At 65.0% G+C, this 111,978-nt stretch carries 105 protein-coding genes and 1 pseudogene (1 of these 106 only partly in view); 43 read left to right on the forward strand and 63 right to left on the reverse strand.

What is annotated here, in order from left to right; genetic code table 11:
- Window positions 1-11 precede the first annotated feature (11 nt).
- Window positions 12-632 (forward strand): hypothetical protein, encoded by a 621-nt coding sequence (locus LZ585_RS00290; protein ID WP_234854388.1) that lies wholly within the window; start codon window positions 12-14, stop codon window positions 630-632.
- A gap of 31 nt (window positions 633-663) precedes the next feature.
- Here the strand turns inward: LZ585_RS00290 and LZ585_RS00295 are convergent, their stop codons facing one another.
- The 6 genes from LZ585_RS00295 to LZ585_RS00320 form a co-directional block, all read right to left on the reverse strand.
- Window positions 664-1,305 carry a response regulator gene (locus LZ585_RS00295; RefSeq protein ID WP_234854389.1) on the reverse strand — a complete coding sequence of 214 codons (642 nt, stop codon included), beginning with the start codon at window positions 1,303-1,305 and terminating at the stop codon, window positions 664-666.
- The gene (locus LZ585_RS00300; protein WP_234854390.1) at window positions 1,302-2,666 is read right to left on the reverse strand and encodes a sensor histidine kinase; all 1,365 of its coding nucleotides are present in this window, start codon (window positions 2,664-2,666) and stop codon (window positions 1,302-1,304) included. Before LZ585_RS00300 ends, LZ585_RS00295 begins: the two co-directional genes overlap by 4 nt.
- A gap of 211 nt (window positions 2,667-2,877) precedes the next feature.
- Window positions 2,878-4,122, reverse strand: coding sequence for a cysteine desulfurase-like protein (locus LZ585_RS00305; RefSeq protein WP_234854392.1), 1,245 nt, complete (start codon window positions 4,120-4,122; stop codon window positions 2,878-2,880).
- A 6-nt stretch (window positions 4,123-4,128) separates the two neighbouring features.
- Entirely contained in the window at window positions 4,129-4,866 is a 738-nt protein-coding gene (locus tag LZ585_RS00310) for an amino acid ABC transporter ATP-binding protein (protein ID WP_234854393.1), read from the reverse strand.
- A gap of 1 nt (window position 4,867) precedes the next feature.
- Window positions 4,868-5,539 (reverse strand): amino acid ABC transporter permease, encoded by a 672-nt coding sequence (locus tag LZ585_RS00315; protein WP_234854394.1) that lies wholly within the window; start codon window positions 5,537-5,539, stop codon window positions 4,868-4,870.
- A 60-nt stretch (window positions 5,540-5,599) separates the two neighbouring features.
- Entirely contained in the window at window positions 5,600-6,379 is a 780-nt protein-coding gene (locus tag LZ585_RS00320; RefSeq protein ID WP_234854396.1) for a basic amino acid ABC transporter substrate-binding protein, read from the reverse strand.
- A 145-nt stretch (window positions 6,380-6,524) separates the two neighbouring features.
- On the opposite strand from LZ585_RS00320, the gene LZ585_RS00325 reads away from it, so the two are divergent.
- The gene (locus LZ585_RS00325; protein WP_234854397.1) at window positions 6,525-7,220 is read left to right on the forward strand and encodes a FadR/GntR family transcriptional regulator; all 696 of its coding nucleotides are present in this window, start codon (window positions 6,525-6,527) and stop codon (window positions 7,218-7,220) included.
- Between the two features lie 194 nt (window positions 7,221-7,414).
- Here LZ585_RS00325 and tpa read toward each other — a convergent pair whose 3' ends face one another.
- On the reverse strand, window positions 7,415-8,794 hold the full coding sequence (gene tpa, locus LZ585_RS00330; RefSeq protein ID WP_234854399.1) for a hypotaurine--pyruvate aminotransferase Tpa: 1,380 nt from the start codon (window positions 8,792-8,794) through the stop codon (window positions 7,415-7,417).
- Window positions 8,795-8,955: 161 nt separating this feature from the next.
- Between tpa and LZ585_RS00335 the strand changes: the two genes are divergently transcribed.
- On the forward strand, window positions 8,956-9,156 hold the full coding sequence (locus tag LZ585_RS00335; RefSeq protein WP_234854401.1) for a hypothetical protein: 201 nt from the start codon (window positions 8,956-8,958) through the stop codon (window positions 9,154-9,156).
- An 85-nt stretch (window positions 9,157-9,241) separates the two neighbouring features.
- Here LZ585_RS00335 and LZ585_RS00340 read toward each other — a convergent pair whose 3' ends face one another.
- From LZ585_RS00340 to LZ585_RS00350, 3 genes are read right to left on the reverse strand one after another with little or no spacing between them, the layout of a single operon-like run.
- Window positions 9,242-9,391: a hypothetical protein gene (locus tag LZ585_RS00340; RefSeq protein WP_234854402.1), complete on the reverse strand. Its 150-nt coding sequence runs from the start codon at window positions 9,389-9,391 to the stop codon at window positions 9,242-9,244.
- Between the two features lie 9 nt (window positions 9,392-9,400).
- Entirely contained in the window at window positions 9,401-9,595 is a 195-nt protein-coding gene (locus LZ585_RS00345) for a hypothetical protein (RefSeq protein WP_234854404.1), read from the reverse strand.
- 3 nt (window positions 9,596-9,598) lie between these two features.
- Window positions 9,599-9,841 carry a hypothetical protein gene (locus tag LZ585_RS00350; RefSeq protein WP_234854405.1) on the reverse strand — a complete coding sequence of 81 codons (243 nt, stop codon included), beginning with the start codon at window positions 9,839-9,841 and terminating at the stop codon, window positions 9,599-9,601.
- 109 nt (window positions 9,842-9,950) lie between these two features.
- On the opposite strand from LZ585_RS00350, the gene LZ585_RS00355 reads away from it, so the two are divergent.
- The 7 genes from LZ585_RS00355 (at window position 9,951) to LZ585_RS00385 (ending at window position 16,088) form a co-directional block, all read left to right on the forward strand.
- Entirely contained in the window at window positions 9,951-10,574 is a 624-nt protein-coding gene (locus tag LZ585_RS00355) for a phosphatase PAP2 family protein (RefSeq protein ID WP_234854406.1), read from the forward strand.
- Complete coding sequence (locus LZ585_RS00360) at window positions 10,564-10,869, forward strand: hypothetical protein (RefSeq protein ID WP_234854408.1); 306 nt, start codon at window positions 10,564-10,566, stop codon at window positions 10,867-10,869. Before LZ585_RS00355 ends, LZ585_RS00360 begins: the two co-directional genes overlap by 11 nt.
- 108 nt (window positions 10,870-10,977) lie before the next feature.
- Window positions 10,978-11,502, forward strand: a complete 525-nt coding sequence (locus LZ585_RS00365) for a 2Fe-2S iron-sulfur cluster-binding protein (protein ID WP_234854409.1) — start codon at window positions 10,978-10,980, stop codon at window positions 11,500-11,502.
- Window positions 11,499-12,467 (forward strand): FAD binding domain-containing protein, encoded by a 969-nt coding sequence (locus LZ585_RS00370; RefSeq protein WP_234854410.1) that lies wholly within the window; start codon window positions 11,499-11,501, stop codon window positions 12,465-12,467. Before LZ585_RS00365 ends, LZ585_RS00370 begins: the two co-directional genes overlap by 4 nt.
- The gene (locus LZ585_RS00375) at window positions 12,464-14,644 is read left to right on the forward strand and encodes a xanthine dehydrogenase family protein molybdopterin-binding subunit (RefSeq protein ID WP_234854412.1); all 2,181 of its coding nucleotides are present in this window, start codon (window positions 12,464-12,466) and stop codon (window positions 14,642-14,644) included. Before LZ585_RS00370 ends, LZ585_RS00375 begins: the two co-directional genes overlap by 4 nt.
- A complete protein-coding gene (locus LZ585_RS00380; RefSeq protein WP_234854414.1) occupies window positions 14,641-15,564 on the forward strand; it encodes an XdhC family protein in 924 nt (307 codons plus the stop codon). Before LZ585_RS00375 ends, LZ585_RS00380 begins: the two co-directional genes overlap by 4 nt.
- The gene (locus tag LZ585_RS00385; RefSeq protein WP_234854415.1) at window positions 15,561-16,088 is read left to right on the forward strand and encodes a nucleotidyltransferase family protein; all 528 of its coding nucleotides are present in this window, start codon (window positions 15,561-15,563) and stop codon (window positions 16,086-16,088) included. The genes LZ585_RS00380 and LZ585_RS00385 overlap by 4 nt, the downstream gene beginning before the upstream one ends.
- A gap of 12 nt (window positions 16,089-16,100) precedes the next feature.
- On the opposite strand, the gene LZ585_RS00390 is transcribed toward LZ585_RS00385, so the two are convergent.
- The 7 genes from LZ585_RS00390 to LZ585_RS00420 all read right to left on the reverse strand — a co-directional run bounded on the left by LZ585_RS00390 (window position 16,101) and on the right by LZ585_RS00420 (window position 23,340).
- A complete protein-coding gene (locus tag LZ585_RS00390) occupies window positions 16,101-16,991 on the reverse strand; it encodes a ParB/RepB/Spo0J family partition protein (RefSeq protein ID WP_234854416.1) in 891 nt (296 codons plus the stop codon).
- A complete protein-coding gene (locus tag LZ585_RS00395) occupies window positions 16,991-17,773 on the reverse strand; it encodes a ParA family protein (RefSeq protein WP_234854418.1) in 783 nt (260 codons plus the stop codon). Before LZ585_RS00395 ends, LZ585_RS00390 begins: the two co-directional genes overlap by 1 nt.
- The gene (gene rsmG, locus LZ585_RS00400; RefSeq protein WP_234854420.1) at window positions 17,763-18,356 is read right to left on the reverse strand and encodes a 16S rRNA (guanine(527)-N(7))-methyltransferase RsmG; all 594 of its coding nucleotides are present in this window, start codon (window positions 18,354-18,356) and stop codon (window positions 17,763-17,765) included. Before rsmG ends, LZ585_RS00395 begins: the two co-directional genes overlap by 11 nt.
- The gene (gene mnmG / locus LZ585_RS00405; RefSeq protein WP_234854422.1) at window positions 18,353-20,212 is read right to left on the reverse strand and encodes a tRNA uridine-5-carboxymethylaminomethyl(34) synthesis enzyme MnmG; all 1,860 of its coding nucleotides are present in this window, start codon (window positions 20,210-20,212) and stop codon (window positions 18,353-18,355) included. The genes rsmG and mnmG overlap by 4 nt, the downstream gene beginning before the upstream one ends.
- A 9-nt stretch (window positions 20,213-20,221) precedes the next feature.
- Window positions 20,222-21,487, reverse strand: coding sequence for a tRNA uridine-5-carboxymethylaminomethyl(34) synthesis GTPase MnmE (mnmE, locus tag LZ585_RS00410; protein WP_234854423.1), 1,266 nt, complete (start codon window positions 21,485-21,487; stop codon window positions 20,222-20,224).
- A gap of 10 nt (window positions 21,488-21,497) precedes the next feature.
- On the reverse strand, window positions 21,498-22,769 hold the full coding sequence (gene rho, locus LZ585_RS00415; protein WP_234854424.1) for a transcription termination factor Rho: 1,272 nt from the start codon (window positions 22,767-22,769) through the stop codon (window positions 21,498-21,500).
- A 127-nt stretch (window positions 22,770-22,896) separates the two neighbouring features.
- Window positions 22,897-23,340: a CopD family protein gene (locus LZ585_RS00420; RefSeq protein ID WP_234854426.1), complete on the reverse strand. Its 444-nt coding sequence runs from the start codon at window positions 23,338-23,340 to the stop codon at window positions 22,897-22,899.
- Between the two features lie 460 nt (window positions 23,341-23,800).
- On the opposite strand from LZ585_RS00420, the gene LZ585_RS00425 reads away from it, so the two are divergent.
- Genes LZ585_RS00425 through LZ585_RS00440 form a run of 4 tightly spaced genes read left to right on the forward strand, consistent with a single transcriptional unit; the run spans window position 23,801 to window position 26,879 of the window.
- On the forward strand, window positions 23,801-24,652 hold the full coding sequence (locus tag LZ585_RS00425; protein WP_234854428.1) for a shikimate dehydrogenase: 852 nt from the start codon (window positions 23,801-23,803) through the stop codon (window positions 24,650-24,652).
- Window positions 24,649-25,236: a dephospho-CoA kinase gene (gene coaE / locus LZ585_RS00430; protein ID WP_234854429.1), complete on the forward strand. Its 588-nt coding sequence runs from the start codon at window positions 24,649-24,651 to the stop codon at window positions 25,234-25,236. The genes LZ585_RS00425 and coaE overlap by 4 nt, the downstream gene beginning before the upstream one ends.
- A complete protein-coding gene (gene dnaQ / locus LZ585_RS00435) occupies window positions 25,229-25,930 on the forward strand; it encodes a DNA polymerase III subunit epsilon (protein WP_234854431.1) in 702 nt (233 codons plus the stop codon). Before coaE ends, dnaQ begins: the two co-directional genes overlap by 8 nt.
- Before the next feature lie 58 nt (window positions 25,931-25,988).
- Window positions 25,989-26,879: a YihY/virulence factor BrkB family protein gene (locus LZ585_RS00440; protein WP_234855862.1), complete on the forward strand. Its 891-nt coding sequence runs from the start codon at window positions 25,989-25,991 to the stop codon at window positions 26,877-26,879.
- Window positions 26,880-26,909: 30 nt separating this feature from the next.
- On the opposite strand, the gene LZ585_RS00445 is transcribed toward LZ585_RS00440, so the two are convergent.
- Window positions 26,910-27,716 carry a response regulator gene (locus tag LZ585_RS00445; RefSeq protein WP_234854432.1) on the reverse strand — a complete coding sequence of 269 codons (807 nt, stop codon included), beginning with the start codon at window positions 27,714-27,716 and terminating at the stop codon, window positions 26,910-26,912.
- 97 nt (window positions 27,717-27,813) lie between these two features.
- Here LZ585_RS00445 and LZ585_RS00450 point away from each other — a divergent pair, with 97 nt between their 5' ends.
- From LZ585_RS00450 to LZ585_RS00480, 7 genes are read left to right on the forward strand one after another with little or no spacing between them, the layout of a single operon-like run.
- The gene (locus LZ585_RS00450; protein WP_234854434.1) at window positions 27,814-27,960 is read left to right on the forward strand and encodes a NepR family anti-sigma factor; all 147 of its coding nucleotides are present in this window, start codon (window positions 27,814-27,816) and stop codon (window positions 27,958-27,960) included.
- Window positions 27,961-28,004: 44 nt separating this feature from the next.
- A complete protein-coding gene (locus LZ585_RS00455) occupies window positions 28,005-28,571 on the forward strand; it encodes an RNA polymerase sigma factor (RefSeq protein WP_234854436.1) in 567 nt (188 codons plus the stop codon).
- A 9-nt stretch (window positions 28,572-28,580) separates the two neighbouring features.
- A complete protein-coding gene (locus tag LZ585_RS00460; protein WP_234854437.1) occupies window positions 28,581-30,362 on the forward strand; it encodes a sensor histidine kinase in 1,782 nt (593 codons plus the stop codon).
- 40 nt (window positions 30,363-30,402) lie between these two features.
- The gene (locus tag LZ585_RS00465) at window positions 30,403-31,083 is read left to right on the forward strand and encodes a paraquat-inducible protein A (protein ID WP_234854438.1); all 681 of its coding nucleotides are present in this window, start codon (window positions 30,403-30,405) and stop codon (window positions 31,081-31,083) included.
- Between the two features lie 26 nt (window positions 31,084-31,109).
- A complete protein-coding gene (locus LZ585_RS00470) occupies window positions 31,110-31,748 on the forward strand; it encodes a paraquat-inducible protein A (protein WP_234855863.1) in 639 nt (212 codons plus the stop codon).
- A 7-nt stretch (window positions 31,749-31,755) separates the two neighbouring features.
- Window positions 31,756-33,798 carry a PqiB family protein gene (locus LZ585_RS00475; RefSeq protein WP_234854440.1) on the forward strand — a complete coding sequence of 681 codons (2,043 nt, stop codon included), beginning with the start codon at window positions 31,756-31,758 and terminating at the stop codon, window positions 33,796-33,798.
- A 1-nt stretch (window position 33,799) separates the two neighbouring features.
- Complete coding sequence (locus tag LZ585_RS00480; protein WP_234854441.1) at window positions 33,800-34,432, forward strand: PqiC family protein; 633 nt, start codon at window positions 33,800-33,802, stop codon at window positions 34,430-34,432.
- 66 nt (window positions 34,433-34,498) lie between these two features.
- Here LZ585_RS00480 and LZ585_RS00485 read toward each other — a convergent pair whose 3' ends face one another.
- The 4 genes from LZ585_RS00485 to LZ585_RS00500 all read right to left on the reverse strand — a co-directional run bounded on the left by LZ585_RS00485 (window position 34,499) and on the right by LZ585_RS00500 (window position 38,082).
- Window positions 34,499-34,963 carry a hypothetical protein gene (locus LZ585_RS00485; protein WP_234854442.1) on the reverse strand — a complete coding sequence of 155 codons (465 nt, stop codon included), beginning with the start codon at window positions 34,961-34,963 and terminating at the stop codon, window positions 34,499-34,501.
- A gap of 154 nt (window positions 34,964-35,117) precedes the next feature.
- The gene (locus LZ585_RS00490) at window positions 35,118-36,881 is read right to left on the reverse strand and encodes a S8/S53 family peptidase (RefSeq protein ID WP_234854444.1); all 1,764 of its coding nucleotides are present in this window, start codon (window positions 36,879-36,881) and stop codon (window positions 35,118-35,120) included.
- On the reverse strand, window positions 36,878-37,096 hold the full coding sequence (locus LZ585_RS00495; RefSeq protein WP_234854446.1) for a hypothetical protein: 219 nt from the start codon (window positions 37,094-37,096) through the stop codon (window positions 36,878-36,880). Before LZ585_RS00495 ends, LZ585_RS00490 begins: the two co-directional genes overlap by 4 nt.
- The gene (locus LZ585_RS00500) at window positions 37,093-38,082 is read right to left on the reverse strand and encodes a phosphatase PAP2 family protein (protein WP_234854448.1); all 990 of its coding nucleotides are present in this window, start codon (window positions 38,080-38,082) and stop codon (window positions 37,093-37,095) included. The genes LZ585_RS00495 and LZ585_RS00500 overlap by 4 nt, the downstream gene beginning before the upstream one ends.
- 209 nt (window positions 38,083-38,291) lie before the next feature.
- Here LZ585_RS00500 and LZ585_RS00505 point away from each other — a divergent pair, with 209 nt between their 5' ends.
- Window positions 38,292-39,833 (forward strand): SARP family transcriptional regulator, encoded by a 1,542-nt coding sequence (locus tag LZ585_RS00505; RefSeq protein WP_234854450.1) that lies wholly within the window; start codon window positions 38,292-38,294, stop codon window positions 39,831-39,833.
- Here the strand turns inward: LZ585_RS00505 and LZ585_RS00510 are convergent.
- The 4 genes from LZ585_RS00510 to LZ585_RS00525 form a co-directional block, all read right to left on the reverse strand.
- Window positions 39,830-40,894, reverse strand: coding sequence for an endonuclease/exonuclease/phosphatase family protein (locus LZ585_RS00510; protein ID WP_234854451.1), 1,065 nt, complete (start codon window positions 40,892-40,894; stop codon window positions 39,830-39,832). The genes LZ585_RS00505 and LZ585_RS00510 overlap by 4 nt on opposite strands.
- A 110-nt stretch (window positions 40,895-41,004) precedes the next feature.
- Window positions 41,005-41,784, reverse strand: a complete 780-nt coding sequence (locus LZ585_RS00515) for an inositol monophosphatase family protein (RefSeq protein WP_234854452.1) — start codon at window positions 41,782-41,784, stop codon at window positions 41,005-41,007.
- The gene (locus LZ585_RS00520; RefSeq protein WP_234854454.1) at window positions 41,771-43,120 is read right to left on the reverse strand and encodes a TldD/PmbA family protein; all 1,350 of its coding nucleotides are present in this window, start codon (window positions 43,118-43,120) and stop codon (window positions 41,771-41,773) included. Before LZ585_RS00520 ends, LZ585_RS00515 begins: the two co-directional genes overlap by 14 nt.
- A gap of 70 nt (window positions 43,121-43,190) precedes the next feature.
- Window positions 43,191-44,801 (reverse strand): DUF2125 domain-containing protein, encoded by a 1,611-nt coding sequence (locus tag LZ585_RS00525; RefSeq protein WP_234854455.1) that lies wholly within the window; start codon window positions 44,799-44,801, stop codon window positions 43,191-43,193.
- Window positions 44,802-44,877: 76 nt separating this feature from the next.
- On the opposite strand from LZ585_RS00525, the gene LZ585_RS00530 reads away from it, so the two are divergent.
- From LZ585_RS00530 to LZ585_RS14830, 5 genes are all read left to right on the forward strand, one after another.
- Window positions 44,878-45,489: an enoyl-CoA hydratase/isomerase family protein gene (locus LZ585_RS00530; protein ID WP_234854457.1), complete on the forward strand. Its 612-nt coding sequence runs from the start codon at window positions 44,878-44,880 to the stop codon at window positions 45,487-45,489.
- Window positions 45,490-45,623: 134 nt separating this feature from the next.
- Complete coding sequence (locus LZ585_RS00535; RefSeq protein ID WP_234854458.1) at window positions 45,624-46,385, forward strand: amino acid ABC transporter substrate-binding protein; 762 nt, start codon at window positions 45,624-45,626, stop codon at window positions 46,383-46,385.
- Window positions 46,382-47,056 (forward strand): amino acid ABC transporter permease, encoded by a 675-nt coding sequence (locus tag LZ585_RS00540; protein WP_234854459.1) that lies wholly within the window; start codon window positions 46,382-46,384, stop codon window positions 47,054-47,056. Before LZ585_RS00535 ends, LZ585_RS00540 begins: the two co-directional genes overlap by 4 nt.
- Window positions 47,053-47,793, forward strand: a complete 741-nt coding sequence (locus LZ585_RS00545; protein WP_234854461.1) for an amino acid ABC transporter ATP-binding protein — start codon at window positions 47,053-47,055, stop codon at window positions 47,791-47,793. The genes LZ585_RS00540 and LZ585_RS00545 overlap by 4 nt, the downstream gene beginning before the upstream one ends.
- An 88-nt stretch (window positions 47,794-47,881) precedes the next feature.
- A complete protein-coding gene (locus LZ585_RS14830) occupies window positions 47,882-48,016 on the forward strand; it encodes a hypothetical protein (RefSeq protein WP_256445632.1) in 135 nt (44 codons plus the stop codon).
- On the opposite strand, the gene LZ585_RS00550 is transcribed toward LZ585_RS14830, so the two are convergent.
- Entirely contained in the window at window positions 47,992-48,423 is a 432-nt protein-coding gene (locus LZ585_RS00550) for a hypothetical protein (RefSeq protein WP_234854462.1), read from the reverse strand. The genes LZ585_RS14830 and LZ585_RS00550 overlap by 25 nt on opposite strands.
- A 156-nt stretch (window positions 48,424-48,579) precedes the next feature.
- Here LZ585_RS00550 and LZ585_RS00555 point away from each other — a divergent pair, with 156 nt between their 5' ends.
- The 5 genes from LZ585_RS00555 (at window position 48,580) to LZ585_RS00570 (ending at window position 57,567) form a co-directional block, all read left to right on the forward strand.
- Window positions 48,580-49,506 carry a glucokinase gene (locus tag LZ585_RS00555; protein WP_234854464.1) on the forward strand — a complete coding sequence of 309 codons (927 nt, stop codon included), beginning with the start codon at window positions 48,580-48,582 and terminating at the stop codon, window positions 49,504-49,506.
- Window positions 49,507-49,621: 115 nt separating this feature from the next.
- Window positions 49,622-51,478, forward strand: coding sequence for an autotransporter assembly complex protein TamA (locus LZ585_RS00560; RefSeq protein WP_234854465.1), 1,857 nt, complete (start codon window positions 49,622-49,624; stop codon window positions 51,476-51,478).
- Window positions 51,478-55,962 (forward strand): translocation/assembly module TamB domain-containing protein, encoded by a 4,485-nt coding sequence (locus LZ585_RS00565; RefSeq protein WP_234854466.1) that lies wholly within the window; start codon window positions 51,478-51,480, stop codon window positions 55,960-55,962. Before LZ585_RS00560 ends, LZ585_RS00565 begins: the two co-directional genes overlap by 1 nt.
- 142 nt (window positions 55,963-56,104) lie before the next feature.
- On the forward strand, window positions 56,105-56,236 hold the full coding sequence (locus LZ585_RS14835; protein ID WP_256445633.1) for a hypothetical protein: 132 nt from the start codon (window positions 56,105-56,107) through the stop codon (window positions 56,234-56,236).
- A gap of 71 nt (window positions 56,237-56,307) precedes the next feature.
- On the forward strand, window positions 56,308-57,567 hold the full coding sequence (locus LZ585_RS00570; protein WP_234854468.1) for a CAP domain-containing protein: 1,260 nt from the start codon (window positions 56,308-56,310) through the stop codon (window positions 57,565-57,567).
- A 231-nt stretch (window positions 57,568-57,798) separates the two neighbouring features.
- On the opposite strand, the gene LZ585_RS00575 is transcribed toward LZ585_RS00570, so the two are convergent.
- Complete coding sequence (locus tag LZ585_RS00575) at window positions 57,799-57,951, reverse strand: hypothetical protein (protein ID WP_234854470.1); 153 nt, start codon at window positions 57,949-57,951, stop codon at window positions 57,799-57,801.
- Here LZ585_RS00575 and LZ585_RS00580 point away from each other — a divergent pair.
- A complete protein-coding gene (locus LZ585_RS00580; RefSeq protein WP_234854471.1) occupies window positions 57,944-58,417 on the forward strand; it encodes a gluconokinase in 474 nt (157 codons plus the stop codon). The two genes, LZ585_RS00575 and LZ585_RS00580, sit on opposite strands and share 8 nt — an antisense overlap.
- 156 nt (window positions 58,418-58,573) lie before the next feature.
- Here LZ585_RS00580 and cysN read toward each other — a convergent pair whose 3' ends face one another.
- The 3 genes from cysN to LZ585_RS00595 all read right to left on the reverse strand — a co-directional run bounded on the left by cysN (window position 58,574) and on the right by LZ585_RS00595 (window position 62,794).
- Window positions 58,574-60,493 carry a sulfate adenylyltransferase subunit CysN gene (gene cysN / locus LZ585_RS00585; RefSeq protein WP_234854473.1) on the reverse strand — a complete coding sequence of 640 codons (1,920 nt, stop codon included), beginning with the start codon at window positions 60,491-60,493 and terminating at the stop codon, window positions 58,574-58,576.
- Window positions 60,493-61,422 carry a sulfate adenylyltransferase subunit CysD gene (gene cysD, locus LZ585_RS00590; protein WP_234855864.1) on the reverse strand — a complete coding sequence of 310 codons (930 nt, stop codon included), beginning with the start codon at window positions 61,420-61,422 and terminating at the stop codon, window positions 60,493-60,495. Before cysD ends, cysN begins: the two co-directional genes overlap by 1 nt.
- Before the next feature lie 118 nt (window positions 61,423-61,540).
- A complete protein-coding gene (locus LZ585_RS00595; RefSeq protein ID WP_234854474.1) occupies window positions 61,541-62,794 on the reverse strand; it encodes an Hsp70 family protein in 1,254 nt (417 codons plus the stop codon).
- Between the two features lie 148 nt (window positions 62,795-62,942).
- On the opposite strand from LZ585_RS00595, the gene LZ585_RS00600 reads away from it, so the two are divergent.
- A complete protein-coding gene (locus LZ585_RS00600; RefSeq protein ID WP_390625083.1) occupies window positions 62,943-64,076 on the forward strand; it encodes an AI-2E family transporter in 1,134 nt (377 codons plus the stop codon).
- Window positions 64,077-64,188: 112 nt separating this feature from the next.
- Window positions 64,189-65,376: a Na+/H+ antiporter NhaA gene (gene nhaA, locus LZ585_RS00605; RefSeq protein ID WP_234854475.1), complete on the forward strand. Its 1,188-nt coding sequence runs from the start codon at window positions 64,189-64,191 to the stop codon at window positions 65,374-65,376.
- On the opposite strand, the gene LZ585_RS00610 is transcribed toward nhaA, so the two are convergent.
- The 5 genes from LZ585_RS00610 to LZ585_RS00630 all read right to left on the reverse strand — a co-directional run bounded on the left by LZ585_RS00610 (window position 65,377) and on the right by LZ585_RS00630 (window position 71,350).
- Complete coding sequence (locus tag LZ585_RS00610) at window positions 65,377-67,152, reverse strand: SLC13 family permease (RefSeq protein WP_234854477.1); 1,776 nt, start codon at window positions 67,150-67,152, stop codon at window positions 65,377-65,379.
- Between the two features lie 346 nt (window positions 67,153-67,498).
- Window positions 67,499-68,302 (reverse strand): ABC transporter ATP-binding protein, encoded by an 804-nt coding sequence (locus LZ585_RS00615; protein ID WP_234854478.1) that lies wholly within the window; start codon window positions 68,300-68,302, stop codon window positions 67,499-67,501.
- Window positions 68,299-69,327: a FecCD family ABC transporter permease gene (locus tag LZ585_RS00620; protein WP_234854480.1), complete on the reverse strand. Its 1,029-nt coding sequence runs from the start codon at window positions 69,325-69,327 to the stop codon at window positions 68,299-68,301. The genes LZ585_RS00615 and LZ585_RS00620 overlap by 4 nt, the downstream gene beginning before the upstream one ends.
- Entirely contained in the window at window positions 69,324-70,367 is a 1,044-nt protein-coding gene (locus LZ585_RS00625) for a FecCD family ABC transporter permease (protein ID WP_390625084.1), read from the reverse strand. Before LZ585_RS00625 ends, LZ585_RS00620 begins: the two co-directional genes overlap by 4 nt.
- Window positions 70,364-71,350 (reverse strand): iron-siderophore ABC transporter substrate-binding protein, encoded by a 987-nt coding sequence (locus LZ585_RS00630; RefSeq protein ID WP_234854481.1) that lies wholly within the window; start codon window positions 71,348-71,350, stop codon window positions 70,364-70,366. The genes LZ585_RS00625 and LZ585_RS00630 overlap by 4 nt, the downstream gene beginning before the upstream one ends.
- A gap of 282 nt (window positions 71,351-71,632) precedes the next feature.
- Between LZ585_RS00630 and LZ585_RS00635 the strand changes: the two genes are divergently transcribed.
- Window positions 71,633-73,750 (forward strand): TonB-dependent siderophore receptor, encoded by a 2,118-nt coding sequence (locus tag LZ585_RS00635; protein WP_234854482.1) that lies wholly within the window; start codon window positions 71,633-71,635, stop codon window positions 73,748-73,750.
- Window positions 73,751-73,756: 6 nt separating this feature from the next.
- On the opposite strand, the gene LZ585_RS00640 is transcribed toward LZ585_RS00635, so the two are convergent.
- Entirely contained in the window at window positions 73,757-74,650 is an 894-nt protein-coding gene (locus LZ585_RS00640; protein WP_234854484.1) for a helix-turn-helix domain-containing protein, read from the reverse strand.
- A gap of 508 nt (window positions 74,651-75,158) precedes the next feature.
- On the opposite strand from LZ585_RS00640, the pseudogene LZ585_RS14910 reads away from it, so the two are divergent.
- Window positions 75,159-75,224: pseudogene (locus tag LZ585_RS14910) on the forward strand (hypothetical protein); the annotation flags it as partial.
- A 117-nt stretch (window positions 75,225-75,341) separates the two neighbouring features.
- On the forward strand, window positions 75,342-75,602 hold the full coding sequence (locus tag LZ585_RS00650; RefSeq protein WP_234855867.1) for an SIP domain-containing protein: 261 nt from the start codon (window positions 75,342-75,344) through the stop codon (window positions 75,600-75,602).
- Here LZ585_RS00650 and LZ585_RS00655 read toward each other — a convergent pair.
- The 4 genes from LZ585_RS00655 to LZ585_RS00670 form a co-directional block, all read right to left on the reverse strand.
- Window positions 75,599-77,299: an ABC transporter ATP-binding protein gene (locus tag LZ585_RS00655; RefSeq protein WP_234854485.1), complete on the reverse strand. Its 1,701-nt coding sequence runs from the start codon at window positions 77,297-77,299 to the stop codon at window positions 75,599-75,601. The genes LZ585_RS00650 and LZ585_RS00655 overlap by 4 nt on opposite strands.
- Window positions 77,300-77,414: 115 nt before the next feature.
- Complete coding sequence (glcF, locus tag LZ585_RS00660; protein ID WP_234854486.1) at window positions 77,415-78,713, reverse strand: glycolate oxidase subunit GlcF; 1,299 nt, start codon at window positions 78,711-78,713, stop codon at window positions 77,415-77,417.
- A gap of 1 nt (window position 78,714) precedes the next feature.
- Window positions 78,715-79,809: an FAD-binding protein gene (locus tag LZ585_RS00665; protein ID WP_234854488.1), complete on the reverse strand. Its 1,095-nt coding sequence runs from the start codon at window positions 79,807-79,809 to the stop codon at window positions 78,715-78,717.
- Window positions 79,806-81,248 carry an FAD-linked oxidase C-terminal domain-containing protein gene (locus tag LZ585_RS00670; protein ID WP_234855868.1) on the reverse strand — a complete coding sequence of 481 codons (1,443 nt, stop codon included), beginning with the start codon at window positions 81,246-81,248 and terminating at the stop codon, window positions 79,806-79,808. Before LZ585_RS00670 ends, LZ585_RS00665 begins: the two co-directional genes overlap by 4 nt.
- A 99-nt stretch (window positions 81,249-81,347) precedes the next feature.
- On the opposite strand from LZ585_RS00670, the gene LZ585_RS00675 reads away from it, so the two are divergent.
- From LZ585_RS00675 to LZ585_RS00685, 3 genes are all read left to right on the forward strand, one after another.
- Window positions 81,348-82,124: a FadR/GntR family transcriptional regulator gene (locus LZ585_RS00675; RefSeq protein WP_234854490.1), complete on the forward strand. Its 777-nt coding sequence runs from the start codon at window positions 81,348-81,350 to the stop codon at window positions 82,122-82,124.
- The gene (locus LZ585_RS00680; RefSeq protein WP_234854491.1) at window positions 82,121-82,525 is read left to right on the forward strand and encodes an MOFRL family protein; all 405 of its coding nucleotides are present in this window, start codon (window positions 82,121-82,123) and stop codon (window positions 82,523-82,525) included. Before LZ585_RS00675 ends, LZ585_RS00680 begins: the two co-directional genes overlap by 4 nt.
- Before the next feature lie 205 nt (window positions 82,526-82,730).
- Window positions 82,731-83,402 (forward strand): Crp/Fnr family transcriptional regulator, encoded by a 672-nt coding sequence (locus tag LZ585_RS00685; protein WP_234854492.1) that lies wholly within the window; start codon window positions 82,731-82,733, stop codon window positions 83,400-83,402.
- Here LZ585_RS00685 and LZ585_RS00690 read toward each other — a convergent pair whose 3' ends face one another.
- Genes LZ585_RS00690 through LZ585_RS00720 form a run of 7 tightly spaced genes read right to left on the reverse strand, consistent with a single transcriptional unit; the run spans window position 83,403 to window position 91,334 of the window.
- On the reverse strand, window positions 83,403-84,584 hold the full coding sequence (locus tag LZ585_RS00690) for a phenylacetate--CoA ligase family protein (RefSeq protein WP_234854494.1): 1,182 nt from the start codon (window positions 84,582-84,584) through the stop codon (window positions 83,403-83,405).
- A 9-nt stretch (window positions 84,585-84,593) separates the two neighbouring features.
- Complete coding sequence (locus LZ585_RS00695; protein WP_234854495.1) at window positions 84,594-85,382, reverse strand: ABC transporter ATP-binding protein; 789 nt, start codon at window positions 85,380-85,382, stop codon at window positions 84,594-84,596.
- Window positions 85,383-85,386: 4 nt separating this feature from the next.
- Entirely contained in the window at window positions 85,387-86,616 is a 1,230-nt protein-coding gene (locus LZ585_RS00700) for an ABC transporter substrate-binding protein (protein WP_234854496.1), read from the reverse strand.
- Between the two features lie 39 nt (window positions 86,617-86,655).
- Window positions 86,656-87,729, reverse strand: coding sequence for a branched-chain amino acid ABC transporter permease (locus LZ585_RS00705; protein ID WP_234854498.1), 1,074 nt, complete (start codon window positions 87,727-87,729; stop codon window positions 86,656-86,658).
- 4 nt (window positions 87,730-87,733) lie between these two features.
- Entirely contained in the window at window positions 87,734-88,612 is an 879-nt protein-coding gene (locus LZ585_RS00710; RefSeq protein WP_234854499.1) for a branched-chain amino acid ABC transporter permease, read from the reverse strand.
- On the reverse strand, window positions 88,613-90,562 hold the full coding sequence (locus LZ585_RS00715; protein ID WP_234854500.1) for an AMP-dependent synthetase/ligase: 1,950 nt from the start codon (window positions 90,560-90,562) through the stop codon (window positions 88,613-88,615).
- Window positions 90,552-91,334: an ABC transporter ATP-binding protein gene (locus LZ585_RS00720; protein ID WP_234854501.1), complete on the reverse strand. Its 783-nt coding sequence runs from the start codon at window positions 91,332-91,334 to the stop codon at window positions 90,552-90,554. The genes LZ585_RS00715 and LZ585_RS00720 overlap by 11 nt, the downstream gene beginning before the upstream one ends.
- Window positions 91,335-91,488: 154 nt before the next feature.
- Here LZ585_RS00720 and LZ585_RS00725 point away from each other — a divergent pair, with 154 nt between their 5' ends.
- Entirely contained in the window at window positions 91,489-92,409 is a 921-nt protein-coding gene (locus LZ585_RS00725; protein ID WP_234854503.1) for a LysR family transcriptional regulator, read from the forward strand.
- Here LZ585_RS00725 and LZ585_RS00730 read toward each other — a convergent pair.
- The 13 genes from LZ585_RS00730 to LZ585_RS00790 form a co-directional block, all read right to left on the reverse strand.
- On the reverse strand, window positions 92,390-94,189 hold the full coding sequence (locus tag LZ585_RS00730) for a peroxidase family protein (protein WP_234854504.1): 1,800 nt from the start codon (window positions 94,187-94,189) through the stop codon (window positions 92,390-92,392). The two genes, LZ585_RS00725 and LZ585_RS00730, sit on opposite strands and share 20 nt — an antisense overlap.
- Window positions 94,190-94,444: 255 nt before the next feature.
- A complete protein-coding gene (locus LZ585_RS00735; RefSeq protein WP_234854506.1) occupies window positions 94,445-95,227 on the reverse strand; it encodes an SDR family NAD(P)-dependent oxidoreductase in 783 nt (260 codons plus the stop codon).
- Window positions 95,224-96,060 (reverse strand): PCC domain-containing protein, encoded by an 837-nt coding sequence (locus LZ585_RS00740; protein ID WP_234854508.1) that lies wholly within the window; start codon window positions 96,058-96,060, stop codon window positions 95,224-95,226. The genes LZ585_RS00735 and LZ585_RS00740 overlap by 4 nt, the downstream gene beginning before the upstream one ends.
- Window positions 96,057-97,634 carry an acyl-CoA synthetase gene (locus LZ585_RS00745; RefSeq protein WP_234854510.1) on the reverse strand — a complete coding sequence of 526 codons (1,578 nt, stop codon included), beginning with the start codon at window positions 97,632-97,634 and terminating at the stop codon, window positions 96,057-96,059. The genes LZ585_RS00740 and LZ585_RS00745 overlap by 4 nt, the downstream gene beginning before the upstream one ends.
- Window positions 97,631-98,800 (reverse strand): acetyl-CoA acetyltransferase, encoded by a 1,170-nt coding sequence (locus LZ585_RS00750; protein ID WP_234854511.1) that lies wholly within the window; start codon window positions 98,798-98,800, stop codon window positions 97,631-97,633. The genes LZ585_RS00745 and LZ585_RS00750 overlap by 4 nt, the downstream gene beginning before the upstream one ends.
- On the reverse strand, window positions 98,797-99,585 hold the full coding sequence (locus tag LZ585_RS00755; RefSeq protein WP_234854512.1) for an IclR family transcriptional regulator: 789 nt from the start codon (window positions 99,583-99,585) through the stop codon (window positions 98,797-98,799). The genes LZ585_RS00750 and LZ585_RS00755 overlap by 4 nt, the downstream gene beginning before the upstream one ends.
- On the reverse strand, window positions 99,585-100,601 hold the full coding sequence (locus LZ585_RS00760) for a TRAP transporter substrate-binding protein (RefSeq protein WP_234854513.1): 1,017 nt from the start codon (window positions 100,599-100,601) through the stop codon (window positions 99,585-99,587). Before LZ585_RS00760 ends, LZ585_RS00755 begins: the two co-directional genes overlap by 1 nt.
- 34 nt (window positions 100,602-100,635) lie before the next feature.
- Window positions 100,636-102,510: a TRAP transporter large permease gene (locus LZ585_RS00765; RefSeq protein WP_234854515.1), complete on the reverse strand. Its 1,875-nt coding sequence runs from the start codon at window positions 102,508-102,510 to the stop codon at window positions 100,636-100,638.
- A 222-nt stretch (window positions 102,511-102,732) separates the two neighbouring features.
- Window positions 102,733-104,493, reverse strand: a complete 1,761-nt coding sequence (locus tag LZ585_RS00770; protein WP_234854517.1) for an acetyl/propionyl/methylcrotonyl-CoA carboxylase subunit alpha — start codon at window positions 104,491-104,493, stop codon at window positions 102,733-102,735.
- Window positions 104,490-106,031 carry a 5-oxoprolinase subunit B/C family protein gene (locus LZ585_RS00775; protein WP_234854518.1) on the reverse strand — a complete coding sequence of 514 codons (1,542 nt, stop codon included), beginning with the start codon at window positions 106,029-106,031 and terminating at the stop codon, window positions 104,490-104,492. Before LZ585_RS00775 ends, LZ585_RS00770 begins: the two co-directional genes overlap by 4 nt.
- Before the next feature lie 2 nt (window positions 106,032-106,033).
- Window positions 106,034-106,816, reverse strand: coding sequence for a putative hydro-lyase (locus LZ585_RS00780; RefSeq protein WP_234854520.1), 783 nt, complete (start codon window positions 106,814-106,816; stop codon window positions 106,034-106,036).
- Window positions 106,816-107,583 (reverse strand): LamB/YcsF family protein, encoded by a 768-nt coding sequence (locus LZ585_RS00785; RefSeq protein WP_234854521.1) that lies wholly within the window; start codon window positions 107,581-107,583, stop codon window positions 106,816-106,818. Before LZ585_RS00785 ends, LZ585_RS00780 begins: the two co-directional genes overlap by 1 nt.
- Window positions 107,584-107,593: 10 nt before the next feature.
- Window positions 107,594-108,826 (reverse strand): NRAMP family divalent metal transporter, encoded by a 1,233-nt coding sequence (locus LZ585_RS00790; protein WP_234854522.1) that lies wholly within the window; start codon window positions 108,824-108,826, stop codon window positions 107,594-107,596.
- A gap of 265 nt (window positions 108,827-109,091) precedes the next feature.
- Here LZ585_RS00790 and LZ585_RS00795 point away from each other — a divergent pair, with 265 nt between their 5' ends.
- On the forward strand, window positions 109,092-109,739 hold the full coding sequence (locus tag LZ585_RS00795) for a GntR family transcriptional regulator (RefSeq protein ID WP_234854523.1): 648 nt from the start codon (window positions 109,092-109,094) through the stop codon (window positions 109,737-109,739).
- A 5-nt stretch (window positions 109,740-109,744) separates the two neighbouring features.
- On the opposite strand, the gene LZ585_RS00800 is transcribed toward LZ585_RS00795, so the two are convergent.
- Both LZ585_RS00800 and LZ585_RS00805 read right to left on the reverse strand, forming a co-directional pair.
- Entirely contained in the window at window positions 109,745-111,319 is a 1,575-nt protein-coding gene (locus LZ585_RS00800; protein WP_234854525.1) for a PAS-domain containing protein, read from the reverse strand.
- Window positions 111,320-111,380: 61 nt separating this feature from the next.
- Window positions 111,381-111,978 carry the end of an ActS/PrrB/RegB family redox-sensitive histidine kinase gene (locus LZ585_RS00805; RefSeq protein ID WP_256445635.1) on the reverse strand. The gene runs 713 nt beyond the window's last position, so the window shows 598 of its 1,311 coding nt (coding positions 714-1,311); the start codon falls outside the window, past its right edge; the stop codon is at window positions 111,381-111,383.

Below are 111,978 nucleotides of genomic sequence, written 5' to 3' on the forward strand. Positions count from 1 at the left end.
AGGATATGTCCATGCGTATGCAACCATCTTTCCCGTCTCGTCCGGCTGGATCGCGGCTGATGCTGCTGTTTCTTGCCGGGACGGCAATAGCCATGCCGGTCGCCCCTGATTTCAACCATGGTGCCTTTCCGACGCTTTCCCCGGCTTTCGCCCATGCCCGTGGAGGGGATGACAGCGGGGGCGACAACGGCGGGCATGGCCGCGGGGGGGATGACAATGGGGGCGATGGTGGCGGACATGGCCGTGGCGGTGACGACAGCGGCGGACGCGGCAGAGGCGGCGATGATCGTGGCGGCGACGACAGCGGCGGGCGCGGCAGGGGCGGCGATGACAAGGGCAGCGATGACCGGGGCGGCGATCGGGGGCGCGGCCGGGGCAGTGACGATGCCAGAAACGACGATCATGGCCGGGGACGCGGGCGGGACGATGGGCGCAATCCCGGCACCGTCGGCGACCGCACGCCTGCGCGCGCCGAAAGCTCGTCGCGGGGAATCGAGGTGACCTATGCGGACGGCTGGAAGGAAGAAGTCGAAAACGGCCGGTACGAGTTGAAGGACGCCCGGAACCGCACGGTGGTCGAGCGTGCGGCGACCCGGCAGGACTATGACCGTCTGGGTGCCATCGCCCGCTGAACGTCCTGAAACATGACGCCAGGGGCGACGGTCAGCCGTCGCCCCATCGTTTTTGCGCCAGCAAGGCGGCTTCGGTCCGGTTGCGCAGATGCAGCTTTTGCAGGATCTGGGTCATGTGGTGCTTGACGGTCCGTTCCTGCACATCCAGCAGGCGGGCGACCTCCTTGTTGGCCAGGCCCGAGGATACGAGGCGCAGGATCTCCTCCTCGCGCGCGGTCAGCGAGGCCAAGGGATCGGGTTCGCCGGGTTGCGCCCTGCCCATCCGGGTCAGCAACCGCGCGGCCAAGGCCGGGGCGACATGGCTTTCCCCCGCCATCAGCCGTTCCAGGATCGTGACCAGTTCGGCGCCGCCGATGCCCTTCAGAAGATAACCCCGCGCGCCGCCTTCCAGGGCCGCGAATACGGCGTCGCTGTCCTCGGACACGGTCAGCATCACTGCCACCGGGGCCGGGTCCATCCGCATGATCCGCTCCAATGCCCATAATCCGCCCTGCGGCATCGACAGATCCAGCAGAACCATGTCCGGGGCCAGCCGCCTCGCCTGGTCAACCGCCTCGGCGCCCGAGGCTGCCGTGCCCGCCACCTGGAAATGGCCGCTTTCCCCCAAGGTCCGTGCGACCCCTTCGCGAAACAGCGGATGGTCGTCCGCCACCAGAACGCGGTGCATGGTCATGGCGTCACCTCCATCCACAATTCGGTATGCCCGTCCTTGCGGTCAAGTCCGAACCGCCCGCCCAAGGCCTCGACCCGGTCCCGCAGGCCGCCAAGGCCAAGGCCTGGCACGCTGCCCTCTGCCAGGCCCGGGCCGTCGTCGCGCACCGTCAGCCGCAAACCCGCCGAACAGATCAGAACGACCCATTGGTTCGACCCGGCGGCATGGCGACTGGCATTGTTAAGCCCTTCCTGGACAAAGCGGAACAGGCATATTCGCAGGGCGGGCGTCAACGGCATCGGGCAATCGTCGTCGATCTTTAAGGAAACCGGCTGGCCGGACCGGGCCTGATGGGACTGGGCTGCCAGGCGGATGATCTGCTGCGCGGGAAGATCGGCGACCTCGGGCAGAACCAGCCCGCGCGAGATTGCCCGGATTTCCGTCATGGCCTGGCCCAGGGCGTCGCACAGGCTGGTCAGTTCCTCGGGCGGATGATTCATCGCCTGCCCCAGAGCATCGACGCGCAGGCTGGCATAGGCCAGATACTGCGCCGGGCCGTCATGCAGATCCGCCCCGATGCGGCGCAGCGCGCCTTCGGCGGACATGGCGGCGCGGCCCGCTGCCTGCTGGACGCGCAGGCGCAGGGCCTGGTTGCGATCGGACAGATCGCGCAGTTCGGCCAGACGGCGGTCCAGGTCGCGACGCTGCGCCTCAATGGTGCGGCTGCCCCCATAGACGATGGCATAAAGCAGCGAACCAAGCGCCAGCCCGATGCCCCCCACCGCCCCAAGCGCCATGTTGCGCGAGGCTGTCAGGTCGGCCTTCAGCTTGGGATCGGCCACGTAGACCTCGGCCACGGCGATGATCTCTCCGGTCCAGTCGGCGCGGATGGGGCTGTAGATTTCCAGCAAGGGCACGCCCAGGGCGTGTTCGGCCCTGTCTTCTTCCTCGGCCTCGTCCTCGAAGGTGGCAGCGATGCGGCCCGCCCAGGCCTGCTGCAATTCGGCCGAGGGGGGAAAGGTCCGGCCGATCAGGTCAGGGTCCGAAGCCTCGATCACGATGCCGCCGGGGCGCCAGATCTTGTAGGACAGGATGCGGTCGCCCATCGGGGTCGCAGGCAGAACCTCCTCCAGGGCGCGACGCATCGCGGGCGAGGGGGTGTCATTGCCGACATAGCTTTCGACCAGGGGATGCAGAAAGCTGTCCATGTACAGCGCGGCGGCTGTGGCGGTGTTGCGGACCACGATCTGCTGGATCCGCTGCGCCACAAGACTGCCCACCAGAAGTGCGAAGACCAACAACACCAGCCCGCCCGCCAAGCCAAAGCGGGTGGCCAGCGACGCCCTGTTCCATGACCTGCAAAGCCGTTCCAACCGTAACATGACGCATGATCCCCCCAATGCCTTCGGGTTGATACTGGACTGAAGTCCGGCCCTCACAGGCCGGGATCACCACCGGCGTTGTCCTTGCCATCCGTTCTCAATCCGGCTCCTGCTGACCCAAGCGGGAAACCTTGTCGCCCTTGGCACTGGCAGGGGGGTCTGAACGAACCCCGGGCCAGCCGCGCTTGTCATATCTGGCGGGCCTGTCGCCTCATGCCGCCTTGGCCAGGATCGAGCCCAGCGCCTCGGTCAGCCGGTCCACCTGTTCCACCGTGTTGTAATGCACCATCGAGACGCGCAAAACGCCGCCTGCGTGATCCTGGCCCAGATGCTCGACCAGGCGGCGGGAATGGAAATCGCCAAAGCGCATGGCGATGCCGTGGCCGTCCATGGCGCGGACGAGGTTGCCGGAATCCACGGAGTCGAACTTGAACGCGATGGTGGGCACGCGGGTGCTGTCGCGGTTCGTTCCCTCACCAACGATGCGGCAATCGTTGCGGCCCCCCAGCCAGGACAGCAGCCGGTCGGTCAGCAGATCCTCGTGCGCGGTGATGCGGTCATAGGCGGCGGCAACCAAGGCGCGGCGGTCGCCGGTGGCGCCATGGTGGCGCGCAAGGCCGGTCAGGTAATCCACGATCCCGTCGGTGCTATAGGCGGATTCATAGCTGGGGTTGCCCGGTTCCAGCTTTCCGGGGACTTTGTCCTTGCCATAGAAATAATGGTAAAGCCCGTCCAGGTCGGCCAGCAGGTCGTATTTGCCGTACATCAGCGCGCCATGCGGGCCGTAGGCCTTGTAAAGGCTGAAGACATAGTAATCGACATCCCAAGCCCGCACGTCGATCAGCCGGTGGGGGGCGTATGCCACCGCATCCACGCAGATCAGCGCGCCATGGTCATGCACGAAACGGGCAAAATCCGCGACGGGATGCACCTTGCCCAGGATGTTGGACACATGGGTCACGCAAACCAGGCGCGTGCGGTCGGTCATCAGGGGGGCCAGATCCGACAGCTGCAAATCCTGTGTCTGCGGGTTCAGGGGCCAGACCTTCACCGTCACGCCGAAATCGGCCAGCCGCATCCAGGGACCGATATTGCTTTCATGATCGGCCATGGTCACGATCACCTCGTCGCCGGGGCGGAACTGGCTGCGCATCGCGGTTGCCAGGTTCTGCAACAGCACCGTGGTCGAGGGACCGAAGACGATCTCCTCGGGGCGGGCGGCGTTGACCAGCGTCTGGGCCGCCCTGCGGCCCAGCATCAGCGCCTCGGCCGCAGCTTGGGACACGGCATAGCTGCCGCCGATCTGGACGTTGCGATGTGTCAGGAATTCGACCACCCGGTCCAGCGCAGGCTGGCAGATCTGCGACCCGCCCGCATTGTCGAAGAACACCCAGTCGTTCGTCAGGCCGGGAAACCGGGACTGCACATGGGCCATGTCGAGAGCTGTCATTGTCATCTGCTTTCAGTGGTTCAGTACGGCGCCCAGGAAATTCCGGGTGCGCGGGTGGGCGGGATTAGCCAGCACCTGCGCGGGCGGGCCTTGTTCGACAATCTGGCCCGCGTCCATGAAGATCACGCGGTCGGCGACCTGGGACGCGAAGCCCATCTCGTGCGTGACGACGATCATGGTCACGCCCGTGCGCGCCAGGTCGCGCATCACGTCCAGAACCTCGCCCACCATCTCGGGGTCAAGGGCACTGGTCGGTTCGTCGAACAGCATCACCTGCGGGTCCATGGCAAGGGCGCGGGCAATCGCCACGCGCTGCTGCTGCCCGCCCGACAGGTGTTCGGGATACTTATCGGCCTGGTTGGCGATGCCCACGCGTGCCAGCAGCTCGTCGGCCCGTTGCGCGGCATCGGTGCGCGACGCCCCGCGCACCTTGCGGGGGGCCAGCATGACGTTTTCGCGCACCGTCAGGTGCGGGAACAGGTTGAAGGACTGGAACACCATGCCAACCTCGGCCCGGACACGCGCCAAGGCGCGGCCGGTGGCAACGGGGATTCCGTCCACACGGATCTCGCTTTCGGGCGAAAAGCTTTCCAGCCGGTTGATGCAGCGGATCAGGGTGGACTTGCCTGACCCCGATGGGCCGATGATGCAGACCACCTCTCCCTTGGCGACATCCAGGTCGATGCCCCGCAGCGCCTCGAAGCTGCCATAGGACTTGCGAAGGTTTCGGATGCTGACAAAGCCCGTCATCTCAGCGCCTCCTGGCTGCAAAGCGGCGTTCCATCCGCGACACGGCGGCGACCAGCGGCCACAGGAAAGCCACATAGATCACGGCCGCGACGATCAAGGGCGTGGGGTTGGCGGCCAGGGCCTGCGCCTGCGTCGCCTGCTTCAGCAGGTCGGGCATCGCCACAACGGAAGCCAGCGCCGTGTCCTTGACCACGTTGATCGAATTGTTGGTCAAGGGCGGGATGACGATCTTGACCGCCTGCGGCAGGATCACCTCTTTCATCGTCTGCGGCCCGCTGAGGCCCAAGGCGGCGGACGCCTCGAACTGGCCTTTTGGGATGGCCTCGATCCCCGCGCGAAAGATCTCGGCCGTGTAGGCGCCCGATACCAGGGTCAGAGCGGTCATTGCCGACACGAAGGGCGACAAGCGCAGGCCGACGAATGGCAGGGCGTAATACACGATGATCAGCAGCACCAGCAGGGGAATGGACCGGAACACGTCGATATAGACCCGCGTCAGCAGGCGCAGGGGCGCGGCCGCGTAAAGCCGTGTCATCGCAAGGGCCAGCCCCAGGGCCAATCCCGCGACGATGCTGGCCGCGCCCAGTTGGAGCGTGATCCACAGCCCCTGCATCAGCATGGGCAGGCTGCGCCGCATGATCTCGGCGTTCAGGAAGGTGTCGAATATATCCATGGCCGTCCTTTGCCGGTGGATCGCAGAACCGGACCAGGGGCGTCCCCGGCCCGGTCCCGATCAGTTCAGCCTGGGCATCGGCAGGACGGTCACGGTCGACGATCCGGCGTCAGGCGCCACGCCGAACCATTTTTCGTGCAACTGGGCCATCACCCCCTCGGTCTTGAGGTCGTCCAGCACCGCGTTCACCTGCGTTGCCAGCTCGGCATCCTTGGCGAACATCATCGAGTATTTCTCGCCGGTCTCGATCCGCGCCACGACCTTCAGTTCCGGCTTGTCCTTGACGTAATACAGCAACGCCGGAATGTCCGAGATATAGCCGTCGATGCGTCCTGCGTTCAGGTCCAGCATGGCGGGGGCAAGGCCTTCATAGCGGCGGATTTCGGCAAAGCCATAGGCGGCCTGCTGGTCGCTGGCCCACATATCGCCGGTCGATCCGGTATCGACGCCGACCACCTTGCCCTTCAATTCCTCAAGAGAGGCGGGACCGCCTTCGGCAACCGTCAGCGACTGGTCACTGTCATAATAAGGCTGGGCGAAGCTGACCGACTTCAGCCGCTCGTCCGTGATGGTGATGGACGAGGTGGCAATGTCGATCCGCCCCGATTGCACGGCGGAAAACAGGCCGTTGAAGGGGATGTTTACCGTCTCGACCTCGGCCCCCAGACGTTCGGCGACGGCAGCGACCAAATCGATCTCGAACCCCACGAACTGACCGGTTTCGTCCTGGAACTCCCATGGCACGTTGCCGATGTTTGCCCCGACCGTCAGCTTGTCCTGCGCGGCAGCGGACCATGCCGTCCCGGCCAGCACCGCCAAGGCCAAGCCAAGGCGTCGCATTCCACTTTTTCCCATGATACATCCCCGTTGTCTTGTTTTTGGTTTGACCGGCCAAACCGGTCTGACCAGTATTGAGGCATGGGAACCTGTTCTTTGCAACATCTATGTTTGCGGAAAGCAGAGGCGGTAGTCAGGGGGTGGCACGATGAGCAGGCTGATTTGGGACAAGGGGCCGGTCGCACAAACCATCGCGCGCCGTTTGCAGGACATGATCAGGTCGGGGGAATTGCGTCCGGGCCAGAAGCTGCCGTCGCAACGCATCCTGGCGGAACAGTTGAACGTGTCCCGACCGTCGCTGCGCGAGGCCCTGCTGACGCTGGAAACCCTGGGCTTGGTCCAGACCCTGCCCGCGCGGGGCAGCTTTGTGACCGATCCTGCCTCGCGCCCCGCATCGCTGCCCTGGCGGTACGACAATGCCCATGATTTGCGCGACGTGTTCCAGACGCGTGTCCTGATCGAGGCCGAACTGTGCCGCCTGGCAGCTACCGCCATGACGCCCCCCCTGCTGGAAGGCCTGAAGAACGCCGCCCAGGCCTTCGAGGATGCCTGGCAGTCCGGCGACCTGGTGGCCCATGTCGAGGCCGATCTGGCGCTTCACCTGGGCATCGCGATGGCTTGCCCCAACCGGATGCTGACCGACCTGTATCGCACGGTTCAGCAACTGCTGACGGAAACGCAGCGCCAGCCCATTCCGAACACCGACCCGGACCGAATGCGCCAATCGATTGCCGAGCATTGGCGGATCCTTGACGCCCTGGAACGGGGCAACGGCAAGGCGGCAGGAAAAAGAATGCGCCTCCATGTGCAGAACACTGCCGGATCCGCCGGGGTAAAGCTGTGATTTTGGCGGGCGATGGGTGCCGTGTCAGTTTACCGTCCGCCCGCATGATCGCGGCCGGGCGGCATGATGATCCCAGACATGACGGGAATCATGCCTCGTGCCGACAACAAGGCGGCGCGAGGCGAGGACAGCATGGTCAATGAAGCAATATCGTCAAAAGCCGGCAGGGTGCTTCACATGGAACCCGCTGCTTCTTAGGTCATCACTCGCGTCAACGCCGTGTCGATTGCATCGGTGATCCGGTCGATGTCGTCCTTTGTGGCGATCAGCGCGGGCGACAGGCACAGCGTGTTGTTCAGGCCCGGCAAGCTGCGGTTGGTCGCGCCGATGATCACGCCCTGGCTCAGGCAATCGGCCACCACGGCCTGAACGCGGCGTTCGTCCAGCGGCTCCTTTGTGGTGCGGTCGGCGACCAGTTCGGCCCCGCAGAACAGCCCCTTGCCGCGCACGTCGCCGATCACCGGATGACGCTCTTGCAGCGCCCGCAGGTTGGCCAGCACCCGCTCTCCCATCGCCACGGTGTTTTCCAGCAGTCCCTCGTCCTCGATGATGCGCATATTTTCCAGCGCGGCCACCGGACCCGCCGTGCAGCCGCCAAAGGTCGAGATGTCGCGGAAATGGCTCATCGTGTCCTCGGGGACGTCCTTGAACATCTCGAAGACGGCTTCCGTCGTCACTGTGCAACTGATCGCCGCATAGCCCGAGGCCACCCCCTTGGCCATGGTGACGAAGTCGGGCTGGATGCCGTAATGCTGGTATCCGAACCAGGTGCCGGTGCGGCCCAGGCCGCAGACCACCTCGTCGATGTGCAGAAGGATGTCGTACTTGCGGCAGATCTCCTGGACCCGCGGCCAGTATCCCTCGGGCGGCACGATCACCCCGCCGCCCGCGGTGATCGGCTCCAGCACGATGGCGCCCACGGTGTCGGGGCCTTCGCGCAGGATCGCTTCCTCGATGGCGTCCGCCGCGCGCTGCCCATAGTTTTCCACATCCCACTGGGCACGGTATTCCAGGCAATGCGGCACGCGGACGAAGCCGTCGGGATAGGGGCCGTATTGGGCGGCCCGCTGGTCCTGGCCGCTGGTCGCCAGCGTGCCGATGGTGGTGCCGTGATAATCGCGGTCACGATACAGGATTTTCCACTTTCTGCCGCCATGCTGCCTGTGGGCGATCTGGCGGACCATCTTGTAGACCTTCTCGTTGGCCTCGGACCCGGAGTTCGAATAATAGACCCGGCTCATCCCCGGCATCTTGGCGATCAGCCGTTCTGCAAACAGCGCCGCCGGGACGTTGCCCGCCGCCCCCGCATAATAGTTCAGCTTGACCAGTTGGTCGCGCACCGCATTGGCAATGCTTTCCCGACCATAGCCCACGTTGACCGTCCACACGCCGCCAGAAACCGCGTCCAGATACTCGCGCCCGTTGGTGTCCCAAAGCCGCATCCCCTTGCCTTCCACAAAGACACGCGGGTCGGTGGTTTCATAGGGTTTGTGCTGGGACAGGTGATGCCAGACATGGGCGCGGTCGGCAGACACCACATGGGACAGGTCGTTCTGGTTCAGATCAAGAGACATGGCATTCGTTCCCAAGAAGGTTGTGTCCGGCGGATTGGAAGGGCCGACACAGGCTGGACCCCACGAAACCAAATCCCCCGCAAAAGGCAAGAGAAAGCCGCAGCCGGGAACGGACCCCGAGGCTGTGGGTTGATCCTTGCACCCTTGGAAAGGAGCAGACCATGTCAGAGAAATTCGACCCCAAGGCCGAGAACGAGAAATACGCCACCAAGCAATCCGCCCAGCAGGCCAAGATGGATCATGCGGACCTGAACCCCAAGCAGATCCACCAGTCTCATGAACCGAATGCCGGCGGCCAGAACCGAGAGGCTGGCGACCGGTCGGCCAGGCAGAACGACCGCGCCACGAATGGCGGGGAATAGGATCAGAATACCAACTGATCTTGGCCGGTGCCGGATATCATCCGGCACCGGCCATGCTGGCCCGCGATCATGCGGACGGCCCCCCTCATTCCTCGGACTGATCGTCCTTGCGCGCCTCGCGCCGTTCTGACGCCTTCAGATCGGGGCGCGGATCGAAATCAGGATCGGCATTGGTCGTATCGACCTTCTTTTCGATGATCCGCTGTTGCTGGTCATGGGTTTTCTTTCCGACCATGGCTGCCTCCTATTTGTTGGTGCGGCCGCGCTGATCGGGATCGACGCCGCCTTGAGGGGTGGTGTCGTTCAGCACGTCGCCTTCAAAAGTATTGTCGCCGTCGATTTCGGGATCGTCGGGGCCAGCACCCTTGGATCCGCCGATACCGGGATCCTCGCGCAGATCCCTGTCGGTCGGATCATCGGACTTGGGATGCTTGCCCATGGCCTAATCCTGCCCATCGCCGGTGGCATCGGACTGGCGGTTCGCAACATGGTCTTGATGCTGCTCGGTCTGGACATGACGGGAATCCAGGCCCCGCTGGTCCGAATGCCGGGACTTGTCGCGATTGGACAGAACCTCGTTTTCCGGCAGCTCGTCCATCGTATCGGGTGACATCCCGCCGCTGCCGTCGCCCTTTCCCTGGTCCTGTTGACCGGCGCCGAACTTCTTGCTGCTTGCATTTGCCATTCTCGATCCTCCTGTCTGTCTCGGTGGTGGCATTGGAGAAACCGGCGCGCGGGGCGATTTGTTCCGTTCCCGCCCGGGAACCGCCCCTTGTTCCCGCCGTTACGAAGGCATGTCACACACAACTGATCCCCCGGACCATCCCGCCCCCCAAACCGAGGGGTTGGAGCGGATGGATGTCGAGGCAGCGGCATCGGCCGCCCGGCACCGCCATCATCCCGTGGTCCAGACCCTTGGCACGGCCAGCGAACTGGCCGACCAAATCCCGTTGGCCCTGGTCTGCGGCGCGGTCATCGCGGGCGGGCTGGTCAGCGGGCGGCCCCATGTCGCGCGCACGGGAATGCGGATGATGGCGGCCCATATCCTGGCCAATGTCGTCAAGCGCCGGATCAAGAACCGTCTGCGCCGCACCCGCCCCGAAGAAATCGTCAAGGACCGCGATTATGCTTTCGAGGTGGGGGAAAGCGAGGGTGGGCATGACACATCCTTCCCGTCGGGCCATACCGCCGGGGCGGTCGCGGTGGCGGCGGTGGTGGTGCGCGACGTGCCGCCCCTGGCCCTGCCCGCAAGCATTGCCGCAGCACTGGCATCCGGCGTGCAGATCCCGCGCGCCAGACACTACCCGGTCGACGTGGCCGCCGGTGCGGCGCTTGGCCTGACCGCCGCTCGCCTGGTCGATCTGCTGCTGCCGGGCGCCCCCAATCCCCGATCACAGGAGAAACATCATGTCGGATAATGCCACAACGACCATCTCGGCCGTCTTTCAGACCCGCGAAGCCGCCGATTACGCCATCGAACATCTGGTGCAGCAGCATGGCCTGAACCGCGCCGATATCTTTGCCGAGGCGCAGGGTGACGATAACACCTCCGGCACCCGCCCATCCGGCGGGGATGCGAACAAGGGTGACGCGCCATCCGAACCGGCGCTGCAGGGGGCGGTGAAGGTATCCGCCGATGCAAGCCGGGACACCGCGGATCTGGTCCGGGCCACGTTCCAGGAAATGGGCGGCCAGGACATCACCGCGCGTTGATCGCCCCAAACCGCCTGCCGGGAAAGCGACGGACGCATGGAACGTCCGGCCCGGCTGGTGGTTGAGGCCTGCCACCAGCCAGCCCAGATGCCAGCAACCGGGGGATTCATGCAGATCACACTTCACCTCAACGGCGCCGCCCATGCCCTGGACGTGGATCCGCGCACCACGCTTTTGGACGCATTGCGCCATCACCTGGGGCTGACCGGCACCAAGAAGGGCTGCGACCATGGGCAATGCGGCGCCTGCACGGTGCTGATGGACGGGCGCCGCGTCAATTCCTGCCTGACGCTGGCCTGCATGGCGGAAGACGCGCAGATCACCACCATCGAGGGTCTGGGCAGCCCGGATCGCCTGTCGCCCTTGCAGCAGCAGTTCCTGGACCATGACGGCTTCCAGTGCGGCTATTGCACGCCGGGGCAGATCTGTTCGGCCACGGCAATGCTGGAGGAGATCGCGGCAGGCTGGCCCAGCCACGCGTCGGAAACACTGGACGGACCCTTTGACCTGTCCCATGCCGAGATCGCCGAGCGGATGAGCGGCAACCTGTGCCGCTGCGCGGCCTATTCCAACATCGTCGCCGCCATCCGGCAGGCGGCGGGCACGACCGACCGGCGCGAGGACGCGGCATGAGGGAATTCACCTTTCACCGCGCGGCGTCGGTGGCGGATCTGCCCGCCGGTGCCACGATCATCGCGGGCGGCACCAACCTGCTGGACCTGATGAAGCTTGAAGTGATGGCGCCGAACGCCATCGTGGATATCACCCGGCTGGATCTGGATCGGGTGGAATCCGGTGGGCCAGGGCTGCGCATCGGCGCCCTTGTGAAAAACAGCGACCTGGCCGCGCATCCGGCGGTGCGGCGCGATTATCCGGTCCTGTCGCGCGCCCTGCTGGCAGGAGCCAGCGGGCAGTTGCGCAACATGGCGACCACCGGCGGCAACCTGATGCAGCGCACGCGCTGTCCGTATTTCTATGACCGCCGCATGGCCTGCAACAAGCGCGACCCCGGCGCGGGCTGTTCGGCCATTGGCGGGGTGACGCGCAACCATGCAATCCTGGGGGCGTCGGAACATTGCATCGCTACATATCCCGGCGACATGGCCGTAGCCCTGCGCGCGCTTGACGCCGTTGTGGACATTGACGGCCCCGCGCCGCGCCAGGTGCCGCTGGCCGATTTCCACCTGCTGCCGGGCGACACGCCGCATATCGAAACCGTGCTGCGCCCGGGCGAGATCATCACCGGCGTTACCCTGCCCGCCCCCGTGGGCGGTCAACAGCGCTACCGCAAGGTGCGGGACCGGGCATCCTATGCCTTTGCCCTGGTGTCGGTCGCGGCGGTGATTGTCATGGACGGAAACCGCATCGGCCATGCTGCCCTGGCCTTTGGCGGGGTCGCCGCAAAGCCTTGGCGCGACCCGGATGTCGAGGCGATGCTGGTGGGCCAGGAACCCTCGGACGCGCTGTTCGCGCAGGCGGCGGACATCCTGCTGCGTCCTGCGAAAGCCTGGGGCGAAAGCCAATTCAAGATACCCTTGCTACGCCGCACCCTGATCGCCACGCTGCGCGACGCCACCGGACTGGAGGCCACGGCATGACCGCCACACGTCACCTGCGGGTCGATGGCCCGAACCATGACAACCGCCTGGACCACATGGCCCAAGGCGTACTGGGCCAGCCCCTGAACCGGCTGGAGGGGCCGTTGAAGGTGACGGGCCGTGCCGCCTATGCCGCCGAGGCCCGTCCCGAAAACATGGCTTACGGCGTGCTGGTCGGGGCAGCCATCCCGGCAGGCAAGGTGCTGGACATCGGCGATGCCCCCGGTGTCCTTGCGGTGATCCAGGACAAGCGCATGGTCCGCTATGCCGCGCAGGGCATGGACGAAAAAGGTCCGACATCAGGGCCCGAACAGGTCGAATACATGGGCCAGGCCATTGCCCTGGTCGTGGCCGAAACGTTCGAGGCTGCACGCCACGCCGCCCAGAACATCGCCATCCGCTATGCCCCCGAGACCGTTCCGGTCATCCCGGAATCGGTCACGCCGGAACTGCCGCCGAAAAAGCAGTCTGCTGCGGGCAACGTGGACAAGGCCATGCGGGAAGCGGCCCATACCCTGGACCAGATCTGGCACACGCCCTCGCAGATGTCAGCCGCCATGGAGCCCCACGCCGCCATTGCCGAATGGGACGGGAAAAGCGTCACCATTCGGGCGGGCCTGCAAATGCTGTCGTCGAACCGCAAGCAGATGGCTGATGCCCTGGGAATCCGGGAAAGTCGCGTGCGGTTGCTGGCCCCCTATGTCGGCGGCGGCTTCGGATCCAAGCTGGGCATCAATGCCGAGGCCGTGGCAGCCGCGATCGCCGCCAAGCAACTGGGCCGGCCCGTGATGGTCGCAATGACCCGCCAGCAGGTCTTTGACCTGGCCCATCGCCGGTCCGAAACGCGCCAGCGGATTCGTCTGGCCTGCAATGCCGACGGCCATCTGACCGGCATCGGCCACGACGTCCTGGTATCGACCTTGCCCAGCAGCGAGTTTACCGAACCTGTCGCCCAGGCAACGCCCTTTACCTATGAGGCGGCGCATCGCCAGGTCGTTCATGCCGTGGCCCGCATCCATCGCGGATCCGCCGGATCAGTGCGCGCGCCGGGCGAGGCAGTGGGCGTCACCGTTTTCGAATGCGCCATGGACGAACTGGCCGAAACCGTTGGCATCGATCCGGTGGACCTGCGCCTGCGCAACATCCCCGATGTCGAACCCACCACGGATCGACCCTTTTCCAGCCATAAGCTGGCCGAAGCCCTGCGCGACGGCGCCCAGCGGTTTGGTTGGTCCGCCCGCAAGCCCATGGGGCAGCGGGTGGAAGGCGAATGGTGTATCGGCATGGGCATGGCTGCGGCGGTGCGGGTGAATATGCTGGTGGAATCCCGCGCACGCGTCACCCTGATGCAGGACGGCCATGCCATTGTCGAAACCGACATGACCGATATCGGAACCGGCACCTATACGATTCTGGGCCAGCTTGCCGCCGAGATGCTGGGCCTGCCCCCCGACCGGGTCGAGGTCCGGCTGGGCGATACGGATTTTCCGCCGGCCTCGGGGTCGGGCGGATCCTTTGGCGCGGCGTCCAGCGGAAATTCGGTGTATCTTGCCTGCGAGGAGATCCGCACGAAAATTGCCAAAGCGATGCGCTGCGACGAAGGTGATCTGACCCTGCACAATGGCATGGCCCGGGCAGGGAACGTATCAAAGCCCCTATCCGACCTGATCAAGGGCCAGATCGTCGCCGAGGGTCACCTGCAGCCCGGCAAGACCGAAAAGTCCCATCGTCAGGCCACCTGGGGCAGCCACTGGGCCGAGGTCGCCGTGAACCGCTGGACCGGAGAGGTGCGGGTCCGCCGCATGATGGGCGTCTTTGCCTGCGGGCGGGTGCTGAACGAAAAGACCGCCCGGTCGCAATGCCTGGGCGGCATGACCTTCGGCATCGGCATCGCCCTGACCGAGGCCCTTGAACACGACCCCCGCGACGGCCATGCCGTAAGCCGCGACCTGGCGGAATACCACATCCCCACCCATGCGGACGTCCCTGCGCTGGAGGTGCATTTCCTGCCGGAACGCGATGCCTATGTCGGGCCGCTGCAGGCCAAGGGCTTGGGGGAACTGGGCATCTGCGGGGCGGGTGCTGCGGTGCTGAACGCCATCCGCAATGCTTGTGGCGTCCGGGTGCGCCAGCTTCCGGCAACACCGGACAAGATCATCGCGGGGCTGGAGGGATGATGCAGACCGCAGCCCTTCCGGCGGCAGATGATGCGGTCGGCGATCCGCTGGCCGCAGCACTGGGTTGCGACCATCCGGTTCTGGCGATCATCACCGCAATCACCGGACCCTCCTATCGCCCGCTGGGCGAGATAATGGCCTTTTGCGGCGACCTGCATATCGGATCGCTAAGTTCCGGCTGTATCGAGACGGACGTGGCCCGCCATGCCCGCGCGGCGCTGCGTGACGGCCCCACCCGTCTGCATTATGGCGAGGGTTCCCCCTGGTTCGACCTGCGCCTGCCCTGCGGCGGCGGGCTGGAGGTCACCTTGATCCCCCATCCCAGCCCTGCCCTGCTTGCCGATGTTGCCGCAGCGCGTGCGGCCCGGCGACATATCGCACTATGCATTACCCCGGATCTGCACCTGCAACGCTGCGACCCAGGACCGACAGGTCCGATGCCGGACGGTTTCCGCATCGCCCTGACGCCCCCGCCGCGCTTCCTGATCTTCGGCCAAGGCCCCGAGGCGTCGATCTTTGCCAATCTGGTCCGGGCGGCAGGCTATCCTCATCTGGTCCTGGCCCCTGACCGCCAAACCCTGTCGCAGGCCGAGGCTCGGGGTTCCCCCACCCGCCTGCTGCATTGGCCTGCCCTGCCCGCGGACCTGGACATCGACGACCGCAGCGCCGTCGTGCTGTTCTTCCACGATCACGACTGGGAACCACCCATCCTGGCCCGCGCGCTGAATTCCCCTGCCTTTTACATCGGCGCCCAAGGGTCGCGGCGCGCCCGCGAAACCCGCATGGACCGCTTGCGTCAGCTTGGCGTCACAAACGGCTTGGATCGCCTGCATGGTCCGATCGGCTTGATCGGCTCAGCCCGCGATCCCCGCGTGCTGGCGGTGTCTGTCTTGGCCGAGGTTCTGGGACAGGCGTCTTGACCACGGTCGTGCTGCTGGCCGCAGGGGCATCGCGCCGGTTCGGCACCGCTTGCAAATTGCAGTACCTGTACCGCGGAAAGCCTTTGGTTCGTCATGCAGCGGAAGCGATCCTTGCAACCAGTTTTCCAGCCCTGGCTGTAACCGCAGATCCGGCAGTCGAGGCTTTGTTACCGGAATTTCGGATTATCCGCAGTATCGGCCTCCAATCACACTCTTTGCAAGCAGGCTTGGCCGAGGTAAGGGATGATTGCGCCTTGGTGGTCCTGGGCGATATGCCCCATATCGATGCCGCTCTGTTGCGCTGCATTGCCGCATCGCCGGCGCCTGCTGCGGCAAGCGATGATGACCGCATTACACCGCCAGCCAGCATCCCGCGAACCTTGTTTGCCGATATCGCACGTTTGTCAGGCGACCAAGGTGCCGCATCGGTCCTACGGACCCGAAACGACCTTTGTCGCATCCCTGTCCCCACGGGAACCTTGGCGGATATAGATACCCAAGAAGATATCTTTTTATTTCAATAGTTTGCCTTGATCCTATCGACCCAGAAGCTGGCAAAGCCGGTCAAGTTCCTCAAGGTCTCGATACCCGATCGTGACGGTTCCGCCCCCATTGGATCCGTGGTCGATGGTCACGGACATTTTCAACTGGGCAGACAGATCCGCTTCCAAGGCCCGAGTATCGGCATCCTTATTGGCTTTCCTGCTCGCTTTAGCATTGGGGCTATCCGTAGTGGCCTTGCCTTGCTTTCGCACAAGATCTTCGGTTTCACGCACAGACAATGTGTTGTCGATCACCCGCCGAGCCAAGGCCAAGGGGTTATCCGCTGTAATCAAGGCGCGGGCATGACCAGCCGTTAGCTTGCCATCCTTGACGTAGTCCTGGATCTGATCAGGCAGGCTCAGCAGCCGCAGCAAATTGGCGATATGGCTGCGGCTTTTGTTCAAGGCCTCGGCCAGTTTCTCCTGCGTATGGCCGAACCGGTCCATCAACTGGCGAAAGGAGGCGGCTTCCTCGATGGCGTTCAGATCCGCACGCTGAATGTTTTCGATAATGGCGACTTCCAGAACCTCGGTGTCCGACAACTCTCGGATGATGACCGGCAGTTCGTGCAATTGCGCCATCTGCGCCGCACGCCAGCGGCGTTCACCGGCGACGATCTGAAAAAGACTGTCATCCTGGGGGTGCTTGCGCACGATCAACGGCTGCAAGACTCCTCGCTGACGCAATGAGTCCGCCAGTTCCAGCAATGCCCCATTGTCGAAGTGTCGCCGAGGCTGGTCAGGGTTCGCAGTGATCTGCTCGATAGGAACCATCGTGCGGTCCTTGACCGGCTTCGCCTCGGCCGGTCCATCCAAGTCCAGATCGGCCATCAGGGCCGACAAACCGCGGCCCAAACCACGCTTGGCAAGTTTGCTGTCGGACATCAGGCTTCCTCCTTGGCCAGTTTCAGGCGCACTGCGAATTCAGCCGCGAACTGACGATAGGCGGCGCTTCCCTTGGATGAGGGATCATACAACAACACCGGCTGCGCGAAGGAAGGCGCCTCGGACACACGCACGTTGCGCGGAATAACCGTGGTAAAAACCAGATCACCCAAGGTGGCGCGAGCATCAGCCTCGACTTGTTGCGACAGGTTGTTGCGGTAATCAGACATGGTCAACAGGACGCCATTCACGCGGAGGTTTGGATTGCCGCCTTGCCGGACGTGCTTGACCGTGGACAGCAGCTGGGAAAGACCTTCAAGAGCATAGAATTCCGCCTGCAACGGCACCAGCACGGCATCGGCGGCAACCATGGCATTGACGGTCAACAAACCCAAAGCCGGCGGGCAGTCGATCAGAACAATGCTGTCACTTGCTGCCTGATCCAACTTGCGCTTCAAAAGACGCGTACGATCCTTGACCTGCGACAAGTCCACATCGGCCGAGGACAGATCCGAGGTGGCAGGCACTATGGACAGGTTCGGGATGTCGGTGTCAATACTGCAGTCAGTCACCGAATCCGTGCCAGCCAGCAGATCATACACCGTCTTGTGTCGTTGTTCGACATTGATCCCCAAGCCAGTCGAGGCATTGCCTTGCGGATCCAAGTCGATCAGGATGGTCCGATGCCCATCCATGGCCAAGGCCGCGCCCAAATTGATGGCTGTTGTGGTCTTCCCCACCCCACCTTTCTGGTTTGCAATGGCAACGACGCTATGCGCCATGTGTGACCCCGCTTATTTCCAGTATCGCCGCACCATCCTGCGTTTGGCTCGGGTGGGCGGTATAGTCGAAGGACCAAGCCTTCATGGCTTCTTCCACCTCGGTCCGCCAATGACGGCCTTTCATTAAAAAAGCCGCTCCAGAGGGTGCAAGGTGAAGATCAAGATATGCCATAAGCTCACCAAGAGGAGCAAGAGCGCGCGCACTGACATATTCAGCATTCAGCGGAGGCACCGCGTCGATTCTTTGAGACAGTACGGTTACCTTGGTCAATTCGGTTTCACGAACAACGGCACGCAAAAACGCAGCCTTTCGTTGATCACTCTCAACCAGAATAAATTTGGTCGCTCTGTCTGCGAAGGCAATTGCTATGATCAACCCGGGCAGGCCCCCACCACTTCCCAAGTCGGCCCAAACGCCTCCTTCAGGATTTGCGAGATGTGTCAGTTGCAATGAGTCTTTGATGTGTCGAGCTTCAAGATCATTTAGAGTTGAAGGGGCTACCAAATTGATGCGAGGATTCCACCGCTGCAGCATGGATTTGTAAACTTCCAAGCGCCCGGTTGTTTCACGTGAAACAGTCATGCCTGCTTTCTGGCCGATATGCGAGTAGCTGTAAGCAGCAGGGTCAAGGCGGCGGGTGTCATGCCTTCAATTTTTGCAGCAGCAGCCAGGGTCGCAGGTCGGATTGCCATCAGCTTAGCGGTAAGTTCACCCGACAATCCAGATAATATAGAGTAATCAAAGTCGTACGGAAGGTGAACTCCTTCGTCGTTGCGGAGCAAATCCGCATCCCTCGCCTGCCTGTCTGTGTATCTATGATACAAGGCATCGTTTCTGATTTGCTGCAGGGTCTCCGGTTGAATCCGGGACAATGGCGGGAAAACCGCCATTAACTTTTCCAAAGAAATGTCAGTCTGACCCAAAAGACTGAAAACAGACCGCTGTTGTCCATCCTGGCTGACCGTGATGCCAGCTTTCGTCAATGTAGTCGGGGCAAAGGTTGCTGCCTCCATTTCTGATCTTGCTGTGTCATAGCGAGTTTGGCGCTCTTCAAAGGCAACGCGCCTTTCCTCCCCCACGCACCCCAGTTTCAGGCCCTGTCCCGTCAGCCTCTGATCAGCATTGTCTGCACGCAGCGTTAGCCTGAATTCTGCACGTGATGTAAACATCCGGTACGGCTCGGTCACGCCCTTTGATGTCAGGTCATCAATCATGACTCCAATATAGCTTTTGGTGCGGCTAAAAACTGCAAGCTCCCGGTCTTGCGCCGCATATGCAGCATTTAGCCCCGCCACCAGCCCCTGCGCAGCGGCTTCTTCATATCCGGTGGTGCCATTGATCTGCCCTGCAAGATAAAGACCAGTGACACTCTTTATGCTTAGAGTCGCCGTTAAGGCCCGTGGATCAACATAATCATATTCGACTGCGTAGCCTGGTTGCAGGATATCTGCACGTTCCAAGCCTCTTATGGAACGTACAAAATCCAATTGCACATCCGCAGGAAGCGAAGTGGAAACCCCGTTTGGATACACCGTGTCGTCATTTAGGCCTTCCGGCTCAAGGAAAATCTGATGTGAATCCTTGTCTGCGAAACGAATCACCTTGTCTTCTATTGAAGGACAGTAACGAGGGCCCGTGCCAGAGATGTGTCCACCGTACATTGCGGAACGAGACAAGTTTTTGGTAATGATGTCGTGGGTGCGCTGATTGGTATGCGTAATTCCGCAAGCAATTTGGGGCGTTGCAAGAGTCCGGCTTAGATAAGAAAAAAGTAAAGGGTCACTGTCTCCCCATTGTTTTTCAAGACTATTCCAGTCAATTGTCCGACCAGCTAAGCGTGGGGGTGTGCCAGTCTTGAGGCGGCCAAGAGGCAGGTCAAAGCGCATCAAGGATTGTGCCAGGCTGTTTGACGCCTGATCACCCCAACGTCCTGCCGGTCGGCTGACATCTCCAATGTGGATTGTTCCATTCAAGAAGGTACCCGTTGTAAGGACCACCGAATGTGCAAAGAGAACAGTGCCGTCTGCCAGTTTAATACCAGTAATTTTGTCGTCTGTCCCGACAAGCGACGCAACCTCCGAAAAAACCAATTTAAGATTTGGCTGGCGCGAGATAGTCGCAAAGGCAGCTCTACGATATAGATGACGATCCATCTGCGCACGCGGGCCCTGCACCGCGGGTCCTTTTTTTCGATTAAGAAGTCTAAACTGAATTCCCGCTTGGTCAGCCAGCCGCCCCATCAGACCGTCCAAGGCATCGACCTCCCTGACCAAATGACCCTTACCCAGGCCACCAATGGCCGGGTTGCAGGATAAAGTGCCGATGTCTTCACGGCGCATCGTAACGAGAACTGTGCTTGCGCCGACTCGTGCCGAGGCGGCCGCTGCTTCCAAGCCAGCGTGCCCTGCGCCAATAACTATCACGTCATATTGTTTCACGTGAAACACCTATTTCCCAATGCAGAAGGACGTAAAGATAACATCCAAGTAATCCTCAGCACCGATTCTGCCAAGTAAACGATCCAGTGAAACGGCAGACTGCCGGATGTTTTCCGCCAAAAGCTCGGGTGGAAGGTCATCAACGCCTGTCATTGCTGTGACTGCCTCTATCAAGGCGGTGACCTGTCGTTGATGACTAACCAGACCAGCGTTAGAAGTGCGGTCCGAAAGCGTTTCAAAGATTTTGTCAAGCAACAAGTCAAGCCCCTGACCTGTCAGAGCAGATACAGACAAACCCTTCCTAATTGAATTGAAATCAGACTTGCTGGCAACTGCCAGGTCGCCGTCTTGCCACAATATCGTATCAATTTCCCCATTGGGAGAAAGATGCACCCGCAGATCCGCCGCACTCGCTCTTTCGCGTGCGCGGACAATTCCGAGGCTTTCGACGTGATCCTGAACATCTCGAAGCCCCGCCGTATCCAACAAGGTCACTGCCAGCCCGCGCAGATCAATCCGCAGTTCAATGATATCTCGGGTCGTCCCGGCCACATCCGATACCAAAGCTACCTCTCGCCGAGCAATTCGATTGATCAGGCTGGATTTTCCGGCGTTGGGCGGACCAATGATCGCCACCTCGAAGCCATTGCGGATACGTTCTGCAGCGGAATAGCCTTGGATCTGCTCCTCCAGTTCCCGCCGAAAGGTGGCAAGCAGATCGAACACCTCGACTGGGACGTCTTCAGGAACGTCTTCATCGGCAAAATCAACGCTGCTTTCGACCAAGGCACCAGCCCGGATCAGCAAGGAACGCCATCCATCCGCCTTACGGGCCAGCTCGCCTTGGCTCATCCGAAGTGCCAGACGACGCTGCGATTCAGTTTCGGCGGCAAGAAGATCGCCCAAACCCTCGACTTCGGACAGATCCATCTTGCCATTCAGGAAGGCTCGGCGTGTGAATTCTCCGGCTTCTGCCAAGCGTAATCCCTGACTTGCAAGGACGTGACCTAAGCGTCTGACAATGACCGGTGCACCGTGCAAATGAATCTCGGCCACTTCTTCGCCGGTATAACTATGTCCCGCTTCGAACCACATCACCAGGGCGCGATCCAGAATCTCGCCCTCCTCGCAGATGTTACGCAGGTAAGAATAACGCGAGCAAGGCAAGGGTCCTGCCAGGCGTTCGGCCGCAAACTTCGCGCCATCCCCGCTGATCCGAATAATGGAAACGCCACCCCGCCCAGGCGGAGTGGCTTCGGCAAAGATCAAGTCCATGGCTGCCTCGTCAGGCGTTCATTGAATCGAAGAATTCCGCGTTGGATTTCGTCTGCTTCAGTTTCGAGATCAGGAATTCGATGGCGTCCGTCGTGCCCATCGGGTTCAGGATCCGCCTCAGCAGATAGGTTTTCTGCAAATCCTTCGAATCGACCAGCAATTCTTCCTTGCGGGTGCCAGACTTGAGGATATCCATCGCCGGGAAGACGCGCTTGTCGGCCACCTTGCGGTCAAGGACGATCTCGCTGTTACCGGTGCCCTTGAATTCCTCGAAGATCACCTCGTCCATGCGTGATCCAGTATCGATCAGCGCCGTCGCGATGATGGTCAGCGATCCGCCTTCCTCGATATTCCGCGCCGCGCCAAAGAACCGCTTGGGCCGCTGCAAGGCGTTCGCATCGACGCCCCCTGTCAGAACCTTGCCCGAACTTGGGACAACGGTATTGAACGCCCTACCAAGTCTTGTGATAGAATCAAGCAAGATAACAACATCTCGTTTATGCTCGACAAGGCGCTTGGCTTTTTCGATGACCATTTCCGATACCGCGACGTGGCGGCTGGCCGGTTCGTCAAAGGTCGAGGACACGACCTCACCCTTGACCGACCGCTGCATGTCGGTCACCTCTTCGGGACGCTCGTCGATCAGTAGCACGATCAGATAGCATTCCGGATGGTTGCGCGCGATGGAATGGGCGATGTTCTGCAACAGCACCGTCTTGCCGGTACGAGGAGGGGCCACGATCAGCGACCGCTGCCCCTTGCCGATAGGCGACACCAGGTCGATGATCCGGGCCGAGCGGTCCTTGGTCGTCGGATCCTCGATTTCCATCTTCAACCGCTCGTCGGGGTAAAGCGGCGTCAGGTTGTCGAAGGCGACCTTGTGGCGGGCCTTTTCGGGATCTTCGAAATTGATCCGCTCGACCTTGGTCAGCGCGAAATAGCGTTCGTTTTCGCCAGGCGCACGGATCACCCCCTCGACCGTGTCGCCGGTGCGCAGGGCGTGCTGGCGGATCATGTCGGGGCTGACATAGATGTCATCGGGACCGGGCAGATAGTTGGCGGCGGTGGACCGCAGGAAGCCAAAACCGTCCTGCACGACCTCCAGCACGCCGTCGCCGCCGATGTCGAACCCTTCCTCGGCGTGCTCCTTGAGGATCGAGAACATCATCTCGCCCTTGCGCATGGTCGAGGCGTTCTCGATCTCCCATTCCTCGGCCAGGGACAGGAGTTCGGCCGGGCTTTTGGCCTTGAGTTCGGACAGGTTCAGGCGTTCTTCGGACATGATGGCACCGCAATCCCGCGCAGCATGGCCACACGGCTGGTCAGATGGGAATCGGGAAACCCCGTGCCGGACGGCCGGGCTTGTGCGTCACATAGACAGGCCCGCCGCCTGAGTCAATCTTTGCAGGTCAGAACTTGACGATCACAGACAGCACGATCACTGCCATCAGCAGCGTCGGCACTTCGTTCATCATGCGATAGCGCCGTCCCGGGTGCCCCCTGCCCGCCACCAGGGCACGCCGCTGACCCGCGCACCACATATGAAACCAGGTCATGCCCAGGACACCGGCGGCCTTGGTCCAGGGCCAGACCATCGACCAGTCGACGATGCCGGGTGTCAGGACCAGTGTCAGTCCGCTGAGCCAGGTGGCGATCATCGCCGGGTTCATGATCAGGCGCAGCAGCTTGTCTTCCATGATGGTGAAGCTGCCTGCGGGTTCGGGCGTCCCGCCCCGTTCCGCGTGATAGACGAACAACCGTGGCAGATAGAACAACCCTGCCATCCAGGAAATCACCGCCATGACGTGAAACGCCTTGGCATAGGGATAGATCACCAAAAGCCAATCCAGCATCGCTGTTCTTCTTCTTAAATAGAAAGAAAGATAAAGGATGATGTTGATGTAGGGCCTGTGGACAGTGGGATAAAGCAGAAATTCCAAGATTCTCCCCCGGATCTGCTGGATGTGGATAATTCCGGGACGAAGGTGTCAAAAAAAGAAATAGTCATTATTTGTCAGCGTTATAAGATGTGGATAAATCTGTGGAGACGGTTGTCGTGGCGTGTTTTTCCACAGATCCGCCGGCGCAGATCCGGCAGTTATGCACCTGGGTGCGTATCGCGGCTGTTCGACGGATGTTCCGGTCCGATTGTAGCCACTTGCCCCTGCACTGGATCCTGCCCCCATGATTCGACCCGATTCCCCCCGGCTGTTATCCACAGCCCTGCTGGCGCACTGGCCATCCTGTTGCAAAAGGGCGCTTTTTTTCATGGCCGCCAGGATTTAGGGTAAAGCGAGCCAAGGGATGCCCGCCATGACCGACGATCAGCCAAGCCACCCTGCCCATGTTCCACTTGCCGGGGTGATCGGAATGCCGATTGCCCATTCCCGGTCGCCCCGCCTGCACGGCCACTGGCTGCGCCGCTATGGCATTGCCGGTCACTACATCCCCATGCCCGTCATGCCCGAACACCTGGCCGAGGTTCTGCGCGCCTTGCCCCGGCTGGGCTTCGTGGGGATCAACGTCACCATTCCCCATAAGCAGGCCGTGCTGACCCTGGCCGATGCCGTGACTGATCGTGCGGCGCTGATCGGGGCGGCCAATACGCTGATCTTCCGACCGGACGGCAAGATCCATGCGGACAATACGGACGGCTATGGCTTCGTGGCCAACCTGCGCCAGAACGCGCACGGCTGGCAGGCCGATGCCGGACCCGCCGCCGTGATCGGCGCGGGGGGCGCCGCACGGGCAGTTGTGGCCTCGCTTCTGGACAGCGGCGTCAAGGAACTGCGGATCACCAACCGGACCCGCATCCGGTCGGAACAGATCAAGGCCGAGTTCGGTGCCCGCCTGATTGTCTATGACTGGGCACAGGCGGGCAATATGCTGCAAGGCGCCGCCACTGTCGTGAACGCCACATCCCTGGGGATGGAGGGAAAGCAGCCCCTGTGCGTGCCGCTGGACGCCTTGTCGCCGGACGCCTTGGTCACGGATCTGGTCTATACGCCGTTGATGACGCCCTTTCTGCTGGAAGCGCAGGCGCGGGGATGCCGGGTGGTCGATGGGTTGGGAATGCTGCTGCATCAGGCAGCCCCCGGGTTCGAACGCTGGTTCGGCCGCCGGCCCGAGGTTGACGACGAAACCCGCCGGGTCGTTCTGGAATGACCTTTCGCCTGGGCCTGACCGGCAGCATCGGCATGGGCAAATCCACGACCGCGCAAATCTTTCGCGACCTGGGACATCCGGTCTGGGACGCCGATGCGGCGGTCCATCGCCTTTATGCGCCGGGCGGCGCGGCGGTCGGCCCGGTGGCCGTGGCCTTTCCGGCGGCCCTGCGGGACGGCGGCATCGACCGTGCCACGCTGAAATCCGCGATTGCTGACGACCCGGCGGCACTGGACCACCTGTCGGCCATCGTTCATCCCCTTGTCGCGGCGGACCGCGAGGCCCATGTCGCCCGCCATGCCGACGCGCCCTTGGTCGTTCTGGATATTCCGCTGCTGTTCGAAAACGGGTATCAGGCACAGATGGACGGCGTGGCGGTGGTGTCCACGGATGCGCAAACCCAGCGGCGGCGGGTAATGGCCCGACCGGGGATGACGGAAGATATGCTGGCCTTGGTCCTGTCGCGGCAGATGCCCGATGCGGAAAAACGGGCACGGGCCGACTGGATCATTCCAACCGACAGCCCAGAAGGCGCCCGCCAGGCCGTCGAGGACATTGTGAAGGAGATCGCCGCCCGTGCGTGAGATCGTGATGGATACCGAAACCACGGGTTTCGACGCGGACAAGGACGACCGCATCGTCGAAATCGGCGGGATCGAGCTGGTGAACCACTTGCCCACCGGGCGGGTTTTCCATGTCTATATCAACCCCGAACGCCCCATGCCCAAGGACGCATTCGAAGTGCATGGCCTGGGCGACGACTTCCTGCGCGACAAGCCGAAATTCGCCGATATCGTCCAGGGCTTTGTGGATTTCATCGGCGACGACGCGCGCCTGGTGATCCACAATGCCAGCTTCGACATGAAATTTCTGAATGCCGAATTCCGCCGCCTGGGCCGCCCTGCCCTGCCCTGGTCGCGTGCCTTGGACACCCTGGCCCTGGCGCGGGAAAAATTTCCCGGCTCGCCCGCGTCGCTGGACGCGCTGTGCCGCCGCTTTGGCGTGGACAACTCCAACCGGCAGCGGCACGGGGCGCTGCTGGACAGCGAATTGCTGGCCGAGGTTTATCTGGAACTGATCGGCGGCAGGCAGCCCGACCTGGTGCTGGACCAGCCCCGCGACAGCGTTGCCAGCGCCGGGCCGCAAGGCGGCACCGGCACCCGCGCCGCGCGCCGCGCGCCATTGCCCCCGCGCCTGACCCCGGCCGAGGCCGAGGCCCATGCCGAATTTGTCGCAGGGCTGGGCGAAAGCGCGATCTGGGCACGCTATACAGGTTGACAGATCCGCTTGCCGGTGACGCCATGGTGCTGGGCCGATCACAAGGGCGAAGGTGCCGATGCTGACCATGCTGCGCGAGATCTGGGCCTTTGTGGCGGCGGTTCTGGAACGCATGGACAAGATCCACATGGGCCTGATCGCCGCAGGCGTGGCTTTCTACGCCATGTTCGCGGTCTTTCCGGGCCTCGCCGCCATTATCGCCCTGTGGAGCCTTTGGTTCGATCCGAACGTGATCACGGCCTATCTGGATGTGGCGCATGAATTCCTGCCCGACGGCGCCGCGGACCTGATCGACGCGCAGATTATGTCGCTGACCTCGGCGGGCAGCACCTCGGTCGGGTGGGCATCTTTCGTGTCCTTCATGGTGGCCACCATTGCCGCCCGTGCCGGGGTCGAGGCGGTGGTGGGCGGCCTCAATGCGGCCTATGGGGTGCGGTCCCATTCGACGGTCTTCGGCTTTGTGCTGGCCTATGGGCTGACGCTGGCCATCGTGGGCATATCGCTGGCGGGACTGGCGACCATCGTCCTTGTGCCGATCCTGCTGAATTTCCAGGTCTTCGAACAGGTGCGCGGCTGGCTGGTGGCGGGCCTGCCCTGGGGCGCGATGTTCATCCTGGTGATCCTGGGGATCGGCATCCTGTATCGCTATGGGCCGAACGTGAAAACGCCGCGCACGCCGGTCTTTACCTGGGGGGCGGTCTTTGCGGCCTTCTTATGGGCCGTAGCCTCGGTCGCCTTTTCGGCCTATCTGAGCAGTTTCAACAGCTATAACCGGATCTATGGCTCCATCGGCACGGTGGTGGCCCTGCTGATGTGGTTCTATCTGGCCGGGTTTTCGGTCTTGCTGGGGGCGTTGATCAATGTCGAACTGGCCCGCCGCCGCCGCGTCCGCGCCGCCCGAGAGGCGCGCGCATCCCTGCTGGCGGATGTGAAAAAGGCGGCGGAATGATCCGCCGCCCTTGGTCGAAGGATTGCCCCTTCAGGCCGCGTCCAGCCCCTCGGTCGAGGCGAAGAACATCGCCTGGCTGACGGCGGACCGCACCTGCTCCTCGGAATAAGGCTTCGAGATCAGGAAGGCCGGTTCGGGCCGTTCGCCGGTCAGCAGCCGTTCGGGGAAGGCGGTGATGAAGATCACCGGGATGTCGCCCAGGTCGCGCAGCAGTTCGTTGACCGCGTCGATACCGGAGGATCCGTCGGCCAGCTGGATATCGGCCAGGATCAGATCCGGGCGGCTTTGGGCGGCCAGCTCGATGGCGGCGGTATGGGTGCGCGCCACGCCCGTGACCTCGTGGCCCATGGACTGGACGATGCCCTTCAGGTCCATGGCGATGATCATCTCGTCCTCGATCACCATGACCTTGCCGCGCAAGGTCGCGCTCATTTCCGACAGGGCGATCCCGACCAGTTCCTCGGCCTCGGCCTGGTCGATCTGCATGATGCGGGCGATCTGGTCGTAACGCAGTTCCTCGATCGTGCGCAGCAGCAAGGCCTCGCGGGAATTGGCGGTCAGGCCGCGCAGATGATCCTGCGCACGCGACTCGCGCGCGGTGCGGTCGCCGTCCTCGATCGGTTGGCCGGAACTCTGCCAGATGGCATGAAAGGTGCGGAACAGGCCGATGCGGGTATCGTCCTCGGCCTCCAGCACCGAGCGATCCGACAAGATCGCCTCCAGGGTGGCTGCGGCATAGTTGTCACCAGCACGCTGGCTGCCGGTCAGCGCACGCGCGTAACGCCGCAGATAGGGCAGCTCGCGCCCGATCGACTGGGCAAGGTCGGCAGACGACATGTTTCACATCCTTCGAATTTCACATATTGCGCGGAACCTATCCCAACCCCTACAGGTTGGACAACGTGCGCACAAGATTTCCGGGACTAACAAAATAATGACACCGAAGCGAGATGACCGTCGCAAGGCGGCAGTCGAAAAGCAGATTGACGAGAATTTGCGTCGGGCCTTTGAACAGGACACGACCGAACAGATTCCCGACCGTTTTCTGGCCCTTCTTGAACAATTGCGCGACCAGAAGTGACTCATTTGCAAAAGCGACGAAGCGCAGCGGTGGACGGTGACAGAATGAAGACTCCTGCAACGACGGATCCGCGCGACCAGTTGGTGGACCATTTGCCCGCCCTGCGCGCCTTTGCCTTGTCGTTGACGCGCGAAGGCGCAGGCGCCGACGATCTGGTCCAGGACACCATCGTCAAGGCCTGGACCAACATGGACAAGTTCCAGGCCGGCACAAACCTGCGGGCATGGCTGTTCACCATCCTGCGCAACACCTTCTATTCCGCGCGCCGCAAGACCAAGCGAGAGGTCAGCGACACCGACGGCATCCATGCCGCGCGCCAGGCCACGCGTCCCGATCACGACGGGCGATTGGCGCTCAAGGATTTCCGGGCGGCCTTCCAGCAACTGCCCGACGAGCAGCGGGAAGCGCTGATCCTGGTCGGCGCGTCCGGCTTTTCCTATGAGGAAGCGGCAGACATGACCGGCGTGGCCATCGGCACCGTCAAGTCACGGGCCAATCGCGGGCGGCGCAAGCTGGCCGAACTGCTGCACATGGAAAACGGTGAGGATCTGGACATGACCGATCAGGCGACCCTGGCCGTGATGGCGTCCAGCCACACCATCGCCCGCTAGGATACGCCGGTGCTCCGGCGGATCAGCGATCGGCTGGATTTCACGCGCAAGCTGGGGTTCCGGCTTGGTGCCCTTTTGTCGGTCGCGATCCTTCCGCTTGGCCTGATCTCGCTGATCCAGAACTTCAACCTGGTTCAAGAGGCCGAGCGTGGGGTCGAACTGGCCCTTCTGGGCCGCACGTCATCGGCTGCGGCGGGGGAACGGGCGCTGCTGCAAAGCGCCCTTGGCTCGGCCGACGCGCTTGGTCCGGCGGTGCTGGAATCGATGGACCGGCCGGAGCTTTGCGCCGATCTGATGCGCAATTTCATCGAACGCAGCGCGACCTATGTTTTTGCGGGCTTTGTGCCGCTGGACGGGATCAGTTCCTGCACCTCGTCCCCCCAGGACGGGCCTGTCGATTTCACCCCCTCGGAAGGCTATAAAAGGTTCATCGCCGAGCCGGGCACGCTGGTCACATCGCTGGACAGGGGAACAGTCACCCAGCGGTCCGTCGTCCTGGTCATGCAGCCCTTGTATCGCAACGGGCAGTTGCTGGGCTATATCGGCCTTTCGCTGACGAACGAGCTTTTGCGGTCCACCCACAATACCACCTTCGGCACCGAAGGCGCGCGGATCGTGACCTTCAACCAACGGGGCGAAATCCTGACATCGGACAGCGATGCCCAGGTTTCGACCCAGGATATCCTGCCGCAGAACATGGATCTGGCCGACCTGCTGTCCCGGACAGAGACGACCTTCAAGGCGCGTGCAGGCAACGGGCAGACGCGAATGTTCACCGTGGTTCCCGCCGTGCCGGGCCTGGTTTACGCGCTTGGAAGCTGGTCGCCCAAGACCGCCAGCGTGGGGCTGTTCCAGATTTCCCGACTGGGCGCGGTGACGATCCCCATGGCCTTGTGGCTGGTGTCGCTTGCCGTCGCCTATTTTGCGGTGTTCCGCATGGTCTTGCGCCATGTCAGCGTTCTGCGCAGCCAGATGCGCCGCTTTGCCATCGGCAACCGGTCCGAACCACCCCCCGTCCTGACCGATGCCCCGACCGAGATTTGCGATGTCAGCCAGACCTTTCACAACATGGCCCGCATCCTGATCCGCGACGAGGAAGCGATGGAGGAAGCGGTCGCCGAAAAGACCGTCCTGCTGAAAGAGGTTCACCACCGGGTCAAGAACAACCTCCAGCTGATCGCCTCGATCATCAACATGCAAAGCCGGGTGATCGACGATCCCGATGCCAAGCGTGTCCTGCGCTCGGTCCAGGACCGGGTGGCGGCCTTAGCGACCATCTATCGCAACCTGTATCAGGCCGAACACCTGGATGCGGTCGAGGCAGGGCGGCTGATCCAGGACATCGTCAACCAGATGGTTAGCGCATCCATGGAACCGGGCAGCGGCTTGCGGATCGAAACGCAGATCGAGACGCTGGTCCTGTTACCCGATCAGGCCGTACCCTTGTCGCTTCTGGCGACCGAGGCTTTCACCAATGCGCTGAAATATGCAGGTGTCGCCCCTGGCCAGGGCGCGCCCTGGGTCAGGATCAGCCTGACCTCGCCCGCGCCGGGCCGGGGCGTTCTGGAAATCGCCAACTCCATCGACGAAACCGACAAGTCGGGGGGAACCGGGCTGGGCAGCCAGTTGATCGATGCCTTTACCACGCAGCTCGAAGGACAGGCGACTGCCGGGATGGAAGGCAACAGCTTCCGGCTGCGGCTGGAATTCGCGGTCGAGACCGGGGATGTCGCGGCCGATGGACGCAATGTCGTCCTGACTTCGGCCGCACGGGCCGGGGCCCGGCATTAGGGCGCTTGTGCAAGGCGGCCGGGGCATTATCTTGGAACGCATGGATGCACCCGACACCTTTGATCTGACGACCGGCCGAGGGCTGATGGCCTGTCCGCGCTGCGATGCCCTGCACGTCGAGGAAGAACTGGAACCGGGCGAAACCGCCCGCTGTATCCGCTGCGGCGGGGTGCTGGCCAAGCCGCGCGGGGGGGCTTTCACCCAACTGATTGCCCTGGCATTCACGTCGATGGTGCTGATGATGGGGGCGGTGTTCTTTCCGTTTTTGGAAATATCGCGCATGGGATTTGGCAACGCGACATCGCTGTTCGGGGTGGGCATGGCCTTTGCCGACGGGGTGTTGCTGCCCCTGGTGCTGGCGGTCATGGCGATGATCGTCGGCCTGCCGGTCCTGCGGTCCTTTCTGCTGGTCTATACGCTGGCGCCGCTGGCGCAGGGCCGTGCGCCTTATCGCCACGCCGCACGGGCGTTTCGCTGGTCCGAACTGATGCGGCCCTGGTCCATGGCGGAAATCTTCGTGATCGGAACCGCGGTGGCCCTGGTCAAGGTCGCGGGACTTGCGACCGTCCATCTTGGTCCCGCCTTCTGGGCCTTCTGCGCGCTGATCCTGGTCAACCTCGCCTCGCGCGGGTTCATGTGCCAGACGACCATCTGGGATGCGATCGAGGACGCGGGCCTGCATACCGATGGCCGGGAAATGGCCCGGGGGCGCGCCTCGTGACCGTTGACGCGCCGGACGCGCCGATCATGACCGCGCATCGCGCCGGACTGCTGGGCTGTCGGTCCTGTGGCCGCGTCTGGCCCGAGGATCGGGAAACCTGCGACCGCTGCGGCGCGGATCTGGTGCCGCCCGACCGGCGCGGCCTGCAGAAGGTCTGGGCCTGGTGGGCGGCGGGACTGATCATGTATGTCCCCGCCAACCTGTTCCCGATGATGCGCACCCAGACATTCGCAGGCCTGCAAGGCAGTTCCGAGGCGACGATCCTGCAAGGCGTGGTCGAACTGATGCATTACGGCAATTACGACATCGCCATCATCGTCTTTGTCGCATCCGTCATCGTGCCGGGGGCCAAGTTCCTGGCGATCGCTTGGCTGGCGACGGTTGCCGGGCGGCCCGCGACCGTGGAACAGGCCCATACCCGCTTGAAAATCTATGAGGTGGTGGAATTCATCGGCCGATGGTCGATGATCGACGTGTTCGTGGTGGCGATCCTGTCGGCGCTTGTGCAACTGGGCTTTGTCGCCTCCATCCATCCCGGTCCTGCCGCCGTGTCTTTCGCGCTGTCTGTTGCCTTCACCATGCTTTCCGCGCAAAGCTTTGATCCAAGACTGATCTGGCGCGGCTTGCCGCTGCGAAGCCGGACGGGGACCGAGGGGCAGGACTGACATCGCGATGACCGAAACGCCGCCGCCCCCAAGACCGGCAAGCCCCGTGCGCAAGACGGCCGCGCGCGCCGCCCAGGCCGGGATCAACGTGATCTGGCTTGTTCCGATCATTGCCCTTGTCGTGACGCTGGGCATTGCCTGGAACGCCTATGCCGACCGGGGCGCCATGATCGAGGTTGAATTTGCCGACGCCACCGGCGTGACGCCCGGCGAAACGGCGCTGCGGTTTCGCGAAATCACCGTGGGCCAGGTTGAATCCGTAAGCTTTACCGCGGATCTGTCCCGCGTGGTCGTCAAGATTCGCGTGGACAAGGACGTTGCCCCTTATATCGACGCCGACGCCTCGTTCTGGATTGTCCGTCCGCAGGTCACGGCCCAGGGGGTCACGCGCCTGGACACGGTCCTGACCGGATCCTTTATCGAGGGATATTGGGACGCAAACGTGGGCGCGCCCCAGGATCGTTTCGTGGGCCAGGATCGCGCGCCCCTGATCCGCGAGGATACACCGGGCACCCAGGTGACGCTGGCGATGGAGAATGCCGACGGCATCAGCGAAGGCGCGCCGGTCCTGTATCGCGGGGTTCAGGTAGGCCGGATGGAAAACATCCGCCTGGCCGGAAGCGAGGATCAGGTCATTGCCGACGCCTTTATCGAGGCGCCCCATGACAAGCGCCTGACCACATCGACCGTGTTCTGGGACACTTCGGGTTTTTCGCTGTCGCTAGGCGCGTCGGGGGTGTCCTTCAGCGTCAATTCGCTGTCTTCGGTCCTGCAGGGGGGCGTGGCTTTCGACACCCTGGTCAGCGGCGGGCGGCCGGTCGAAGGTGGCCATGTCTATACCTTGCAGCCGGACGAGGAAACGGCGCGCAACGACATCTTGGCCAGCGACAATGCCGAACCCCTGCGCATCGCCATGCTGATCGACGATTCCCTGGAAGGCCTGGCTAAGGGCGCGGATGTGCAGTTCCAAGGCCTGCGCGTAGGCCAGGTCACCGATCTGGCCGTGTCGGTGGACGAACCGAGGGGCGAAATCCGGCAGATCGTGACCATGGCGATCTCGCCCGCGCGGTTGGGCCTTGCCCAGGATTCCACGCCCGAGGATGCCCTTTCCTTCCTGCAGCAGGCCGTGGCCGATGGCTTGCGCGCGCGCGTCGCCAGTGCCGGGTTCCTGGGCACATCGCTGATGGTCGAGCTGGTGGAAATCCCGAATGCCGAACCAGCCAGCATCAACCTGGACGCCAACCCGAACCCGATCATGCCCTCGGTCCCCGGCGATCTGGACGATTTCAGTGCAAGCGCCCAAAGCTTCCTGTCGCGCATGGGCAGCCTGCCGCTTGAAGACGTGCTGCAATCGGCCACCGACATGATGAACAGCATCACCGCCCTTGCCAGTTCCGACGATACCCGCGCCATTCCCGAAAGCCTGCGGCAGACATTGGACCAGACCCGCGATGCGGCCACCGATATAGGCGGCATGGCCCGCGACCTGCGCGAGGCGGGCACGGCGGAAAACATTGCCCGCCTGGTCGAGGAAGCCGCCGCCGCAGCCGAGGCCGTCAAGCTGGCCGCAGCCGATGCCCCCGAGATGGTCGAAAGCATCGACGCCGCCGCGGCTGCGGTCGAGGAGTTCAACTTTTCGGAAATCAGCGCCCAGGCCGAAGGAATCCTGGCCGACCTGCGCGCCATGCTGGGCAGCGAGGATGCCGAGCAACTGCCGCGCAACCTGTCAAACACGCTGGAAGCGGCATCGGGCCTGCTGAACGACCTGCGCGACGGCGATGCGGCGGGCAGCCTGAACAATGCCCTGGACAGCGCCAGCACTGCCGCGGATGAAATCGCCACCTCGGTCCAGCGGCTGCCGCAGTTGATCCAGCGTCTCGAGGCGGCGGCGGCGCGGGCCGACGGGGTGCTGGCCTCCTATGGCGACCGGTCGGCCTTCAACACCGAGGCGGTCAACATGCTGCGCGAACTGCGCCGCGCGACCGAGGCCTTCGGGTCGCTGGCCCGGCTGATCGAACGCAACCCCCGCGCCTTCATTCTGGGACGATGACATGACCCACAGCCTGCCCCTTGCCCTTGCCTGCCTTGGCCTTCTGGGACTGTCGGCCTGTTCCAACCCGGAAAAGACTGCGCGCTACATCATCGACCCGCCGGTGACGGGGGACCAGGTTCCAAACCGCCTGGGTAGCGCGGAACTGAAGGACGTGTCGCTGCCCGAATATGCGTCGGGGCAAGAGGTGGCCTTCCAGACCGAGGACGGCGCCGTGCGGTCGAACCCGCGCAACCTGTGGGCCGACAACCCGGAACGGGCATTCACCCTGTCGCTGGCCCGTGCGATTTCCGACGCATCCGGTGCGACCGTGATCAGCGAACCCTGGCCCCTGGCCGAACCCCCGCAGCGACGGCTGGAGGTTCGGGTCGAACGCGCCCTCGCCCAGGCCAATGGCACCTATCGCCTATCGGGGCGCTATTTCGTGTCGGACGAAGGCAGCGGCGGGGCGAACCACGCCCGCAGCTTCGACATTTCCGTGCCCTTGGGAACCACCGGGCCAGAGGCCTCGGCTGCGGCGGCGTCATCGGCCATTGCCATCTTGGCCCGGCAGATCGCCACCCTGTCCGGTCCCGGCCGCACGATTGCCACCTCGGCCGCCGTGGATCCCTTCGCCCTTGATCCGTTGTTCTAGGGCAAGAAATTTGGCGGATGGTGCAAAAACCATCCGCCAAACAACCCGCAAGGGACAGGACACTGGTTACACGGGGGAACTTGGCGGGTTGTCCCGATCCCGGTAATCGCCGGGACGGGGTTCAGGGTCGTCGTGCAGATCGGCCCGCCCCATGACGCGGACGATGACCGGCAGCACGAACTGGTCGAAACAGCTTCGGTCGGGGGCAAAGGCACCGGGACGACCGACGCCTCCGCAGTCTTCGCAATCCTCGATCCTGCCCCAGCAATTTGGGCAGGCACCCAGGGCGCAGGCCAGCATCTCGACATGATCGACAAGAAGCTGGTTTTCCTGCTCGAGCCGGCGAAACGCGGCCCAGGTCGGGCGGTCGGGTTCGGCGAGAGGAGCACCGTTCCCTGACCGCCCTGGTATCACCGTTTCCAGATCGTCGGACAGATGGACCGGCGCATTCCGCGCACCCCCCGGTCCACCGCCCAAGAGCTGAAGCGCGGCGATTACGTTGTTGAAATTCGGAATTGTGTCACCCGGCATGTCGTTCTTCCCTCTTGCTGCTGCCTAGCGAGGCGTCACCCCGTGCGACCGATCATCGGTTACAATGGAAGCAGTATTGGCCCGGGCCGTGAAACGGACGTGAAAGCAAGCCGAGGGAATCGCCTGAAAACCGTGAAATCCGACCGGGCGGGCGTTAATAATCCTTGAAACGCGCCGAAAGACCGATGACCGGCGTGGCCGTGGAGGGGAGGATCTGATTCGGGGTTGTCTCGTTCCAGGCCAACCGGCGAATCGCTGCCCGGTCGGCCGGGGTCATGCCCTCGGACAGTTGCCGGGCCAGCCAGCGGGTCAACTGCGGAGCCGCCAGAGATGTCCCCGAGGCGAGGGTGAAGCTGCCGCTGTCGCGACCGCGCACGATCATGCCGGGGCTGTTTCTTGCGCGGTCCACAGGCACCATGCAGTCGCCGGGCCTGATGTCGCCGCCAAGGCTGTCGGCATCCAACAGCGCCGTATAGATCGCCGCATCGTTCCCCTGTCCGCAAACCGCCCCCGCCCGCAGCGGCCAGTCGCCTGTGGCATAGGTATTGATCGTATCCTGGCGGATCACCAGGGAAGGCCCGCCATTCTTGTCGTCGGACGGAATCGGAAAGCCCGACGGATCGTGGCTTCGATAGGCGGGGTCTTGAAACCAGCTTTGCCGGGCACCCCGGCGGAACCCCCGGATCACCGCGTCGCGCTGCACGGACAGGTCATGGCGGGCGCCGGACAAGCCCTTGGCGATCCCCACCCGCCATTCGCCGGGCGGCGCAAAGGGATCCCCCAAGCGTTCGGGACAGGTCGGCGTGGCGATCACCGCGATCCCGTCGCGCCATCTGCCGCCCCGGGTCTGCTGTGGCGTGTAATAAGCCCGCGCCAGGGGGATCCCGTCCGGACCGCTCAGGATCGAGCATTGGCCAGGCTTCGTGAAGGCGGTCGTGGCAGGCCCCAGTCCGGGCACCGTCAGGGTGATCTGCAAACCGCCGCACGGGGGGTCGTCCTGGGGCGGACCCCAGATTTCGATGGCATTGATGGTCGTGTCGTCAGGGGGCAGGCGCCAGCCGACCGATTGGCCCGGCAGCAGGCGGGCACGCAGCCGGTCCTGCCGGTGATTGCCCGCTGGCAGCACGAAATGCACCGGATCCAGATCCGCAACCTGTTGCGCGGAAACGGCATCCATGAACCGTTCCAAAAGGCTGGATCCGTCGCGCGACCCGGCGGTCAGTCCAAGGCTGATGTTGATCACCACCGGCAAACGGGCCGGACCATGGCCCTGCCGTTCCATGAATCGGCACAGGCGCCTGGCACGATTGATGATGAAAAGGATCCCGGCAAGGATCGGGACAGGCGCCAGGGCACCCGTCGAATCGGCCGTGATCCTGGGCGGCAGGCAGACCGCGATGACCGGATGGTTCCTCGCCCGGCGGCAGGACGGATCGAAACCGGCGGCCAGGGGCGCCACCGCCGCGCCATGTCCTGTCTCGAACGCGCCGGAGGGGGTGGCAGGACGGGTCATGTCCACCGCCCCCGTGTGGCGATAGATAGCATCCTCCCCGCCCATGTCGCCGGCCAGCAGGTCCGACAATTCAGCCCCCCGCCATTCCGCGCCGAATGGAAGGTCTGTGGTCCGGCCGGCCCGAGGCCTCGCGTCCTGCAGCCAGACCGCGGCCATGCGCGACAGGTTGCCGGGCAGCGTGAACCGCTGATGAACAAAGGGGATTGCGTCGTCGATCACCCCGATGATGCAGCCGGTCTTTGGATCGGGCAGGGCGCCCGGGGACATCCAGGCCAGGGCCGGATCCCCGCAATCATCCTGGTCCCCTTTTGCAGGATGGGCGTTCAATGCATCGGGCGACAGGAAACCTCTGTGATCCTTCAGAAAATCCCGAAAGGCCCCCAGGATGTTCTCGGTCTCGATCATCTTTCGAACGTCCGGCAGATCAGATCGTGCAACGCCTCTTCAAGCTTCACCAACAGATCTGCATCGGCCCTTTGCCCGGGTGGTTCGCCCGAGGAAACCTTGGTCCGATGCGCCTGCAGGTCATGATGGTAATGCAGATAGGACGACAGCCCGGGCTGAGACATATGAGCCGCGTAGGGTTCGGACCAGCGGACCGGGGGCGGGTCTTCCTTCATGACCACCGGTCCCCCCATTCCTTTGCCGCGCGCTGGCACAGCGATGTCCACAAGGGCGCCGGGCGTGCCGTGGTCGCGTCATCATTGAACCGGGTCGAGGGATCCTGGTTCGTCACCATCTGGTTCAGGATGGCGTAATGAAAATCGCGGGGCGTCCCCGCACCCCCGTTGAACGCGCCGCCGTCGAATGTCGCCGACCCCAACTGGCCGTTCGATCCGCGCGCCATCAGGTAACGCCCCAACTGGATGCCCAGCACCGCCCCCGCCGCGCTGTCGATGGGGAAATGCACCCCCGCAACCGTCCGGTTGATCGCGATGCGGCAGGCCAGGCGATAGATCTGGCTGTCGCTGACCACCTTGGCTGCCGGGTCATCCAGAAGCGACAGCATCGTCGCCAGGGTGAACATCTGCGTCGCATGGCCGCTGGGCAGCGTGGGATGAGCTGGTTCGGGGATCATCGGCTGGATGCGGTCGCTGAACTGATTGGGCCGGGGGCAGCCAAGCGCCAGCTTGACCCGCATCACCACGGGCGTGACCAGGGCCAGCCCCAGTTCCAGCATCTCGGCCAGGGCCGGGTTGCGGACAGGGTCAAGGGGCAAGATGCTGGCCAGGAAGGGGATCAGGTATTGCTGCTGGGCCAAGATCTCGGCCATGCGATCGGACCGCAGCTCGGCATAGTTGACAACCAGGGGCGCGGCGTTGGCGAAATCCGCCACATCCGGACGGGTGATCTTGGCAAGGGGGACATATGCGGCCGCCCCGCAACCGGCCAGGCGCCGTTCCACTGCAATCGCTTGCGATGTTTCCTGCGTCGGGCTGTAATCCTCGGCGACGAAGGCAAGGTCTTCCAGCAACTCGGACATCAGGACGGCATCGCGATAATCGCGCGGCAAGCGGTACAACCGGTCGGCGATTTTCAACCTGCTTGGCTTGGTCTGCGGAAGGGCGATGGTTTCCGTGCCGACAATAGCATCGCGAGATCGCATCAGGGCGGCGGCCAAAAGATCATCAACAGACGCCCAACCTAAGCCTTGCCCGTTTTGCCCATTCTGACCGTTCTGTCCATTTTGCCCGTTTTGTGTGTTAAGCAAGGACATCGCTCAACCTCATAAACCAATATGAATCGAAAACACTGTATCTTTGCCGTAAGGTAAAGCGTAACAAATACCGGGTATTTCTCCTACGTATTTCTCGCATGCAGTCGCTGACGCTTCGCCTCATGGGGCCGGTCGAACTGACCGGGCCGGGAAACCTGCGCCTCACACCGCGCGGCATGCGGGCGCGTGGCGCATTGGCGGTGATAGGCAGCGCGACGGCCATGCGGGTGATGCGCGCGAGATTGCAGGATCTGCTGTTCAGCACGCGCGATCCCGATCATGCCAATGCCAGCCTGCGCCAGGTGCTGCGCGAAATTCGCGTCAGCTTGGGAACTGCGCGCGATGCCTTGGTCAGCGGACCAGGATGGGTGGGCCTGGACAGCGGCATTGTCCGGCTGGACATGACCGCCCGGCCCGGCCCCGACGGGCAGATGCCGGAATTTGCCGCCGACCTGGACATCCCCGATCCAGAATTCGAAGACTGGCTGCGCGACGCGCGGATGCACGCGGAACAGGCCGTCACCCCATCCGCGCCCGAGCCGTCGCTGTTGCCGGTCCTGCTGACAGCGGAACCTGTCGCGGGCGACAGCGAAACTGCCGTGATTGCGTCAATCATCTTGGGCGAGGCGGCGGGCCGGGTCTGCGACCTGGTACCAATGGTCGCCATGCCCGACCGGACGGAACCGGGGCAGTCCGCCATTGTCCTGTCGGCCATGGCCAACCGTTCGGGCCAGACCATTCACATGCTTGTCAAGCTGGCTCATCGACCCAGCAGCCGGTTATTCTGGTCGCATAAGTTCGTGTTGAACGCAGGCGACCTGACTGCTGCCATGGCCGATTGTGCCACCGAAATCTGCGTCGGCATCCTTCGCGTCCTGGAGGCGGTGCGCACCATTGACGCGGCGCTTGGCGTGTCCCTTACCGATGTGTTCAGCTACAACGAAGCGCGACTGCACCGGGCCGAGCAGGCGTTGAGGAACATGGACGACGGGGTCAACGCATCCCTGACCAAAGCATTGCGGGCTTGGGTGATGACCACGCAGGTATTCGAACGCCTGGTACCTGATCCGCGAAGCAGCATTCAAGAGGCCCAGGAACTTGCGACAAAGGCACGCGAAGCTGATCCCTACAGCGCAACCGCCCTGGCGGTAGGATCGGTGGTCGAAGGCTATCTGGACCATGGCCAGGTCAGCCTTTGGCTGGCGCAGCAGGCAGTGCAGATGGATCCGCGAAACTTCGTGGCACGCAATGCCTATTCCCAGGCCCTGACTGATCTGGGCCACCACAAGGAGGCCTATCGCGAAGCGCAGGCGGGGCTGGCCGAGGCGCTGCCGGTCCTGAACCCCGCCACCTTGCAGATGCGCCTGGGTATCGCACTGACGCGGCTTGGCCGCTTCGACGAGGCCGAACAGCGATTCGAGACGGTCCAGCAGTTCGCCCCGGAAAATCGTCCCTCGCTGCGGTTCCTCGCGGCCCTGCGGTACCACCGCCATGACGAAGCAGGCGCGCTGGCGGCGCTTGAATCCCTGCGCAGGGTCGAGCCTGGCTTTACCCTGGATCTGATGCGCAGCGACGGCTATCCGGTCGCCACCCTGCGCCAGGGAGGATTGCTGGGCGTCACCCGGTCGGGACTGATCTAGCGGCCCTCGTCGGCCAGGATCCTTTCCGCTTCCTCGACCATCGGGTTCCAGTCGAACCGCGCGACGATGATGCCATGGTCGTTGTATCCAAGGCGCTTGCGGTCGCCATCCGTTGCGGTCAGGTGATCGTTCAGAACCCGCATTTCCCTGAACGACCATGAACGGATCGCCGAATGGTCGTAAAAGGAATCCGACACCAGGATGTGATCCAGCGATTCCATCTGGTTCTGGAAAACATAGGTGTAATACACGTGCCGGAACGACCGGAGCTGTTGCAGCTTTTCGACCGTGTAAAGGCCCGTGTCCGACTTGTTTCCAGCCGTGCTTTTGGCAAAGAACCGATAACCCGGATTTCCCGTCAGCAATTCGGTCGAGACCGAGGTGGTGGCATCGTTCAGATCGCCAAGGACCACCACCGGCTTGTCGTTCCTGCGCATTTCGTCGTTCAGGATGGCGCGGAAGGCCCCGGCCTCGACCATGCGGCGGACATGGGACACCACGGTCTGCGCGATGAACTTGTGTCGCCGCAGCACTGGATTGTCATCGTCGGCGCGCAGGGATGTCGGCCCCTTGGACTTCAGATGGGCGACAAAGACGGTGATGTCGGGCGTCCCGTCGGCCTTGTTCACCAGAACCTGCAGCAGGGGACGAGAGAACTTGCGGATCGTGACGCTGACCGATTCCTCGGCGTCGCGGGATTCCTGCAGGTCGGTGAAGCGCGCATCCTCGGGCAGGTCCGCGATCCATTCGGGCGGGCCTTGCAGCATCCCCTTGCGCACCGCAAGCGCCACCTGGATGCCGGGCGGTTCGGTGGTGCGGGCCACCAGGTCATAGCGGCCCTTCAGCGCCGGACGCTCAAAGATCTCGGCCAAAGCCTTTGCATCCCAGCATTCCTGGAAACCGATGATATCGGCGTCGATATCGTCCAGAATCCGTTCGGAAAAGGCGATCTTTGCGTCGTATTGAGCATCAGACCAGCCGTCGTCGTCATAGATCGGCTGGCCCGGCAGGTTGAGGTTCAACAGGTTGAAATTGGCGATGCTGATGTCTTTGCGGGCCATTGCGACACCTGTTCGATCAAAGGAATACCCCGATCATAGCACGAATGGCGGCCGCAGGATCCGTGCTTGCACGCACCATCGGCCGTTGCGGTGCGTGCAAAGCACGCACCCTACGCCATCCCGGCGCGCATTTCCCCATGCAGCCTTGGCCCCGCAACGATCATCCCGTCCACCGTGGCGCGCGGGCTGTTGAAGCGCATGGGATGGCCATGTCGGTCGGTCGCCAGTGCGCCCGCGCGCTGCGCAATCAGACTGCCTGCGGCGATGTCCCATTCCCAGACATGGCGCACCGACAGGGCGGCGTCGAACCGTCCCTCGGCCACCAGGCACAGCCGCCATGCGAGCGAGGGGCGGAATTCGCGGCGAAAGGGCGGGGTCTGGCCGTTCTTCCAGTATTCGGGATCGGTCGCGGATTTATAGGTCAGCACGCGCGCGCCGTTGATGCCCGCCACGCTGGGGCGGATCGGCTGGCCGTTCAGCAGCGCCGGGCCATCCGCATGGGCGGCGAAGGTCAGATCCATCGCGGGCAGATGCACGACCGCCGCGATGATCCGGTCCCCTTCGGCAATTGCCAGCGAATGGGCGAAACCCGCCTGGCCCGCGATAAAGGCGCGGGTGCCGTCGATGGGGTCGATGATGAAGCAGTGGCGCGCATCCAGGCGGGATGCATCGGCCTCGCTTTCCTCGGACAGCCAGCCGTAGTCGGGCCGCGCGCCCGTCAGCATCGTTTGCAGGGCGTCGTTGACGGCCAGGTCGGCCTCGGTCACGGGACCGGCGTCGTCGGGCTTGTCCCAGGCCTTCGGTTCGGCCTTCCAGAAGGACAAGGCGATCGGCCCCACCTGCCGGGCGGCCTTGACCAGCAGGGTCAGGTCGTCCTCAGGCCCCGGCAACGGTCATCCCCCGGACCAGCAGGCTGGGCACCTCGGTCCCGCGCCAGGGCAGTGCGTCGTTCGCCGCCTCCAGCGTCATCAGCATGTCGCGCAGATTGCCCGCGATGGTGCATTCGTTGACCGGCCAGGCGATGCGGCCCCCTTCCACCCAGAACCCCGCGGCGCCCCGCGAATAATCCCCGGTCGTCCCGTTGATCGACGCCCCCAGCATCGAGGTGACGACCAGTCCCGTCCCCATCCGGGCGATCAGGTCGTCCTGTGTCGCCGTTCCAGGCGTCAGGATCACGTTGCTGTTGGTGGGCGAGGGCGCCGACGACATACCGCGCGCGGCCGACGCCGTGCTGTCCATGCCCAGCTTGCGCGCCGTTGCAAGATCCAGCGTCCAGCCTTGCAGCACGCCGTCTTCCACGATCTTGCGGGCCTTGGTCGCCAAGCCTTCCGCATCGAAGGGGCGGGACGAAGGATAGCGGGGACGCAGCGGATCCTCGGTCAGGTCGAAGCCTTCGGGCAGGACTGGCTGGCCCAGATCCTTGCGCAGCCAGCTTGCGCCGCGCGCGATGGCCGCGCCATTCACCGCCGACAGCAGGTGCCCGGTCAGCGACGATGCGACCCGGCGGTCATACAGGATCGGAAAGGCCCCGGTCGGCGGCTTTCGTGACCCGGCGCGTGCCAGCGTGCGTTCCGCCGCCAAGCGGCCGATGTCTTCGGGTGCGGGCAGGTCGGCGGCCCAGACGCGCGATTCCCCGGCATAGTCCCGTTCCATTCCCAAGCCTTCGCCGGTGATGGCGACGGTGGAAACGGCATGGGTCGTGCGTCCGTATCCACCCGAGAACCCGTTCGAGGCCGCAAGCCACAGGAACCGGCGGCTGAATCCGGCATTGGCAGATTCGACCTGGGAAATGCCCGGCATATCCCGCGCCGCAGCCTCGGCCCGCAGAGCCATGTCCTGCAGCGCGTCGGGCGTGGGGTCGGGCTGGTCGTCGGCAATCTGCAAATCGCCCGCATCGCGGTGACGGGCCAGTTGGTCGGGATGGGCGAGGCCCAGCAAATCATCGACCGGCGCTTCTCGGGCCATGGCCACCGCGCGTTCGGCCATTTCCGCAAGGGTGGCCGGGCTGTGGTCCGAGGCCGAGACGCTGGCCTGCCGGCCGCCTAGCAGCACGCGCAGGCCGATTTCCACCCCCTCGGCCCGGTCGGCCTGTTCCAGAGTGCCGCCGCGCATGTCGATGCTGATGGACTGCCCGCTGCTGGTCAGCGCGTCGGCCCCATCCGCGCCCGCGCGCAGCGCCGCATCGACCAGCTGTTCGGCCAGCGACTGCAAATCCACGGGTGCCATCGCGTTTCTCCTTTGGTGCGAACAAAAAGGCCGGGACCGTGGTCCCGGCCCCTGTTTCTGCAGGGGTGCCTTACTTGACCTGCTGGCCGTTGGCAAAGATTTGCCCGCCTTCGCGGAACTCGATTTCCGAGGTGAGCTGGTCGGGATTGCCCTCGGCCGGTTTGGCGAACATCGCCATCATCATGCGCATTCCCATCATCTGTTCCTGCGGCACCAGTCCCATGGCGACCAGCTTGTCCATCAAGCCGTTCACGCCTTCAAAGGTGCCGTTCAGCGTGCCGACCGGTTCGTTCGGATTGTCGCCGAATTCCAGGGCGCCGGTGATGTCGGCCTTGGCGCCCACCGCGTCCAGGGCGATCCTGTTGACGGTCAGCGTTTCGGGAAGGAAGGGGCTTTCCGAGACTGGCATCCCGTCGGCATCCGTCTGCGGCTGGCCCATGGCCGGGTCGAACAGATCCTGGGTGATGACCGCATCGCCGGACAGATCGACGATCAGGCTGGCGGGGTCGCGGGGCAACTGGCTGGTCGGATCGAACAGGTTCCAGATCGCATCCGCAAAGGTCAGCCCTTCAAGCGCATAGGCCAGCTTGAAGGGTTGCGCCGCATCGCCCTTGGTCACGGGGATCAGCATCTCGCCCGAAATCTGATCCAACGCATAGCTGACCGGAAAGGGCAGGGTGCTGATGGTCATTTCGGCCTTGGCATCGGCGGTCGTGGCCTTGTAGCCCAAGCCCCCGCCCGACATCTGGAAGGCGATGTCGCTGGCCCCGGTCGCGAAGCTGCCGGTGCCGGTCTGGTCCTGCCCGTTCTCGTCGCGGCCCGCGACATCGAAGCTGCCTTCCAGGGTGTCATAGGTCACGGTCGTGTCCAGGGTCATGCCCGCCGCCAGGGCCTGGGCCATCTGGCTGCCCAGGTCAAAGGCCTGGCCGGGGGTCTTGCCCGTGCCTTGGCTGGCCAGATTGGTCAAGGCAAGCTGGAAATCCAGCGTGCCGCCCCCTGCATCCGCATCCTCGGCAGGCATCTGGGCCACGATCTGCATCGCCGCCTGGGCGGCCTTCAGGTCGAAGCTAGAGGTCATGCCCCCGTCCGACGCCACATTGCGCTGCGATCCGGCCAGGCCGGTCACGGTGCCCGTGACAGGGATCGTCGCATCCTGTCCCGGTTCCGTCGGCAGCGTGAAGTCGAAGGCCAGCGTGGGATAGCTGTATTCGTACAGCATATCCTCGGGCGTGCCGGACACCACCATCTCGTTGCCGGGCACCTTGATCGTACCGGTCATGGTCATGTCGACCGTTTCCGCAGGGGCGGGTTCAGAAGGCGCCTCGGCACCTGCCTCGGGCGCATCCTCGGGCAGGTCTTCGGTGGGGGCAGGGACGGTGAACCGACTGTTCAGGGCCACGTCACCCTCGACCACGACGCGGACGCGGGCATCGCCGGTTTCCTGAAAGGTCATCTTGGGAAAGGTGACGGAACTGTTGTCGGTCTCGCCGGCCATGGTGAAGACGGCGTCGGTCACGGTCAGGGTATTGCCCGCATCCTCGACCGTGCCGGTGACCTGATAGCCGTAATCGGCGCTGTAGTCTTGCAGGTTTTGCCAGACCTGGGCCGGGGTGACATCTGCCAAGGCGGATCCCGCCCCCAGGGTCAGCGCAAGGACGGATGTTGCAAGGGGGCGGACCATGCCTGATACCTTTCGGAAAATCGTTGCTTGCGGGATTTGTCGCACAGCGGCCCGCCCGCGCCAAGGGAGCAATCGCGTGATCCGTTTCGTGAACCAGGACGGCCTGGCCATTGTCACCATTGACCGTCCCGGCAAGGCCAATTCGCTGACCGGCCAGATGCTGCGCGACCTGACGGCGGCCTTTGACCGGATCGCGGACAGCGATTGCCGGGCCGCCGTGCTGACCGGGGCAGGCACGGTCTTTTCCGCAGGGGCCGACCTGGAGGAGGCCCGGGCGGGCCTTGCCACCTCGCCCGAATGGGAATGCCTGTCGGGCCGCATCGCCGCCCTGCCCTGCCTGACCGTCGCGGCGCTGAACGGCACGCTGGCCGGCGGCGCCTTTGGCATGGCCTTGGCCTGCGACCTGCGCATCGCCGTGCCGGATGCGCGGTTCTTTTATCCGGTGATGCGCCTGGGATTTCTGCCCCAGCCTTCGGATCCCCGGCGGTTGTCGGCCTTGGTCGGCCCTGCGCGGGCCAGGATGATCCTGATGGCGGGCCAGCGGATCGACGCCCGGGAAGCCCTGGCCTGGGGCCTGATCGACCGCATCGCCGCGCCGGGCGACCTGATGGAGGCAGCCCGCGCCTTGGCGGCCGATGCCCTGGCTGCCGCGCCAAGCCATGTCGCCGCGATCAAGGCGATGATCTGACGGGCCGGGCTGCGGAACATTGTCCTGCCTTGGCCGTTTCCCAGCACCTGTTGTCCCGGACGCTTTCCGGCAGGCGCTTGCGCGGACCGCACGCCCGGCGCATCATGAAGGCCATGAAGATAAAGGAGTTTTCCATGCGCAGCATTATCCTGTCCGCTGTCCTTGCCGCCACCACCGCCCTGCCCGTCGCCGCCGACACGATCCGCGTCGGGATGTCTGGCGGGTATTTCCCCTTTACCTTCACCCGCGCCGACGAATTGCAGGGCTTCGAGGTGGACCTGATGAACGCCGTGGGCGAGATCACCGGCGATGACATCGAATTCGTCACCATGTCCTTTTCCGGCCTGATCGGCGCGCTGGAATCGGGCCGCATCGACACGATCGCCAACCAGATCACCATCACCCCGGAACGACAGGCGAAGTTCGCCTTTACCCAGCCTTATGTCTATGACGGCGCTCAGGTGGTGGTGAAGGCCGGAAACGAAGGCGACATCACCGGCCCGGAAAGCCTGAAGGGCAAGTCGGTCGCCGTGAACCTGGGATCGAACTACGAGGAACTGCTGCGCGCGCTGCCCTATGCCTCGGAAATCGACATCCGCACATACGAATCCAACATCGAACAGGACACCGCCCTGGGCCGGGTCGATGCCTTTGTGATGGACCGGGTGTCGTCGGCCCAGGTGATCAAGGAAAGCCCGCTGCCCCTGGCCTTGGCAGGCCAGCCCTTCAGCGAGATCCAGAACGCGCTGCCCTTCCGCAACGACGAGGCCGGGCTGGCCCTGCGCGACAAGGTCGATGGGGCGATCACGCAGCTCAAGGAAAACGGCCAGCTTTCCGAGATCTCGCAAAAATGGCTGGATGCCGACGTGACAAAGCCCCTGGCCGCCGCTGAATGAGGGGGCTGGACACCGCGTATATGTGGGATCTGGTGCCGATCATCCTCGGCTATGTCCCGCTGACCCTGGGCATGGCGCTGATCGCGATGATGGCGGCGCTGATCCTGGCGGCGGCTCTTGCCATTGTGCGCGTGTTGCGCGTGCCGGTGGCGGACAGCATCGTGGCGGTGTTCATCAGCTTCTTTCGCGGCACGCCGCTGCTGGTGCAGTTGTTCCTGTTCTATTACGGCCTGCCGCAACTGGTCCCGGCGCTGACCAGCATCGACGGGGTCACGGCGGCGGTGATCGGCCTGACGCTGCATTTCGCGGCCTATATGGCCGAAAGCATCCGGGGCGCGATCCTTGGCGTGGACCGCAGCCAGTGGGAAGCCGCGCAGTCGATCGGCATGACCCCCGGCCAGGTGCTGCGCCGGATCGTCCTGCCACAGGCGTCGCGGGTGGCCGCGCCCACGTTGATGAACTACTTCATCGACCTGATCAAAAGCACCTCGCTGGCCTTCACCCTTGGCGTGACCGAGATGATGGGCGCAACGCAAAAGGAAGCGGCGGGCAGTTTCCTGTATCTGGAAGCCTTCCTTGTGGTCGCGGTGATCTATTGGATCATGGTCGAGGTTCTGTCGGTCGGGCAACGCTGGATGGAACGGCATCTGGGAAAGGCTGTGGCGCGATGAAGTGCGAAATCGACATCGCGGGCTTGGTCAAGCGCTTCGGCGCGAACACGGTCCTTGACGGCATCGACCTGTGCCTGAAACCGGGCGAACGCGTGGCGATCATCGGCCCGTCGGGAACGGGCAAATCGACGCTGCTGCGCTGCCTGAACTGGCTGGACGCGCCTGATGCCGGACGGATCACGGTAGGCGATCTGTCGGTCGATGCCGCGCGCGCCACGCGGGCCGAGATCCTGGCCTTGCGGCGCAGGACGGGTTTCGTGTTCCAGAACTATGCGCTGTTCGCCAACAAGACCGCGCGCCAGAACCTTATGGAAGGGCTGACCACCGTGCGCGGCTGGCCCAAGGCCAAAGCCGCGGCGCGGGCCGACGAGATCCTGGCCCAGATCGGGCTGGCCGACCGGGGCGACAGCTATCCCTCGGCCATGTCGGGGGGCCAGCAGCAGCGTGTAGGCATCGGCCGGGCCATGGCGTTAGACGCCGACCTGCTGCTGTTCGACGAACCGACCAGTGCGCTTGATCCCGAATGGGTCGGAGAGGTGCTGGATCTGATCCGCAGCATCGCCGACGGACGGCAAACCATGCTGATCGTCACGCACGAGATGCAGTTCGCCCGCGAAATCGCCGATCGGATCGTCTTCATGGAAGGCGGGCGGATCGTCGAGCAAGGACCGCCCGCGCAGATCTTCGGCGATCCGCAGGACGACCGCACGCGCGCCTTTCTGCGCCGCGTGGTCTGAAAGGACGTAAATCCCTCTCGCAGGTCAAGTTTGAAAGATACACGGCGGACGGTGCAGATTATCCACAGTAGAGTTGCAGACTGTTGCCATGAGCGGATACGCCCCTGCATGGACCGCATTTCCGCGGCTGAACACCAAGGCGGTCCACGCCGTGAAGGCCTTCCGGATCGGGCTTGTGGTCCTGGCCTTTCAGGCGGTTCAGCGCAGCCCGGCCGTCTGGTAATAGACATCCACGTTGCGTGCCATGTCATAGCCGATGCCCGATGCGATGATGCAGCTGGTATTGTCGGGGCGCGGGGCGACCAAGGTCCAGGTTCCCATCTGGTCCGAGGCCCACAACTCGGTGGCGGCATGACCGTCGCCCGGCACCGGGGCCTCGTTGAAATCGTCCTGCAGGGTTTGGTGAATCTCGGAATCTGCCGCGCAATAGGGCTGGTCGCCCACGGCCATGTCGGATGTGGGCAGATCCTGGGCTTGTTCCAGCAGCGTGGCGGTCTCGACGCCCGCCATGGCGGGCCAGGCCTGGACCGGCTGGTCGGGGCGGGTGGCGGACAGGGCGGGCATGGCCATCAAGGCCGCGACGCTGCCAGCCATCCCGACACGGGCGATGCGGGTTGCGATGCGGGTCATGGTTTCTGCCTTTCATTCAGTATTTGCTGGGGGAAAACGTGCCATCATCGCCATGGGTTCCACCCTTTGCCGTGACGCGGCGTTGCGCCGCCCCCGGAAACCGGGCAATTCTGTCGGGGAATGAAGGACTAAGGCGACAGGAAGGACGGTCACCGAATGGCGATACTTCTGGGCGATGTGGGGGGCACGAACGCCCGATTGGCGATCGCGCGCAATGGCAGCATCGACCGGGACACGGTGACGCGCTTTCGCGGCGACGACTACCTGACCTTTGACGACGTGGTGCGGCAGTTCCTGCAGGAACAGGACCAGCCGCGCATCAGCGCCGTCTGCGTGGCGGTGGCGGGGCCTGTCAGCGGAGGACGGGCGCGATTGACCAATCGGAACTGGGATTTCGACCAGGACCGGCTGGCCCGGCTGACCGATGCCGATCATGTCCGGCTGATCAACGACCTGACCGCGATGGGATATGCCACACCGGTCCTGGGGGGCGACGGGCTGGCCACGCTGCGCCTTGCACCTGCGGACCGGGCGCGCAACGGACAAGCCCTGGTCGTGAACTTGGGCACCGGCTTCAACGTCTGCGCGGTGCGCAGCCTGCCCGGCGGCTCCATCACCGCGATGGAGGCCGAGGAAGGCCACACCAACCTGCCCGCTAACATCCATCAGCGGCTGCTGGAGGCCGTGGGTCCAGAGGCCATCAAGGGCTTCATCTCGACCGAGGAGGCCTTTGCCGGGCGCGGGCTGTCGCGCCTGCACGCGGCCCTGACCGGCACCGCCCCCGTGCGCAGCGAACAGATCGACGCGGCAGCCGATGCGGGCGACCCGGCGGCCAATGCGACCTATGACCTGTTCACTGAACTGGTCGGATTGCTGTGCCGGGAACTGGCGCTGCGCTTCATGCCGCTGGAAGGGCTGTTCTTGGCAGGCAGCGTCGGCCGCAGCATCGCCGACCGGATGGATCTGTTCGAGAAGTCCTTCCTGGCCGAGCCTTACATGCGCCATATCCCTGAAAACACGCCAATCTTCCTGATCCGGGACGACATGGCCGCGCTGCATGGCTGCCTGGCCGCGCTGTCCTGACCGCAACAGATCACGGAAAGCTGACCACCGGCGGTTTTTTGGCCCATGAATCGCTGGATTCGCCCGAACGATCCTGTTCAAATGCCCCAAAGCAAGAACACACGGGGCAGGAACAATGCGGGCATATCTGCGGGCGGTGCTGGTGGCCGCGGCCACGGCAGGCTTGGGCGGCGCGGTATGGGCGCAATCGTCCAACCCTTTTTCGGGGCTGTTCGGCGGCAACCAGGCCGAAGGCCCCGTGTCCCTGCGGTTCGAGGTTCAGGGCGACGACGATCTGGACCAGCGGCTGCGCAACAGCTCTCTGATCTCGGGCGCCCTGTCCGAGGGGCGCACCACCGGCCAGGACGTGCTGGCTGCGGCCCGGGGCGATTACGCGCGCATCCTGGGCAACCTGTATGACCAAGGCTATTATTCCGCGATCATCAACATCACCCTGGACGGGGTCGAGGCGGCGGAAATCGCGCCGCTCGACGCGCCCGACATCGTGCGCACGGTCGTGGTCAGCGTCCAGACCGGACCGCGCTTCCGCTTTTCCCGCGCGGCCATTGCCCCCGTGGCACCGGGGACCGAACTGCCGGACGAATACCGGCAAGGAGAGGTCGCGGGCACCGGCACGATCCGGAGCGCGGCGCGTGCGGGTGTGGCAGGCTGGCGTGACGTGGGCCACGCCAAGGCCGAGGTCGCGGGCCAGGAAATCACCGCCGATCACATCGCCAATGTCGTGGACAGCCGGATCGGCCTGGCGCCCGGCCCCACCGTCACCTTTGGCCGGTTGAACATGCGCGGCTACGACCGCCTGGATCCCCGCCGCCTGCACAAGATCGCGGGCCTGCCCGAGGGCAAACGCTTCGACCCCGAGGAGGTCGAGGATGTGCGCAAGCGCCTGCGCCGGTCGGGGGTCTTTTCCGCCATCACGCTGGAAGAAGCGGAAACCCTGAACCCCGACGGCAGCATGGACATCAACCTGACCGTGGTCGAACAGAAACCCCGGCGCATCGGGGCGGGGTTCGAGATCTCGTCCACTGACGGGGCGATGGTCTCGGCCTACTGGATGCACCGCAACCTGCTGGGCGGCGGCGAACGGCTGCGAATCGAGGGCGAGGTCAAGGATGTCGGATCCGACACCAGCGGCAAGGACGAACGGATCACCCTGCGCATCGACCGCCCGGCGACCGTCACGCCCGACACCACCGCCTATGTGCTGACAAGCCTGTCCCGGATGCGGGAGGAAGATTACGACGAGGATACGGGCAGCATCGCCTTGGGCTTCAATCACATCTTCAGCGACCGCTTCACCTTTGACACGGCGATCCAGTACCAGGTCTCGCGGGTTTATGACGAGGGCGGCGAGGAAACGGATTTCAAGACGCTGGCCTTTCCGACCAGTGTGATGTGGGACGCGCGCGACAATGAAAACAACGCCAAGCGCGGTTATTACCTGCAAGGCGACGCGACGCCTTTCAAGGGTTTCGACGGGACCGATACCGGGGTCCGCCTGTTGGGCGAAGGCCGCGCCTTTTATTCCCTGGGGGACGAGGATCGGTTCACCTTCGCAGGCCGCGCCCGCATTGGCAGCGTCCTGGGCAGCGAGATCGAGAACACGCCGCGCAATTACCTGTTCTTCTCGGGCGGCGGCGGCACCGTGCGCGGACAGCCCTATCAGTCGCTGGGGGTCGAGGAGATCGCCGGTCCCAATGGTCCGATCAAGACCGGCGGGATGAGCGTGGCCAACCTGTCCGCCGAGGTCCGCTTTCAGGTGCGCGAACGCATCGGCGTCGTGGCATTCGCCGATTACGGCGAGGTTTGGGCGGAAGATGGCTGGAATGGCGGCAGCGAATGGCACTCGGGGGCGGGCATCGGCGTTAGGTACGACACGCCCATCGGGCCGCTGCGTTTCGACGTGGCCGGACCTACCGGGGGGGACACCGGCGAGGGCGTGCAACTGTATCTTGGACTGGGGCAGGCTTTCTGATGCGCAAGATCTGGTTGATCGTCTTTGCAATGCTGTTTCCGCTGTCGGTCATGGCACAGACCGCCGCCGAGATTTCCCAGCAGGAAAGCGACGACCGGGGCTTTCTGACCCGGCTTCTGGAACGCAACCTGTCGGGTGCGGGCCGCGAGGTCGTGATCGACGGGTTCCAAGGCGCGCTGTCGTCCCGCGCGACCTTCGAGCGGATCAGCATCGCCGATGCGGACGGCGTCTGGCTGACGCTGAACGACGGCGCAATCCAGTGGAACCGGTCTGCCCTGCTGCGCGGCCGGATCGAGATCGCGGAACTGTCGGCCCGCGAGATCCTGCTGCCCCGCCTGCCCATGGGCGAAGAACAGGCCCCGACTGCCGAAGCGCGCGAATTCGAATTCGCCCTGCCTGAACTGCCGGTGGCGATTAACATCGAGCAGATCCGGGCCGAGCGGGTGGAACTGGGGGAACCCGTGATCGGCGTTGCCGCCGCGATTTCCCTGGCTGGCAGCATGAGCCTTGAAGGCGGCGAGGGCCAGGCCAAGCTGGCGATCCAGCGGTTGGATGGCCCTCGCGGCAGCTTCAACCTGGATGCCGGGTTTTCCAACGAAACGCAAGTTCTGCGCGTGGACCTGACGCTTGACGAGGCCGAGGACGGGCTGCTGGTCAACCTGATCGACCTTTACGACAAGCCATCCGTGGTGGCCGAGATCAGCGGCGAAGGCCAGATCAAGGACTTCGGCGTCGATATCAAGCTGGCGACCGATGGGTTGCCGCGGGTGACGGGCCGGGTCAGCGCATCGGGCGCCCTCGGCCCTGCCGGAACGCCCGGCACAAATTTCACGCTGCAACTGGGCGGCGACGTGGCCTCCTTGCTGGCGCCGGGAAACCGCGCCTTCTTCGGCAATGAGGTGCAGCTTCGCGCCGAAGGCTGGCGAGGCGACGATGGGCGGCTGGCCATCCCGACGCTGAATCTGGTGACGGAGGCGCTGTCGTTGGAGGGATCGCTGGCCGTCAATGCCCAGGGCGCCCCCCAGAACGCCGAATTGCGGATCGCGCTTGGATCGGATGCGGGCGCGGCGCAGGTGCCGGTCCCCCTGCCCTTTGCGGGCGAAAACTCGACCGTCGAATCGGGGCGACTGGAACTGCAATACGATGCGGCCGAAGGGCAGGGCTGGACGTTGAACGGGCGTGTCGGCGCCCTGGATCTGGGCGATGTGCGACTGGGCGAGTTGCAACTGGACGGATCCGGCGCCGTGGTTCTGGACGGCGGCAGCCTGCAGTCGCTGAAAAGCGGCATCCGCTTCGGGTCGCGGCAGATGGTCTTTGCCGATGCGGGCCTGGCCCAGGCCATCGGGTCCGAGATCACGGGCAGCACCCGCTTTGATTTCACCCCCGGAAACGTCGTGGAATTTTCCGGCCTGACGGTCAGTGGTCCCGATTATGGTCTTGACGGCCTGGTCCTGCTGTCAGGCCTGGGCAGCGGCTTTGTCCTGTCGGTCGATGCCGATGCCCGATACGAGGACTTGGCCCGCCTCTCGACCCTTGTGGGGCGGGATGTCCAGGGCCAGGCCCAGGCAAGCCTGCGCGGTTATTACCGCTTCCTGACCCGCAGCTTCGACATCGACGCCAGCGTGACCGGCACCGATATCGCGGTGGACCAGCCGCAGCTGGACCGGCTGCTGGAAGGCCAGTCTACGATCACCCTTGACGCCCGCCGCGATGAAACCGGGATCGAGATCGAAAGCCTGTCCGTCAACGCGCAGCGGCTGACCGCCCAGGCCCAGGGCTATGTCAACAGCCTGTCCAGCGACATGACCGCGACGATCTCGATGCCTTCGTTGCAGGATGCCGATCCCGATTTCTCGGGCGCGCTTCAGGCGGATGCCAAGCTGTCGGGGCCGTCCGGCGCCCGGCAACTGACCGTCAGCGGAGAAGCCGAGGATCTGCGCATCGGCATCCAGGCCTTGGACAACGCGCTTGCAGGCCAGACCACCCTGACCGTGCTGGCGGCCGAGAAGCCCGAGGGTTACGAGGTCGAGATCTTCCGCCTGGCGAACCCCCAGATCCGCGCCGAAGGGCGGGGCAGCTTTGCCCAAGGCGCGCTTGACGCGACCGTCGATCTGTCGGTGCCCGACCTATCGGCCATCCGCAGCGGCTGGACCGGCGGCTTCGATGCCATGGCACGGTTGACCGAACAGGACGGGACACGCTTTGTCGACCTGACCGGATCGGGGCAGAACCTGTCCTTCGGGGTCCAGAACGCCGATGCTGCCCTGACCGGCACCACCCGCCTGCGCGTTCAGGCCGAGGAAAAGGACGGCACCGTCACCCTGCGCGACGTGGAACTGGTCAACGATCAGATGAACGCAACCGCGCAAGGCACCTATGGTCCCGGCGTCACGGATATTTCCGCCGATGTCGCGGTGGCCTCGCTTGCGCCATTCGGTCCCGGTTGGCGCGGCGCCTTGGATCTGACCGGCAGCTTTCGCGAGGCAGGCGACGGCGTCCGGCGGCTGGAGGTCACGGGCACCGGGCGCGACCTGGCCTTTGGCCAGGCCCAGGTCGATGGCGCGCTTGCGGGCGAAACCCGGCTGGCGGTCACCGGCACCGAGCAAAACGGCGTCTTCACCATCGAGCAGGCGCAGATCGACAACCTGCGCCTGAACGCCACGGCTGCTGGCACCGTGGGCGGCGACCAGACCGACGTGTCGGCCCAAGTCAACGCCCAGGATCTGCGTTTCCTGGGCAATGGCATCAGTGGCGCGCTGAACGCGGATGCGCGGCTGGTCCAGGACGGCGCGGTCCGCCGTATCACTGCAACGGGGTCGGCATCGGGCCTGTCGGTCGGTCAGCCGCGTGTCGATCCTCTGTTGCGGGGGCAGACCAGCTTTGACATCGCTGCCACGCAGGGAGAGGCCGGGATCTCGGTCCAGCGGCTGAACGTCCAGAACCCGCAACTTCAAATCCAGGCCGAAGGCGACACCGCCAGCGGCATGACCGTCACGGCCAGGCTGGCCGACCTGGGTCTGCTGCAACCTGAATTCCCCGGCCCGGTGCAGGTGAACGGCAGCGTCCGAGAGGAGGGCGCGAATTTCGTCCTGGACCTGTCCGCCACGGCCCCCGGCAACACCCGGATGCAGGTCGCGGGCAGCGTGGCGCGCAACTTCTCGACCCTGTATCTGGGGATCAACGGCAGCAGCGATGCCTCGATCGCCAATACCTTTGTCCGCACCCGCAGCATCGAGGGGCCGTTGTCCTTTGATCTGGCGGTCAACGGCCCGCCTTCCTTGCAATCGGTCAGCGGGCGGGTGCAACTGACCGACGGTCGCATTTCCGACCCCGGCGTCGGCATCAGGCTGGAAGGGGTGAATGCCACCGCCGACTTGGCGGGCGGGCGGATCAACCTGGATGCGGATGCCGCCGTGGCCGCTGGCGGGCGCGTCAGCGTAACCGGGCCGATCGATCTGCAAGGCGGCACGCTGGATCTGGCGATCCTGCTGGACCGGGTCGTCGCGCGCGATCCCAACCTGTATGAAACCGAAATTAGCGGCAATCTGCGCATGTCAGGCCGCAATGCCGACGGCCCGCTGATTTCCGGCACCATCGAGCTGGGCGAAACGGAAATCCGCATCCCCTCGACGGGGCTTGGCGGAGCAAAGGCGATCCCCGACATCAACCATGTCGGCGACACCCGGCCCGTCCGGTCCACCCGCGCCAAGGCGGGGCTGGAACCTTATCCCAGCGATGCATCCCGCGAGGCGGGTCTGGCCGGGCCGCCGTCCACCCCGCCATCGGCCCCGCCGCGGCTGGATCTGCTGATCAATGCCCCAAACCAGGTCTTCGTGCGGGGACGTGGCGTGGACGCCGAACTGGGCGGGTCGCTGCGGGTCCAGGGCACCACGCGAAACGCCATTCCCATCGGCTTTCTGGAACTGATCCGGGGCAGGGTCGATTTGCTGGGCAGGCGCTTCGACCTGACCGAGGGGCTGGTCGAACTGCAAGGCAGCCTGATCCCGGTGATCCGGCTGGTGGCCGAAACCGAACAGGACGGCATCACCACCCGCGTCATCATCGACGGAGAGGTGCGCGACCCCGAGATCACCTTCGAATCCTCGCCCGAACTGCCCGAGGAGGAGGTCTTGTCCCAATTGCTGTTCGGTCGAGGGCTGGACAATATCAGTCCCTTGCAGGCAGCCCAGCTTGCCAATGCCATTGCCGTCCTGGCCGGGCGCGGGGGCGAGGGGATCATCGGCAACCTGCGCAACCAGGTGGGTTTGGATGATCTGGATCTGGCGACCGACGACGACGGCAATGTCCAGGTCCGGGCCGGCAAATACCTGTCCGACAATCTTTATACCGATGTCGCAGTGGGGGCGGACGGCAAAAGCAGCCTGAACCTGAACCTGGATGTGACAGAATCGCTGACCGCGCGCGGATCGGTGGGAACAGAAGGGGACAGCACCCTGGGGATCTATTTCGAACGGGATTACTAGGGCCGGGACAGCACAGTCCCCGTCTGCGCCTCTGTGGCACCTTGGGCCTGCACTGGAACAAGACCCAAGGACAGCCTGACGCAAGATTTCGGCAAGGCTGTAGAAGGGGTTATGTCCTGCTTTTCCTACCCAGGCCACCAGCATGGTGACGCCGGTTCAGGAAAAGCCGGTGCCGCTGCCTGCACAGGGGGTGCCGGGTTTCGCACTGTCGGGCGGCGTGGTCCGGAAAAAACCTGCCGGTGCAATCGCCAGATCGGCGGTATTCCGCATTTGATGTTTCATAATCGATCTTTTTCTGAAAATGCACGTTATGGTTGAGGATTATCACTCTGCCAAGGCGTGTCCATGTCCTATGCCAATGCGAACGAACGCTATTTCGCCAGCCTGATCAATCAGTCCCGCAAGGCCGAGGGGCTGGCGGCCCTGACCCTGGAAAAGCGCCTGAACGATTCGGCCGATGCCCACAGCCGCTGGATGCTAGACACGGATGTGTTTTCCCATACGGGGCAGGGGGGGTCATCCTCGCGCCAACGGATGGAAAAGGCGGGCTTCGATCTGGCCGGGAAATGGATGACGGCAGAAAACATCGCTTATGTCAGCGTCCAGGGCGAAAGCGACCTGCGGGACGAGATTCGGGCATTGCACCAGAACCTGATGAATAGCCCCGGCCATTACGCCAATATCATGGGCAATTCGGCCTATGTGGGCATCGGGCTTCAGCTTGGAACCATGACGGTCGGCGGCAAGGATTACCGGGTGCTGATGGCGACGCAGAACTTTGCCGATACCGATGGGCTGGTTCGGGTGGATACCGGAACGTTCCAACGTGTCGCGCAGCCTGCGGTGAGCGGCGCCATGCAGGCCCGCGCCGACTGGCTGGACGTCTTTAACGGAAAAGGCTTCGTCACGGCTGCCAGTGGCACGGCGTTGAACGACGATTACCGCTTGGGCGACCATCATGACAGCGTATCCGCCGGGGCGGGCCATGACTGGATCGCAGGCGGCGGCGGCAATGACCGGCTGCTTGGTGAGGCAGGCGATGACCGATTGGTCGGGGATGTGGGGGCCGACACGCTGAACGGCGGGACGGGCCATGACACCCTGCAAGGCGGCACCGCCAATGATACGCTGTCGGGCGAGGACGGCAATGATCTGCTGCGCGGTGACGCGGGCAACGACAGCCTGTGGGGCGGGACAGGGTCCGATCGCCTGTTAGGGGGCGACGGGCAGGACAGGCTGGCAGGGGATGCCGGCAATGACTGGCTGGCCGGGGATGCGCTGAACGACACCCTGTCAGGCGGCGACGGCAACGATACCTTGCATGGTGGCGCAGGAAACGACCTGCTGAACGGCGGTGCAGGGATGGATACCTTCTTGTTTGCGCCGGGCGGCGGATCCGACACGATCCAGTCCTATGAACAGGGGATAGACCGTTTGCTGATCCCCCAGGCCCGGCTGGATTCGGATCCTGCGGCCTTTATGCGCGATCACATGGAAAAGACATCTGCTGGTGTGGTGATCGACCTTGGCGGAGGCGACCGCATCGTCGTGGCGGGCGCCACCCTGACGATCACCCAAATTGCGGATGATATTTTCGTATATTGAACGGTGGATCAACCCCAAGGTGTAAGATGACACGAAAATGCCCGCCAAAATAGGCGGGCACACTCGCTAAGTCATTGCAATAACGCAATTCTACTACCCGCACTCAACAAATCCGGGCGTGGGGGGTTCCTGGGTTTCTGCTAAAATCGACCGTTTGGTCAGGGTTTTTGCTTCACATTCTTGCGCATTGACAAACCGGGAGAACCGGACGTCCCTTGGGCAAGGATGAGATCAGAACAGCGTGGCGCCCATGATCGTCGATCCTATCGCACCGGTGCGGGATATCACCAGCCGCCCTCTGGCGCGCCTTGCCTTGGGTAGGGGGCTGGCCAGCAGGGGTTGGTCGCCTGCGGCCTGACCGATGCACCGCTGCATCATGGTCATGGGTCCAAGCGGGGTGGGCAAGTCCACAGTGGCCGAAGGCATCGCCCGCTACCTGGACGCCGCGCTGATCGAGGGTGACGATTACCATCCCCCGGAAAATCGCGCCGCTATGGCGGCAGGACACCCGCTGGACGATGCGATGCGCCGCCCTTGGCTTTTGGCGCTTGCCGAGGCGGTACGCCAATCGGCCAGGACTCGCGAGACCGTCTTTGCCTGCTCGGCCCTGCGCCGCAGTTATCGCGACCTGCTGCGCGACCGCATCGGGCCGCTGGTGCTGGTTTATCCCCATGCGCCGCGCGACCTGATCCTGTCGCGGATGAAGAACCGAAATCACTTCATGCCGCCTGCGCTTCTGGCGTCGCAGCTTGCCACGCTTGAAGAACCGGGAACGGACGAAGACCCCATCCGGCTGGACACCGCCCGCCCCCTGGATCAAGTTCTGGCTGCGGCCTTGGAACACCTATAGCCCTCTGCTGCGCCAGGGTTGCAGCGGATCAGCATCATACATCCAGCACCGGGAAAACGTGCGTCACTGGTCCTGCCGGGACACAGGAATCCTGCGGCCTATGGCGCAGTGCTGATGCCGGATGCCCTGGCGATGCCGTCGGCCGGGATCGCCGGCTCAGCCTTGGGACAGGATCGCCTGGATCACCCGGTCTGCGGCATCTTCGGGGGACAGCGACGCCGTGTTGACGACCAGTTCGGCCTGTTCGGGGGCCTCATAGGGGCTGTCGATGCCGGTGAAGTTCTTCAGCTGGCCCGCCCGCGCCTTTTTATACAGGCCCTTCACGTCACGCGCCTCGGCCACCTCCAACGGGGTATCGACATAAACCTCGATGAACTCGCCCGCCGCCATCATGTCGCGCACCATCCGCCGTTCGGACCGGAAGGGCGAAATGAAGGCCGTCAGCACGATCAGGCCTGCGTCAGACATCAGTTTTGCAACCTCCCCCACGCGGCGGACGTTTTCGACGCGGTCGGCGTCGGTAAAGCCCAGGTCGCGGTTCAGCCCGTGGCGCACGTTGTCGCCGTCCAGCAGGAAGGTATGCTTGCCCATCGCGTGCAGCTTGCGTTCGACGATATTGGCGATGGTCGATTTGCCCGACCCCGACAGGCCGGTGAACCAGACGACCCTGGCCCGCTGGTTCTTCTGGGCGGCATGGGCGTCGCGGTTGATGTCGGTCGATTGCCAGTGGATGTTCTGCGACCGGCGCAGCGCGAAATGCAGCATCCCGGCGGCGATGGTGGCATTGGTCATCCGGTCGATCAGGATAAAGCCGCCCAGGTCCGGGTTGTCGCCATAAGCCTCGAACGGGACAGGCCGGTCGGTCGAGATGTTGACCACGCCGATGGCATTCAGGCCCAGCGTCTTGCTGGCCAGATGCTCGGTCGTGTTGACGTTCACCTCGTATTTCGGCTCGGTAATGGTGGCGCTGACGGTCTGCGTCCCGATCTTGAGCAGATAGGGGCGGCCCGGCAGCATCTCGGCCTCGTCCATCCAGACCAGGGTTGCCTCGAACTGGTCTGCGACCTCGCAGGGCGCGTCGGCGCGCACGATCACATCGCCGCGCGAACAGTCGATCTCGTCGGAAAAGGTCAGGGTCACGGATTGGCCTGCGACGGCCTGGGTCAGGTCGCCGTCAAAGGTGGCGATGGACTTGACGGTCGTGGTCTTGCCCGAGGGCAGGACGCGGACCGGATCGCCCGGATGGACAAGGCCCGCGCTGATCTGGCCCGCAAAGCCGCGGAAATCCAGATGCGGGCGGTTCACCCATTGCACCGCCATGCGGAACGGGCGGTCCTGCATGCGGGTGTCGCTGATCGGCGCGTCTTCCAGATGGCCCAGCAGGGTCGGGCCCTGGTACCAGGCCATTTCGGGGCTTTGCGTGACGATGTTGTCGCCCTTCAGGCCCGAAATCGGGATCGGCAGAAAGCTTTCCAAGCCGATCTGCTTGGCAAAGTGGCTGTAGTCGCTGACAATTTCATAGAACCGCTCGGCCGAGTAATCGACCAGGTCCATCTTGTTGACGGCCAGCACCACATTGCGGATGCCCAGCAGGTTCACCAGATAGCTGTGGCGCCGCGTCTGGGTCAGCACGCCCTGGCGCGCGTCGATCAGGATCACCGCCAGATCGGCGGTGGAGGCGCCCGTGACCATGTTGCGGGTGTATTGTTCATGGCCCGGGGTGTCGGCCACGATGAACTTGCGCTTGTCGGTGGCGAAGAAGCGATAGGCCACGTCGATGGTGATGCCCTGTTCGCGTTCGGCCGCCAATCCATCGACCAGCAGGGCAAAATCGATGTCTCCACCTTGGGTGCCCGATACCTTGCTGTCGTATTCCAGCGACGCCAGTTGATCCTCGAAGATCATCTTGCTGTCGTAAAGCAGCCGCCCGATCAGCGTCGATTTGCCGTCATCGACCGATCCGCAGGTGATGAAGCGCAGCATGGTCTTGTGCTGGTGCTTCACAAGATAGGCGTCGATGTCCTGGGCGATCAGGGCATCGGTGACATAGACGGGATCCTGGGCATGCGCGGTCATCAGAAATACCCCTCTTGCTTCTTCTTCTCCATGGACGCTGCCTGGTCCTTGTCGATGGCGCGGCCCTGGCGTTCGGACGTGGTGGTCAGCAGCATTTCCTGGATCACCTCGGGCAGGGTGCGGGCACTGGATTCCACCGCCCCGGTCAAGGGATAGCAGCCCAGCGTGCGGAACCGGACCGAGCGCATCTGCGGCTGTTCCCCATCCTTCAGGGGCATACGGTCGTCATCGACCATGATCAGCAGCCCGTCGCGTTCCACGACCGGGCGCGGTTCGCTGAAATACAGCGGAACGATGTCGATATTCTCCAGGTGGATGTATTGCCAGATGTCCAGTTCGGTCCAGTTAGACAACGGGAACACCCGGATGGATTCGTCCTTGGCTTTGCGGGTGTTGAACAGCTTCCACAGTTCCGGCCGCTGGTTCTTGGGATCCCAACGGTGGTTGGCAGAGCGGAAGGAAAAGATGCGTTCCTTGGCGCGCGATTTTTCCTCGTCACGGCGCGCGCCGCCGAAGGCCACGTCGAAATTGTATTTCGTCAGCGCCTGTTTCAGCCCCTCGGTCTTCCACATGTCGGTGTGCAGGGGGCCGTGGTCAAAGGGGTTGATGCCTTGCGCCAATGCCTCGGGATTCTGATGGACGATCAAGTCCATGCCTGCCGCCTTGGCAGCCTTGTCGCGCAGGTCGTACATCGCGCGGAATTTCCAGGTCGTGTCCACGTGCAGCAGAGGAAAGGGCGGGGGGGCCGGAAAAAAGGCCTTGCGCGCCAGATGCAGCATGCAGGCCGAATCCTTGCCCACCGAATACAGCATCACCGGGTTTTCGGCGTTTGCCACAACCTCTCGCATGATATGGATGCTTTCAGCTTCCAGGCGTTGCAAATGCGTCAGGGTTGCCGGGGCGATCGGGGTATCTGATTGGCTGTTCATGGCATCGGCTTTCGGTTCGTCACGGGCAGGCATCTGCCAGGTCAGGCTGATCCGCTATCCTTCAGCAGGGGGCAAGATGCAAGTTTGGAATGCGGAAAAACCCAAGTTTCCTGCGGATTCAACCTTCCCCGGAACGCTGTTCCGCCGCCGTGGCCAAGGCCAGGCCATCGACCACGGCGGTAAAGGCCTCGGACCGGTGCAGGCGGGCATCGGGCAGGCAGCGCGCCGTCAGATTCGTGACCAGGCGCATCAGGCTGGACCCGCCCACCAGCACCACATCACCAATGTCGCGCCCGGCGATCCCCGCCCGCACCAGCGTTTCCGCGACGGCCCTTTCCAGATCCGTGCCGAACCCCTGCAATGCGTCCGCCAGCGACCGGCCGCAGATCGGCGCCGCCAGGCGCGGCTGGATGAAGCCCATGCCGATCTGCGCGTCGTCCCCCCGGTTCGCGGCAATCTTGCCGCGTTCCACGGCAAAGGCCAGGTCGTTGCCCGTTTCGTCCGTCAGCACCGTGACCAGCCGGTCCATTTGCTCCGGTTGCACCGCCAGCCGCGCCATCTGTGCGGCCAGCCTGCGGTTTTCCGGGGTATAGACAAAGGGAATATGCGCCCAGGTTGCCAGATCGGCATAGATCGCGTTGGGCACCGGCAGCAGGCCCGGTCCCATCTCGCGACGCAACTGCGATCCGTGGCCCAGCAGCGGCATGGCATGGCTCAGCGACAGGGCGCCGTCGAAATCCGTCCCGCCCAGGCGGATGCCGTGGCTGGCAAGGATCCGCACCCCGTCCCCTTCTGTGCGATACACCGAAAAGTCCGAGGTGCCGCCGCCGATATCCACGATCAGGCCGGTCCGGCCCGCAGCCCCCATGCCGTGGCAGGCCAGGGCCGCAGCCTCGGGTTCGGGCATGAAGCCCACATGATCGAAGCCCGCCGCATGATAGCAGGCACGCAGATCGGATTCCGCCTGGGCGTCGCGGACAGGATCGGCATGGAAACGCACCGGACGCCCTGACAAGGCGCGGGTCTGCGGCTGGCCGGTCGCGGCTTCGGCCCGCGCGCGCAATTCGGCCAGGAAGGCGGCGATCACCTCGGCCAGCGTCCGCCGCTTGCCGCTGATGAGCCGCGATTCATGCAGCAAGGGCGTGCCCAGAACGCTTTTGAGCGCCCGCATGTAACGGCCTTCCTCGCCGCCGATCAAAGCCTGTGCGGCGGCATCGCCGATGCGCATGGCGCCGCCGCGCGCGGGAAAGAAGACGGCGGTGGGCAGGGTATCGGATCCCCCCTCGATCGGCACGCGCCGTACCGTCCCGCCCTCCAGGATCGCCACGGCGGTGTTCGAGGTTCCAAAGTCGATGGCAAGCGTGCTGGTCATGGCTGGACCTTCCGGCTGAAAGGCAGGCTGGCTATCCGATGCGACACAAGCCCGCAAGCAGAAGCCCGAAAGACGGGTTGACGCCGCGATCAACAATGCAACAGTCAGGGGACGCAAGGCGAACCACCCGGAAGGCAGGCGCGACGGCATGATCGACCCACAGCACGCAACGCCCCGGCCTCACGCCCCGGTCCCTGACGATCCGGCGACAATGCCCTTTCCGCTGATCAGCGACATATCCGCCGCGCGTTGGCTGCTGGTCTTCATCATCGCCGCTGCGATCTATTTCTTTCACGGCTTTCTGGTGCCGGTGCTGGCGGCGACGATCATCGCATTCGCCAGTTGGCCCCTGTCGCGCAGCGTGCAGCGTGCCTTGGGGATCGACCGCACCACCACGGCGGCGCTGTTCGTTCTGGTGATCGTGCTGTTCCTGGTGGTGCCCGTCACGATGGCGCTGCTTTATGCGTTCCGCGAATTGCAGCAATGGATTTACTGGGTGTTCGAGGTGAATGCCAATGGCGCCCCCGCACCCCTGTGGATGACCGGCCTGCCCCGCATCGGCGACTGGATCGACGAACAATGGACGCGCCATATCGGCCAGCCCGGCGCCATCGCGGAATTGGTGCAACTGACCAGCGGAAACACCATCGCTTCCATCTATCGCAGCGTGCTGGCGGCGGGAAACCTCGCCTTTCACCTGGCGCTGAATTTGCTGTTCATGCTGATCGCGTTGTTCGTGTTCTATCGCGACGGCCACAAGATCGCGGGCCAGATCGACATCATCGGCGCGCGCATCCTGCCGCGCCGTTGGGAACGGCTGTCGCGCGTGGTGCCGCTGACGATCAGCGCCACGGTCACCGGCATGACCCTGATCGCCATCGGCGAGGGGGTGGTGCTGGGCATCGCCTATTGGATCGCGGGCGTGCCCTCGCCGGTGACGCTGGGCGTCATCACGGGCATCTTGGCGCTGATCCCCGGCGGCGCGCCTTTGTGTTTCACGCTGGTGTCGATCTACCTTGTGGCCAGCGGATCGGCGCTGGCGGGCGTCTTGCTGTTCGTCTGGGGGTCGGTCGAACTGTTCATTGTGGACAAGACCATCCGCCCGGTGCTGGTCGGCGGGCCGGTCAAGATGCCGTTCCTACCCACGTTCTTCGGGCTGGTGGGGGGCGTCAAGACCATGGGCATCGTGGGCCTGTTCGTGGGTCCGGTGCTGATGGCCCTGCTGGTCGCGATCTGGCGCGAATGGCTGCGAGAGATCAGCGAACATCCGCAAACCCCTTGATTGGCCGCCCGGGCTGAATATGATCCCGCCATGGCGTGTGCTGCGTGCGCCCAGGGACGACCCCTGAATACGGAGACTGGTTGCAACCGTTTCTGACAAAGGGGGGCTGTTCATGGCAGGCCGCATTCAAAACACCATCCGCAAGTTTCTGGACAACGGGTCATCGGGGGGGCTGCTGCTGATGGCCTCGGCGGCGCTTGCGCTGATCGTTGCCAACTCGCCGCTGTCAGAGGCCTATTTCGACATCCTTCACGCCTATGTCGGGCCGCTGTCGGTGGCGCACTGGATCAACGACGCGTTGATGGCGCTGTTCTTCCTGATGGTCGGGCTGGAGATCAAACGGGAAATGGTGGACGGCCACCTGTCGTCCTGGCCGCGCCGGATCCTGCCCGGTGTCGCGGCGGCGGCAGGGATGGCGGTTCCGGCCCTGGTCTATCTGTTCTTCACCACAGGCACAGGGGCGACGCATGGCTGGGCGATCCCGTCGGCCACTGACATCGCCTTTGCGTTGGGCGTGCTTTCGCTGCTGGGACCACGGGTGCCCACATCGCTCAAGGTGTTTCTGGCGGCCCTGGCGATCATCGACGATCTGGGTGCGGTGATCGTGATCGGGCTGTTCTATACCGCCGACGTGTCGCCTGTTTATCTAGGCCTTTCGGCAGTTGTTTTGGCCGTCTTGGCCGGGTTGAACCTTTCCGGCGTGATGCGGCTTTCGCCCTATCTGATCATGGGCGCAGTCCTGTGGTTTTTCGTCTTGCAGTCGGGAATCCATGCCACCATCGCAGGTGTCATGCTGGCGCTGACCATCCCGTTGAAGCGCACCCCCACCACGCCAGAGGCGCATGGATCAGAAAGCCCGCTGCACCGGCTGGAACATGCCCTGATCGTGCCGGTATCATTCGTCATCATCCCAATCTTCGGCTTTGCCAATGCCGGGGTCAGCTTCGCGGGACTGGGGATGGAGGCACTTGTGGCCCCTGTGACCCTGGGCGTTGCCGCTGGCCTGTCCATCGGAAAGCTGGTCGGGATCTTCGGGGCCGTCACCATCCTGGTCAAGCTGGACTGGGCCGACCTGCCGGTCGGCGCAAGCTGGATGCAGATGCTGGGCACCACCCTTTTGTGCGGGATCGGCTTTACCATGAGCCTGTTCATCTCGCTTCTGGCCTTCAACGAGCCGCTTCTGCAAGACGAGGCCAAGATCGGCATCCTGATCGGGTCTCTGATCTCGGGCCTTGCGGGCTATACGGTCCTGCGCTTTGCCAAACGCGAGGCGCCGCGCCGGATGCAGCCGGCCCGCTGATCATACTGGCCAGACCGACAGGATCAGCGGCACCCCGGTCAGCACGACCAGGATTGACAGCGGCAGGCCCAGCCGGGGATAGTCGCTGAACCGGTATCCCCCCGGTCCCATGACCAGGGTGTTGCACTGATGCCCGATGGGCGTCAGGAAATCGCAGCCCGCGCCCACCGCGACGGCCATCAGGAATGCCTCGGGCGCGTAACCCAGCGTGCCCGCAAAGGTCACGGCGATGGGGGCCATCACCAGGACGGTGGCCGCGTTGTTCAGGAACGGCGTCACCGCCATGGCCGCGACCATGATCAGCGCCACCGCCCCCCAGACCGGCAGCCCGGTCGCCACATCCGACAGCCAGGCGCCGATCAGGTCGGTGCCGCCGGTGGTCTGCAGGGCCTCGCTGACGGGGATCAGCGATCCCAGCATGATCAGCAGCGGCCATTCGACCGCGTCATAGGCGCCTTCCGGGCTGATCGCCCCGGACAGGATCATCAGAACCGCCGCGCCGAAAAAGGCGATGGCGACTGGCAGGATTCCGGCGGCCGTCAGTCCCATTGCCGAACCCAGGATCAGGATCGGCATCAGTTCCTTTCTGACGCTGCCGATGCGCAGGAGGCGTTCGGCCAGGGGCAGCAGGCCCAGCGACCGGATGCGTTCGGGCAACAGCTCTACCGGGCCTTGCAGCAGCAGCACATCGCCCGCCTGCAACCGCGTCTTGGACAGCCGTTCGGTCATCCGGTGGCCCGACCGCGACACCGCCAGCAGGCTGATGCCTTGTTCATCGAACAGCCGGATGCTGCCGACGCTCTTGCCGATCAGGCTGGAGGTTACGGTCGTCACCGCCTCGATCACCCCGATCTTGCTGGCTGGCAGTTCCAGCTTCGAGGCCGCGTCATGGCCTGTCAGTTCAAGCCCGCCCTGGGCGACGGCGCGTTCGATCCCGTCGGGTTCGCCTCGCAACAGCAGGATGTCGCCGTGCTCGATCACGGTGTCGAACAGCACCACCTTGCGCCGTTCGCCGCCCCGGATCAGGCCGGTGATGGTGATCTCGCCATCCGCCATGCCGATCAGCGCGCCAATGGTGCGGCCGGCTGCGGCGGATCCCTCGGGGACTGTGGCCTCGGTGTTATAGTCGCTGATCTTGACCGCCTCGCCCAGGGATGCGGTGGCGCGGCGGTCGGACGGCAGCAGCCGCCAGGCAAACATCAGGAAGATGACGCCCACCGCGGATAGGCCCAGCCCCACCGGGGCAAAATCGAACATCCGGAACGGCTGGCCGGTCATCTCCTCGCGCACCCCCGATACGATGATGTTGGGCGATGTGCCGACCAAGGTAATGAGTCCCCCCAGCAGCGATCCAAAGGACATGGGCATCAGATAAAGCGAGGGCGACTGGCCGGATTTCTTGGCCATCTTCAAGGCGGCGGGCATCATCATCGCCAGGGCGCCGATGTTCTTGACCAGCGACGACAACAGCGTGACCGTGCCGACCAGCACCAGAAGCTGCACCCCCATGGTCGTGAACTTGCGCACCAGCCAGCGCAGCACGGCCTCGATGATGCCGGACCGGGACACGGCGGCGCTGACCACCAGGGCGCTGCCCACGATGATGACGATGTCGTCGCTGAACCCGGTGAATGCTTCGTCGGGCGAGACCGTTCCCGCCAGCAGGGATGCCAGCAATGCCAGCATCGCCACCACGTCATAGCGAAGCCTGCCCCAGATGAACAACACCATCATCACGCCGACGATGGCGAAGGCAAGCATCTGCAGTAGTGTCATGAAAAGCCCTTCCCTGCGCCCCTGCGCAAGGGGACCGTCGCAAAACAGACGGCGCGGGGATTTGGTTGCCAGCCGTCCCGCTGCGGACAGCAAGAATTTTCGCCTGGGATCATGCTGGCTTGGCCTGGACTGGGGGTGGGCCGGTTCCCGTGACAGACTCTGAAATTGCAAGCAGGGAAGCGCGTGCCTTTCCCGTTTTCCGCCGTGACCAGGCTGCCATTCCCGGCAATGAAGCAGTCAAAGCCCTTCGCCGCGCCTTCGATTGCGTCAGAGCCGTTGGCGGCGGGTTCGGCTTATCTGTTGCTGGAAAGGCCGTGACCCTGCGCGCAAGCCCTCCGCCCTCGCACTATTCCGCCGCCATCCGGTGCCGTCCGATGGGCAGCATCATCGGCCGTCCCGAGGTGGGGTCGGGGATGATCCGGCTGTCCAGGCCGAAGACCGCGCGAACGGTGTTTTCGGTCAGCACATCCTCGGGGGCGCCCTGGGCGTGCAGGGTGCCGCCCGCCATGGCGACCAGTTGGTCGGCGTATCGCGCGGCCAGGTTCAGGTCGTGCAGCACCATCACGACCGTGGTCCCGCGCCGGTGGTTGAGGTCGGTCAGCAGATCCAGAACCTCGACCTGGTGGCTGATGTCCAGGAATGTCGTGGGTTCGTCCAGCAGCAGCAGATCCGTTTCCTGCGCAAGCGCCATGGCGATCCAGACCCGCTGGCGCTGCCCGCCCGACAGCTCGTCCACGGCGCGTTCGGCCAGGTCCAGGGTCTTGGTGGCCTCCAGGGCGGTGGCCACGGCCTGGTCGTCCTCGCGCGTCCAGCGCGACAGGATCCCGTGATGGGGATGGCGGCCCCGGCTGACCAGATCGGCCACGGTGATGCCCTCGGGGGCGATGGGCGATTGCGGCAACAGGCCCATCACCTGCGCCACGCGGCGGGGCGCCATGCGGTGGATCGCCTTGCCGTCCAGAAGCACCCGGCCCGCGCGCGGGAACAGCAGCCGCGACATGGTGCGCAGCAGGGTCGATTTCCCGCAGGCATTGGCGCCGACAATGGCGGTGATCCGTCCCGGCAGAACCTCCAGGTCCAGATCCTGCAGGATCGTCCGGTCGCCATAGCCCGCCGAAAGCCGATGGACGGAAAGGGAATGATTGCTCACAAGGATCCTCCGGCGCGGTTCACGCGCACGATCAGCCAGATCAGGTAGGGCGCGCCCAGGGCGCCGGTGACGACCCCCACGGGAAAGCGCGTGGGCAGCAGGAACTGGCCGATGTAATCGCCCCCCAGCACCAAAAGCGCCCCGACGAGGCCCGAGGGGATCAGGACCGATCCATTCGGGCCCAGGATGCGCGCGGCGATCGGGCCGGACAGAAAGGCCACAAAGGCCACAGGGCCGGTGATGGCGGTGGCGACCGCGATCAGGCCCACTGCGGACAGGATCACCAGCATCCGCGTGGCGGCGACATTCGTGCCAAGCGCGGCCGCCGTATCGTCGCCCAGGCGCAGCGATTCCAGGTCGCGGCTGCGGCTGACCAGCAGCCCGCCGAAGACCGCCAGCGACGCCAGCATCGGCAAGGCCTGGGACAGTTGCGCGCCGTTCACGCTGCCTGTCAGCCACCGCATCGCCTCGGCCAGATCCCAGGACGGCGCGCTCGTCAGGACATAGGCGATGAAGCTGTCCAGCATGGCCGAGACGCCGATGCCGACCAGGATCAGGCGCGTGCCTGCCACGCCCCCCTGGAAGGACAGCCCATAGATCAGCAGCGCCACGCCCAACCCGGCGATGACCGCGAAGATCGACACCACCGGCCCGTCGAGTCCCAGGACCACGATGGCAAGAACCGCCGCAGCACTTGCCCCCCGGCTGATGCCGATGATGTCGGGACTGGCCAGCGGGTTGCGCAGCATGATCTGGAAAGCGGCGCCCCCCAGGCCGAAGGACAGGCCTGCAAGTACCGCCAGGACCGCGCGAGGCAGCCGCAACTGGCCCACGGTGAAGGATTGGCCGGGCACGTCCTCGCCTGCCAGAACCCGCAGCACGGTTTGCGGGGAAACAAAGGACTGGCCCAGCATCAGCGTCAGCGCAAACCCGGCCAGCAGCAAGATCAGCGCCCCGCCGACAACCGCCCTGCGGCGCCTGGCGCGGCGCAGGCGGCCGGAGGCGATCAGGTCGATAAAGGTCATAATTCCCGCACCCGGGCGCGGCGCACGATCCAGATGAAGAAGGGCGCGCCGACAAAGGCGGTGACGATGCCCACATCCAGTTCGCCGGGGCGGGCGATCAGGCGGCCCGCGATGTCCGACGCGATCAGCAGGCACGCCCCCGCCAGGGCCGAGAACGGCAGCAGCCAGCGGTGATCCACGCCCACCAGAACGCGGCACAGATGCGGCACGATCAGGCCCACGAAGGCGATCGGCCCGCAGACCGCCGTGATCGCCCCGCATAACAGGATCGCGCCCAGGGCGGCCAGCCCGCGTGCAACCGCCACGCGTTCACCCAGGCCAGCAGCCATCTCGTCCCCCAGGGCCAGCAAATTCAGCTTGCGCGCGCAGGCGAGGCTGATGGCAAGACCCGCCGCCAGGAAAGGCAGCACCGGAACCAGGCGCGCAAAGGTCGCGCCGCCCACGCCGCCCACCTGCCAGGATTGCAGTCCCCCCGCGACATCGCCCCGCGACAGCATGATCGCCAGCACCAGCGACAGGAACGCGACCGAGGTCGCGACCCCCGCAAGCGCCAGCTTCAACGGCGTCGGCCCCCCGCGTCCCAGAGACCCGATGGCATAGACAAAGACCGCCGTGGCCCCCGCGCCCCCGATGGCCACCCAGATATAGGCCTGGGCGGACGCGATCCCGAAAAAGGCCACCGCCACCGCGACGGCCAGGGCCGCGCCCAGGTTCACCCCCAGAATCCCCGGATCGGCCAGCGGATTGCGCGTCACGCCCTGCATGATCGCCCCCGCAAGGCCAAGCGATGCCCCGGCAAGCGCGGCCAGAACCGTGCGCGGGATCCGCGCGGCCACCGACGCCTGGCCGATGGTGTCCACTTGCCCCCGCAACGCGGCGGCGATGTCGTCCAAGCCCACGTCCCGCGTGCCAACGGCCACCGACAGCGCACACAGCATCGCCAGCAGCCCCAGCATCGCGGCCAGCCAGACCGCGCGGACGGGGTTCGACCGGGGCGCAACGGCGGCGCGCGGCAAGGGGCTGGCGGTGCCGGTCATCATTCGGATTTCTGCGCGGCCCCGGCCAGCAGGGCGGCGTAATCGTCAAGCACCCAGGGCAAGCCCAGCGGCGTGGGGTTGGCGGCATTGCCCGCAGGGTCGTTCTTCAGCATTACGATGGCGCCATTGGCAACGGCGGGCATATGCCTGAACAGGGGATCGGCGCGCATCGCCTCCAGCAACGGCTGGCCGCCATAGGTCACGACGATGTCCACGTCGTCAAAGGCATCGATCCGTTCCGCGCTGATGGATCCGAAGAACTGCCCGGGCTGCGTCGCCTGCGTCACGCTTGCCGGCATCGACAGGCCCAGATCCCCGAAGAACTTCACCCGCGTGTCATGGGCGCTGTAGAAATTGATGACGGACAGGTTCGTGGTGTCCAGATGCGTCACGAACATCGCGGTCTTGCCCGCCAACTGCGGGTGGCGGGCGACCGCCTCGGCGATCCGGGCATCCATGCGGGCGATCAGGGCATCGCCTTGCGCCGCCATGCCCATGCCCGCGCTGTTCATGCGGATCATCTGCCGCCATTCGGTCGTCCATGCCCCGTCGGGATAGGCCACCACCGGCGCGATCTGTGACAGGGTGTCGTAATCGGCCTGGCTCAGGCCGGAATAGGCGGCCAGGATCACGTCGGGCCGGGTCGCCGCAACCCCTTCAAAGTCGATGCCGTCGCCTTCGTCGAAAAGGACGGGGGTGTCGGCGCCCAGCTCGGCCAGCCTTTCCTCGACCCAGGGAAGGACGCCGTCGCCATCGTCATCGCCGTAATTTGCCGCGGCCATGCCCACCGGCACGATGCCAAGCGCCAGAGGAACCTCGTGGTTGCCAGAATTGACGGTCGCCACCCGCTGCGGCCTTTCCGTGATCGTGGTGGTGCCAAAGGCATGGGGGATGGTGACGGGAAAGGCCGCCTCCTGGGCCGGGGCGATGCCCGCGCCAAGACACCAGGCCAAGGGAAAGGCAAGCGGACGAAGATGGGTGGGCATCGGATCTCCAATCGCGGTCAGGTGCGGATTGCCCGGCACCGCCCCGGTCCGTCAAGGCGTTCGGGCACCGGGCGCGGGCGCGTCCCGGCACATTTCCATGGATTCTGACAAAAACCGTAGGAATCTACAAGACGAGCTTTGCCCCGTGGATTAAGACGCGCGCCAACGCAACCCAGCGCCATCCTGCGGCCAACTGCCAAGGGGGCCGCAGGTCTGCCCTATCGCAAGCCACCGGTATCCCCGGAAGCCAACAGCAAAAACAAAAACGCGGGACTTCGAACCTTGGCACATGACGTTTCTTATGGCGGCCGCAATCTGATTGCCCTTCTGCTGGGCTGCACGGCGCTGATCGCATCCCCGGCCGGGGCGCAGGACACCGGAACCGGGACCGAGGATGCGCCTTATCGCCTGTCTCCGATCCTGATCAATGCGGACGGCCAGGCCGACGACGACGCGAATTCGATTGTCGCGCAGGAGCTGTGGACCGGCGGCAAGGTGGCAACCAGCATCCTGGACACCCCTGCATCGGTGTCCGTCATCACCGAAAAGGAAGTCCGCGACCGCGACGCCGACACGCTGGAGGAAGTGCTGAGCTATTCGGCCGGCATCCACACCGACTTTTACGGGACGGACGACCGGAATGAATACTTCCTGGTCCGCGGGTTCCAGGCCACGACCTATCGCGATGGGCTGACCCTGGGATCCATGCGCAGCGTGCGCGAGGAACCCTATGCTTTCGAGCGGACCGAGGTGATCCGCGGCGGCAACTCGACGCTGTTCGGCACATCCGATCCAGGCGGCACGATCAATTTCGTGACCAAGCAGCCGCGCTTCGAGCGGTTCGGAGAGGTGTATGGATCCGTGGGATCGCCGCGCAATGCGGAATACGGGTTCGACGCGGGGGACGTGCTGAACGCGGAAGGGACGCTGGCCTATCGCGTGACGGGCAAGGTGCAGGACGGCGAACGGGACTATGACCATTCGCGGAACGACAGCCGCTTCCTGATGGGCGGCCTGTCCTGGCAGCCCAGCACCGCCACGACGCTGAGCGTGATCGCTGATTACCTCAAGCGCGAGAACACCCCCAACAGCGGCGGCTATCCGCTGGACCGCGAATACGACCGCGACCTGTTCTTCGGCGAGCCTGACTTCAACTATCAGAACGTCGAGCGCGCCAGCATCACTGGCCTGTTCGAACATGACTTTGACAATGGCCTGAACCTGCGCGCGAACCTGCGCTATAGCGATCTGAAAAGCGACTTTGGCTATGTCTATCTGTCCGACAGCCCGGCACGGACAGGCACGGTCGTGGACCGCTGGTATTTCGGCGGCGACAACACTGCCGAGGAACTGATCGGCAACGTCATTCTGCAATATGACCGCAGCTTTGACCGTTTCGACAGCAGCACCGTGGCCGGACTGGAATTCCGGGACGCGTCGACCACCAGCGCGCCGTTCTTCGGGGCCTATACCCCGATCGACATCGCAAATCCGGTCTATTCGGGTGCGCCGGGCAGTCTGGCAGCGCCTTACGAATTGCGAGACAACGATTACAGCACGCAATCGCTGTTCTTGCAGCAGAACCTGTCCTTCGACGACCGCTTCATCGCGACAGTCGGTCTGCGCCACGACTGGCTGGACATCGAGGAAACGCTGAACGGCGTGAACGCCAGCGACGAATTCTCGGAAACCTCGATCCGTGGCGCGCTGACTTACAAGATCAACAGCGAGATCTCGACCTATGCCAGCTATGTCGAATCCGTGGCCCCTCCGGGCATCGGCGTCGAACCGGAACGGGGCGAGCAATACGAATTGGGCATTAAGTATCAGCCGCTTGGAACGAATGCGCTGTTCTCGGCCTCGGTCTATGACCTGCGCAAGAACAACGTCACCGTGGCTGTGGTCCAGCCAGACGGCAACATCACGCGCGAACTGGTAGGCGAACAGCGCGTGCGCGGGATAGACCTGGAAGGCAAGGCGGAAGTGGCAAACAACCTGGACGTGATCGCGTCCTATTCCTACATGAAATCAGAAGTGCTGCGGTCGGACCCAATCCGGGGCGCGGATGTGGAAGGAAACGAGTTTTCCGAGGTGCCGAACCACATGGCATCCCTGTGGGTGAACTATACCCTGCCGGGCACCGAAACCCGCGGCGACATGACCTTCGGCCTGGGCGCGCGCTACATCGGGTCGTATTACTTCGCGATCTCGAACGCCACGGGCAAGGCCGATGCGTCGACCACGCTGGATGCGGCCTTCAGCTACCAGGTGCAGGACAATACCAGCCTGGCCGTCAATGTCAGCAACCTGCTGGACGACCAGCACGTCGTCGGGCGTGGCACGGCGGATTACTACAACCCCGGCCGCGAGATTTCCGCGACCCTGCGCCACCGCTTCTAAGGCCCCTTACCTCGGCGCCTGCATCCGCCGCCACGCGGCGGGTGTTTCGCCCGCGACCTGCCGAAAGGCGCGTGTCAGGTGCGCCTGGTCCGAAAACCCCAGTTGCGCCGCGACATCGGCCACGGTCAGGTCGCTTTGCGCCAGCAGGTGTTGGGCAAGGGCGATCCGCTGGCCCAACTGCCATTGCAGGGGTGTCTGCCCGGTGGTCTGCTTGAAGACCGCCGCGAACCAGCTTTCCGACAGACCGACGGTCGCGGCCATCTCTGCCACGGTCATGCGGCGGTCCTGCCGGTCCTTCAGCGCCGCCGCCAGCTTGCGCATCTGCGCAGGCGCCAGCCCGCCCGAGGCGCGGTCATGGCGTTCGGCGGGGATCTCCAGCAGACCCGTGGCGATGCTGCCCACCAGGCTTTCGGCAAATACCGGATGGCGGCTGGGCTGCGACACCTCGTCAACCAGCAGCCGGACCAGGGTCGCCAGGGCGGGCACGTCCTGGGTTTCGACCGGGCGGCGCAGGACGGACAGCGCATCCGATGCGCCAATGGAGGGGCCCAGGAAGCGCAGCAGCCGGTCGCGGTGGATATGCAAATCCAGATGCGAAAAGCGATGCGCGGCGGTGAAGCTGGACCAGATCGGCACGCCCGCCGGGACATACAGGGCGCGCATCATCGGTCGGGCATGGGCCGCCACCCCGGCATCGCAGTTCGACATCAGGATATGGGACGACACGTCATTCAGGAAGAACACGATGCGCGGGTCGGGCGATAGGTAATATCCCCTTGCGCCCGCCGCGCCCTCGGCCTGCCAATAAACGCCGACCATGCCGTCCAGGCCCCGCCAGCGGACCGGAACCGTGGGCCGGATGCCCTGGGTGCAGCAGGTCATGGTATGGCGATAGCCCATCTATCCGTTTTCGTATTGTTGACTGAATTTGTTCAGTATATGAAAATTGCAATTATGGAAAGGGGCGCGCCATGTCGCATCTGCGCAACCACCGGAATTCCGGCATCATTCCCATGGCCTCGGGCGCGGCTGCGGCGGCCTTGAAGGCCCGCGCCGCCGCCTGGGACGTGCCGCTTGTGGAAACTGCCGAGGCGCTGAGCCTGTTTGTCTGGGGCTGCGAATTGCGCCTGGTGCCGGGCGGCAATGATGTCCGCATCGAACTGGCCGCCCCCGAGGCCCGGCTGATCGGCAGCCTGCAGGACAGCGCGACCGAACTCTTTGCCGAAGCGGGGCTTGAGGTCCGCTGGGACCGTGTCGATGCGGGCGCCCTGGCGCCGGGCCTGTCGCTGATGCGCGTCCTGTCGGTAACGCAGCAGTCCCCGGGCTTTGTCCGGGTCCGCCTGACAGGACCGGATGCGGCGCGATATGGCCGGCCGGCGCGGATGCGCTGCACCGGCCGGTCTATACCGTGGCAGACCAAGGGAACGACTGGCTGGATTTCGACATCTTCCGCCATGCCGGCAGCCCGACCTGCGACTGGGCGCTGTCCGGCCCGCAAGGCAGCACGGTCGGCATCATCGGGCCCGGCGGCGGATGGTGCCCGGACGCGGAACGCCTGCACCTGTTCGGCGATGAAACCGCGCTGCCGGCCATGACCCGGATGCTGGATCTGGCCCCGGGCGAGGTCACGGCCCATATCCGGACCGCTTGCCACGACCTGGGACCGTTGGCTGACGACCCGCGCGTCGCGCGCTGCGACGATCTGCTGGCGGCCTTGGCCGGGGCCGACTTGGGTTCAGGCAGCTTTGTCTGGTTCGCGGCCGAGGCGGCGCAGGCACGCCAGGCCCGCAAGCACCTGATCGAACGCGGCATCGACCGCAAGGATTTCCTGTCCGCCGCCTATTGGGGCTAAGCCGCCAGCCGGGCATAGATCCCGCCCTGGGCGATCAGGTCCGCATGGCTGCCGATTTCCGCGATGCGGCCCCCGTTCATCACCACGATGCGGTCGGCATTGCGGATCGTGCCCAGCCGGTGCGCGATGACCAGAGTCGTGCGCCCCACCGCAAGCGCATCAAGGGCCTGCTGGATCTCGCGTTCGGTCTGGCTGTCGAGCGCGCTTGTCGCCTCGTCCAGGATCAGGATGGGGGGGTTCTTCAGAAAGGCGCGCGCAATGGCCACGCGTTGTTTCTGCCCGCCCGACAGCATCACGCCGCGTTCGCCCACGACCGTGTCCAGCCCGTCGGGCAGCGATTCGATCATCGTTGTCAGTTGCGCCTGGGCTGCAGCCTGGCGCACGTCGTCGTCGGTCGCGCCAAGCCGGCCATAGGCGATGTTCTCGCGCAGGGTGCCGCCGAACAGGAACACGTCCTGGCTGACCAGCCCGATCTGGCGGCGCAGGCTGTTCAGCCGCAGGGCGGACAGCGCCAGCCCGTCCACGGTGATCCGGCCCCGCGTGGGTTCGTAAAATCGCGGCAGCAGCGCCAGAAGCGTGGTCTTGCCCGCGCCCGACGGGCCGACAAAGGCCACCGTTTCCCCGGCACGCACGTCCAGGTCGATGCCGTCCAGGATCGTGCGGCCTTCGTCATAGGCAAAGCCCACGCCCTCGAAGCGGATATCGCCGCGAAGGGCCGGCGCCTCGACGGCGTCCGGCGCATCGGTGATTTCGGGATCCGTCGCCAGCAGTTCCTGATACCGGCGAAACCCCGCGATGCCGCGCGGATAGGTTTCGATCACGGCGGCGATCTTTTCCAGGGGACGGTAAAAGACACCGACCAGCAGAAGGAAACCCACAAAGCCGCCGGTGGTCAGTTCGCCCGACAGCACGAAGCCCGCGCCCATCACCATCACGATGACCTGCACCAGCCGCAGGCCCATGTATTGCAGGGCGTTCGACGTAGCCATCACGCGATAGGCGTCCAGCTTGGCCTGGCGATAGCGGGCGTTGTCGGCGGCGAACAGGTGGTTCTCGTGCGCCTCGTTGCCGAAGGCCTGGACGACGCGGACGCCGCCCAGGGCTTCCTCCAGCCGGACGTTGAAATCGCCCACGCGGGAATAGATGGCCCGCCAGGTCTGCGTCATCCGCCCGCCATAGACGATCACCAGGGCCAGCATCGCGGGCACGATCAGCGCCACGATCACCGCAAGCTGCGGGTTGATCCAGAACATCAGCGCGAAAGCCCCGACAAAGGTCATCAGCGCGATAAAGGCATCCTCGGGCCCGTGATGGGCAACCTCGCCGATTTCTTCCAGGTCGCGGGTCACGCGCGCGATCAGCTTGCCGGTGCGGGCGCGGTCGTACCACCGCCAGGACAGGCGCGTCAGGTGGTCGAAGGCGCGGGCGCGCATTTCCGTCTCGATGTTGATGCCCAGCTTGTGGCCCCAATAGATCACCACCGTCAGCAGGCCCGCATTGGCCGCATACAAGGCCAGCAGGCCCACGGCGGCTGCCACGGTCAGCGTCCAGTTGCCCTGTGGCAGCAGGTGGTCGATAAAGGCGGTCACGGCCAGCGGAAAGGCCAGTTCCAGAAGGCCCGACAGCACCGCGCAGCCGAAATCCAGCCAGAACAGTCCCATGAATGGCCGGTAATAGGAAAAGAACTGGCGCAGCATGGAGCGATTCCTTCAGGCGGGTCTTGCCCGGACGCGGCGGCGGCTTGTCATGCCCGGCGCCCGGGCGTCGATCCGCCTCTTGCCACAATGGCCCGCCAAGCGCCAGAACTCGGCCTCAGGCGAAGTCCTCGGGCAGCGCCCGCGGCCTGGGACCGCCGGTCGCCCAGTCCAGCAGTTCCGCCGTATGGACAACCGGAACCCCCGTGCCCGATCCGATCTGCATCATGCAGCCGATGTTGCCCGCGCTGATGACCTGGGGACGAGTGGCCTCCAGGGTGGCGACCTTGCGGGCCTTGAGTTCGGCCGAGATCGCGGGCTGCATCAGGTTATAGGTGCCGGCCGATCCGCAGCAGATATGGCTGTCCCTGGGTTCCAGCACGGCAAAGCCCGCATCCGCCAGCAACTCCTTGGGCGTGGCCTTGATCCCCTGGCCGTGCTGCAACGAACAGGCGGCGTGATAGCCGACCCGCAGGGGCGGGGCATGGGTGGCGTCCTGCAGCCCCAGGTCGGCCATGACCTCGGTGATGTCCCGGGCCAGGGCTGCCACGCGGGCGGCGTCGGCTTCCAGCGGGTCGCCTGCGAACATATGGCCGTAATCCTTGACCGTGGTCCCGCAGCCCGAGGTGTTGATGACCACCGCGTCCAGGCCGTCGCCGTCGATTTCCGCCTTCAGCGCGCGGATATTGGCCGCGGCAAAGGCATGGCTTTCGGTTGTGCGGCCCATGTGGTGGGTCAGCGCGCCGCAGCAGCCGAGGCCCTTCGGGATCACCACCTCACAGCCATGGCGGCGCAGCAGGCGGATGGTGGCGTCGTTGATGTCGGTGTTCAGCGCCCTTTGCGCGCAGCCCACCAGCAGCGCCACGCGCTTGCGGCGCGTGCCTTGGGCCGAAAAGACCTGCGGGCGGTCGTTCAGGCTGGGCCGCGGGATGTCGCGCGGCGCCATGTCCAGCATCGCCCGCAGCCGGGGGTCTGGCATCAGGCGCCGGAACGGGCGGCCCAGTTTCGCGCCACGCAGCGCCAGCCGGAATCGGCCGGGATAGGGCAGGATCTTCGCCAGCATCCACCGCAGCAGCCGGTCGGGCAGGGGGCGGCGATAGTTTTCCTCGATATAGTCCCGTGCGTGATCGACCAGGTGCATATAATGGACACCCGACGGGCAGGTGGTCATGCAGGACAGGCAGGACAGGCAGCGGTCGATGTGCTGGACGGTCTTCGGATCCGGCACGCGGCTGTTTTCCAGCATGTCCTTGATCAGGTAGATCCGTCCGCGCGGGCTGTCCAGTTCGTCGCCCAGAACCTTGTAGGTGGGGCAGGTGGCGGTGCAGAAGCCGCAATGGACGCAGGTGCGCAGGATGTCATTGCTGCGCGCGGTCAGCGGGTCGGCCAATTGCTGGGCTGTAAAGGTTGTCTGCATGTCACGCGTCCATCAGGCCAGGGTTGAGGATGCCCGCCGGATCAAAGGTCCGCCGCAGCCCGTCTTGCAGGCGCGCAACCGCGGCTGGCAAAGGTGGAAAGGCCGGGCCTTGGACGCCTGCGCGGCGGATCAGGGTGGCATGGGGCGCAAGGCCGCGCGGATTGCCGGGACCGCGATACCAGATCAGCCCGCCCCCCCAGTCCAACGAGCAGTCGCCCCCAATTGCCCGCAGCCCGGTGCAGATGCCGGGCGCATCGGTGGGCTTGCACAGGATCCGCCACAATGGCCCGCCGGTCGCGAAATGCGCCGCGTCGCGGATGTCGTCCCAGGGCGCGTCGTCCACCACCTCGGGGCGGTGTTCCGCCAGCAGCGCCAGCAGCCGGTCCCGGCGATAGGCCAGCTGGCCTTCTAATCCTTCGAGGCGCAAAAAGGCCGTGCCGCCGACATGAACGGCGCCGGAAACCTCGAACGGGGTGGACAGCGCCGTCGTGAAGATGCGCAGGGCGGTGGTTTCGGTCACGCCGGGAAAGGCCAGCGTGGTGCGTGCAGGCAGCAGGGGCAGGGTCTTCAGCACGACCTCGGTCAGGACGGCCAGCGTGCCATGCGATCCGGCCAGCAGCTTGGACAGATCCAGGCCGGTGACGTTCTTCATCACCCGCCCGCCGTTTTTCAGAAAGCGGCCGCGCCCATCGACAAAACGCACCCCAAGAAGGTGGTCGCGGCAGGCCCCGGCCAGCAACCGGCGCGGGCCGCTGGCATTGGCGGCGACCATTCCGCCCAGGGTGGGCGTGCCGTTCCGGCCCAGGATGCGGCCCGGATCGGGCGGATCAAAGGCCAGCGCCTGTCCTTCGGCAGCCAGCATGGCCCGGACCTCGGGCAGGGGGGTGCCGGGACGGGCGATCAGGGTCATTTCGGCGGGGGAATAGGTCACGACGCCGGACAGGCGCGCCAAGGACAAGGGTTCGCCGGGACCGGGGTTTTCGACCCGCGTGCCGCCACCCGCGATGCGCAGGGGGGTGCGGCGGGCATGGCTGTCGGCCAAGATCTCCGAAACTTCGGCCTCGGTGGTGGGGGCAAGATCCAGGGCAATGCTCATTCCGCAGCCCTCGCCCGGTGGGTGGCGCTTGCGTCCAGCGGAAAGACCTTGGCCGGGTTCAGCAGCCAGTCGGGATCGAACACGTCCTTGACCTGCATCTGGATCGTCAGGTCATCGGGCGCATATTGATCGCCCATCAGGTCGCGCTTTTCCACGCCCACGCCATGTTCGCCGGTCAGGCAGCCGCCCACCTGAACGCACAGGCGCAGGATGTCGGCGCCAAAGGCCTCGGCCCGGGCCAGATCGCCGGGGGTGTTGGCGTCGAACAGGATCAGCGGGTGCATATTGCCATCGCCCGCGTGAAAGACATTGGCGACCTCCAGCCCGTGTTGGCGCGACAGTTCCCCGATCCGGCGCAATGTATAGGGCAGTTGGCCCACCGGCACCGTACCGTCGAGGCAGATGTAATCGCCCAAGCGCCCCATGGCGCCAAAGGCCGACTTGCGGCCCTTCCAGATCGCCAGCGCCTCGTCCGCGTTGCGGCTTTCGCGGAACTCGACCGGGTTCAGCGCGTCCGCGATGGCGCGGATGCGGGCGATCTGGTCGTCGATCTCGGCGCGCGATCCCTCGACCTCGACGATCAGGACAGCGGGACAGTCGGGGTATCCGGCCTTGGCGAATGCCTCGACCGCGCGCAGGCAGGGTTCGTCCATGTATTCGATGGCGACCGGCAGCACGCCCGACCGGATGATGTTGGCCACACATTCGCCCGCAACCTCGGGGGAACCAAACCCGATCAGCACCGGCCGCGCGCCTTCGGGGCGGGGCAGGATGCGCAAGGTGGCCTCGGTAACGACGCCAAGCTGGCCTTCGGATCCGCAAAGGATACCCAGCAGATCCAAGCCCGCCGGTCCCATCTCTGGCCCGCCCAGTTCCACGACCTCTCCGGTCGTCAGCACAACGGTCGCGCCCAGCAGGTTGTTGGTTGTCACCCCGTATTTCAGGCAATGCGCCCCGCCCGAGTTCATGGCAATGTTGCCGGCGATGGTGCAGGCAAGCTGCGACGAGGGGTCGGGCGCATAAAAGAAGCCCAGGGGTTCCAGTTCGGCGCTGACCGACAGGTTGGTCACGCCCGTCTGTACCCGGACATATCGGTTGTCGGTGTCGATCTCCAGCACCTCGCGCAGGCGCATGGTGCCCAGGATCACGCAATCGGCCGTGGGCAGCGCGCCCCCCGCCAGCGATGTCCCGGCACCGCGCGGCACCACCGGCACGCCCATGCCGCCGCAGACACCCATCACCGCCGCGACCTCGGCCGTCGTGCGGGGCAGGACCACGGCCAGCGGCGGGCAGCGATAGGCGGTCAGCGCGTCGCATTCATAGGCGCGGGTTTCCTGGGGATCGTCGATCACCGCATCGGCCGGCAACACCGCGCGCAACGCTGCCACGATCTGCGGGCCACGGGCAATGATGCGCTGATCGGGCGCTGGCATGGCGATGGACATGGCTTTGCCTTTCTGTTCCCCATGCTGTGGTAAAATAATTTGACCAAGCCTGTCAATTGCGATGGAATGGGCGCGACAACAAGGGTCCGCACCATGACCGAACTGACCATCCGCCCCCAACGCGCGGCCGAGGCCGTGGCCCGCCATATCGAGACGCTGATCCTGGAAGGATCCCTGACCCCGGACGAGGCGTTGTTGCCCGAACGCGATCTGGCGCTGCGGCTGAATGTGTCGCGGCCCACGCTGCGCGACGGCTTGAAGCTGTTGCAGGATCGCGGGCTGCTGGTGGGGGAAAGGGGACGCGGATTGCGGGTCGCGGCCCTGGGCCGGGTCGCCATCACCGATCCGCTGGTCGCGCTTCTGGCCGACCACCCCGAGGTCGAGGATGATTACCTGGATTTCCGCGAGGTGGTGGAAAGCCACGCGGCAGGGCTGGCCGCCGCCCGCGCCACCCCCCTGGACCGTGATCGCATCACCGCCGCCCTGGACGCGATCGAGGCCGCCCATGCCGCAGCCATCCCGGAAAACGAGGCCGAGGCCGATGCCGCCCTGCACCAGGCGATCTATGAGGCGAGCCACAACCTGGTCCTGCTTCAGATCATGCGGGCCTTGTCCGGCAGCCTGCGCAGCAACGTGGCGGCTAACCGGGGGCGGATGTTCACCCTGCCGCAGGTCCGCGACCATCTGCGAAGCCAGCATCGTGCCATCGCGGCCGCGATCCTGGATGGCGATTCCCAGGGCGCGGGGGCTGCAGCCCATGCCCATCTGGCCTATGTCCGCCAGGCTGCCCGCGACATCGCCCAGGCACAGGCCCATGGGGAAACCGCCCGCCGCCGTCACTCAAGCGGCGGCCTGGGCCAGCGGCGATGAATCCTGCAGCCGATCCCATGCGGATGCTGTCGGATGGCGAACTGACCGTAACCCGGCGGCCGGGAATCGGCGGGCCGAACGCCCGATACTGCCTGAGCCTGGACGGCCCGCCAGGGGCACATGCCCTTGCCTGCGACACGGACGGCGTCGATGGCGCGGCCGAGATGGCGGGGGCAGTGATCTGTCCCGGAATCCTGTCGGGCATCCCGGCCGGACGAGCAGAACAAGCCCTGGACGACAACGATGCCCACGGCTTTTTGGCCCCGCTGAATCTGCAGGTTGTAACCGACCCAGTCCTGACAAAAGTCAACAATTTCAGGGCAATCCTGATTTCCCGGCGCCAATCCGGCACCGATTTTCCTTTGGATTGCGATTTGTTAGGCGGAATGTCGGCTGGTTGACACTCTGGCTGGGACAAAAGGTCTATTTGTCATAAGGCGCAGTCGTGGTGCGCTGCAAATTCTGGGTTGAGTGCGAGTTTCAGGCTATCCCGTCGCATCGCAGGATGCGGTGCCCTTGCGGGCCGGGATAGCCATTTTCCTGTTTGATTGATATCGTTTTGTGGTTCACGGGCGGTCAGCCCATTTGTCGATGGACCCGATTTCGATGATCGACCCGGATGATTTTGCCCATCTGTTCCAAGCCCCGATCCTGACAGGGCTGACGCGCAATCAGAAACACGCGCTTCTTTCGGCCTGCACCTCTCGCCTGCTGAAACCCTCGACCTATGTCCTGCGCCAGGGCGAGACGACGCAGGGCAGCTATTTCATCGCCTCGGGCCGGGTCGAGGTTTGTTATGTGGACAGTTCAGGCAACCAGGTGATCGTCCACATCGCCACCCCGGGCGAGATGCTGGGCGAGGTCGAGGCCCTGTCGGGCCGCCCTTGCGCGGCCAGTTGCCAGACCCTGACGGACGCGACGGTGCTGTTCTGCCCTGCCAAGGCGCTTTACACCCATGTCCCCCCGCAGATCCTGATCCCGAACCTGTGCACCTTGCTGCATGACCGGCTGATGCGCGAAAACCGCAACAGGACGGCGGATCATTATTACAGCGCCGACCAGCGGATCCGGCTGTACCTGCGCGACCTGACCAGCGAAGCCGAGGACTCCGTTCGAATCAGCCAGTCGCAACTGGGCGTCGTGATCGGCTGTTCGCGACAGACGGTGAACAAGATGCTGGGCGAATTGCGTGACGAGGGCGTTATTGAACTGGGGCGCAACGCGGTCCGGGTGCTGGACCGCGCCCGGCTGGCCGATGGCGCCCCGGTGATCGAATGATCAGCGCAGATCGGCGATGACGCGGCCATCGTTGGGCAGGGTGCCGGGGGCCACCACCTCGACTGATCCTTTCAAGCGGGTAATCTCGGCCAGTTTGTCGGCCAGGGTTGCGGCCAGGGTGCTGTCGGAATGCTCGGCCAGCAGATGCATCTGGTCCTGTTCGCCCGCACGGCTGATTTCCAGCCGCAGGCGTTGGCAGCCCGGAACGGCCCGCCCGATGGCCGCGATCTGTTCGGGGCGCACGAACATTCCCTTGACCTTGGCCGCCTGATCCGCACGGCCCATCCAGCCCTTGATGCGGCGCGCGCCCGTGCCGCCCGCGATGATCGCCGACATATCGCCCGTGGCAAAGCGCAGCAGCGGGTAATCGGCCTCCAGGCGCGTCACCACGATCTCGCCCACCTCTCCGTCCGGCACCGGATCGCCCGTGCCGGGGCGGACGATTTCCACGATGACCCCGTCGTTCAGCACCATGCCCGGCCCGCCATCCTCGAAGGCGACGATGCCCAGGTCGGCGGTGCCATAGCACTGGCTGACCGCCATCCCGCGCCCCGACAGTTCGGCGCGCAAGGAATCGGGCAGGGCCGCCCCCGTGACCATGCCCACCTGAAGGCAGGAACGGTCCACGCCGGTTTCGTCGGCCTTGTCCAGGATGATCTTGAGGAAATCCGGAACGCCCACATAGACGCGCGGGCGATACTGGGCGATGGCCGTCATCTGGTCGGCGGTGTTGCCCGGCCCGGCCGGGATGACGGGGCAGCCCAGGGCTTCGGCCCCTGCCTCGAAGATGAACGCGGCGGGCGTCAGGTGATAGGAGAAGGTGTTGAGGATCACGTCACCCCCCTGCACCCCGGCGGCGGTCAGGGCGGCAGCCGATCCCCACCAGTCCCGCCCGCGCCCCTCGGGGTCGAAGATCGGCCCGGGCGATACGAACAGGCGGCGAAGTCCGCTGACGGGGTTGCCGTTGAGACCGCCAAAGGGCGCCCCCTTGGCCTGCAAGTCCAGCAGGTCCGACTTGCGCAGCACCGGCAGGCGCGCCAGATCGGTCAGGCTCTCCAAGGGCGCATCGGGCAGGTCGGCCCAATGGGATTGCGTCGCACGCATCCGCGCCAGTTGCGCGTTCAGGCGGTCAAGCGTGTCCTGCCCGCGCGTGTCGCGGGCGTGGTCAGGATCGGCGGTCATGGGATGCCCTCAAGCCAGCCAGCGCTTGCGCCGGCGATAGTGTTTGACGTTGCGGTAATCGGTATGTTCCGCCCCGCCCAGATAAAAATCCTGCACGTCGGGGTTCGATTTCAGAACCTCGGCCGCGCCCGACATGACGACCTGCCCTTGTTCGATCAGATAGGCGCGGCTGACGATGTCCAGCGTCGCCGCGGCGTTCTGTTCGACCAGCAGCACAGACATGCCCTGTTCGGCGTTGATCGTGCCGATGATGCCGAAGATTTCCTGCACCAGCAGCGGCGACAAGCCCAGGGACGGCTCGTCCAGCATGATCAGCTTGGGTTCGGTCATCAGCGCCCGGCCGATGGCCAGCATCTGCTGTTCGCCGCCCGACAGATAGCCTGCCTTGGACTTGATGCGTTCCTTGAGGCGCGGGAAATAAGCATAGACCTGTTCGCGAAGCTCGTTGAAGCGCGCCATGCTGCGCCCGCGATAGGCGGCAACCAGGTTTTCGTCCGGGGTCAGGTGGCCGAAGATGCGCCGGCCTTCCAGAACATGAACCAGCCCGCCCGCCACGCGTTCGGGCGCGCCCATGTTCAGAATGGACCGATCGCCCCAGCGGATTTCGCCCCGGGTGACCAGCCCGCGCTCGGGGCCAAGCAGCCCCGAGATGGATTTCAGCGTCGTCGATTTGCCCGCGCCGTTCGATCCCAGAAGGGCGACCATCTCGCCCTCGCCAACCTCAAGCGAGACACCCTTGATGGCAAGGAAGACCTTGTCATAGATCACCTCGATGTTTTCTAGGATCAGCGCGGGCATGGCGTCAGTGCCCCGCCTTGTAGTCTGCGGCCGATTTCTCGATCACCTCGCGGATCAGGTCGGGATAGGCCGCGTGCCATTCGCTGACCGGCACCCATTTCTCGCCGTCCCATTCCGATACCCGACCCGCGCCGCCGCCCTGGTGGTCCTCGGCGGTATAGGTGACGGGCGGCATCAGCCCTTCGGCGTCATAGCCCGCGATCTTCTCGAAGCCCGCCTTCAGCGTTTCGCCGGTCAGCGGCTGCCCGCCTTCCAGGCCTAGGCGCGCGGCCTCGACCGCGACGGCCATGGTGGCGACGCCCAGGTTGTAATAGCTGGTGCCGACATTGGCGCCTTCGCCCGATCCCTTGCCCGCGTCAATGACCTTTTCCTGGATCCGCTGGATGATCGGATGGTCGGTGCCCGAGGCCGTCGCCTCGAACCGCTTCACGCCCTTCATCTGCGGGCCGACGTTGGCCGCATCGGTTTCGGCCAGCCAGATCACCGAATGGATCTGTTCGGGCGCGATGCCGTTCTGGATGGCGGTGCGCACCGACACGGCCTGCCCGCCGCCCGCGCCCCAGATCAGGACGTAATCGGGGCGATAGCGCCGAACCTCGGACCACGCCGCGGACTGTTCGTTGCCGGGGCTGGCATAGGGGAAGGCTTGGAATTCGAACTTCTCCTGTTCGGCCAGGGCTTCCAGGATCGGGCCGGGCTCGCGGCCGAAGGGGCTGTCGATATGGACGATGGCGATCTTCTTGCCTTCAAGGCCACCGGTTTCCTTCATGTGTTCGATCAGGGCGGCAGCCTGTGCCCAATAGGTGGCAAACATCGGGAAGACATAGGGGAAGACCGTGCCGTCGGATGCGTCGCCGCGCCCATGGGCGGGGGTGATGACCACGTTCTTGTCCGCGCTTGCCTGATCCAGGATCGCGGCGGAAACCGGCGTCGACAGGAAATCGAAGAGAACCGCACCTTCCTCCTTGGCGCGGTTATAGGCCTCGATCCCCCGCTGTGGCTGGTTGCCGGTGTCGCGCACGATGGCGGTGACGGTATCGCCGTCGCCCAGGGTGCCTTCGGCATTCACGAGGGCCAGGTAATCCTGCTGGCCCTGGTTATACTGCCCGGTCACGAAGGTATAAACCGCCGTGAAATCCTGAAGCAGGCCGAACTTGATATCCTCGGCGGCGACGGGGGCGGATAGCCCGGCCACAAGGGCCGTCGTCAGCGCCAGCTTGCGCAGAAAGGTCATGTGTTTTCCTCCCATGTTGTGCGTTCCCCCTCCCAAGGGTCAGCTTCTGGCGTGGCGGAAAGGCCAGACCAGGAAATACTTGCGGATGTTGTCATAGATCTTGGCCAGGCCCAGCGGCTCCAGCAGCAAAAAGCCGATGATCATGGCGCCGTAGATCATCAGGGGCAGGTGCGACAGGAAGTTCTGGCTGACCGGCACCCAGCCATTCGCGGCAAGACCGGATATGATATTCGTCAGGAAGATCGGCGCCAGCAGCACGAAGCCCGCGCCGAGCCAGGAACCGATCACCGACCCCAGGCCGCCCACCAGCACCATGGCGACAAGCTGGATCGAGACGTTGAAGCCGAACTGTTCCGGCGTCACCGCGCGATAAAAGCAGAAGGCTAGGATCGCGCCCGTCACCCCGCCCATGAACGAGGACGTGAAGAAAGCCATCAGCTTGGTCCTGAACGGATCGACCCCGATCACGGCGGCGGCGAAATCCTTGTCGCGGATCGCCACAAGGGCGCGCCCGAACGAGGTCCGCTTGACGTTCATGAAGAACACCGTCAGCAGCACCGCCCAGCCAAGCGCCAGCCAGTAGCGCGAGGCGAGGCTTTCTATGGGGAAGAACAGGAAGCTGACCGCAGGCGTGCGCAGCGTGGCGTGGGCACCGCCTGAAATGGCAGGCACGTTCACCACGACCCAATCGACCAGATACTGCATCGCCAGCGTTGCCATGACCAGGTAAAGCCCCTTCACCCGCAGCGCGGCCCCCCCGAAGATCGCGCCGATCACCGCCGAGATCAGCCCGGACAGCAGCAACGCCAGTTCGAAGGGGATGCCCGCGCGGACCAGGTGGATGGATGCATAGGCGCCGATCGCCATCACGGCGGCAAAGCCGAAATGCAACTGCCCCGCCAGACCCATTAGCAGCGTCAGCGACAGCGCGGCGGCCGACCAGATCACCCAAGGCAGCACATAGCTGCCCAGATACAAGGGCGAGACATAAAGCGGCGCCAGCAGCGCCAGCACCAGAAGCCCGATCACCAACCAGCGGTCCGTGGGGATCTTCCACAGTTTGCGGTCGGCCTCGTAGCTGGTGTGATACGTCCCCGAGAGGCGATAGAACATGGCCTTAGATCCTCTCGATGTCTTCGCGGCCGAATATGCCGAAGGGGCGGACCATGATGGTCAGCAGGATGATCAGCGAGGTGACGACATCGCGCGTCGATCCGCCCGCGATGCTGTCCAGATAGCCGGGGATCACCGTGCCCAGCACGCCCACCAGGATGCCGCCCACGACGACGCCCGGAACCGAATCCACGCCGCCCAGGATCACGACGGCCACAGCCGGGAACAGCAGCGTGGACAGCGTCCAGTCCACCCCCTGCGACGATCCCCACAGCGCGCCCGCGACCACGGCGGCGATGCCCGCCAGGCCCCAGGAAATGCCGATGGCGCGCTCCACGGAAATGCCCACGGCCCAGCTTGACACATGGTCGTCCGACACGGCGCGCAGCTTGGTGCCCGTCCGGGTGCGGAAGAACAGCAGCGAGGCGCCGACCAGCAGCAGCGCGATGATGCCGCCGTAAAGCGAGGTGCGGTTGATGAACACGTCGCCGATGATGATGGGGGCGAAGCCGATGCCCAGGTCGATGGGCTTGGGCGCCGATCCCAAGATGCCCGGCACCATGCCGCGCAGCAGGATTTCAAGGCCCAGCGTCAGCATCACCACCATGATGACCGGCTGGCCCACCATGCGGCGCAGCAGCAGCCGTTCGACCACAAGGCCGAAGCCGAACATGATCGCGGCGGCAATGGGAATGGCGATCCAGACGTTCAGTCCCCAGGCCATGACCATCCAGACCGCATAGCCCGCCGTCATCACCAGGGCGCCCTGCGCCAGGTTCGGCACGCCCGCGGATTTGTAGATCAGCACGAAGCCCAGGGCGACCAGCGAATACATCAGCCCGGTCAGCGCGCCGGAGATAAGCAGTTCCAGGAAATAAGCCATTCAACCGGCCCCCTTCACGTCGGACAGCCGCAGTTCCCGGTCCAAGGATCCGGTCTGGCCGTTTTCATAGGTGATCCGCGCCTTGAAATCGATCTTGTCATGGCCCGCGTTCAACGCCTCGATGATCGGGCCATAGCGGTCGTCGATCACGTTGCGCTTGAGCTTGCGGGTCCGCGTGACCTCTCCGTCGTCGGGGTCGAATTCCTTGTGCAGGTTGACAAAGCGGTCGATGGACAGCCCATGCGGCAGATGCGCGTTCACCGCCGCGATCTCGCCCGAAATCAGGTCATAGATGCGCGGCTGCTGGGACAGTTCGGCATAGGAGGTATAAGGCACGCCATGTTCCTGCGCCCATTGGCCCACCGCCTGAAAGTCGATGCAGACGATCGCCACCAGCATGTCGCGGCCCTGGCCGATGACCGCGGCGTCCTTGATATAGGCGGAAAATTTCAGCCGGTTCTCGATATAGGTGGCGATGAAGCGGGTGCCGTCGCGTTTCTCGACCACCTCGGACACGCGGCCCAGGACGACCAGCTGCCCGTCGGGTTCGATCTGGCCCGCGTCGCCCGTGTGCAGCCAGCCGTCCTGCAAGGCCTCGGCGCTGGCCTTGGGGTTCTGGAAGTAGCCGTCGAAGATGTTGTCGCCGCGCAGCAGGATCTCGCCATGCTCGTCGATCTTCATTTCCACGCCCGGGAAGGGGCGGCCGACCGTGGTCAGCGAGATGTCCTCGGGCTTTTGCGCCACGGCCAGGGCGCAGTTTTCCGTCTGGCCATAGAACTGGCGCAGGTTCAACCCGATGGCGCGGAACCACAGGAACACATCCTCGCCAATGGCCTCGCCCGCCGTATAGGCACGCTTGACGCGGCCCAGGCCAAGCTGGTCGCGGATCGGGCCATAGATCAGCCATTCGCCCAGGAAACGCGACAAGCCGGCGCCCCCAGGCTTGCCGTCCAGGCGCGCGCGTTCGGCAGCCATCGCGCGGGGCATGAAATAGTCATACAGCCGCCGCTTGATCCCGGTGGTTTCCGCGATCCCCACCTGCACGCGGGTCAGCATGGCCGACCAGGCGCGGGGGGATGCAAAATACAGCGTCGGCGCCATTTCCCGCAGGTCGTGCAACGCCGTTTCGTTCGCTTCGGGGATGTTGACGGTAAAGCGCAACTCCATCGCCGCGCCGATGGAAAAGATGAAATCGCCGACCCAGGCCATCGGCAGATACGCCATGTGAACCTCGCCCGCGCCGAAATATCCGGCGGCGGCGGCATTGCGGACGCCCGACAGGATATGGCCGTGCTTCAACGGAATGCCCTTGGGCGCGCCGGTGGTGCCGGACGAATGCATCAGGACCACGATGTCGTGGATGGTGGAACGCGCGATCAGGGACTTGGCAAGGTTCGGATCGGCAGCCAGACGCGCGGCACCCTCGGCCCGGATGGCGTCGAAACCGGCCACGCCTTCCGGTTCCTGCCCCGCCAGCCCGCGCGGATCGTCATAGATGATCAGGCCCAGATGCGTCCAGCGGCCCCTGGCCTCCAGCATCTTGTCCACCTGCTCCTGGTCCTCGGCCACGGCCACGCGGATATCCTCGCGCTCCATCTGCGCGGCCAGTTCCTCGGTCGGCGCATCGGCATAGGCGGGGGACGGGATCGCCCGCAGGCAGGCCGCACCCAGCATCGCGAAATAGAGGTTGGGCCGGTTGTCGCCGATCACCATGACCACGTCGCCGGGCTTCACGCCGCGCGCTTCAAGGCCTGCCGCGAATTCCACCACGGCGCGCAGATAGTCGGCCCAGGTATATTCCTGCCAGATGCCGTGGTCGCGTTCGCGCATGGCGACCTGGCTCGGAACCTCGGCCGCGTTTCGGGCCAGGCGCGCCAGGATCGTGTCGTCAGACCGCCAGTTCGGATGCAGCGCCTGGGCCTGCGCCATGTTCACGGGATCATGCTGCATGGCGGGGCTTTCCGATATAGGCCTCGACCACGCGGGGATCGGCAATGGCCTCGCGCGCCGGTCCCTGGGCGATTTCCTGGCCGTTATTCAGCACCAGAACCCGGTCGCAAAGTGCGGTCACGACATCCATGTGATGTTCGATGATCAGCACGGTCAGGCCCAGGGCCTCCTGGGCATCCAGGATGAAGCGGACCATGTATTCCTTTTCTTCCTGGTTCATCCCCGCCATCGGCTCGTCCAGGACCAGCAGCTTGGGTTCGGCGCACAGCGCCCGGGCCAGTTCCACCCGCTTTTGCAGGCCCAAAGGGATGACATCGACGTGTTCGTCGCGCGCGGGCGCCAGTTGCAGAAGGTCGATCACCTCCTCGACATGGCGGCGGTGGGCGACTTCCTCCTTGCGCGCCCACCAGGGATAGAAGAACGAGGCCAGCGGATTGGGCTTCATGAAGATGTGCCGGCCCATCAGGATGTTGTCCAGGACCGACATCCCGTGGAACAGCGCGACGTTCTGGAAGGTGCGCGCCACGCCCATGGACGCGATGCGGAACGGCTTCAGCCCGTTGATCTGCTGGCCGTCCAGCGTGATGCGGCCTTCCTGCGGCGGATAGAAGCCGGTGATGGCATTGACCAGCGTGGTCTTGCCGGACCCATTGGGGCCGACCAGCCCGAAGATCTCGCCCCGGTTCACGGCGACCGAGACATTCTTCAGCGCGACCACCCCGCCGAACCGGCGGACGATGTTGTCGCAGACAAGGGTGTGATCGCCGCTCATGCGGGCGGGCGTCCGTTCAGTCCGCGCATAGCCTGTCCTCCCAAACAGTCCTGCAGACCGGTTCCTCCTCCGGTCTTGGATCAGGAAAGGCTATCATCGGTTTGGTTTTTGGGTAAACCGAAAAGAATGGCAAAACTGTTTCGGGATTCTTGAAGTGCATCCGAATCTGGTCGATCACCTGCGGGCCTTTTGCGCCATCGCCGACCATGGCAGCCTGACCGCAGCAGCCAGGGAATTGCGGCGGCCGATCTCCTCGGTCAGCTATTCTCTGGCGCAACTGGAACAACAATGCGGCTTTCCGCTGCTGGGGCGCGGCACCAACCGGGCCGAGCTGACGGAACGCGGCCGCGTGCTGCTGGCCGAAGCGCGCAGCGTCGTGGACCGCGCCCGCAGTTTCACCACCCACGCCGAGTCGCTGGAAAAGGGCGAGGAAACGCGTCTGCGGGTCTTGGTCGATGTGCTGTTTCCCCGCGCGGACCTGAACGACGCGCTGCGCGCCTTTGCGACGCATCATCCCCATGCCCAGTTCCAGTTCTTCAATTCGTCGCTGGCGACGCTGTGGGACGACCTGCGGGACGGCAATGTCGATTTCGCCCTGACGCTGGCCGCCGCGATCCCGTCCGACATCGCCGCCCGCCACCTGGGAACCGAAACCCTGGGTCCGGTCTGCGCGGCGGGACATCGGCTGGCGGGATTGCCGCAGCCCCTAGCCATGCGCGCCTTCGACCGGGAACGGCAGATATACTATGTCGGATCCCCGCAGATCGACATGGAAAGGGTGGGGCGGCTGTTTTCGACGGATGTCTGGACGGTGAACGACGTGGAATCCATCAAGTCGATGGTCACGGCGGGCCTTGGCTGGTGCTTTTCCGCCAGCCGCACCTTCGAGGCCGAAATCGCCCGGGGCGAGGTCGTGGCCCTGACCTGCGAGGATATGCAGTTCCACCCTGTCCGCACCGTTGTCGTGGCCTGGCCCGCGCATCGCAGGCCCGGCCCCCTGGGCAGGCGGATGGTGCAGGCCCTGGCCGATCAGTTCGGCCAGGACACCGTGGATATCAGGCCAGAAGCCCGGTAAACCGCAGCATCGCCTTGAGGCTGTCGATGGGCTGCGAGGGCTGGAACAGATGCGGCGACCAGCGGTGCCCGCCGATCTTGGCGTTCCAGTATGAACCGGCGTCGTTGACGACCAGCCCGATCAGCGTGTTGGCGACCAGGTGGCTGCCCAGGGCGCCAAGGTGGTTGCCGCCGACCTGTTCGGCTTCGCGCAGCACATAGAACCACACGGGCGTGGCGGCATCCAGGCCGGGGGCGGTCAGGAAATCGCGCCCTTCGGATACCTGTTCCGGTGTCAGCACGGGAATCGGGCGGTAAAGGCCGGTCGCATTGATCGCCTCGATCACCCCTTGGGCCGAGGGGATGTTCAGCCGGTATCCGCGCCGCAGGTTGCGGCTGGCAAGGCGCTTCATCACCGCAGGGTCGGCGGGCTGGTTGATCATGTCATCTAGCGGCGGGGCCAGATGCGTGTCGATCCTGCGGGCCGAGCGCAGCGGCGTTTCGGCATGGACGAAACGGTCCCATTCGATCACCCAGTTGCCGGGCAGGGACGTCTTGGGATCGGCGGTCAGGGGCGAGGGCATCTTGCCGCTGCCGGTGAACTGGAACAACTGGACAAAGCTGGCAAAGGGCGCGATTTGCCCCGACCCCGCCACGGCCCGCCCGAAGAAGCGGTTGTGGTCATAGCCGCCGCGCACCATCGAATGTCCGAAGCGGAAGCCCGCCACGGAAAATTCCAGCGGCATCGGCATCTTGGCGGGATCCGCAGGCGGATTGTCCGCTAGGAATTCCGCATAAAGCGGGGCGCCGGTTGCCAGAACCTCGTCCACCACATCACCCGCGCAGATCGACGGCAGAAAGGCGTTCAGCACCAGCCACTGGTAATGAAAGCGGGTCAGGCGGCGGGCTTCCTCGAAATCGTTGCCAAGGTCGACCATCCGGTTGTGCAGGCGCAGAAAGGCCACGTGCAGCTGAGCCACCAGCAGGTTTTCGTCGTTCCGCCCGTCGCCGATGATGGCGCGTGTGCGGATCGGCCCGTCGGCATCGACGAAATTGGCGCGCAGATCCGCCGGCAGGGCGTTTAGTTCCGCCGCCGTGATATCGCCCCGGTCCATCAGGAAGCCCAGCCGCAGCAGGTCGGCGGCAGGATCGGCGGGCAGGGGCGGGCGCCCATCGCCGGAATCGGCGGTCACGCCCAGGCGCATCTTGTCGGTAAAGGTCGGATGGCGCATCAGCCCCGCCAGCTTGGTGGCAAAGGCCCCCTGACCCGGCGAATCGCCGTAAAGGCTGTCCAGCGCCAGCGTCCCTTCGCGCAGGTTGTCCAACTTGTCCTCGACCTGGACACGGTCCATGGGGGCGATGTCGCCTGCGATTTCCGAAATGGTCGCGACCTCCCGGTCGGTGTTTGCGGTGATGTCGTGGTCGATGAACTGGCCGAAATAGGTCAGGATCGGCGCCAGCGAAGCGTCTCCGGGGCCTGTGACCTCGGTGGCCATGCTGTCGGCAAGCTGGTCCAGGGCTGCCAGCGTGGCGGGGCTTTCGGGCAGGCCGGGCGCGTCGCGGAACAGATATCGGAAAGCCCCCGGCGCGGTGGACATGGACCGCAGGCTGCCCGCCTCCGGTCCAAGATCGGTCGCACCGTCCACCACGGCGGACAAGGGCTTTACATCCAGGCGTTCCAGTTGGGCGGCGGGGTTTTCCAGGACCGCCGCGCCGCCGGCACGGTCGGCTTCAAGGGCGGCAGGCTGCGGGACGGCGGCATCTTGGACGATCCGCGTTCCGTGGCTGAGCGAGAACAGCATCTTGAACTCCAGGCAATCGTGATCACACCGGCGCAAAGGCTTTGCACCGAACATAAGGGCCGCGGCAGTGCTGCGGTTTGACGGGATATTCAGGAGGTGTTTTGTTTCAACCCGGAAAGACTATCCCGGGTTAAATTAATAACATTAAACTTTATTTAAATCTACGAATAAATGATCAGAATATATCGCCCGTGAAGACGATATATTCTATATTACTTTTTGAATAATTTCAGGCGCTTCCGATATGCGGCAGGTTCATACCGCGCGCGTTGTCCCATCCTCGCGTCGCAGGGCAGGCAGGCCAACGCCCGTCGCGTCGAACCCGCCATCCACGGCCAGGGTCTGGCCGCTGACAAAGCTGGCCTTGTCGGAACACAGGAAGACGATGGCCTCGGCGATTTCCCGCGCCTCGCCATAGCGGTTCAACGGAATGGCGTCGTAATAGGCGCTGATGATTTCGGGCGCGTGGACCGCCATGGCCAGCTTGGTCCTGACCGGGCCGGGGGCCACGCAGTTGACGCGGATGCCCTGTTCGCCCAGTTCGGCCGCGAATTGCTTGGTCAGGTGGATCACCGCGGCCTTCGACGTGCCATAGGCCACCCGCAGCGTGGAGGCGCGCAGCCCCGAAATCGAGGCGATGTTGACAATGGCCCCCCGGGTTTTCGTCAGTTCCGGGATCGCCGCCTGGGTGCAAAGGAACACCCCGTCCAGGTTCGTGGCCATGACCTCGCGCCATTGTTCGAAGGTGGTCTGGTTCGCGCGGGAAAACAGCGCGACGCCCGCGTTGTTGACCAGGGCATCGACGCGGCCCCATTGGCCGACAACCGTGCGGATCACGCCATCGACGCTTTGCGGGTCGGAAATGTCGGCTTCGACCGGCAGGACGTTGTCCATGGGGTCGCAGGTGCGGTGCAGTTCCTCGGCATCGCGGTCAACAACGGCGACGCGCCAGCCCTGTTCCAGGAAAATCTCGGTCGCGGCCAGGCCGATGCCCCGGCAGCCTCCGGTCACGATGGCGACTTTGGCGTCCTGCGTCATTCTTCCGTTCCTTCGATATCGACGATCAGTTCCAGCGTCACGCCGACGGGGTTCAGGCCCCTTTCCAGCGTGCCGCGCATGATGGTGCCTGCGATGTCCACGACCTCGATCGGGACATGAGCGCGGCCCTGGGCAAGCATAGCCCCGTCCAGCCGCAGTTCGGTGGCATGGCAGTCCATTCGGCTGCCATCGGTGAAACGGATATGGTCAATGCTGCCCACGCCATGCAGGCGGGCGTCTGCGATGCCATGGCGGGCGCACAAGGTTTCAATGGCCGTGACCACGTCCTCGCCAGGCCCGATCCGGGCCAGCAGGCCGGTGCCGGTGCCGGTGCCCTGCGGCGTGAACAGGGTAAAGGCGGTTTCCGCGTCCGGCAGCGCCTCGAACCAGGCATCCGGGGCGCCGATGCCGCTGACCCGCGCATCTGCCGCCAGCACCGAATCCAAGGGCAGAAGATGGCCCATCGTCCCGCCCCAGGTGCCGTGACAATGCAGGAAGGGGGCGCCGTCCTTCCAGCCGACCGTGGCCGTGGCCCTTTCGATGGTCACGGGGCCGTCAGGGGCGTGGATGTCCGAATACCAGGCCGCATGGATCCCGTCGGTCGAAGGCGCGGGCAGCACGAAGCGGATCGGATCGCAGGTTGCGCCGTCCAGCCAGACCACGCCGCCCTTGCAGCCCGCATCCGCGAACAGCCGCGCCACCGCCGTCATCACCGTCCGTCCCGCCGGCAGCACGCCCGAAATGCGCTGCAAAGACGCAGGCACTGCCACCGCGCGTTCCGCCGCGCGGGGACCGGGATGGATCATCCGCCCAGAAACCTTGGTATCGCTCATGCGATCATGCCGCGGGCTTCCAGTTCCTCGCGGATCATCTTCTTGGTGATCTTGCCATAGGCCGATTTCGGCAGCGCGTCCCAGAACAGGAACCGCTTGGGCATCTTGTAGCGCGACAGCTTGCCGTTTAGGAAGGCGGCCAGATCCTCCTCGGCCACGGGAGTGTTCGCCACGCAGACCGCCCAGCCGATTTCCCCCCAAAGGGGGTCGGGGACGCCCAGCACCGCGACCTCGGAGATGGCGGGATGGGTGAGGATCTTTTCCTCGATCTCTCGCGGATAAACGTTGGACCCGCCCGAGATGAACATGTCGGACTGCCGCCCGGTGATATAGACGAAGCCCCCTTCATCCATGTGGCCCAGATCGCCCGTGCGGAACCAGCCGTCGCGAAAGGATTTCGCATTGGCATCGGGGTTGTCGTAATAGCCCGCGAAGACGGCGGGCCCGATGCAGCAGATCTCGCCCGTCTCGCCCGGCGCGACCTCATGGCCCCTATCGTCCTGGATCTGGATCTCGATCCCGGTGCGGGCATGGCCGCAGGTGCCGATGCGGGCCGTGGGGCCGTCCTCGGCCTGGTGCAGATGGGCGGGCAGGACGGTGATGTTGCCCGTGACCTCGCCCAGGCCGAAATACTGGACCAGCACCGGGCCGAGCGTCCGCAGCGCCCTCTGCTGGTCAACCCGGTACATCGGCGCGCCTGCATAAATGACATAGCGCAGCGAGGAGGTGTCGGCCTGCGCGGTCGAGGGATGTTCCACCAGCAGCTTCAGGATCGTCGGCACGGTGAACATGGTGGAAACGCGCCATTCCCGCACCAGATCCCAGACCTGCGCCACGTCGAAGCGTTCGCTGGGCAGCAGGATCGTCTTCACCCCCCGCGCCACCTGGGTCAGTTGATGCACCCCCGCGCCATGCGACAGGGGCGCCACCACCAGCGAGGCGTCCTCGGCCGTCAGCCCCGGCATCAGGTCGGCCAGGTGGTTCGTGACCACGAAGGCCATCTGGCCGTGGGTCAGGACGGACGCCTTGGGTCGCCCTGTGGTGCCGGACGTGAAGAAGAACCAGCAGGGATCGTCACGGTCCACCGGGGCCACCTGCGGGCGTTGGCCCATGTGTTCGGCGGTGATCGCTGTCACGTCCGGCCCGAAATCCGCCTGCCCGAAGGCCAGGGTCGTCACGCCGCAGGCCGCCGCGTGGCCGGGGAAGCCCGCGTTGCAGAACATGAGCGTCGCGCCGGATGCCTGCGTCAGATAGGCCACCTCATCCGGCGTCTGACGGAAGTTGGCGGGCACCCACACCCCGCCCGCGCGCCAGACGGCGAACATCGCCTGCATCATTTCCATGCAGTTCTGCGACTGGCACATCACCCGGTCGCCCTTCTGCAACCCGAACCGCGTTTGCAGCGCGTGGGCCAGGGCATCGGTGCGGGCATTCCATTCCGCCCAGGTCCAGCGGGCATCGCCCATCACCAGGGCCACGCCTTCGGGATCGCGCCGGGCGGCCTGGGCCAGGAAGGTGGCAAGGTTCATCACGCGGGTGGAGACAGGCGCCAGCCCGCCAGCGGGATCGGTCATTTCTCTCGTTCCAGGATCGAGCAGTAATTGGCGACGGCGGTGCCGCCCATGTTGAAGACGCCCGCCAGTTCGGCGCCCGGCACCTGCATCGCGCCCGCGTCTCCGGTCAGCTGCATCGCGGCCATCACGTGCTGCGACACGCCGGTCGCGCCGATGGGATGGCCGCGCGATTTCAGCCCGCCCGAAGGGTTCACGGGCAGCGTGCCGTCCATGCGGGTCGTGCCTTCGCGGATCACCCGCCAGCCCTGGCCGCGCGGGGCAAGGCCCATGGCCTCGTACTCGATCATCTCGGCGGTGGTGAAGCAGTCGTGCGTTTCGACCAACGACAGATCTGTGATCGCCAGTCCCGCCTGATCCAGCGCCTTGCACCAGGCGCGATGCGCGCCCGCGAACTCGGTCGGGTCGCGGCGCGACAGGGCCAGCATATCGCCCACCTGCGCGCGGGCGCGGAAGCGGATGGCGCGGGTCAGGGTCTCGGCCACTTCAGGCGCGGCCAGAACGATGGCCGCCGCCCCGTCCGAGACCAGCGAGCAATCGGTGCGCCGCAGCGGCCCGGCGACCAGCGGGTTCTTGTCGGACGGCGTGTTGCAGAAAGCGACTTCAAACGCCTTCTGCATATGCGCGTAAGGATTGCGCGTACCGTTGTCGTGGTTCTTGGCGGCGATCATGGCCAGTTCCTCGGACCGGTCGCCGTTTCGCTGGAAATAGCTGTCGGTGATCCGCCCGAAGACGCCCGCGAAGCCGCCGGGGGTGTCGCCCTCCTCGGCCACGAAGCTGGCCGACAACAGCACGCCGCCCACATCGGCGATGGGAATGGCAGTCATCTTCTCGGCCCCGATCACAAGGGCCACCTTGCCGCGCCCCGAGGCGATGAAATCGGCAGCGGCATAAAGCGCGGCCGATCCGGTGGCGCAGGCGTTTTCCGTGCGCATGAAGGGTACGCCCGCCAGTTCCGGGCTGCCCATGGCGACAAGCGCGCCCTGGAAGTCCTGGCGCTGGAAGCCGTTGTTGTAAACGCCGGTGAAGATGCCATCGACGGCATCGGGGGAAATGCCGGCATGTTCCAGGGCGGGAAGGGCCACCTCGGCCATCAGGGCCATGGTGTCGGGCGCCTCGGCCTTGCCGAATTTGGTATGCGCCCAGCCGACGATCAGGGGATCGGTCATGCGGTGTTCCTTTCAAGTTCGGCAAGGCTGGCGGCAATCACCGCCGCCTCGCGGTGCAACGCGGCGGCAAGATCGGCCTGCCGCGCCGGGGTCATGCGGTTTTCGATGGCGGCAATGGAGAGTGCCCCCGCAGGCCGCCCGTCGGGCCAGGGTATCGCAACCCCCAGGCCCCAGGAACCCGCCACGATGCGGCCAGGGTTCAGGGCATGGCCCTGGGCGCGGGCATGGGCCAGATCCTCTTGCAGGCCGGACATCCACTCGCCCACCAGCGGCGCCACGCGGTCCAGCAGCGCCGCCGCCTCGGCCTCGGGCAGGGCGGCCAGCATCGCAAGCGCCCCCGCGCCGACGCCCGCAGGCTTGCGGTCGCCGCGCATCAGGGCATGGGTGCGGACCGGGAAATCGCCTTCGATCCGTTCCAGGCACAGGGTATGGTCGTCCTGCGGCACGGTCAGCAGGACCGTGTCGCCGGTGTCCCGCGCCAGCCTGACCATGCTGTCGCGGGCGTGATGCAGGATGCCGTGGCGTTCCGTGGCAAAGCCCGCCAGCAGATAGGTTTCCGGCCCCAGGTGATAGCGGCGCGTGTCCCGGTCCTGTTCGACCATCCGCGCCGCGCCAAGCGCCAGCAGCAGCCGCCGCGCCGTGGGCCGTGCAAGACCCGAGGCTGCCGCGATCTGCGCCAGCCCCAAGCCTTGCGCGCCGCCCCGCCCGACCAGCGACAACAGCGACAGCGCACGCGCCACCGCCTGCGTGCCGCCGGTATCCGGGGGGGCCGCGCCGTCACGCATCAGGCAAGCGTCCGTTCAATGGCGGCTTCCAGGATGGCCCAGGCTTCGTCGCCATAGGTCTTCTTCCATTCGGCATAGAACCCCGCCTCGCGCAGCTTGTCCTCGAACGCCTTGGGATCGGCGTCGTTGAAGACAAAGCCATTCGCTTCCAGTTCGCCGCGAAGGGTGGCGTTCATCTGGGCGATGTCCTCGCGCTGCTTCATGGCGGCGGCGTTGAAGTTGTCGGCCACGGCCTGCTGCACGTCCTCGGGCAGGGCGCCCCAGGACCGGCGGTTGCCCAGCATCCAGAAGCCGTCCCACATATGGTTGGTCATGGAACAGTACTTCTGCACCTCCCACAATTTCGCGACCTTCATGATCGCCAGCGGGTTTTCCTGACCGTCCACGATGCCGGTCTGCAGGGCTGTATAAACCTCGGCAAAGTTGATCGACGCGGGGGCGGACCCGAAGGCCGTGAACAGCGATGTCCACAGCGGGCTGACCGGCACGCGGATTTTGAAGCCTTCCAGGTCGGCCGGCGTCGCGATGGGTTTCGTGGACGAGGTGATCTGGCGGAAGCCGTTGTCCCAGATCTTCTCCATCACCACCAGGCCCGCGCCTTCGATTTGGCCGCGCTCATAGGCGCCCAGCTCGCCGTCCATGGCCTTCCAGACGGTGTCGTAATCGGGGAAGGCAAAGCCCACGCCGTTGATGGATGCGTTGGGGACCAGCGTGGACAGGATGATCGGCGACAGCTGGAAGAAGTCCACCCCGCCCGAGCGCAACTGGCCCAGCACGTCTGTATCCGCGCCCAACTGGTTCGACGGGAAGATCTGCAGGTCGAACCGGCCGCCAGTGGCTTCCAGAATGGCCTTCTGCGCCTCGGCCAGGCGGATGTTGCTGGGATGGTCCAGCGGCTGGTTGTTGGCCAGCTTATAGCTGAATTCGGCGGCCATGGCCGGGCGGACCCGGATGAACGGCGTGGCAAGCGCGCCTGCGGCGGCGCCCAGCAGGATCGTGCGGCGGGTAATGCTCATGAAATTCCTCCTCCCTGAGGTATCAAGCAACGGTTTACAGCAATGCGGTCGAGAACCAGGGCACGGCGGCGATGGCCAGCAGGCCCACCATCAGCGCGGCCAGATAGGGCCAGATCTTCGCCATGACCTGTTCGGCGGGCACATTGGCGATCTTGCAGGCGATATAGAAGCCGATGCCGATAGGCGGCGCCATCAGCCCGATGTTCATCGCGGTGACGATCACCATGGCATAGTGGATGTCGTGGATCCCCAGGCCCCGGGCGATGGGAAACATGATCGGCGCCAGCAACACGATGGCGGGCAGGCCTTCCAGCACGCAGCCCAGGATCAGGAAGATCGCGATGGATGCCAGCATGAAGACCACCCAGCCGCCCGGCAGGCCGGTCACAAGCGTCATCAGATCGCGTGCAAAGCCCGATTGCGTCAGCGCCCAGGCCATGGACGACGCTGCCCCCAGGATCAGCAGGATCGCGCCCGACATGGCCGCGGTTTCCACCAGCATCCCGCCCACCCGCTTCAGGGGAATGCCGCCATAAAGGATCGCGCCGATGATGAAGGCGTAAAGCGTGGCGATGGTGGACACTTCGGTCGCGGTGGCAACGCCGCCGCCGACCAGGCTGCGGATCATGAAGGGCAGGACCAGAGCGGGGGCCGCGATCAGGGCGGTCTTGCCGATCACGTTCAGCGGCGCGCGGCGCACCCCCTCCATCCGCTCGCCCCGCGCCTTCCAGCGGGCCAGCACGGCCAGGACCACCAGCAGCACCATGGCGATGGCAAAGCCGCTGGTGAACAGCCCGGCGATGGACACGCCCGCGACCGATCCCATCACGATCAGCACGATGGACGGCGGCACGGTATCGGCCATCGCCGCCCCCGTCGCCAGCAAGGCGGTCATTTCGGGGGCGGAATGGCCCCGGCGGCGCATTTCGGGAAACAGCGCGGGCGCCACGGTCGCCATGTCCGACACTTTCGACCCGGAAATCCCGGACACCAGGAACATCGACCCCAGCAGGACATAGCTCATCCCGGCCTTCACATGGCCGAAGAGCGAGGCCAGAAAGCCCACGATGGCCCGGCCCATGCCGGTCGCGTCCAGGATGCAGCCCAGCAGCACGAAGACCGGCACCGACAGCAGGATCAGCGACGACATCCCCTCGTCGATGCGGCCCATCATCACGAAGATCGGGGCATTGGTGGCAAAGGTCAGGTATCCCAGCGTGGCAAGCGCAAAGCAGAAGGCGATGGGCACGCCTACGGCCAGCAGCCCGCCCGCGAACAGGCCCAGGAACAGCGGCAGGTTCCAGTTGCCAAAGGCGAGGATGCTTGGCTTGGCGAACCACAGTGCCGCAACCAGCAGCCCTGCCACGGCCAGCGTGCCAAGGATCACCGCCCATTCGCGGGTGCGCACGACCGACAGCACCATCAACAGCGCCATCAGCCCGATGCCCGCAGGCAGGGCCGATGCGCGCCAGGACATCGGCAGTTGCAAGGCGGGCGAGGTGACGAAGGATTCCTCATAGGCATATTCGACAGCCACGGGAAACAGCCGGACCAGCAGCACGCAGACCAGCACGCTGCCGGCGATTTCCAGGGTGCGGGCCAGCCGGTCGGGCAGCAGCGGCAGGAACACCGTCAGCCGCATATGTTCGTGCCGGTCCACCGCCAGGGCCGCGCCCAGCATCGCCATCCAGATGAAGCTGATGGAGGCGACCTCGTCCCCCCAGATCAGGGGTTTCGCTAGGACATAGCGGAAAAAGACATTGGCCAGAACCGTGACGATCATCGCCACCAGCAAGCCCGCGGCGGCGATTTCCACCGGGCGCATCCAGCGTTCCGCGCGCTTGGGCTCGGACAGCGCCTCGATCCCGCCAAGCGCAAGTTCGGCGTCCTGCGCCTCGGTATGGTGCATCCGTCGTCCCCCGGTCCCCTGGCGAAACGGCCCCTCCGCCGTTGCACGTCCACGATGTGGATGCGCTTTCGCCCTTTTGGGATCAGGGATAAAGTGATCTTTGCATGACTGGCAACAGAAAAATACCTTGGAGACAAGCTATCTTACGCAGCCGACTTTCCAGTAATTCCATATTACGGAACGGTCTTTCTTCAAACACAGACATCGCCGCAGGGCCGTGGTTCAGTCGATCCGGGCCAAAGGGGCGCCAAAGGCCAGCACATCGCCCGAGGCGGCGATCTGGCTGATGCGGCCCGTCCGATGTGCCTCGACGCGGGTTTCCATCTTCATCGCCTCAATCACGGCAATGACTTGACCGGGTTCGACGGTTGCGCCGTCATCGACCTGCCAGGCGGTCAGGGTGCCGGGAACGGGGGCGGTCACGGTGGCATCGTCCGTTTCTGGCGGGGCATCGGGCGCGGGGCCGGGGGAGGTTGCCGCCATGATCCCGGCAGGCAGGCCCAGTTCGTGGCGCTTGCCGTCGATTTCGATGGCAAGGCGCAGCAGGGGTGCGCCACCCGCCGGGGCCACGCGGGCATGAGGGGCCGCGACCTGGGCCAAGCGGTCGGCGAAGTCGGTTTCAATCCAGCGGGTATGGACGCCGAACGCGTCACCCTCGGCCAGGAATTCTTCGGCCTCGACCACTGCGCGGTGGAAGGGCAGGACGCTTGCCACACCTTCGATGCGGAACTCGGCTAAGGCGCGGCGGGCGCGGGCGATGGCTTCGGCGCGGGTGGCGCCGGTCACGATCAGCTTGGCCATCATCGAATCAAAGCTGCCGGGGATCACCGATCCCGCGACCACGCCGCTGTCCAGGCGGATGCCGGGACCGGCGGGCGGGTCGAAGCGGTCCACGGGGCCGGGCGTGGGCAGGAAACCGCGGCCCACATCCTCGGCATTGATGCGGAACTCGATGGAATGACCGCGCGGGGCGGGCACGCCGTCGTCTGCCAGCCGCGCCCCGCGCGCGACCGCGATCATGCCGCGCACCAGGTCGATGCCGGTGGTTTCCTCGGTCACGGGATGTTCGACCTGAAGGCGCGTGTTCACCTCGAGGAAGGAAATCGTGCCGTTGGCCGACAGCAGGTATTCCACCGTTCCCGCGCCGCTGTATCCCGCATGGGCGCAGATCGCCCGCGCGCTGTCATGGATGCGCTGGCGCTGTTCGTCGGTCAGGAAGGGCGCGGGCGCTTCCTCGACCAGCTTCTGGTTGCGGCGCTGCAGGGAACAGTCCCGCGTGCCGATCACCTTGACGGTGCAGTGTTTGTCGGCCAGCACCTGCGCCTCGACATGGCGGGGGCGGTCCAGGAACTGCTCGATGAAGCATTCGCCGCGACCGAAGGCGGTCAGCGCCTCGCGCGTGGCGGATTGGAACAGCTCCTCCACTTCCTCCAGCCGCCAGGCGACCTTCATGCCGCGCCCGCCGCCGCCGAAGGCTGCCTTGATGGCGATGGGCAACCCGTGCTGGCGCGCAAAGGCCAGGGCGTCGGCGGGCGTTTCCACCGGGCCGGGGGTGCCCGCGACCAAGGGGGCGCCCACGGCTTCGGCGATGCGGCGGGCCTCGATCTTGTCGCCAAGGGCGGTGATGACGGCGGGGTCGGGACCGATCCAGATCAGGCCCGCATCCTGCACGGCCTGGGCAAAGCCCGCGTTTTCCGACAGGAACCCATAGCCGGGGTGGATCGCATGGGCACCGGCACGCTGCGCAATGGCGATGATCTTTTGGCCGTCCAGATAGGTTTCCGCCGGGCTGTTCCCGCCAAGCGCAAAGGCTTGGTCGGCCATCGCCACGAAGGGCGCATCTCGGTCGGCATCGGCATAGACGGCGACGGTCTGGATGCCTTCGTCGCGGCAGGCGCGAATGATGCGGACGGCGATTTCCCCCCGGTTGGCGATCAGCAGGCGGTCCAGGGGCAGGGTCGGGCCGGTGGCGAAAAGGGTCATGGCTGGACCTTCATGTCGTGAAAGGGGGCGGCGGCGGTAAAGTGGATGCGTGCGCCCGGCGGAATTTGCCCCGCCAGGTCAAGCGCCCACGGCAGCAGGGTCGCGATCACAGGATAGCCGCCGGTCAGCGGATGGTCGGCCAGGAACAGCACCGGCTGGCCGGAATGGGGGATCTGGATGGCGCCGGTTTCCGTGCCCTCGGATGGCAGTTCGCGCGCGTCGCTGCGGGTCACCGGGGTGCCTTCCAGCCGGATGCCCACGCGGGACGATTGCGGCGTGACCAGCCAATCCTGCGACAGGAAATGCTGGATCATCTCGGGCGTGAACCAGTCCGCGCGCGGGCCAAGCGTCACGGGCAGTTCCACGATGTCACCCGGCTTGGGCAGCGGGGGCTGATCCTCGGGCGCGGCGATGGCCGTGGCGGGGTTGTTCGCGGCGTAAAGGCGCGCGCCATTGGTCAGCGCCTCGGGGCCGACGAAGGCCAGCGTATCGGTCGCAGCCGATCCCAGCACCGGGGCCACGTCAAATCCGCCCCGCAGCGCCAGATAGCTGCGCATCCCAAAGGCGGGGGGCGGGATCAGAACCTCGTCCCCGGTGTCCAGGGCAAAGGTCGTGGGCATGGGATGCCCCGCCACCACCGCCTGCGCGGCGCCGGTCAGCGCCAGCGTCACCGGCTGTTCCGCCCGCAGCCGCACCGGGCCAAGGGTGATTTCCAGGACTGGCGCGCCCGAGGGGTTTCCGACCGCGCGATTGGCCCGGCGCAGCGCGCCCATGTCCAACGCGCCCGAGGCTGATACCCCTTGCCCACCCTGTCCCGGACGTCCTTCGTCCTGGAAGACGATGGGAAAGGCCGTTTGCACAACGGTCAGCGCGAATTGCCCTTGGGGCTTTGGGACCGCGACCGAGGGGTGGACCTGGGCCACGCCCTTCACAAACCGCGCCCGCACGCCGGGACGCAGCAGGGCGGGCGGGTCGCGGGACAGATCCCACATTGGCACCCGCGTCGTGCCGATCAGTTGCCAGCCGCCCGGCGTGTCCTGCGGATAGATGCCGCAGAACCGCGCCGCAAGCGCCACCGATCCCGCCGGGATCCGCGTGCGCGGCGCGGGGCGGCGGGGCAGGTCGAAGCGCGGGTCGTCGCCCGTCATATAGGCAAAGCCCGGCGCGAAGCCGCAAAAGGCCACGGCCCAAGTTGCGGACTGATGGGCGGCGATCACCTCGGCCACGGTCAGGTCCATGTGCGCCGCCACCTCGGCCAGATCCTGGCCGTCATAGGTCATGGGGATCTCGACCGTTTCGACCGGGCCTTCCTGGCGGATCGTGCCGGGTGCAGGCTGGCGCGCCATGATCTGCCCGGCAAGGGCGCCGTCGGCGGCATATCCGGGTGCCACGCGGACCATCAGCGTGCGCGCGGCGGGGATGATCTCGGCCACGCCATCCACCGGATCGGCCCTCAACGCGTCGAACAGCGCCAGCGTTTCGTCCAGATCGGCCAGTTCGACCAGCAGCGTGCGTGGCCCGACGGGAAGAAAGCGCATCGTCACACCTGCCGCTGGCTGTCGGGGATGTCGGTGACGAACATATGCCCCGGCGCATGGGTGATCGCGAAAGGCGGTTTGGAGGCCATCACCGCCGCCTGCGGCGTCACCCCGCAGGCCCAGAAGACCGGAACCTCGCCGTAGCGGATTTCCACCGGATCGCCGAAATCGGGCCGCGACAGATCGGCGATACCAAGCGCCTCGGGGGCGCCGATATGCACTGGCGCGCCGTGGACCGCCGGGAAGCGGCCGGTGATCATGGTCGCATCCGCCACCCGGTCCGCAGGGATGGGGCGCATCGACACGACCATCTGCCCGTGCAACCGGCCTGCGTCGCGGCATGGGCGGTTCGTCAGATACATCGGCACGTTGCAGCCCTGCGCGATATGGCGCACCTCGATCCCTGCTGCCTGCAAGGGCGTCTCGAAGGTGAAGGAACAGCCGATCAGGAAGGTCACGAGGTCGGGATGCTCGGCCCAGGTCTGGGTCGCATCCGCGACCTCATCCGTCAGCACGCCGTTGCGCCAGACGCGATACAGCGGAATGTCGGTGCGCAGATCCGCGCCAGGGGCAAGCGCGGTGTGGTGGCTGCCGGGGTCGGTCACGTCCAGGACCGGGCAAGGCTTGGGGTTGCGCTGCGCGAACAGCAGGAAATCCCAGGCCCAGTCGCGGGGCAGAGAGATCATGTTGCACTGGGTAAAGCCCGGCGCCATGCCCGCCGTCGGCGCGACCGTTTCGCGGCAGGCCAGCCGGGCGGCGCGGGCGGTTTCCACGTCGGGACGCATCAGGCAGCCCCCGCGAAGGGGGCGATGGTGACGCCGCCCGCGACCAGTTCCTCGCGGATTCGCCGCGCCATGTCCACCGCGCCGGCGCTGTCGCCATGCACGCAGATGCTGTGAGCCTCCAGCCGCAGGGTGGATCCGTCAATGGCCTCGATCACGCCTTCGGTGGCCAGCCGCAGCATCCGGGCGGCCACGGCATCGGCGTCATGCAGCACCGCGCCCTTTTCCCGGCGCGACACAAGCTGGCCGTCCGGCGTATAGGCGCGGTCGCCGAAAGCCTCGGCCACGGTGGCAAGACCTGCATCGGCGGCGCGGGCCAGGATCGGCGCCCCGGCAAGCGCCATCAGCACCAGCGAGGGGTCGATCTCCTTGATGGCGGCAATGACCGCATCGGCCTGCCGGGCGTCGTTGGCGATGGTGTTATACAGCGCGCCATGCGGCTTTACATAGGTGACCCGCGTTCCCGCCGCCCGCGCAATGCCCTGCAACGCGCCGATCTGATAGATCACGTCGGCGGTCAGTTCCGCCGGGGTCACGTCCATCGGGCGGCGTCCAAATCCCACCCGGTCAGGATAGGACACATGCGCCCCAACCGCCACGCCGCGCGCAGCCGCGGCATCGACGGTCGCGCGGATGGTCAGCGGATCGCCTGCATGAAAGCCGCAGGCGACATTGGCGGAACTGACGATGCCCAGCATCGCGGTGTCGTCGCCCATGGTCCAGGCGCCATAGCCCTCGCCCAGGTCGCTGTTCAGGTCGATGGTGCGCATGGGTTCCCCCTCAAAGGCTCAGGAAGGCGAAGATCGGGCCGATGGATCTGTAGCCCATGTACCAGGTCAAGGCGCAGACAATGGCGCTGAGGATCAGCAGCGGACGGTTATAGTGGTGCCCGCCCATCAGATCCGACCGCGCAAAGCCTACATAGGTGAAGATCGTCAGACCGATGGGCAGGATCAAGCCGTTGAAGCCGCCTACGAAGACCAGCAGGGCTGCGGGTGCGGTGCCGATGGTGATGAACACCGCCAGCGACACGGCGATGAAGATCACTGTGGCGATGTTGCGGCTGCGGTCGGTCATCTCCATGAAGGCCACAAGGAAGCTGACCGAGGTATAGGCCGCCCCGATGACCGACGTGATCGCCGCAGCCCACAGGACCACGCCGAAGATCCGCATCCCCCAGTTGCCAAGCGACGCGGCAAAGGCCTGACCGGCGGGGTTCGCCGCCTGGCTGGACAGATCCAGCGTCACGCCCGAGGCGACGACGCCCAGGATCGCCAAAAACAGCACGAAGCGCATGACGCCGGTGACGGCGATCCCGGTCAGCGAGGCCTTTGTGACGGCGGCCAGGTTTTCCTCGCCCACCAAGCCCTTGTCCAGCAAACGGTGCGCGCCGGAATAGGTGATGTATCCGCCCACGGTTCCGCCGACGATGGTGGTGATGGTCGGAAAGTCGATCACATCGGGAAAGATCGTCTGGCGCAGCGCATCGCCCACCGGCGGGTTCGAGGTGACGGCCACGATCAGCGTCATTACGATCATCAGGATCCCTAGCCCGATCAGCGACCGGTCCAGCAGCAGGCCGGCGCGTTTCGACAGGAACACGCCGATGGCCAGCAGGGCGGAAATCGCGCCGCCGATCTTGGGGTCCAGGCCGAACATGGCGTTCATCCCCAGGCCCGCGCCCGCGATGTTGCCCACGTTGAAGGCCAGGCCGCCGACCATTACCAGCACCGCCAGCAGATAGCCCGAACCGGGGATGGCGGCATTGGCGGTTTCCGACGCATTCCTGCGGGTCAGGGCGGTGATGCGCCAGATGTTCAGCTGCACCACGAAGTCGATCAGGATCGAGGCCAGGATCGCAAAGGCGAAGGCCGCCCCCAGCTTGGCGGTGAAGGTCGCGGTCTGCGTGATGAAGCCCGGCCCGATGGCCGATGTCGCCATCAGGAAGATCGCCGCCAGCAACCCGCCCCGCAGGGTGGCATTGGCGGCCGAGGGAACGGCTGTTGCACTCATCAGTCATGCTCCTGCTGCAAGCAATGGTCGGTGTCGGAATGAAGAAAAGGTGAATGCAGTGTGACAAGCTGTCAACGATTAATTGACATTTTGCAGGTGATTGTTGAACAAAAAGCCATTGCAAAAGGTTGGAAATGCCTGATCGCTCGGCAGAAGTCCTGGATGTTGTTCTTTCAAAGACATGGGAAATACCGCGATCGGTTCCTGTCCGGCTTGCCTGTCACGTCCTGCCCGGCCATCCTGCGGCAATGAACAGGGACAGACAATGATCACGGACCCGCTGGGCCTGGCCGAGGAAACGGCATCGCGTTTGCGAAACGACATCACCGGGGGCGCCTTGCCGCCGGGCCAGCGGCTGTCGGAAACCCGGCTGGCCGCCGATCTGGGCGTGTCCCGCAACACCTTGCGCGAGGTTTTCCGCCTGCTGACGCGCGAAGGTTTGTTGCGCCATGAACCCAACCGGGGCGTCTTCGTGGCCGTGCCGTCCATGGCAAGCATTGTCGATATCTATCGCGTCCGCCGCCTGATCGAGGTGCCTGCCCTGGCCCATGCCTGGCCCCGGCACGAGGCGGTGGCACAGATGCACAGTGCCGTCGAAAAGGCCCGCGCCGCGCGCGAGGCGCAGGATTGGCGCGCTGTGGGCAGCGCGAACATGGAATTCCATGCCGCCATCGTGGCCCTGACCGACAGCGCCCGCCTGCAAGGCTTTTTTGCCCGGATCATCGCCGAAATGCGGTTGGCCTTTGGCCTGCTGGACAGCCCCGAACGGCTGCACGAACCCTATATCGACCGGAATCGCCAGATCCTGGACCTGCTGATGCAGGGTGAACAGGCACAGGCTGCGGCAATGCTGGCGGCTTATCTGGACGAATCGGAACGCGTGGTCCTAGCAGCCTTTGCGCGGTTGGGCTGAGGGCGTCAGCCTGCGCTTGCCAGCAATGGCTGATCATCCCCCTGCGACGGCGCGGCGGGATCGGGCAGGCGGAAACGCACCATCTGCCGTCCGGCACCCAGCTTCGTCACCGTCCAGCCCAGCAGCTGACCCTGCGGGCCGGCCATCAGGCCGCTGTCGCGCAGGCCGGATTCGGGCTGGGTCAGCCGGGCGCCAAGTGCCTCGACCCCCGGACCGGGTTCCCCCTGGGGCTGCCAGCAGGAAACCGCATTGGACAAGTTGCTGGAACCGTCGGGCCACAAGTCGCGATAAGCCCGGTTGCACATGACCACCTGCCCCTCGGGACCAAAGACCGCCACGGCGTCACCTAGGTTGTCCAGGATGGCATGGCCCAGGGTCAGTTCGGCCCGGAACTTGCGGGTCAGGCTCATCTCGGAGGTGATATCCTCGAACAGGAAGGCCACCGCGCCGTCGGGATGCGGCCTGCCCGTCACGCGATAGGTCTGGCCGCCCGGCAGGGACCATTCCTCGACATGATGGCCGGTGGCGGCCGAGCTTTCCAGATTGCTCATCCGCTGGCGCCAGCTTCGGAAATCCTTGGGTTCGGGCACCATCCGCAATTCGCGCAGCTTGTCCAGCAGGTCGAACAATGTGGGCCGCGCGGTCAGGAAGCCCGTGGGCAGGTTGGTCAGGTCGATCAGCGCCGGGTTGAACAATTGCAGATGCCGCTGCCGGTCAAAGATCGCCAGGCCGATGGGCAGGTCGGCGAATGTCTTGGTCAGGGTCTGGACGAATTCGCGCAAGGATCGCTCAGCGCGCACCGCGGCATCGGCGGGCAGGGCGAACATCATCGTCTGATCGCCCACCTGGTGGCTGTGGCAGTCGTACCAGGACACCGCGCCGTTCTGGTTCAGCGATGCCCGCCGGGTCCGCGTGCCGGCGCCGGGAACCGGGCGCGGCGAATCCAGCAGGCGCGGCAGGGGCCAGCCGATGGGTTCGTCCGACTGCCCCTCGGCCCGGCGCAGATAGGCGGCATTGGCCCAGGTCACCCGTTCCTCTGCGTCTTGGCGCCAGACCAGCATGGGCGTCTGGTCCAGGGACCGGCGCAGCAGGTCCAGTTCCTCCTCCATCGCCTGCTGGGACATGGAATCGACGATGATGCCCGCATATTCGGCCTGGGGATCGGTGATGGTGATGCGCAGCAGGCCCGGATCTATCTGTTCCACCAGCAGGCGCAGGGTCGCGCTGCCGGTGCCGGACTGGCCAAGGCATTCGAACCGCCCCGCCCGGTCGATCCGCCCCAGCCCGTCGATGGCCTCGGGAAAGCGGGGGCCGATCCATTGCAACAGGCGCGTCCATTCGCCCTCGGGCGCGGAAATGCGGTCCAGCAGCGCGCGCGCGGGCGGCGTCGCATCGACCAGCTGCTGATCGCGGAACAACAGCACCATCGGCTTCAGGCTGCTGTCCAGGCCCTGCGGCAGGCGCGGTCCGCGCCGCCCCGGGCCACGGTCCCACCACCGCAAGGTAGCGATCGCCAGCAGGACCGAGACGGTGCCCGTCAGGACCGCCAGCAAGACCAGCCCGATACCGTGCAGGGACATCCACAGCTCCTTCGCGTTTGGACAACCATAAAGCGAACGGGCTTAACGAACAGTTAAAACGTCACGGCACCCATGCGGGATTGTCGCCCAAGGGGGCGCGCGCGTCGGCGGCGATCCGGTCCAGCGGCCAGCGGACGGTGACGACCGCGCCCGGCCCGCCGTTGTTGAAATCCAGCCGCGCGCCCGACCGTTCCAGCAGGGTCTTGGCGATGAACAGGCCCAAACCCATGCCATCATAGCCTTCGCGCTGCGCCCCGCCCCGCTTGCTGGTCAGATAAGGATCGCCGATCCGCGCCAGCAGGGTGGGCGGATAGCCGGGACCGTCGTCACGGATCGTCACCGCCAGCCAGCCGTTGCCGGTTTGGGATTCGATCACGACCCGATGGGCCGCGAAATCGACTGCGTTCTGGATCAGGTTGCGCAATGCGTGGATGATTGCCGGGTCGCGCCGGATTTCCGGCCCCTCGGCGCGGATTTCCACCGCCGGGCCGCGTCCCGCATGGGGTTCGGCGGCATCCTCCAGCACGGTGCGCAGGGGGGCTGCGCGCAGGTGCAGGTCGTCCTTGCCTGCTCGGCCCATGCTGCGCAGGATTTCCCCGCAATGCACCGCCGAATCGCGCAGCGCGTTGGCATCGGCCTGCAATTCGGGGCGGTCGTCC

The sequence above is a fragment of the Paracoccus everestensis genome, assembly GCF_021491915.1.
Classification (GTDB): domain Bacteria; phylum Pseudomonadota; class Alphaproteobacteria; order Rhodobacterales; family Rhodobacteraceae; genus Paracoccus; species Paracoccus everestensis.

What these genes read in the sequence shown, in the direction of transcription:
- LZ585_RS00395 (WP_234854418.1), bottom strand. Translation starts at nt 17,773, where the DNA reads ATGGCGCATAGCGTCGTTGCCATTGCAAACCAGAAAGGTGGGGTGGGG.
- LZ585_RS00540 (WP_234854459.1), top strand. Translation starts at nt 46,382, where the DNA reads ATGAGGGGGCTGGACACCGCGTATATGTGGGATCTGGTGCCGATCATC.
- LZ585_RS00685 (WP_234854492.1), top strand. Translation starts at nt 82,731, where the DNA reads ATGATCGACCCGGATGATTTTGCCCATCTGTTCCAAGCCCCGATCCTG.
- LZ585_RS00390 (WP_234854416.1), bottom strand. Translation starts at nt 16,991, where the DNA reads ATGTCCGACAGCAAACTTGCCAAGCGTGGTTTGGGCCGCGGTTTGTCG.
- LZ585_RS00375 (WP_234854412.1), top strand. Translation starts at nt 12,464, where the DNA reads ATGACCGCCACACGTCACCTGCGGGTCGATGGCCCGAACCATGACAAC.
- LZ585_RS00555 (WP_234854464.1), top strand. Translation starts at nt 48,580, where the DNA reads ATGGCGATACTTCTGGGCGATGTGGGGGGCACGAACGCCCGATTGGCG.
- LZ585_RS00550 (WP_234854462.1), bottom strand. Translation starts at nt 48,423, where the DNA reads ATGACCCGCATCGCAACCCGCATCGCCCGTGTCGGGATGGCTGGCAGC.
- mnmE (WP_234854423.1), bottom strand. Translation starts at nt 21,487, where the DNA reads ATGGACTTGATCTTTGCCGAAGCCACTCCGCCTGGGCGGGGTGGCGTT.
- LZ585_RS00345 (WP_234854404.1), bottom strand. Translation starts at nt 9,595, where the DNA reads ATGGGCAAGCATCCCAAGTCCGATGATCCGACCGACAGGGATCTGCGC.
- LZ585_RS00510 (WP_234854451.1), bottom strand. Translation starts at nt 40,894, where the DNA reads ATGGCCCGCAAAGACATCAGCATCGCCAATTTCAACCTGTTGAACCTC.
- coaE (WP_234854429.1), top strand. Translation starts at nt 24,649, where the DNA reads ATGACCTTTCGCCTGGGCCTGACCGGCAGCATCGGCATGGGCAAATCC.
- LZ585_RS00785 (WP_234854521.1), bottom strand. Translation starts at nt 107,583, where the DNA reads ATGCGCACCATCGACCTGAACAGCGACCTGGGCGAGGGCTATGGCGCC.
- LZ585_RS00360 (WP_234854408.1), top strand. Translation starts at nt 10,564, where the DNA reads ATGTCGGATAATGCCACAACGACCATCTCGGCCGTCTTTCAGACCCGC.
- LZ585_RS00445 (WP_234854432.1), bottom strand. Translation starts at nt 27,716, where the DNA reads ATGTCGTCTGCCGACCTTGCCCAGTCGATCGGGCGCGAGCTGCCCTAT.
- LZ585_RS00775 (WP_234854518.1), bottom strand. Translation starts at nt 106,031, where the DNA reads ATGCGCTTTCTTCCCGTCGGGCCACGCACGCTGCTGGTCGAACTGGCC.
- LZ585_RS00710 (WP_234854499.1), bottom strand. Translation starts at nt 88,612, where the DNA reads ATGGCTTATTTCCTGGAACTGCTTATCTCCGGCGCGCTGACCGGGCTG.
- LZ585_RS00680 (WP_234854491.1), top strand. Translation starts at nt 82,121, where the DNA reads ATGAATCCTGCAGCCGATCCCATGCGGATGCTGTCGGATGGCGAACTG.
- LZ585_RS00320 (WP_234854396.1), bottom strand. Translation starts at nt 6,379, where the DNA reads ATGCGACGCCTTGGCTTGGCCTTGGCGGTGCTGGCCGGGACGGCATGG.
- LZ585_RS00520 (WP_234854454.1), bottom strand. Translation starts at nt 43,120, where the DNA reads ATGGCACCCGTGGATTTGCAGTCGCTGGCCGAACAGCTGGTCGATGCG.
- LZ585_RS00595 (WP_234854474.1), bottom strand. Translation starts at nt 62,794, where the DNA reads ATGACCAGCACGCTTGCCATCGACTTTGGAACCTCGAACACCGCCGTG.
- LZ585_RS00765 (WP_234854515.1), bottom strand. Translation starts at nt 102,510, where the DNA reads ATGCACCATACCGAGGCGCAGGACGCCGAACTTGCGCTTGGCGGGATC.
- LZ585_RS00335 (WP_234854401.1), top strand. Translation starts at nt 8,956, where the DNA reads ATGTCAGAGAAATTCGACCCCAAGGCCGAGAACGAGAAATACGCCACC.
- LZ585_RS00525 (WP_234854455.1), bottom strand. Translation starts at nt 44,801, where the DNA reads ATGGTCCGCCCCCTTGCAACATCCGTCCTTGCGCTGACCCTGGGGGCG.
- LZ585_RS00745 (WP_234854510.1), bottom strand. Translation starts at nt 97,634, where the DNA reads ATGACCGATCCCGCTGGCGGGCTGGCGCCTGTCTCCACCCGCGTGATG.
- LZ585_RS00315 (WP_234854394.1), bottom strand. Translation starts at nt 5,539, where the DNA reads ATGGATATATTCGACACCTTCCTGAACGCCGAGATCATGCGGCGCAGC.
- LZ585_RS00505 (WP_234854450.1), top strand. Translation starts at nt 38,292, where the DNA reads ATGCAGTCGCTGACGCTTCGCCTCATGGGGCCGGTCGAACTGACCGGG.
- LZ585_RS00720 (WP_234854501.1), bottom strand. Translation starts at nt 91,334, where the DNA reads ATGAGCGGCGATCACACCCTTGTCTGCGACAACATCGTCCGCCGGTTC.
- nhaA (WP_234854475.1), top strand. Translation starts at nt 64,189, where the DNA reads ATGGCAGGCCGCATTCAAAACACCATCCGCAAGTTTCTGGACAACGGG.
- LZ585_RS00425 (WP_234854428.1), top strand. Translation starts at nt 23,801, where the DNA reads ATGACCGACGATCAGCCAAGCCACCCTGCCCATGTTCCACTTGCCGGG.
- LZ585_RS00475 (WP_234854440.1), top strand. Translation starts at nt 31,756, where the DNA reads ATGACCGAAACGCCGCCGCCCCCAAGACCGGCAAGCCCCGTGCGCAAG.
- LZ585_RS00565 (WP_234854466.1), top strand. Translation starts at nt 51,478, where the DNA reads ATGCGCAAGATCTGGTTGATCGTCTTTGCAATGCTGTTTCCGCTGTCG.
- LZ585_RS00290 (WP_234854388.1), top strand. Translation starts at nt 12, where the DNA reads ATGCGTATGCAACCATCTTTCCCGTCTCGTCCGGCTGGATCGCGGCTG.
- LZ585_RS00800 (WP_234854525.1), bottom strand. Translation starts at nt 111,319, where the DNA reads ATGTCCCTGCACGGTATCGGGCTGGTCTTGCTGGCGGTCCTGACGGGC.
- LZ585_RS00485 (WP_234854442.1), bottom strand. Translation starts at nt 34,963, where the DNA reads ATGCCGGGTGACACAATTCCGAATTTCAACAACGTAATCGCCGCGCTT.
- LZ585_RS00600 (WP_390625083.1), top strand. Translation starts at nt 62,943, where the DNA reads ATGATCGACCCACAGCACGCAACGCCCCGGCCTCACGCCCCGGTCCCT.
- LZ585_RS00630 (WP_234854481.1), bottom strand. Translation starts at nt 71,350, where the DNA reads ATGCCCACCCATCTTCGTCCGCTTGCCTTTCCCTTGGCCTGGTGTCTT.
- LZ585_RS00500 (WP_234854448.1), bottom strand. Translation starts at nt 38,082, where the DNA reads ATGCGATCTCGCGATGCTATTGTCGGCACGGAAACCATCGCCCTTCCG.
- LZ585_RS00705 (WP_234854498.1), bottom strand. Translation starts at nt 87,729, where the DNA reads ATGTTCTATCGCCTCTCGGGGACGTATCACACCAGCTACGAGGCCGAC.
- tpa (WP_234854399.1), bottom strand. Translation starts at nt 8,794, where the DNA reads ATGTCTCTTGATCTGAACCAGAACGACCTGTCCCATGTGGTGTCTGCC.
- LZ585_RS00650 (WP_234855867.1), top strand. Translation starts at nt 75,342, where the DNA reads ATGACCCGGATGCTGGATCTGGCCCCGGGCGAGGTCACGGCCCATATC.
- LZ585_RS00380 (WP_234854414.1), top strand. Translation starts at nt 14,641, where the DNA reads ATGATGCAGACCGCAGCCCTTCCGGCGGCAGATGATGCGGTCGGCGAT.
- LZ585_RS00480 (WP_234854441.1), top strand. Translation starts at nt 33,800, where the DNA reads ATGACCCACAGCCTGCCCCTTGCCCTTGCCTGCCTTGGCCTTCTGGGA.
- LZ585_RS14835 (WP_256445633.1), top strand. Translation starts at nt 56,105, where the DNA reads ATGGTGACGCCGGTTCAGGAAAAGCCGGTGCCGCTGCCTGCACAGGGG.
- rho (WP_234854424.1), bottom strand. Translation starts at nt 22,769, where the DNA reads ATGTCCGAAGAACGCCTGAACCTGTCCGAACTCAAGGCCAAAAGCCCG.
- LZ585_RS00355 (WP_234854406.1), top strand. Translation starts at nt 9,951, where the DNA reads ATGTCACACACAACTGATCCCCCGGACCATCCCGCCCCCCAAACCGAG.
- LZ585_RS00295 (WP_234854389.1), bottom strand. Translation starts at nt 1,305, where the DNA reads ATGACCATGCACCGCGTTCTGGTGGCGGACGACCATCCGCTGTTTCGC.
- LZ585_RS00420 (WP_234854426.1), bottom strand. Translation starts at nt 23,340, where the DNA reads ATGCTGGATTGGCTTTTGGTGATCTATCCCTATGCCAAGGCGTTTCAC.
- LZ585_RS00640 (WP_234854484.1), bottom strand. Translation starts at nt 74,650, where the DNA reads ATGGGCTATCGCCATACCATGACCTGCTGCACCCAGGGCATCCGGCCC.
- rsmG (WP_234854420.1), bottom strand. Translation starts at nt 18,356, where the DNA reads ATGACTGTTTCACGTGAAACAACCGGGCGCTTGGAAGTTTACAAATCC.
- LZ585_RS00465 (WP_234854438.1), top strand. Translation starts at nt 30,403, where the DNA reads ATGGATGCACCCGACACCTTTGATCTGACGACCGGCCGAGGGCTGATG.
- LZ585_RS00545 (WP_234854461.1), top strand. Translation starts at nt 47,053, where the DNA reads ATGAAGTGCGAAATCGACATCGCGGGCTTGGTCAAGCGCTTCGGCGCG.
- LZ585_RS00365 (WP_234854409.1), top strand. Translation starts at nt 10,978, where the DNA reads ATGCAGATCACACTTCACCTCAACGGCGCCGCCCATGCCCTGGACGTG.
- LZ585_RS00770 (WP_234854517.1), bottom strand. Translation starts at nt 104,493, where the DNA reads ATGACCCTTTTCGCCACCGGCCCGACCCTGCCCCTGGACCGCCTGCTG.
- LZ585_RS00730 (WP_234854504.1), bottom strand. Translation starts at nt 94,189, where the DNA reads ATGCTGTTCTCGCTCAGCCACGGAACGCGGATCGTCCAAGATGCCGCC.
- LZ585_RS00675 (WP_234854490.1), top strand. Translation starts at nt 81,348, where the DNA reads ATGACCGAACTGACCATCCGCCCCCAACGCGCGGCCGAGGCCGTGGCC.
- LZ585_RS00450 (WP_234854434.1), top strand. Translation starts at nt 27,814, where the DNA reads ATGACACCGAAGCGAGATGACCGTCGCAAGGCGGCAGTCGAAAAGCAG.
- LZ585_RS00715 (WP_234854500.1), bottom strand. Translation starts at nt 90,562, where the DNA reads ATGCAGCATGATCCCGTGAACATGGCGCAGGCCCAGGCGCTGCATCCG.
- LZ585_RS00580 (WP_234854471.1), top strand. Translation starts at nt 57,944, where the DNA reads ATGGTCATGGGTCCAAGCGGGGTGGGCAAGTCCACAGTGGCCGAAGGC.
- LZ585_RS00370 (WP_234854410.1), top strand. Translation starts at nt 11,499, where the DNA reads ATGAGGGAATTCACCTTTCACCGCGCGGCGTCGGTGGCGGATCTGCCC.
- LZ585_RS00575 (WP_234854470.1), bottom strand. Translation starts at nt 57,951, where the DNA reads ATGACCATGATGCAGCGGTGCATCGGTCAGGCCGCAGGCGACCAACCC.
- LZ585_RS00655 (WP_234854485.1), bottom strand. Translation starts at nt 77,299, where the DNA reads ATGCTGCGCCAGTTCTTTTCCTATTACCGGCCATTCATGGGACTGTTC.
- LZ585_RS00340 (WP_234854402.1), bottom strand. Translation starts at nt 9,391, where the DNA reads ATGGTCGGAAAGAAAACCCATGACCAGCAACAGCGGATCATCGAAAAG.
- LZ585_RS00795 (WP_234854523.1), top strand. Translation starts at nt 109,092, where the DNA reads ATGATCACGGACCCGCTGGGCCTGGCCGAGGAAACGGCATCGCGTTTG.
- LZ585_RS00700 (WP_234854496.1), bottom strand. Translation starts at nt 86,616, where the DNA reads ATGACCTTTCTGCGCAAGCTGGCGCTGACGACGGCCCTTGTGGCCGGG.
- LZ585_RS00665 (WP_234854488.1), bottom strand. Translation starts at nt 79,809, where the DNA reads ATGAGCATTGCCCTGGATCTTGCCCCCACCACCGAGGCCGAAGTTTCG.
- LZ585_RS00305 (WP_234854392.1), bottom strand. Translation starts at nt 4,122, where the DNA reads ATGACAATGACAGCTCTCGACATGGCCCATGTGCAGTCCCGGTTTCCC.
- LZ585_RS00625 (WP_390625084.1), bottom strand. Translation starts at nt 70,367, where the DNA reads ATGATGACCGGCACCGCCAGCCCCTTGCCGCGCGCCGCCGTTGCGCCC.
- LZ585_RS00735 (WP_234854506.1), bottom strand. Translation starts at nt 95,227, where the DNA reads ATGACGCAGGACGCCAAAGTCGCCATCGTGACCGGAGGCTGCCGGGGC.
- LZ585_RS00495 (WP_234854446.1), bottom strand. Translation starts at nt 37,096, where the DNA reads ATGAAGGAAGACCCGCCCCCGGTCCGCTGGTCCGAACCCTACGCGGCT.
- LZ585_RS00695 (WP_234854495.1), bottom strand. Translation starts at nt 85,382, where the DNA reads ATGCCCGCGCTGATCCTAGAAAACATCGAGGTGATCTATGACAAGGTC.
- LZ585_RS00755 (WP_234854512.1), bottom strand. Translation starts at nt 99,585, where the DNA reads ATGCGTGACGGCGCGGCCCCCCCGGATACCGGCGGCACGCAGGCGGTG.
- LZ585_RS00690 (WP_234854494.1), bottom strand. Translation starts at nt 84,584, where the DNA reads ATGACCGCCGATCCTGACCACGCCCGCGACACGCGCGGGCAGGACACG.
- LZ585_RS00310 (WP_234854393.1), bottom strand. Translation starts at nt 4,866, where the DNA reads ATGACGGGCTTTGTCAGCATCCGAAACCTTCGCAAGTCCTATGGCAGC.
- cysD (WP_234855864.1), bottom strand. Translation starts at nt 61,422, where the DNA reads ATGAACAGCCAATCAGATACCCCGATCGCCCCGGCAACCCTGACGCAT.
- LZ585_RS00455 (WP_234854436.1), top strand. Translation starts at nt 28,005, where the DNA reads ATGAAGACTCCTGCAACGACGGATCCGCGCGACCAGTTGGTGGACCAT.
- LZ585_RS00535 (WP_234854458.1), top strand. Translation starts at nt 45,624, where the DNA reads ATGCGCAGCATTATCCTGTCCGCTGTCCTTGCCGCCACCACCGCCCTG.
- LZ585_RS00780 (WP_234854520.1), bottom strand. Translation starts at nt 106,816, where the DNA reads ATGCGTCCCGACGTGGAAACCGCCCGCGCCGCCCGGCTGGCCTGCCGC.
- LZ585_RS00610 (WP_234854477.1), bottom strand. Translation starts at nt 67,152, where the DNA reads ATGACACTACTGCAGATGCTTGCCTTCGCCATCGTCGGCGTGATGATG.
- LZ585_RS00570 (WP_234854468.1), top strand. Translation starts at nt 56,308, where the DNA reads ATGTCCTATGCCAATGCGAACGAACGCTATTTCGCCAGCCTGATCAAT.
- cysN (WP_234854473.1), bottom strand. Translation starts at nt 60,493, where the DNA reads ATGACCGCGCATGCCCAGGATCCCGTCTATGTCACCGATGCCCTGATC.
- LZ585_RS00350 (WP_234854405.1), bottom strand. Translation starts at nt 9,841, where the DNA reads ATGGCAAATGCAAGCAGCAAGAAGTTCGGCGCCGGTCAACAGGACCAG.
- LZ585_RS14830 (WP_256445632.1), top strand. Translation starts at nt 47,882, where the DNA reads ATGAGCGGATACGCCCCTGCATGGACCGCATTTCCGCGGCTGAACACC.
- LZ585_RS00750 (WP_234854511.1), bottom strand. Translation starts at nt 98,800, where the DNA reads ATGACCGATCCCCTGATCGTCGGCTGGGCGCATACCAAATTCGGCAAG.
- glcF (WP_234854486.1), bottom strand. Translation starts at nt 78,713, where the DNA reads ATGCAGACAACCTTTACAGCCCAGCAATTGGCCGACCCGCTGACCGCG.
- LZ585_RS00760 (WP_234854513.1), bottom strand. Translation starts at nt 100,601, where the DNA reads ATGAGCATTACCCGCCGCACGATCCTGCTGGGCGCCGCCGCAGGCGCG.
- LZ585_RS00620 (WP_234854480.1), bottom strand. Translation starts at nt 69,327, where the DNA reads ATGACCTTTATCGACCTGATCGCCTCCGGCCGCCTGCGCCGCGCCAGG.
- LZ585_RS00740 (WP_234854508.1), bottom strand. Translation starts at nt 96,060, where the DNA reads ATGAGCGATACCAAGGTTTCTGGGCGGATGATCCATCCCGGTCCCCGC.
- LZ585_RS00440 (WP_234855862.1), top strand. Translation starts at nt 25,989, where the DNA reads ATGCTGACCATGCTGCGCGAGATCTGGGCCTTTGTGGCGGCGGTTCTG.
- LZ585_RS00560 (WP_234854465.1), top strand. Translation starts at nt 49,622, where the DNA reads ATGCGGGCATATCTGCGGGCGGTGCTGGTGGCCGCGGCCACGGCAGGC.
- LZ585_RS00325 (WP_234854397.1), top strand. Translation starts at nt 6,525, where the DNA reads ATGAGCAGGCTGATTTGGGACAAGGGGCCGGTCGCACAAACCATCGCG.
- LZ585_RS00300 (WP_234854390.1), bottom strand. Translation starts at nt 2,666, where the DNA reads ATGTTACGGTTGGAACGGCTTTGCAGGTCATGGAACAGGGCGTCGCTG.
- LZ585_RS00790 (WP_234854522.1), bottom strand. Translation starts at nt 108,826, where the DNA reads ATGAGTGCAACAGCCGTTCCCTCGGCCGCCAATGCCACCCTGCGGGGC.
- LZ585_RS00490 (WP_234854444.1), bottom strand. Translation starts at nt 36,881, where the DNA reads ATGATCGAGACCGAGAACATCCTGGGGGCCTTTCGGGATTTTCTGAAG.
- LZ585_RS00470 (WP_234855863.1), top strand. Translation starts at nt 31,110, where the DNA reads ATGACCGCGCATCGCGCCGGACTGCTGGGCTGTCGGTCCTGTGGCCGC.